Origin of the sequence: Streptomyces sp. NPDC051310 (assembly GCF_044455245.1) — a bacterium.
Classification (GTDB): Bacteria; Actinomycetota; Actinomycetes; order Streptomycetales; family Streptomycetaceae; genus Streptomyces.
Window position 1 is genome coordinate 1 of record NZ_JBITEO010000012.1, and the last position, 114,497, is coordinate 114,497.

Here is a 114,497-nt window from a genome sequence, read left to right on the forward strand (position 1 = left end):
AGGTCGGCGTCCTGTGCCTCGCCCCCGAAGAGGGCCTCGGCGTCCGCGACCAGGAGAAGCGCGCGCAGCACATCGACGCCATCAACCGCTTCCGGCCGACGCACCCTTGACGATCGCGTGAGGTGATCATTTAATCGCTGTAGGCCAGTATGTAAAGTTCCTTACTGTTGTTGTCGCTCCGGAGACCGAACCAGATCACCGGTGGGGCAGGGAGTGCAGGATGGGCATGACCCCGACCAGTCATGCCCGCACCGGCGCTCCTCCGACGTAAGGCGACGGCGCCGGGATCGCCGGATCCCGGCGCGGGTCAACCAGCAACAACCGGGGGCGTTGATGGGAGACGAGAGCTTAAAGGGCGCGGCCGGGGCGCTGCGCTTCCTGGAACTCCTCACCGCCGACGCTCCTGCCTGGCGGTACGAGGAGCTGGTGCAGCGGGCCGGCGCCGACGGGGCCGACCCGGAGACCATCGAGTACCTCGGACGGGCCAAGCGTCTCGCGCTCCAGATCGAGGACCGCGTCAGCCGCGGCCGGCGGCGCGAGGCGGAGCTCACCGGCCTCATCGACGTGGTGCGCGAGCTGACCCGGTCCCCGCACCCGGGAGCGGCGCTCGACCAGATCGTCCGGCGTACCCGGATGCTGATGCACAGCGACCTCGCCTGCGTCGCCCTTCTCGACGAGCCGGGCGGCGACGCCGTGATCAGCGCCGTCGACGGCGCCGTCACCACCCGCTTCCTCGGCCTGCGGGTGCCCGTCATGCGGGGACTCGGCGGGGCCGTCGTCCGGCATCAGGGGCCGTTCTGGGCGGCCGACTACCTCACCGAGGAGCACATCGCCCACGATCCGGTCGTCGACCACACCGTGCAGGCCGAAGGGCTGCGTGCCGTGCTGTCCGTCCCCCTGCGGTCGGACAGCGAGCAGCTGGGCGTCCTGTACGTGGCGGACCGCAGCGCGCACGACTTCCTGCCGGACGATGTGGCGCTGCTGCAGTCGCTCGCCGACATCGCCGCCGTCGCCGTCACCTCGGGCCGGCTCCTCGCCCGGCTGGAAGGGCAGGACGGCGCCCCGCGGCCCGCCGGACCCGCCGAGCCCGGCCCGCCGGGGCCGGCCCGCGCCCAGCAGCGCCTGCTGCAACTGGCGCTCGACGGCGCCGGGCTGGACGAGGTGCTGGACCACTGCGCCCGTGAGCTCGGGGGAGCGCTCGCGGTCTACGACCGGTACGGCGACGCCGTCGGCGCCTCGGGACACGTACGCCGGCCGCACGAGGCCGAGCTGGAACGGGCGTACCTCGACGTCCACGCCTCCGGGGTGCCCGTCGAGCTGGCCGACGGCACCTGGATGGCGACGCTGACCGCGCGCTCCGACCCCGGCTGGCTCCTGCACCGCCCGGACGGGGCCGGGGACCCCGGCCCGCCGGAGCTGCTGCTCGCCGTGGCCAACGTTGTCAGCATGGTGCTGGAACTGCGGCGCTCCGCCCCCGCCGACCACCAGTGGCGGGACGACCTGCTGGAGGACCTGATCGGCATCGACCACCCCGCCGAGGTGGCGGTGGCCCGGGCCCGCAGGCTCCAGGTGCGGCTGGACCGTCCGCACATCGTGGTCATCGCCCGCCCGGACGGCCCGGTCGCCGAACAGGCCACCGCCTGGGCCACCTCCTGGGTGCAGCGGCGGCAGGGATTGAAGATGACCCGGGAGGACTACGTGGTGCTGCTGCTGCCCGGGGACGACCCGGCGGCCATGGCGCACGAGGTGTCGGCCCGGCTCAGCGCGGCGCTCGAGGTGCCGGTGACGGTCGGGGCCGCCGGTCCAGCCGACGGCCCCGAGTCCATCCAGCGCTTCTACCAGGAGGCGATGCGCTGCGTGGAGGCCCTCATCGCCATGGGCGGCGAGGGGCGGGCGGCCTGTGCGCGGGACCTCGGTTTCCTCGGTCTGCTGTTCGCCGAGGACTACGACGTCACCGAGTTCGTCAACAAGATCATCGGCCCGGTCATCGAGTACGACACCCAGCGGTTCACCGTGCTCGTCGAGACGCTGGAGGCGTACTTCCAGGCGGCGTGCAGCCCGACCCGCGCGGCCGAGCTGCTGTACGTCCACCCCAACACCGTCTCCCGGCGCCTGGAACGCATCACCCAGCTGCTGGGCCGCGACTGGCAGGAGCCGGACCACGCCCTGGAACTGCAGCTCGCGCTGCGGCTGCACCGCACGCGCTACGCGTCACAGGTGCCGGACACGGGCCACTTCGCCTCCCGGGACCGCTGACGCTTCACCCGGACCGCTCGAGCTCCTCGCACGCGCGGTTCTCCCGCGACAGCACCCGGACCGCGTGCGCGAGGGAAACCATCGTCATGTGGCGGTGCCACCCGTGGTACGAACGCCCTTCGAAGTCCTGGGCGCCGACGTCCATGCAGATGCGGGCGAAGTCGGTGTCGGCCCGCCGGGTGAGCTTGCTCAGCCGCAGCAGGGTGCCGCGGCCCGCGCGGGTCATGTTGGTGAGCCACAGCTCGGCCACGCGCCGTCGGTTCGGCTGCCACTCGCCCATCAGCAGCAGCTCCGCCCCGCCGGACCGCCGCGGGTCGACCACCCGCACACCGGCCGGGCGCGGCCGGCGGGGCACGGTGATCCCCGGCCACAGCACCGGCAGCAGCGCGACCAGACCGGTGCGCAGCACCCGCGGCATGGCGGGGTCCACCCACTCGACGGGCCGCTGCTGCGACCTGGCGAGCGTGGTGAGGTGCTCCGCGGACGCCGACAGCACCCGGCGCTGCCCGCCCGACAGGTCCGGTGCCAGCAAGGGGGTGTTGCCCCCCACACGCAGGAGGAACGGCAGGTCGGCGGCGGTGAACGCCTCGATCAGCGGTGCCGGCGGCACATCCCGCGCGTCGATCACCACGGGCCGCGGCGTGAGCCCCCAGGAAGCCGCCTGCAGGACGACCGAGATCGCCGTGTCGTCACCGGACCACCCGCCGCCCGTGGTCTCGGGCACACCGTCGCGCCCACCGGGCGCCGGACCGCCGGGCCGGTCCTCGCCCACGGACAGCTGCCAGTTGACCGGAGCCGCGGCGCTCTGTCCGGCGAGCCACAGCCCATGGCTGTGCTGACTGGTGACAGCCTGGCCCAGGTGGCGGATGAAACGCCGCTGGACCCCCACCGAGTGCACACCGCTCTTCGGCGTCACCATGGGCTGCACCACCCAGGCGTGCGGCGTCATCAACCGCTCCATCCGGCGGGCGAGCGAGGCTCGCACCTCGGACCAGTCCCAGGTCGAGACGCTGATGAAGTGGTGCAGGCTCTGGGCGGCGGCGGGTTCGCGCGTGCTGGTGGCGAGGTTCCGCATCGTCTTGCGGCCCTGCGCGGTCAGCAGTCCGTTCACGTACAGCTGTCCTTTGTGCCGCTGGTCGCGGCGGCGCAGTGAGGCCAGTACCGAGGCACACACCTCTTCGGTGAGGTGCCCTTCAGGGGAGTGGGCCGGATCGTGGTGCGTCGTCGGGGCAGTCGTCAGCGTCCCCATGAAGCTCCTCAGAGTCGGGTTTCCGCAGTGCTTGCCGGTCGGGCTCGTCGGGTCCTCAGCCTTGTCCGCCGCCCCCGGAGGCCACAGGTCCGCAGGCGACCCACTTGCCCCGTGGCCGCGGTGGCCGGTTCACAGCGGTGGCCGCGGACGCCCCCATACAGCCGGGGAGGGGGTGGCCGGACCACCACGGTCACCCCCGCACACGGCGTCCGGGGCGGCCCGGGCGGTGGTCCGGGAACCGTGGTGCCGTGGCGCGCGGTGCGTCCGGGGCCCCCGGGACCGCCTGCGGACGGGAGGGGTGTGCCGACATGACACACCTTCATCAAATCGCCCCTGTGCAGGCCGAATTGGCACGTCAACCCTCGTACGGGCGATCACCCCTCTGATAGGTTCGGGCTCACGGGGGATGGGCGGATGAGGAGGCATGTGAAGCTCGCTGCCGAGGTGCTCAACCAGTCGCGGAACACCCGCGGACCACTGATCGTCGTACTCGGCGCGTCCGGGTTCCTCGGGCCCGCCGTCATCGACCGGCTCGCCGGCCTGCCGGTGCGGGTCCGCGCGGTGGCACGGGGCGCCAGTCCCGTACCCCCGGGGGCCGTGGCCGAGATCGAGGGGTGCCGGACGGACCTTTCCCGGCCGGGTGCGGTCGCCCGCGCCGTCGAGGGAGCCGACGCGGTCGTCCACCTCGCCGCCCACGTCGGCGGCGACCGTTCCTGGCGCGCCGCCGGTGACGACTCCGAGCGGGTGAACGTCGGCCTGATGCGCGACCTCGTCGCGGCGTTCGAAGGCCGTGACGCGCCCGCGCCCGCAGTGGTCTTCGCGAGCACCGCGCAGGCCGGCGGGGCCGGGGACCATCCCCGCGCCGCCTACGCCAGACAGAAGATGGCCGCCGAGGAGCTGCTGCGGGAGGCGACCGCACGGGGCGCCGTCCGCGGTGTCGTGCTGCGGCTGTCGACCGTCTACGGCCGTGCCCCGCTGACGGGTTCACCCGGGCGCGGTGTGCTCGCCGCGATGGCCCGGCGCGCCCTCGACGGCGCTCCGCTCACCATGTGGCACGACGGAACAGTCGAACGCGACTTCCTCCACGTGCGTGACGCCGCCCGCGCCTTCGTCACCGCGCTGGACCACCTGCCGGGCCTCCGGGGCGGCGACTGGTCCGTCGGCAGCGGCATCCGCGTCCGCCTCGGCGACGTGTTCCGCTCCCTCGCGGACGCCGTGGCCGCACGGACCGGACGCCCGCCCGTCCCGGTCCTCTCCGTGGAACCGCCCGACTTCGCCGAAGCGGGCGACTTCCGCACTCCGGACTGCGACCCCGCGGCGTTCGGCGCCGTGACGGGGTGGTCCCCTGCCGTACCCCTGCACGAGGGGCTGGACGAACTGGTGGCCGCACTGGTCGCCGCGGAGGCGAGCACGTCGCGCGAGCGGTGACCGGACACCGGCTCCGCGAGCCCCCATGGTCGAGTTGAAGGGAAGAATCCGAGCGTGAGCGAGGATCGGAAGCGGACACCGTACGTACGGCTCGGACGCAGCGCGACTCTGGTGAGCCGGCTCTGGCTGGGCACGGTGAACTTCAGCGGACGGGTCGAGGACGCCGACGCCTCGCGGCTGCTGAGCGCGGCGCTCGACCGCGGCATCAACTGCGTCGACATGGCGAACATCTACGGCTGGCGCGTCCACAAGGGACACACCGAGGAACTCGTGGGCCGCTGGCTGTCGAAGAGCGGTGTCCGGCGGGAGGACGTCCTGCTGGCCACCAAGGTCGGCGAGGACATGAGCGACCGCGTCAACGACGGGGGACTGTCGGCCCGGCACATCGTCGCCGCCTGCGAGCAGTCGCTGCGCCGCCTCGACGTCGACCACATCGACCTCTACCAGATGCACCGCCTGGACAGCGCCGCTCCCTGGGACGAGATCTGGCAGGCCATGGACCGCCTCGTGACCAGCGGGAAGGTCTGCTACGTCGGCTCGTCGAACTTCGCCGGCTGGAACATCGCCGCTGCCCAGGAGACGGCCATGCGCCGCAACGCCATGGGGCTGGTCTCCGAGCAGAGCATCTACAACCTGGCGGTGCGCCGGGCCGACGCGGAGCTGATCCCCGCCGCCCGGGCGTACGGTGTCGGGGTGTTCGCCTGGTCACCGCTGCACGGCGGACTGCTGAGCGGGGCACTGCGCAAGCTGGCGGAGGGCACCGCCGTGAAGTCGGCCCAGGGCCGCGCGCAGGAGCTCCTGCCGGCCCTGCGGGCCAACATCGAGGCGTACGAGCGGTTCTGCGAGCGCATCGGGGAGCATCCGGCGGAGGTCGGCCTGTCCTGGGTGCTGTCCCGGCCGGGCATCAGCGGCGCGGTGATCGGGCCGCGCACCCTCGAGCAGCTCGACTCGGCGCTGCGCGCCCTCGACCTGCACCTGGGCGATGCGGAACTGGCCGAGCTGGACGCGCTGTTCCCCGTGCCGGGCGACGCCGCACGGCCCCCGGTCACCGGCGCGGGGGTGAGCGGCGCGGGCTGAGCGGCGCGGTGAGCGGCGCCGGCTGAGGGGCGCGGGCTGAGCGGCGCGTGGTGAGTGGGCGGGCGGGTGCATCGGCCAGGGTGCGTGCGCCGGCCCACGGAGCCGGCCCACGGAGCCGGCCGATACCGCCGTCCGGACGGCGGTATCGGCCGGCTCCGGACGGCGACCCTCCTCAGACGACGCTGAGCGCCGGCAGCGGGAAGACCAGCTTGCCGCCGCCGGCCAGGAACCGCTGTTCCCGCTCGACGAAGCCGTCCCGGTAGATCCACGGCAGGACCAGCAACTGGTCGGGCTTCCCCGCCTTGGCGTCCTCCTCGGACACGATCGGGATCCGCGTGCCGGGCGTGAAGCGGCCCGCCTTCTCCGGGGAGACCTCACCGATGCAGGGCAGGTCCCGCTCCGTCAGCCCGCAGTACTGGAGGATCACGTTCCCCTTGGTCGAGGCGCCGTACCCGAAGGTCACCTTCCCGGCCTCCCGGGACCGGGCGAGGAACTCCAGCAGGACCTCCCGCTGCCGCTCGACCCGCAGGGCGAACGCCTCGAACGGAGCGGTCGTGTCGAGCCCGGCCTCCGCCTCCCGCGCGCGGATCCGCGCGAGCCCCGCCTCGTCGCGCGCGTACCGGTTGGGGCTCCTGGCCAGCGTGACGGACAGGCTGCCACCGTAGACCTCGGTCAGTTCCGCCCTGATCACGGTCAGCCCGACCCGCTCCGCCATCCACTCGATCTGCCGCAGGGCGTAGTACTCCAGGTGCTCGTGGCACACCACGTCGTACGCGTCCGCGCCCAGCATGGAGGGCATGTAGCTCTGCTCCATGACCCAGATGCCGTCGTCGGCGAGGATGTCGTGGACGTCCTGCATGAAACGCATCGGATCCGGCAGGTCGTAGAACATGGCGATGGACGTGACGACCTTCGCCCGCTCCCCGCCGAAACGGTCCTCGAACGTCTTCCGGGAGAAGTAGTCCACGATGAGTTCCGCGTTCGCCGGATACCTGTCGCGGAACTTACCGCCGGTCGGGTCGATACCGACCAGCCGGGGCCCGTCCTCGGGATAGCCGCGCAGCAGAGTGGCGTCATTGCTGCCGATGTCCAGGACCAGGTCCTCCGGTCCCAGTTCCACCAGCTCGCGAATGGCCGCCACCTTGTCGTGGAGATGGTGGATCATGAAGGGCCGGATACCGGAGCGGTAGCCGTAATCGTCGCCGTACATGAGATCGGCGTCGGGGGTGTGGCGCAGCTGCACCAGCCCGCATCCCGCGGGGGAGCAGACGACCAGCTCCAGCGGCACCGAGGGGACCTCCTGGTCGCGGCGCGTCGGGAACACACCGGTCAGCGCCTGTTCCCCGAGATCCAGCACCGGGAGCAGCTCGCGATTGCCGCAGATACGGCACGCAGTGATGATCATTACCGGATTCTCCCGCCGCGGTGACGGGCGTTCGACGAATCGGGCGGCACTTTGTCACATGACGCCGGTGAACGAGCGAACCGCACTATGTCATCTCGGTATTGCCTCCACCGGACGGCTCTTTTACTGTGTGGCGCCGTACCGCCGGAAGGCGCATCTCATTCCGCCCGTCGCGGCTCCGTTCGTGCGACCGAAAACACCCAGTGAAGGGTTCCGCGTGGCTCACATCGCATTCTTCGTCCTCCCCGTGCCCGGGCATCTGAATCCGACCCTGGGAGTGGCCGAGGAGCTCGTGGCACGCGGTCACCGGGTCACCTACGCACTGCCCGAGGACATCGCGGGGCGCGCGCGGCGCGTCGGCGCGGAGGTCGTCACCTATCCCATGGACCAGGAGCGGTTCCGCACCCACATGGTGCCGCAGCAGAATTCCGACGAGTACACCGACAAGGGCGAGATACTCCGGGTCCTGCAATGGCTGCTGGAGATGACGGACCGGACCGTGGAGCCGCTGGAGCGGCATTTCCGGGACGACCGCCCCGATGTGATCGTCAACGACCCCTCGTCGTTCTGGACGGGACGCATCCTCGCCGACCGGTGGGGCATCCCGGCCATCCGGAGCACCCCGACGTACGCGGCCAACGAGCACTGGTCCATGCACCCCGACGCGGAGGCGGCCGGGCCTCCCGACGATCCCGCCCTCCTCGAACTCGTCGGCGGGATCGACCGGCTGCTGCGCGCGCAGGGCATCGACGACGACGCGGGCACCTTCACCGGGCGCATCCACAGCGGCCCCGCCCTGCTCTACATGCCCCGCCCCTTCCAGTACGCCGGGGAGACCTTCGACGACCAGCACCACTTCGTCGGGCCGTGCGCGCCCCGCGCCTCCTTCCACGGCACCTGGGAGCCGCCGCACGACGGCAGGCCGCTCGTCATGGTCAGCATGGGCACCCTCTACAACCGGCGGCCCGACTTCTTCCGCGCCTGCGTCGAGGCGTTCCGCGACGAGCCCTGGAACGTCCTGCTGGTCCTGGGCGGCGGCCTGGCCCCCGAGGACCTGGGCCCGCTGCCGGACAACGTCCGGGTACGGGACTTCGTCCCGCTCGCCGACGTCTTCCCCCACACGGCCCTGGTCGTGAACCACGGCGGGATGAGCACGGCGATGGAGGCCTTCTCGCACGGCGTCCCCGTGGTGGCCGTACCGGTGATGACGGAACCTCGGGCCACCGCGCGCCGGATCGCCGAACTCGGCCTGGGCGCCCAGCTGCCCGGCCCCGGGGTGACCGCGGCGGAGCTGCGCGCCACCGCGCGGCGCGTGCTCGCCGACGACGGGATCCGCGAGCGGCTGCGGTGGATGCGCGAACGGATCCGGGCGGCCGGAGGCGCCACCGCGGCGGCCACCGTCATCGAACAGCTGCTGCCGGCGCACCGCTGATCCCCTCCGTCCGCGCGTGAGCGCCCGTCCTCCGACCAGTGGGAAACCGACCATGCTCATCACCGAAACGGCCGTGCCCGACGCCTACCGCATCCAGCCGGAGCTCCTCCCGGACCACCGCGGCCGGTTCTACGAGGGCCTGCGGCACGAGACGCTGCGGGCGGCCACCGGGCACGCCTTCGAGCTCCGGCAGGTCAACTTCACGGTGTCCCACCGCAACGTGCTGCGCGGCATCCACGGCACCACGATGCCCCCCGGCCAAGGCAAGATCATCACCTGTGTACGGGGCGCCGCCCTCACCATGGTGGTCGACCTCAGGGTGGGCTCACCGGCCTTCGGCCACCATGACGTCCTCCGGCTGGACCCCCACAGCGCCACCGCCCTCTACGTGCCCGACGGACTGGGCCTGGCCTACGTCGCCCTCACCGACGACACCTGCATGAACTACCTGTGCGACCGGGAGTACGTCCACGGCACCATCATCGACGTCGACGCCCTCGACCCCGCCCTGGCCCTTCCGTGGGACCTGGACGAACCCCCGGTGCGGTCGGCCCGGGACGCCGCCGCCCCCACCCTCGCCGAGGCCCTCGCCGGCGGAACCCTGCCCACCTACGAGCAATGCCGGCGCAGCTACCGGACCCTCCCCGCCCCCACCCGCTGACCGCGCGGGCCCAGGACATGACTCACCGGAGCCGACAGGGCGTCAGACTCGCGGCCGAAGGCGTCTGCCTGCGCATGGAGGGCCTGACCCGCGAGCTGCAGCGCGCCGGCCGCCTGGCGCGGCTGCTGGGCGAACTCGGCGCGTGCGCCACCGCCGCCCAGCCCGCCGCGGTCTGCGAGGCCGTCCGCCGCGGCGACGCCTACCGCGACCACCTGTCCGACCTGGCGTGCCGCCGCGTGCCGACCGCCGAGGCGGTGCTCAGCCTGCTCTGCGAGGACGCGCGCACCGCCTGCGACACCCTGCTGCCGCAGTACCGGCGCGGCGCCGGCCTGTGCGCCAGCGTCTTCGTACCGCTGAACCCCTACGCCGACGGGCGCCGGGCCGTCGCGGAAGCCGCCGCGCTGCGGTGGACGGTCGACCGCCCCAACGCGGTGGTGTCGGTGCACCTGGCGCGCGGCGGGGTGTCGCTCGTCGGCGACCTGCTGGCACGGGGCATCAGTGTCGACGTCCGGTCGCTGTTCACGCTCCAGCAGTTCGACCCGCTCTTCGAGGAGTTTCTCAGCGGCCTGGAGCGGGCCCGTGACGCCGGGTGCGACCTGTCGGGCATCCACTTCGCCGCCTCTGTCCCGCTGCGGCTGCTGGACGAGACGATCGCCGCCCGGCTGGGCGCGACGGCGTGCCGCGAGGAGTGGGCCGTCGCCGTCGCCCGGCTGCTGCACCACCGCCGCGAACAGCTGATGGACGGCGCCCGCTGGCGGGCGCTGGTCCGCGCGGGCGCCCGCCCGCCGCACTTCGTCTGGTCCTCCCGCGAGGCGCCCGTCCGGGAAGCGGTGCGCTACCTGGAGGAACTGGTGGGCTGGAACAGCGTCTTCTCGGCGGGGCCCGCCACCCTGCGGGCCGTGCGCGCCCGGGCCGAGCTGAGGGGCGACACGGTCAGCGGTACGGAGGCGTCCTCCCGGCGGGTGCTGTCGGCCCTGCACTGCCGGGAGGTCGACCTGCGGGAGATGGGCCTCGAACTGCAGCAGGCTCAGCTCGAGGCCGCACGCGCCGAGTGGACGGAGCTGTGCGGGGCGGTCGGCGCCACCCTCAGGCGCGTCTGATCCGCCTCACCGGACCTGTGAGGGGCCGTCCCCGGCAGGTGCCGGGCAGTTCGTCGCGAACGCGGCGACCCGCCCGCCGTGCAGCCGCAGCCGGGCCCCGGCGAACCGCTGCCGCATCCGCCGGTCGTGGGTCACGACCACCACCGCTCCCCGGTAGTCCGTCAGCGCCTGCTCCAGCTCCTCCACGAGCGCGGGCGACAGGTGGTTGGTGGGCTCGTCCAGCAGCAGCAGGTCCACCGGGTCGCTCACCAGCCGGGCGAGCTCGATCCTGCGCCGCTGCCCGTAGGACAGCTCGCCGACCCGCCGCCGCAGGTCGTCCGGGCCGAACAGCCCGAGGGAGAGCAACTCCTCGACGTGCTCGTCGGGATGCCCGCCCCGGCCCTGGGCGAAGGCCTGCGGCACGGTCATGCCGGACGGCCACGGTGTGGGGTCCTGCCGCAGGTGGCCCACGCGGCCGGTCACGGTGACCGAGCCGTCGTCGGCCGCCAGCTCACCGGCCAGCACGCGCAGCAGCGTCGTCTTCCCCGCGCCGTTGGGGCCCGTGACCAGCAACCGCTCACCGCGGCCGATGCGCAGCGACCCGACCCGCAGCCGGTCGCCCACCCGTACGTCGAGCAGCTCCGCCACCGTGTCCGCCGCGGCTTCCGGCGCCGTCCCGGGCGCAGTCTCCGCCGCCGGCCGTTCGGTGGTGGTGGAGAGCACGGCCGTGAAGGCGAGCGGGTCCGCGGGCCGGGCGACGGCGTTCTCGGTGAGCCGCGCCACCCGCTCCTTGGCGTTGCGGATGCGGGACGTCGCGCCGTGCACGCGTCCCCGGGCCCGAAACTGGCCGGCCCCGAAGCCGGCGAGCGGGAGCTTGCGCGGGATGCCGTCCATCCGCGACACGTGGGTGGACACCAGCTCGCGATTGCGCTCCAGCTCGGCGCGCCACTGCTCGTACTCCCGCAGCCGGCGGCGGCGCTCCGCGGCCTTGGCGGACAGGTAGCCCTCGTAGCCGTCGCCGTAGCGGGTGACCCGGCCGGAGTCGACCTCCAGGACGGTGGTGGTCAGCCGTTCCAGGAACACCCGGTCGTGGGTCACCGCGACGACGGTGCCCCGGTGCCGGCGCAGATGCTCCTCGAGCCAGATCACCGCGCGTTCGTCGAGGTCGTTGGTCGGCTCGTCCAGCAGAAGCAGTTCCGGGGCGGAGGCCAGTGTGCCGGCCAGGGCCAGGCGCGACCGCTCACCGCCGGACAGGGTCGCCAGCGGCCGGCCGCGCTCCAGACCCGGCAGGCCCAGGTGGTGCAGCGCGATGTCGACCCGGGCGTCCGCTTCGTGCCCGCCCCGGACGGTGTGGCGCTCCAGCAGCTCCGCGTACTCCTCGAACAGCCTGGCCATCTCCTCGTCCGACCGGGCCTCGTCCGCCTGGACGGCCAGTTCGGCCTCGGCCCGGTGCATGCGCGCCTCCAGCTCGCGCAGGTCGGACAGGGCGAGGTCGACGGCGTCCTGGACGACGGCGTCCTCCGGCAGCTCCAGCGACTGCGGCAGATACCCCACCCCGCCGGGCGCCACCACGGTGACCGTCCCGTTGTCGGGCGTGTCCCGTCCCGCGATCAGCCTGAGCAGTGTCGACTTGCCCGACCCGTTGTCGCCGACGATGCCGATCCTCTCGCCGGGCTTGACGGTGAAGTCCACGCGGTCCAGGACCACGTGGTCGGCGAAGCGCTTGGTGATGTCGTGCAGGGCGAATTGAGCAACACGCATGGAAGGTCCTCCTGAGCACAGCCGATACGGGGATGCCGTGTCCGCGTACGCCACAGCCGCAAGGGGGTACCACAAGGGGAACACGCCCGGACGGCCGTACTCATCGGCCGGAGGCGGTGCGGAGGCACGCGGGAGGTGTGACGTCGGAGCAGTGCTCGACGCGTTCACACACTCGGATCGGCTATCACAGGGAACCCATGCTGGTGATCTTATCACGCCGCGCGGGGCGCCGCAGCCTCAACTGCCGCCCTGGGGCAGGAGGATGAGGCTCAGGCGGCGGTACGGGCGAGGTGGGCGTCGAGGGCGGCGCGCAGCCAGTCGTGGGCGGACCCGGGCGTGGGCTCCCGCGGGCCGGACGGCGGCGAGACGATCTCGGCGGTGAGGTCCCAGTAGTGGTCGATCCGCGGGTCCGCGGCGAGCTGGCCGCTCAGCCGCCGCCGGAAGGCGGGCGTGTCGCGCGTGCCGCCGGAGCGGGCGTACGCGGCGACGAAGCAGTCGAGCGCCTCCCCCTCCCGCGGCGCCCGCCGGTCCCGCAGCTGCGCCGAGGCCAGGTCGTAGGCCTCGCCGAGGCCCTCGTACAGCACGGCCGGGCGGTAGCCCTCGTCGGGACGGTGCACGGCCGGCTGCCAGTGCGCGGTCGTGGTGGTCCGCGGACACGGGCCGGAGACGAAGGCGTGCAGCCGGGCGAAGGCCAGCACCTGGCCGGGAGCCGGGTCCGCGGGCGGCTCCGGCACCGCCCGGTCGAGGAAGGAGCGCAGGACGGGGGCGGGGATCCGCGGGGGCAGCCACCGCCGCCAGAACCGGGCGAGCGTATCCGTACTGGGCGGCGTGGTCATCGAGCCGATCAGGCGCAGCCGGTCGGGGCGTTCCTCCGGGGTGCAGTCCTGGAGCAGGCGCAGGGCGGCCTCGCGCCAGCGCAGGGCGGCCATCCGGCTGCCGAGCTCCCGCAGCCGGCCCGCGACGACCTCCTCCAGCGCCTCCCCCAGCGCCTCCTCGCGGTCGAGGACACGGCTCACCTCGGGGACCGGCAGGTCCAGGGAGCGCAGCGAACGGATAAGCCGCAGCCGGTCGAGCGCCTCGGGGCCGTACCGCCGGTGGCCGCCGGCGCTGCGGGACCCCTCGGGCAGCAGACCGCGGTCCGAGTAGAAACGCACGGTCTTGACGGTGACGCCCGCGCGCTCGGCGAGCTCCCCGATGCTCCACATGTCGTCACGGGACACGGCTTGAACCTCCCTCAGGGGGAGTTCCTACCGTACCGGCGAGCCCGGCCGGCCCGAACGGCCGCCCGGGCGGACCACTGTCGTACGAGGAGGCGTTCATGACGGCATTCGTCCTGGTGTCGGAGATGTTCACCGGCGGATGGATCTGGCGGGAGGCGGCCGCCCGGCTGCGGGAGGCGGGCGCGGAGGTGCACCCCGTCACGCTCACGGGCATGGGCGACCGGCGCCATCTGGCAGGCCCCGGTACGGACCTGGAGACCCACGTCCGGGATGTGACGCGGCTGCTCGACCACCTGGACGCGCCGGAGGTGGTCCTGGTCGGCCACGGATACGGCATCCACCCCGTGCTCGGCGCCGCCGGCCGGCGCCCCGGCCGGATCGCCCGGATCGTCCACCTGGACGCGGGCATGCCCCGCGACGGCGATCCCGCCCTCGCGCTGGTGCCCGACGGGGAGGTGAAGGAACAGCTGCTGCGGCAGGCGGAGCAGGGGGACCGGGAGGCACGGACCGGCGGCGGCGAGGGGGACTGGCTCGTCCCGCCGCCGTCGCAGGACCGGTGGGACCGCTGGGGGAGTCTCGCCGGGGTGTCCGCGGACGCCCTGGCCCGGCTGACCCGCCTCGCCGCGCCGCAGCCGACGGGCACGCTCACGCAGCCGCTCCGGCTCGCGGACGGGGCCTCCGGTCTGCCGGTCACCGGCGTCCTGTGCACCGCCAACGGGACGAGCATCGCGATGGTGCAGACCGTCGTGGGGCTCGGTGACCCCGCCCTCCAGGCGCTCACCGACCCGCGGGTGACCTTCTTCGAACTCGCCACCGGCCACTGGCCGATGCTGTCCGTCCCCGACGAACTCGCCGCGGTCCTGCTGCGCGCCGCGGCGGGGGAGGGACACCGCCTGACCCCGGCGACGGACGAACCGCCCGCGCACCTGCGCCCGTTCCTCCTGGACGTGCCGGCGCGGCCCCGCGAGCGGACCGGGCGGGTGGACCTCCACCTGCCCGACGCCGACGGACCCCGCCCGGCGGTGGTGTTCGTCCACGGCGGCCCGGTACCGGCCGGAGTGGAGCCGACACCACGCGACTGGCCCGCCTTCGTCGGCTACGGGCAGTACGTGGCGAACCTGGGAGCGGTCGGAGCGACGGTCGACCACCGGCTGCACGGCCTGGACGACTTCGGCCGTGCGGCCCTGGACGTCGCCGAAGCGGTCGAACACGTACGGGCGGACCCGCGCGTCGACGGCGACCGCGTCGCGCTGTGGTTCTTCTCCGGCGGCGGTCCGCTGTCGGCGGACTGGCTCGCGGCACCGCCGCCGTGGCTGCGGTGCGTGGCGGCGACCTACCCCATCCTCGCGCCCCTGCCGCACTGGGGGATCACCGGCCCCGGCTTCCGCCCCGCGGCCGCCGTGAGCTCCGCGGGGACGCTGCCGATCGTGCTGACCCGGGTGGGGCTGGAGCTCCCGGAGATCGCGGCGACGGTCGAGGAGTTCCTCACCGCCGCGCGGGACTGCGGAGCCGATGTCGACGTGATCGACGTACCGCTGGGCCACCACGGCTTCGAGACGATCGACCACACCGACGAGGCCCGGGCCGCCGTGGAGCGCGCGGCGCGGACCGTGCTGCGCCATCTCGGCGGCTGAACCGCGCGAGCCGAGCGACGGCCCCCGGTGACCGCGACCCGGTCGAGCAGGGCGTGAACATGACGCCTGCGCACTGCGTACTACGGGCTACCTGCGCCCTGCCAGGTGCGGCGACACGTCTCTGCCTCGACGACAGGAGCGACATGACCCAACGCAGTGAACCGATGATGCAAGGTCTCCCCGGTGGCGGCGCCGAGCTCTCCGTGGTGCTCACCCTCGGCTGGGACGACATGGCGGCCCTGGGCCGGGAGGCCAGCCGGCTCGCCGAACAGCGCGGGGGCCCCGTGACGCTCGACGAGGCCGCGAGCCACCGGCTGCGCACCTGGTCGTCGGTGGCCAACGGGCCCGACGAGCGCCACCGCACGGTCCCGGCACCCCCTGCGCCCCCGGCGCCCGCCCAGGCCGTCGAGACGGCCGCGCTCAACCCGCCCCCCGGCGCGGACCGGACCGGACCGCAGGTGACGCGGCTGAGCGACACCGCTCCGGTCGCCACCCTCCCTTCGACGGCCGCCCAGCACACCCAGGTCCGCCGCACCGGCTGACGGGCGGCGCGGGCGTCACGGCGGTCGCCGGCGCACGCGTACGACCCCGCTGCGGCGGACGCGACGGAGCCGGAGCCGCGTGAACGGGCGTACCCCTGCGGCCGCCCTGCTGCCGGACGGGGTGACCCCCGTGCGCCGCACCTGAGAACCGGCCCCCGGCGAGGCCGGCGTCCGCCCCCACGGACGCCGGCCTCTTCGCCGTCCCCGCCCCCTACTGGATGGTCGTCATGTACGAGGACCACACCCGCAGCGGCAGCACGTCGCCGCCGCCCCGCTCCGTACCGGAGCCGCCGCCCACCCCCCTCATGGACAGCAGGCCGTCCTTGCCGGGCTTGTTGCGGAAGACGGTCACCGCGGTCGACAACTGCCGGGTCGAGCCGACGAACCAGGCCGCGGGCTGAGGGTCCGCGGCGCCGGTGCGGCCCGCCGCGACCGGGCCGAGGGCCCGCAGCGTCTCCGGGGCGAGCGCGTCGACGGCCTCGCTGCGCATCGCCTCCACGACCTCTCCGGCGACCTCCCGGTTCAGCACCTGCCGGCCGCCGGGTCGGCCCAGGCCCTTCAGCGGCCTGCCCTGGTGCGTGACCGCGGTCACCGCGTACAGGTCGGTGTGCCGGCCGCCGGTGGCGAACGTCGCGTACGCGTCGGCCATCCGCACGGCACTCGGCGTTGACGTGCCGGACGTGAAGGACGCGTCCAGTTCGGCCATGCTCTGCGGCAGCAGGCCGGCGTCCACGGCCACGTCGCGTACGGTCTCCAGATCCGCGTCACGGCCGTCCCGCAACGCCGCCGCCAGGACGAACGGCCGGAACGCCGAGCCGACCGGAACCCCCGAGGTGTCGGCGTTGTTGGCGAAGTGCTTCGTCGCGTCGGGCCCGCCGTACAGCGCCAGCACCGCCCCGTCCTCCGGCCGCACGGACGCGGCACCGACCTGCACGTCCCGGTCGGCGGCCCGCCCCGCGGGATCCAGCGTCCGCGCGGTGACGTCCTCCACGGTGCGCTCCAGCTGCTCCACCAGGGCCCGATCGAAGGTGGTGCGGATGCGGTAGCCGCCGCGTCCCAGCTCCTCCGCGGTCAGCCCGGTCCGCCGCTGGATGTACTTGTTGGCCACGTCCACCAGGTAACCGGTCTGCCCGGACAGGCTGGTGGACAGCGAGGCCGACCGGGGGCGCGGCTCGGGGAAGACCGTGTACCGCGCCCGCTCCTCCTCCGACATGAACCCCAGCTCCACCTGCCGGTCCAGGACGTACCGCCAGCGCACCTCCGCCCTGCGGTGGTGCGCCTCGCTCAGCGACGGGTCGTACAGGTCGCCGCCCTTGAGGAGCGCCGCCAGCAACGCGCTGCGGGGCGCGTCGAGTTCCTTGGCGTCGACGCCGTAGTACGCGACCGCCGCCGCCTGCACCCCGTAGGCGTTGCGCCCGAACCAGCTGGTGTTGAAGTACCCCTGGAGGATCTGCTGCTTCGACAGGTTCCGCGACAGCTTCACCGACAGGCACAGCTCCCGCAGCTTGCGGTCCAGCGTCTGCTCCTGCGTCAGGTAGGTGTTCTTGACGTACTGCTGCGTGATGGTGGAGCCGCCCTGCACCTCCTCGCCCTTCGCCATGTTCACCACGGCGCGGGCCAGCCCGCGCAGCGAGAACCCCGGGTCGGTGTAGAAGGTGGCGTTCTCGGTCGCGATCACGGCGTTCTGGAGGGCCGGCGGGATGTCGGACAGCGGCACGTTCTGCCGGTTGATGTCCCCGACGCTGACCATCTGCGTCCCGTCGGCCCAGTAGTAGACGTTCGCCTCCGTGCGGGCGGTGGCGTTCACGTCCGTGATCCGCACCGTGGAGTAGACGTAGCCGACCAGCACGGCGAGCGCCCCGCAGCCGAGCAGCGCCAGGCACAGGAGCTGGCGCCAGGACGGCACGTACCGCCGCAGTCCGCCGCGGCCCCGGCGCGGGTAGTCGACGCGGAACCGGCGCGCCCTGCCCGCCGTTCGTCGCAGGCGAGGGATCACGGGTGATCGCCCCCTTTCGTACGGTCGCCTTCGTCCCGTACTACGCGGGGTGACGGCGCCCCGTTCAGGCCGTGCGGACCACCACGCCCCCGAGGGCGAGGGTCCCGGCCACCGTGCCGGGCGTGTCGGCGGACTCGCCGACGGGCCGCGGCCTCAGGTCAGTCCCTTCCGCCGGGCGGAACGGTGTCGCGCCCGTGGTGCCCGCAGCCGCCCACGGTCGAGCGCGAAAGAAGCAGGGCAGCCGGAGGACGGGTCTAAGTCGTGTCCGGAAAGTCATGGGAGCCAGAGTTGGAGGCAGGCGAGGGTGACCATGGCTTGGCAGTGGGTGGCTCGTTTGTCGTAGCGGGTGGCCAGGGCCCGGTTCTGCTTGAGCCGGTTGAAGCAGCGCTCGATGACGTTGCGCCGCCGGTAGGCGGCCCGGTCGAGGCGGCAGAGGGTCTCGCCTCGCCGGATGCGACCGTTGATCTGGTCGATCCGCTCCGGGATCGTCGCGGCGATGCCGCGTCTGCGGAGGTAGGCGCGGATCCTGCGGGCCGAGTAGCCCTTGTCCGCGACGACGCGGTCGGGCCGGGTCCGGGGCCTGCCCGGCCCCGGCCGGGCGATCCGGACCTTGGTCATGACGGGTTCGAACTGCGTGCAGTCGTTCACGTTCCCGCCGGTCAGGGTGAAGGCGAGTGGCCGGCCACGGCCGTCGCAGGCGAGATGGATCTTGCTGGTCAGCCCGCCGCGGGAGCGGCCGAGTGCTTCGCCTTCCCAGGTCCCCCTTTTCGGGCCCCGGCCGCGTGCTGATGGGCCCGGACCGTGGTCGAGTCGACGCAGACGATCGTCCAGTCGACCTGCCCGACAGCGTCGGAGTGCTGCTGGACATGGGCCAGGAGGCGGTCCCAGGTGCCGTCGGCGGACCAGTGCCGGAAGCGGTCGTAGACCGTCTTCCACGGCCCGTAACGCTCCGGCAGGTCACGCCAGGCAGCCCCGGTGGACAGCTTCCACAAGATCCCGTTGACGACCTGGCGCCGGTCCCGCACGGGCCGGCCCATCCGGCCCGGCGCCAGCAACGGAGCAATCAACGCCCACGACTCATCCGTCAGTTCATGTCGACGCACCACGAACAGAGCAACGAGCGATCGACTTTCCGGACACGGCCTAGTACTGCAACGGTCTTTCCCGTGGTTGCTGGCCAGCTCGGTCGTTGGTGTGGTTATGGGTGGGGACCTTGCTGACGTCAAATTGTGGGCCGGGGAACTGGAAGCGGTACATGAGCGGTTCGTGCACCGCTTCAACCGGGAGGAGCCGCGTCAGTCGGCGCTGGCGTATATGCGGGGACTGATCGCTTTGCTGGAGCGGAAGAACGGCTGGACGCTGGCGGAGGAGGTCGGTCATGCGGGTCCTGACCGCATCCAGCGGTTGCTGAACCGGATCGAGTGGGACGCCGACTCGGTCCTTGACGACGTACCTGACTATGTCGTCAAACACCTCGGCGACAGGGATGCCGTTCTGATCGTCGATGACACCGGCTTCCTGAAGAAGGGCGTCGGTTCGGCCGGGGTGCAAAGGCAGTACTCCGGCACTGCGGGACGCACCGAACATTGCCGGATCGGTGTGTTCCTCGCCTATGCAACCGGCCGGGGCCGCACGTTGATCGACCGCAGGCTGTATCTGCCCACGTCCTAAACGGACGACCGCGAACGCTGCCGGCGGGCCGGCATCGACGACCAGGTCGGATTCGAGACGAAGGTGGCGATGGCCAAGGCGATGGTCCGCCGGGCCATCGCCGAGAAGGTCCCGTTCAGCTGGGTGACGGCGGACGCCGCCTACGGCTTCAGCAAGGGCTGGCGGTTCGAGCTGGAGCAGGCCGACGTCTTCCACGTCATGGCCACCACCCGGCACCCCGGCCGCGTCGTGCTTGTCATAGCCGAGATGGTAGGTGATCTCGCCCTCTAGGGCGGACTCCAGCAGGCGCTTCGTCAACTGCTGCAGCATGCCCGCCCTCACCAGTCAGCTGCAGGCCCTCGGCCTGAGCCCGGCCCACCGGCTCGTCAATCAGACGGTCATCCACAGACTTCGACAGCGTCTGCCCAGTCGGCTCGACACACTCGTCCTCGGTCACGTTCTTGCTGGTCATCGATGCATCTTCCATGATCGGGAGTTACACCGAAAGTCTTACAGTCCCACTCTTGGCACACCGTTCAAGCGGGCTGCGACCCCGGGTCGAGCGTGCCGGGTCGTTACAGGATGCCGGGCAGAAGGCCCGTGGCGGTGGAAACGAGGTCGCTGGGGAGGCCGCCTGGTGTGGCGGAGGCGTCAATCAGGCCGAGCCGTGATCAATCCCAGCGCTACTCACGTACCGCAACTACTCACACCCGCGGTCTACGCGTCGGGGCCTGCACTGGTCCAACCGGTGCAGGCCCTCCCGGACCAAAGCCCGGCGCGGCTGTTGTCGATGACCGTTCACCGACGGATTTCAGAGGAAGAGGCGTCAGTATGAAATGACGACGTAGGAGTCGCCGCCCGGCTCTCCAGAGCCGCCGGGGGCGCCGGGGCCAATTCCGGCGTTGCCTCCGTCGCCGCCAGCGGCACGGCCGTCAGGTGCGGGCTGGGCGGGCAGGCCGCCCTGGCCGCCGGCGTCCAAGATGCCGGGGGCACCGTCGCCGCCATTCTGGATCGTGCCGGCTCCTGAGCACGTTCCGGTGCCGCCCTCGCCGCCGGCCCCGGGGATGATTCCCCCAGGACCACCACCTGCGCCGCCGCCGCCTCCCTGCCCGCCGGTGGCGACAGCCAGGGCGGTGGCATCGGGTGCGAGCAGGGCAGCAGCTTCTCCCGGCTCGCCGTCACCGCCGGGCGTGCCGACGGGACCAGCTGCACCGCCTTCGCCGCCGGCTCCGCCTTCGCCGGTGTCGACCGTGTAGACGGTTCCTGGCGTCACCGGCACGGTGCACGAGACGTAGCCGCCGGCGCCGCCTCCGCCGCCTCCACCGCCGACTCCGGGGCCGGAGCCGCCGGCTCCGCCGCCTCCGCCTCCCGCACCCCAGACCCGGGCGGTCACGGACGTGACACCCGCGGGCGCGGTGAAGGTTCCGTCGGAGGTGAATACCACTTCACCGCTGGGCGAGGGGGTGGGGATGGTTCCGACGCCGGGACCCGACTGGGCGGCGGCACCGTTCAAACCGATGCTGTCCCTCCCGCTGCAGATCTGCTGGACAGACGTTGCGGTTGCCGGGCCGCTGCCCAGGAGCAGGCCGTTGATGAGGCCGTTCTGGAATGCCACCTTTGTGACCTCGGAGCGCTGATCGCACTCGACCACGTTCGCGCCCCCATCCGCATCCCCGCCGCCATGGGCGTGGACGAAGGCACCACCAACCCCGAACATGGTGCTCCCGACCAGGGCAGCTACCAATGCCGCCCGGTGAAACTTGCGCACACCATCTCCCTGTCGTCCGATTCGTCGCCATCCCCGATGGACACAACGTCAGATTGTGGACATTAAGCGAGATCTGTAGCCCTTTGACCGCAACACGCCTGAGGCCGCCAAGAAGTGGCGCGAGCCGACGGGTGACCGGCCCCGTAAGCCCGCCCTACCTCAGAGCGCCATCGGCTATAACCCCACCGTGCCCCGCACACCACGGGCCCCGGGCAATCAGCCTCGACCTCCCCGAAACCCGGTACTTGGATCCGCACCCCTCAACCAGGCGTATCGAGTGACATACCGCGAGCGGCGGACGGAACGCAGCGCCGCATGAGCTCGTATCACGTGTCGATGTTGATGGCGGCGAATATCGCGGTGCCTTCGGCGTTGGTGACTATGGCAGGGCCGGCATTGCGGGACCCTGGGTAGGTCAGGGCTTTTCTGCGGCCGGGACTGTTGAACCAGGCTTCGGTGATCCGCTTGGGTGGGGTGCCGATCCCTCCCGTGAAGAGGACCTCATGGTCGCAGTGTTCGAGGTTCGCCTGCTGCGCGTTCTTCTGCACGCAGGTACGGGCGGCCCGGGCCAGGCTGTCGCTCGGCTCGACCTCGGGCAGCCCGAGCTCACGGCGTCGTTCATTGAGCAGCGTCAGCAAACGGCCCTCCGCCGACTGATCGGCCGCCGACCGGGGAGGCGCCGGGGCCGCCAACGGGGAAGGCGCGGGCGCCACCCTCGTCGGAGGTCGGGTGGGTGAAGGCTTCGGGTGGCGATCGAGCGGCCGTCGGCGAAGGCGGCGTACTGGTGAAGAGGCGGTGTTCCAACCCTGCGCAATCCGGCGTGCGTGGGGCACCGGGTGATGTCTGCCTCGCCCAGCGCTGCCCCGGCCCCCCTGCGCATGCGGCTGCCGTGAAAGGGCGGAAATAGCAGTGCTGTGACGTCGCTGTGTTGCTACGCTCGGACACATGATCACGCTTTCGCCTCAGCACCGGATGATGCCCCGTCAACGGGGTTGCTGAGGACGGACGCGTACCGAATCCGAGGCCCCGGGACGGGGCCTCGATTGTTGTGCGACCAGGCCTCGCTACCCGGTAGGAGGACCGATGACCGCACCACGCCGCTACATCACCACGACCATTCCTTACGTCAACGCCCGCCCGCATCTGGGCTTTGCCCTGGAGCTCGTCCAAGCGGACACGTTGGCCCGGCACCACCGCCTGCGGGGTGAGCGGGTCCGGCTGCTCAGCGGAACCGACGACAACTCTCTGAAGAACGTCCTGGCCGCCGAAGCGGCCGGCGTCGACGTGCAGTCGTTCGTCGACCGCAACGCCGACGCGTTCGCCGCATTGCGTGGTCCGCTGGCGCTGTCGTTCGACGACTTCATCCGTACCAGCAGCGACCCGCGGCACCGCGTCGGGGTGGAACGGCTGTGGCGCCAGTGCGCCGCGTCAGGCGACCTCTATCGCAAAGAGTACGAAGGCCTGTACTGCGTGGGCTGCGAGCAGTTCTACACCCCTGACGAACTGGTCGATGGACGGTGTGGCGAGCACGGCACCGAACCTCAGCTCGTCAGGGAAGAGAACTGGTTCTTCCGGCTGTCCCGTTACGCCGACCGCCTCCATCATCTGATCTCGAGCGGCGTACTGCGCATCGAGCCTGCCGCTCGCTGCAACGAAGTCCTCGCCCTCATCGAAGGAGGCCTGCACGACTTTTCCGTCTCCCGCTCCCACAGTCGCGCCCGCGGCTGGGGCATCCCCGTGCCCGACGACCCGAGCCAGGTCGTCTACGTGTGGTGGGACGCACTCGGAAACTACGTCACCAGCCTCGGATACGGCACCGATGACACCGCCTACGACCAGTGGTGGGCCACCAGCGAACGCCGCATCCACCTGGTCGGCAAGGGAGTGGTGCGCTTCCACGCCGTGTACTGGCCGGCCATGCTGCTGTCGGCCGGGCTCCCGCTGCCCACCGACATCCTGGTCCACGACTACCTCACCGTCGACGGCCGCAAGATCAGCAAGTCGGCTGGAACCACCGTCGACCCGGTTGCGCTGGCCGCGACCTATGGCACCGACGCGGTGCGCTGGTGGCTGCTGCGCGAGGTACCCCGGGTCGGGGACGCCGACTTCACTCCGGACCGCCTGGTCGCCCGGGCGGATGCGGACTTCGCCGGAGGACTGGGCAACCTCGTCCACCGCGTCGTGACCATGGTGCACCGCTTCCGGGGCGGAACGGTCCCCGCCTCTGCGCCTGACAATTCCAGTGGGATGGCGCTGGTGGACGTTTACCGGAAGACGCCTGACCTCGTCGATGCCGCCTTGGCCAGCTTCGACTTCCGGCGTGCCACCCGCGCTGTCTGGGGCATCGTGGAGGAAGCCAACCGATGCATTGACGCCACCAGGCCATGGGAACTGGCTCGGGAAGAGCGGCAGGGCGACGCTGAAGGAGCGAAGCAGCTCGACTCCGTCCTCGTCACACTGGTCACCGCATGCCGCGTACTGGCTGATGAACTACGTCCTTTCATCCCGGATGCCGCTACACGGATCACCGGACAGCTGACGCCGGTCGAGGGGCGGCTGCCTGCAGCACAGCCGCTCTTCCCTCGCCTTCAAGAGGACACGAGGCCCACGTGACCTCCGGTGCTCCGTGAACCTGGTCGCCCACCTCTCGATCTTCGTTCAGCTTCGAGAGAGGGGCGCTCAGGGCGCTGGCAGGACAGGGATCGGTTCGCTACTCGCTCTCGCCACCGGACCCGCTGTTCAGCCTCAGGGCCGCGAGGTAGCCGGCCCAGCTGTCCTGGGCGAACGCCGCCCACTGAGTGGCGGTGTTTCCGTGGAGTCCGAACAGGTCGCACATGAAGATCGGCGCAAATTCACCGGCCATGCCAAACAGGGCCGTGTCACGGGCCGCGAGGATGGACAGACCGTGCTTCGCGAGCTGTGCCGCCAGGCCACCAGGGCATCGCGGGCGGCCGGCGAGACGGCTCGGGAGAAGTAGCTCCTGGTGCTCGCTGTCGGGCAGGGATCCCACAGCAGAGCGTCTCCGGCACGATCTTCGTGAGGCAGATCGACGACGCCTGGCGCCGCATCACCAGCTGGCTTCAGCATCATGCCCCGGACTCCTACGCTGCCCTCCGCGCCGGCGCGAGCTCCTCGGCAATCACAGCCGTCGACCACGCCCTGCACCTACAAATCCCCGCCGACCTGCGCGCCCTGTGATCGCTGACCGCGGGCGACGACGGGTCGACGGTGCGGGATGCCTGCCCGGCAACCAGGCCCTGATGACCCTGGACGCCGTGACCGCCTTCTACCAGCAGCAGATGGAATCCCAGTCCCACCAGGACGCCCTCCACGCCCGCCGCCCCGAATATGACCGGATCACCGTGGAAAGCATCCTGGATCCCGGTTGCCTCGTACGGCGCAGCTGACCGCACCTCGGGTCTGTACCTGGATACGGCGACCGGCTACCTGGGCCGCTGGTCCCGCTACAACGAAGTTTCCGGCGACGAGTTGGAGACGCTGGCCCCTGCCTGGAAGACGTCGCCGACATGCTCGACGCCCCGGCCCTGGCCACGCGGGACAGGCCCGGCCTGGTCGGCGGGGCGCTGGTATGGGGCAGACTCACCCTCGCGCAGGAAGACCGGTGCCAGCCTCTGATCGGCTGTATGCACACGACGAGGGGGCCGGTCCTCTGACCGACTCCCTCCCTGCCCTGACGTTCAGCTACGTCAGCCGATCTTGCGCCACGTGCAGGTCGTCGCGGCCGACGTGTAGTGCTCGAGACCCTGAAGGGTCACGAAATATCCGTCAGCGTCCAGCATCCACACAAGGGATCCGGGAACCCGGTGAACGCGCGCTGGTTCTGGATGCTCGACCACGATGGGCCGCTGCCCATCCTCGAGGACACCGTCATCCGCCTGAACGTCGAGCGTCTGCCTTTCCGGAGGCGAAACGTGTGCTCCACGTCGAAGAGGCGCAAGAACGCTTGCCGGCAGCGGTCCACATCCGCCGTGGTCGCGTCGGTGCGGGACCACCACAGCCAGCCCGGCTTGTTGTCCCCCGCGCGTCCTGGCTACAGGCGAGGCTTACGCGCGCCCTCGCACGGCAAGAAGGGAACCGCACCCCGACGCGCGGGGTGAACCACGCAGCGATCCTCAGGCCCCCGCTGTCATCGCTCGTCGATCACAGGCATTGGTCCTCCATCGCTATGCCACTTCTGAAGGAAGCTCGGTTGCCGTGTCACATCCACCAGCTCGACGCGGCCGCCAATGCTGTCCAAGCGGTGGTAGGCGAAGGGCCGGCCATAGGGGCAGCCGGAGAAGTCGGTGGCGAAACCATCGTTCTCCAGCCGCTGAGAACCCCGCTGGACAGAGCTGGTCCAGTAGCCCAGATGGTCAAACCGAGCTCCTTGCGACGCATCCCAAGGACTCCCAGCAGGCCCCTCGATCAGCTCTATGAACGGTGGTCCGCCGCGGGTGAAGGCGATGCGATAGTCCCACTCGCCCAGTCGATCAGCTACAGGAGTACTCCAGCCGGCTCCCACGGACCTCCCAAAATCTTCCATAGCCCTCTCGATATCCGGCACGACGAAGCACACATGGTAGAAGGCAGTCATCAGATCATGATCGAGCAGAGGGTGAAGCCGTGTCTGCTGATTTCCTGGCCGGACGTTGAAGGAAAAGCTCAGGCCCGCTCGGCCCGTTCGTTGCCGTGCGGGTGTCCGCGAGGATGCCGAACTTCGCCGATGCCGTCAGCGCGGACCCCGTCGCCGAGCGCCTGCCCCCTACTGCTGTGTCGACCGGGGCGTGCCGTGCCAGCGCCATGTGGTGAGACGGGGATGGCCGGGCAGCTCGGCGCGCCCGGTGGCCCACAGCAGGGTGGGCCAGGGGTCCGTGGTGGAGGGGGCGTCCGGAAACAGCCGGGCGAGCACGCGCGAGCACAGATCGGCGGGCGGGGTCCAGACGAGCCCGAGCCCCTCGGCCAGGTCATGGGTGTGCACCAGGATCTCCACGATCCCCATCGCGGCGAAGCCCTCGGGGTCCGAAACCCCGAAGACGTGATAGGCGCGCACCCGTGACGGCGTCGTACGCACCATGGCGACCAGCAGCGCACCGCTCGCCTCCAGTACCTGCAACAGCCCGGCGGGTCCCGCCGCGCGGTGGGCGTGCACCACGTTCGCAGGGCCACCGGGCCTTCGGCTCTCCCACACGAAGGGCACCTCGCCCTCCAGAGGCGGCGTCCGGGGACCCAGTTGCGCTGCATAGGCGAAGAGGTCGTCGCTGAGGTGCTCGACGGTCTCCCAGCAGTCCCACTCCAGCGAGCCGGCCTTGCCGTCCCAGGCTGTCGGAGGAGCCTCCCGGAGGGTGGTGACGGCACGTCGGATCGCCTGCTCGAGGTCGTCGGCGGTGACAGGCAGCGGTTCGGTGATTGATCGAGACATGGCAGGAACCGTAACGCGGCCGCCCACGAGCGGCCCGTGCGCCGTCACCCGCGCTGCATCCGGGCCGCCCGGGCGCTGATGTCGGGCAGCCTGGCGTACAGCGCGGCGCCCGGGCAGCGTGTGGCGTAGCCGTCCGCGTGCCCGCCGACCACCGGGAGCAGGGCCGCCGTGCCCTTCGGGTAGCGGGCCTCGTCGTGAGTGGAGACCAGCGCCACGCTGGCGCGCGGGTCCGGGCCGCGCGGGTCGAGCTTCCAGGCCACCAGCCGCGCGATGGCGTCCAGCATCGGTTCCGGCACGCGCTCACCGGAGTCGAAGGTGCCGATCGCCGCGATGCCGACCGTGCCCTCGTTGAACCCCTTGGTGTGCGCACCGATGACCGGCCGGTCGACCCCGCCCGCCCGGCCCTCGTAGATGGTGCCGCAGGCGTCGACGAGGAAGTTGTAGCCGATGTCGTCCCAGTGGCGCCCGTAGGCGTGCCCGGCGTACAGGTCGCGCAGCGTGGCCGGCACGCTCGCGCAGTCGTAGCCGTTGGGGGTGCTGGTGTGGTGGATGACGGCTGCCTTCACGGCCGGGGCGTACCGCACGCCGGGCGGGGTGGTGCCGATGGTCCCGGCCCGCCATGCGGTCCGCGGGACGATGGCGGGCCGTGCCCCCCGGTGGCGGCCGTTCCCGCCCGGCGCCCGCGCCTGCGCGACGTCCGTGCCGGGCGGCGGGGCGGCAGCGGGTACGAGCCACAGCGAGGCCGCGGCGAGGAGCGCGAGCACCGTGACGGAGACGGCGGTGCGTGACCGGCGTCTCCTGGCGTGCCGCATGCTCCTCCCTCCGGTCGCCCCCGCCCGCCCATCGTCACCGCGCCCACGCCCGGCGCGCCCGCCGGACTGCTCCGACCGTGGCCCGCGGCGGTACCCGCGACCCGTTCTCCAGCCACTGGCCACCGGGCTCCAGCACCGGCACCACCCCTTCGCCCGTGGGGCGAGGTCGCTGTGGCTCCCGCGTACGGCGGCCGCCCCCAGCAGGTCCGGAAGTCCCCGGCCCGGTCGAGAAGCGCCTGTCTCAGGTGAGGCCGTCGACATCCAGGCGCATCAGCAGCACGTGGTACGGGTCCCACCGCGACATGGTGAAGCTGACCTCCGCCCCCCTGGTGGCCGGATGGAGGAAGGCACCGTAGAGCCCGGGGTGTTCGGCGCCGTCCACGACGACCTGCCCGGCACTCCACGGCCCGGCCGGGTGGGTCGCGGTGCGCGCCACGATCGCGGCGCGCGTCTCGTCGAGGTGGAGCGCCAGCCACTTGTCCAGGTGCGTGTTGTACTGCACCGACAGCTCGCCCACCGGGCCCGGCATGACCGCAACGGCGTCGTTCTGCACGCCCGTACGCCAGCCGGACGCGGTCCAGTACTCGTACGCCGCCGGTTCCAGGAGCCGTTCGGGCAGGACGCGCGCGAGATGGGCGTCCCCGAACCGGCCGCTGGGCGTACCGAAGAGGTGGACGTACCCCTCCCGCCGGACGAGCGCCCCCATCTGGAACCTGCTCCCGCCGCCCTGGTCCGGCCATCGTGCCGTGGAGGGCTTCGTCCAGCTCCGGCCGCCGTCGTCGGAGAAGGCCAGTCCCGCGTAGTTGGTCTCCCAGCGGCCGGGCGGCCCCCACTCCCGTACGGACATGTAGAAGAGGAAGTCGCGGCCGAGCGCGCTGATGCCGGCGGTCGGGATGACGGTGACCTCCCGGGCCGACGCGTCCCCGTGCAGGACCTGCACGGCGTGTCCGGGCCGGTCGGTGACCATGGAGTCGATGTGCATGCCGTCCCGGAGGTCGGGGTCGGCGGAGTGCGCCAAGGTGTTGAAGCGCCAGTCCGCCGTGGCCGGTCCGGCCCCCGCGCCTCCCCAGCCCTCCCCGAAGGTGTCGCCGAAGGCGATCGCGACCCGGCCGAGGCTGTCGTGCCACATCACCCCGAGGTCGGTGGCGTGAACGGCGAAGCGGTCCCGGGTGCGGTTGATGTCGCCGTCGCCCTGGCCCGCCACCAGCGCTACCACCTCCGCCCGCGGTGCGGGGGAGGGCCGGGGCGGTTCCTGCGCCCGTGCGCGGTCGGCGGGGCGGGCGCGGGCCGGCGCCCAAGCCGCCACGGCCACCAGACCGACGCACGCGGCCAGGAGGATGCCCCATGCGGCGCGCCGCCGTCGGCCACCGGAAGCAGACAGGATGGTCACCTCTTTGTGCTCCCGCTCCGCGTTTCCGCTCCGTACTTCCCGCACCGCGCGGGATCCTCCGCACGCGGCCGTTCCGGGCCCGGCTCCCGCTCCGGGCCGGTGCGAGGCTCCGGCCTCGGGCTCGTCCTCGGGCCCGGTTCGCGGGTCCGGTACGCGGGTCCGGTACGCGGGTCCGGTACGTGGCTCCGGCCGCAGACTAACGCGGTGCCGCGCGTTCCGTGGCCCGACACCCGGTGCCGGAGACGGTGCGGAACCGGTGCCGGAACCGGTTGTCAGTGGCGTGTGCCAAGGTGACCGGCATGATGGCGATCACGGTGAGCACCGGGGACGGCGAAGAGCCCGTCCGCGCGCGTGCGCGGCAACGCGGCGGGGACGAGCGCGGCGGGGACACGGATCCCGTACCGCCGCCGGACCTGGACGAGGACGAGCACGAAGAACTCCACGAGTACCTGGAGACGGTGCTGGCCGGGGGGTACGCCACGCGCGACCAACTGGCCGAACTGGCCGAGGACTGCCTGGTGTCGGGCGATTACCGGCCCGTCTCTCCCGCGCAGGCACGGCAGTTGGTCGACCGGATGTGGCGCGAGCGCGTGGCGCAGCAGGCCGCGTGGGAGGGCGAGACCGACCCCGAGCGTCTGAGCAGGGCGTTCGCGGCCCTGGAAGCGGCGGGGATCACCGCCCGGGAGAACTTCACCTGCTGCCGCACCTGCGGCACCGCGGAGATACGCGACGCGGGGGCCGCGGACGCCCGTGGCTTCGTCTACTTCCACTCGCAGGGCACGGAATCGGCAGCGGCGGGCCACGGGCTGATGCTGCTGTACGGCGGCTTCGACGGTACGCCCGGGACGACGGCGGCCGTCGGCAGGGAGGTCGTCGCGGCCCTGACGGAAGCAGGACTGTCCACCGTGTGGGACGGGGACCCGGCCCGCGCGATCCTGGTCACACCGCTCGACTGGCGCAAGCGGCTCACCGGCTGACCCGCGTCCCACCGCGTGTCCTGGCCCGGGAGGGGGTGGCCAGGGCACGGGGAGGGGCGCGGGTGGGGGCGCCCCCGCGGGCGGACGAGGCTCAGCCCACGGTGCCCTGGAGGTACTCGACGAGCGCCTGGCCGGGGCGCAGGGTGGCCGTGCCGTCCTCGGGGTGGAAGCTGCCGAAGCCCAGCAGGGTGACCGTCCGGCCGTCCTTGAGGGCGTCGGCGATGGCACCCGACTGCTCCACCGTGCCGAACAGCGCGTCGATGACGCGTCCGGCCTCCTCGACCGTCGTGGTGCTCCCGTGCTGCGCGACCTTGCGCGTGACGGCTTCTGCCAGCGCCGACCTGTCCATGCTCGTGCCCCTCCTGCCTCTCCTGGTGCGCCGGCCCCCGGCGCACGTCGCTCCGTCCGTCGGACGCTACCCAGAGGCAGGAGCGGCGCATCCGCGCCACGCTGCGAAGCAGCCCGTTCGGCACGGCAACGGCAACCAGTTCCCGCAACGGCAACGGCAACGGCAACGTGGACCGCAACCGCAACCGCAACCGCAACCGCAACCGCAACCGCAACAGCGACGGCGACAGCGGAACGCGGCGCCGCCCTCCGGGACACCGCCCACCCCCCACACCCCGGCCCGCCGCCCTTCGCCCGCCCTGGCGCGTCGCCGCTCGGCGCAGGTGGGATGATCCCGGCCATGCGGGATGTGGGGAACGTGCGCCTGGACGCCGTACTGCTGGGTGCGGCGCCCCCGGTACGGGGAGCGGCCGAGGCGCTGACCGGTGGGCGGCTCGCCGTGCGGAGGCCGGGCAGGATCGAGGTGCACGCACAGGAGGGCTTCCTCGCCGGTGCGACGGATGCCGTCCTCGCGTCGCTGGACCTGCACCCGCACGAGTGCGCGGCGGTGGCACCCGACGGTGGGTTCATCGTGGCCGGGTCCGCCGGACTTCGCGCGGTGACGGACCGGGGCGCCGTGCGGTGGGAACTGCCCCACGACCCCTGGCACAGCGGCCACCGGCCGCCCCGGCCGCCGGGCGCTCCGGCCGTGAGCCCGTGCGGGCGCCATGTGGCGGCCGTGGTCCCCACGCTCCTCGCAGACGGCGACCCCGGAGAGGTGGCCGTGTACGACGGTCCGCCGCGGCTGCGGTACGGGCAGGACCACCTGCTGCTGCTCGACGCGGCGACAGGCCGGATCCGGGCGCGCCGGCCGGTCGCCGCCGTGTCCGACCGGGTGGCCCTGCTCTGGCGGGCCGACGCCGAGGTGTTCGCGGTGTCGTGCTGGACCGCCTGGTACAGCTGGACCAGCTACTGGGTGCGGCCGGGCGCCGCAGGCGTGGAGGTGGCCGGCGGCACGGCCTTCCACGAGGTCGTCGGCTTCCTGCCCGCGTCGTCACGGCTGCTGACGATGCGCCGGGCCGAGCACCTGACCCTCGACGACGACCGCTACCAACTGGCGTGGCACGACGTGTCGGACCCGTCCCTGACGGAGACGTACGACCTCGACCGGCTCTCCTGGGACCCGGACGAGGACGACTTCGGCGACGCCCATGTCCTCGACGCCTCGCGCATCCTGGTCACCGCCGACCAGGTGCCCCCCGAGGGACCACTGGAGCACACCCACTGGCTGCTGGACGCCTCGTCGCTGCGCCCGCTCGGGCGGCTGCGCTACCCCCTACCGGTGCGGGGCGACGTCGTACCCCTCGGCGACGGCACCTGGCTCACCTGCGACGACGCGGCGACGCACCACTGGTCGGCCGGCTGATCCACACCTGCGCGGCGGTCGACGGTCGATTGTCAGTGGGGCCTTCTACTGTTCGGGAAGTGGGACCCGCGGAACACACCGCAGGGCCTGAACCGGGGAGAGGTCTGTCATGTCGAAGACGTATCTGGAGCTGTCGCAGGACGGCGGCGGTGCGCACAAGTTCTACGAAGTCACCGTCCAGGGACAGGTGGTGACCGTGCGGTACGGGCGGATCGGCGCCGCCGGGCAGACGCAGACGTCGACCTTCCCCACCGTCGAGAAGGCCCAGGCGGCGGCTGCCAAGAAGATAGGGGAGAAGGTCCGCAAGGGGTACGCGCCCGCCGTGCAGGGGCAGCGCGCGCCGCGCGCGGTGACCCGGCGTCAGGTGGCGTCCGCGCCGTCGACCGCGCGGGCCGTCGCCCCCGTGCTGTGGCGGTTCCGCACGGGCTCCTCGGCCTTCGGCATCCACATCGACGACGAGCGCTGCTGGGTGGGCAACCAGGCGGGAGACGTCTACACCCTCGGACACGGCGGCGAGGTCCTCGCCCGCTACCAGCTCCCGGACGGCGTCAAGTGCCTGGTCGCCGACGACTTCTGGATCTACGCGGGCTGCGACGACGGCCGCGTCTACGACCTGTCGTCGAAGCTCCCCTTCGCGGCGTACGACATCGCGGCCGACGTCGACATCTTCTGGCTCGACATCCACGAAGGCGTGCTGAACGTCGCGGACCGCGCGGGCCGGCTCACCGTCATCGACCACGAGGACGAGCACCAGTGGGCGCGCGGCGGCCGCGGGGAGCACGCCTGGATGGTCCGGGCCGACGACCGCGCCGTCTACCACGGGCACAACAGGGGCGTGACGGCCCACACCCCGGACGGGAGTGCCGAGCTGTGGCACACGCCCACCCAGGGCGGCGTGCTCTTCGGCTGGCAGGAGGACGACGCCGTGTACGCCGGCACGGCGCACCGGGTGGTCCAGCGGCTGTCGAAGGCGACGGGCAGGATCGAGGCGACGTACGGCTGCGACAGCGCGGTGTACTCGTGCGCCACGTCCCCGGGCGGGCAGTACGTGTTCGCCGGTGACTCCTCGTCGTCGGTGTACTGCTTCGACCGGCACGGCACGCGGTTGTGGAAGCTCGGCACGGGTGGCGGTTCGGCGCTGTCGATGCAGTACCGCGACGAGCGGCTGTACCTGGTCACCACGGACGGCTCCCTGGTGTGCGTGGACGCGAGCGAGGCGGCGATCGCGGCGGCCCAGCAGGGGACGGTGCCCGTCGCCCGCGACGTGAAGCTCGCCGCCACCCTGCCCACGTACGCGCCGGCGACCGCGGTCGCCTCGGTGACGACCGTGACGACGGCGCCCGCGGGCTCGGTGGTCGTGGAGTGCGTGCAGGAGGGCGGCCGGACGCGGGTCCACGTGGTGTCGGACGGCTACGACCGGTCGTGGAACGTGCAGTTCCCGCGGGCGATACGCGAGCCGGGCGTGCGGTACGTCGTCGACGCGCTGCACCCCGCGTCGGGCGGCTTCTACCGGGTCCGCGGTGACATCAGGAGGCTTCAGTGACCGGCGGGGGGTTCGAGGCCGCCACGGGGGACGGCCCGCCGCCCCCGCCGGGGACCGAGGCGCGCCGCGCCGCCGAAGTGCGCGTGGCCTGGGACGGGATGCTGCAGATCCGGCGGCTGACCTCCGCCGGCACAGGCACCGGCACGGGTGCAGACACAGGCACCGGCACCGGTCCCGGCGGCGACTCACGGGCCGTGCCCGCCGCATGGGAGGTGAACCGGCCCGTGCGCGCGGTCGCACTGGCGCTGGAGGCGGCGGGTATCGCACCATCGGCCGTCGACGCGGACGGCCGGCGCGTCGCCACGGGGTACCGGGTCGCGCCGGGGGAGCGGCCCGGGACGGTGCGGGTCGAGTGGCTCGGCCCGCCCGGCGGCGGAGCCGCGCAGGAAGAGGAGGGCCGGCTGTCCGAGTGCGCCCGGGTGCTGGAGGGACTGGGCTGGGAGGCGCTGTTGTACCGCGGACCGCGCAAGCGGCGCTTCCTGGAGGTCGAGGCGGTCCGCGGTACCGGATGAAGCCGTCGGCCGGCTCAGGGGCCTCAGGCGATGGACGCCGAAATGATGGCCGACACCGCGATGTTGCAGGACGCCGTCACCCACACGGCCGGGTGCGGCTCGGGCTCCACCAGCGTCGCGCCCAGCTTGCCCGGGGTCACCAGGTCCACCACGAGGAACGCCACGGCCATCATCACCAGGCCCAGCAGCCCGAACGCCGCGGTGGACACCAGCCCCTTGGCGAAGTCGTCGTACGTCGTCCAGATGGAGGTGAACACGATGCCGCCGATACCCAGCAGGGCCGAGCTCAGCAGCACGGCGGCATTGCGATTGCGCTGTTCCCAGATCTGCCGGCCGAGCTTCCCCGGCGTCAGGACGTCCACCAGGACGATGCCGAGGATCAGCAGGACCACGCCCAGGGCGCCGTAGGCAGTGGCGCGGCCGAGTCCGTTGACGATGTCGCTCATGGGGGTGCCGGCTCCGTATCGTGAAGAGATCGGGTGATCGAGGTCGAGGAGAAGCCAAAATCTAGCGCACCAGTTCGGCCCCGTGACCCGTACGGCCCAGCAAAGCCGTCCCTTCGAGGTACCCCGCGCACACAGTAAAGACGTAGGTCTCCGCCGCACGCCTCCGGGAGCACCCATGGACCGCACCGCACGACGTGACCTCGGCCTGCTCCTCCTGAGGGTGGGCACCGGATCCGTACTCGCCGCGCACGGCGCCCAGAAGCTGTTCGGCTGGTTCGGCGGCGGAGGCATCGAGGGTACGTCCAAGGCCATGGAGGCCATGGGCTTCCGCCCCGGCAAACACAGCGCAGTCGCCGCCGGGCTCGGCGAGGCCGGCGGCGGAACGCTGCTGATGCTGGGACTCGCCACGCCCGCCGCCGGGGCCGTCGCGGCCGGAGCGATGGCCGGGGCCGTCGCGGTGCACGCACCGGCCGGGTTCTTCAATCAGTCCGGCGGGTTCGAGTACCCGGCCTTCCTCGGCTTCACCGCCGCCGCCATCGGCCTGGCCGGCGCCGGGCGCTACTCCCTCGACCAGGCCACCGGCCACCGCGTCGACCAGCCCTGGACCCTCGCGGCAGCCTTCCTCGGCAGTGCGCTGGCCGCGGCGGCCGTCATCGGCAAACGCGTCATCGACCAGGCGAGCGAGGACGGCGAGGACGGCGGGGACGGCGGGGACGGTGGCGACGGCGGCGGGGACGGTGGCGACGGCGGCGGCGACGGTTCCGAGGGCGGCGGCGGAGATGTCCGGTGAACGGGGCAGCGCCGCGACCGGCCGGCCGGACCCCCGGTCAGGGCTTCCGGCCCACCCCGCAGTAGCCGTCGACGTCCGGCACGGTGCCGGCGTCCGGTACGGCGCCGGCGTCCGGTACGCCGTCCGGTGCACCGGCGGTCGGACGCCACCGCGTCACCGGGACGATGCCCGGTTCCACCAGGTCCAGCCCCTCGAAGAACCCGGCGATCTCCTCCACGCTGCGGACGTGGTACGGGACGGCCCCACTGGCGTTGTACGCCTCCGAAGCCGCCACCATGCCCTCGCTGGTGGCCGTGCTGTCGCCGATCACCAGGTGGCTGCCGGACGGCAGGGCGGCCATCAGCCGCGACACCAGCCGCCGCGCCTCCGCGTGATCCGCCACGTGGCCCAGGGTGTTGAGGATCACGAGACCGACCGGCCGGGAGAGGTCCAGGGTCGCCGCGGCGGCCTCCACGACGGCGTCCGGCCGGTACAGGTCGGCGTCGACGTACGCCGTCCGCCCCTGCGGCGTGCTCGTCAGCAGCGCGCGGGCGTGGGCGAGCACCAGAGGGTCGTTGTCGACGTACACGATCCGCGCGTCCGGTGCCACGCGCTGGGCCACCTCGTGGGTGTTGTCGGCGGTCGGCAGACCGGTCCCGATGTCCAGGAACTGCCGGATGCCGCGCTCCTCGGCGAGGTGGCGGACCGCGCGGCCCAGGAAGCGCCGGCTCGCCCTCGCCACGTCGACGAGCCCCGGGAAGATCTCCTTGATGTGGTCACCGAGCTCCCGGTCCACCTCGTAGTGGTCCTTCCCGCCGACGAAGTAGTTCCAGAACCGTGCCGAGTGCGGCTTGCTCGTGTCGATCCGGGCGCGTAGGTCGGCAGCGGCCATGAACGGGGCATCGAGGTCTGACACGGGAAGCGATCTCCTGAGAAGGGCGTACGGCTGACGGACCATCAATCTAGATCAACCGGCAGCGCTCCACGCGTTCCGGTGCTCCCACCACCCCCCGCCGCCCCGACCACGGCCGGAGTCCGCCGGCCGCGAGGCGACGGCGGGCGTGCATGGACGGCGCCGGAGCGGGCAACCGGTTTCCCTCGGACTGGGAGGCGCCATGACCATGACGGAGCAGTCGGCCGAGTCGAAGACGGAGCACCGGGAGAAGGTGCGCGTCGCGTGCGACTCATGCGCGGGGAGAGCCGGGGCCGGTCCCGACGAGGAACGGCCCGAAACCCCACGGGAGCGGGTCAACCGCCGGTGGAACGAGATCCTCCAGGAAACCCGGGTCGCGCAGACCGGCGTGCAGATCCTCTTCGGCTTCCTGCTCAGCGTGGCGTTCACCCCGCTCTTCCGGGACCTGGGCACCTTCGACCGGGTCGTCTACGTCCTCACCGTGGTCCTGGGCGCGTCGGCCACGGGATCGCTGATAGCGCCCGTCTCCATCCACCGGTTCCTCTCCGGCCAGCGCATGAAGGCCGATCTGGTGGCGGCCGCCGGCCGCCTCATGGTGTGCGGCATGGTGCTCCTGGCCCTGACCATCGGCTGCACCCTCCTGCTCATCCTGCACGTGGTCGTGCCGGGCCTGCTGGCCGAGGCGCTCGTCGGCGGCGTGATGCTGTGGTTCGCCCTGTGCTGGTACGCGCTGCCGCTGTGGCTGCGCCGCCGCGCCGCCCGCCGCTCCGGCCCCAAGCCGGGCCCGGATCCCGACGAGGCGTAAACCACTCTCAGCCGGGCACTCGCCGACCGTCCGACGCCTCCGCACGGATGAGGAGCCCCGATGACGGTCGTCGCAGGGCACGCGGCGGATGAGGTGCGTGCGCCGCGACGACGTGCCGGCGGGCCCCGGGGCAGTCGGCGGCCCGGACGGGCGGCTGCGGGCGGAACTCGCCCGCGTCCCTCCGCGCGCAGCTCGGTGCCGCTGTCCGATACGCCGGACGGCGTCCGGACGGTCCTGCCTCCCGGCCTCCGTCCCCGCGGGTGCTGCGGCGCGCGCCGTGCCGGGGGCCGGCCGGACGAAGGCGGCGCTCGGCCCCGGCTGCTACCGGGCCGTCGCGCCCGGCACGGGCGGGGCCCCCGGTCCGGGAGCCGCCCGCACAGCGGGCACCGACGAGCGCCCCGACCAGCCGTAGGGGCAGAGAGAAACGGAGTACCGATGGCCAGCATGAAGGTGTCCGACTACGTCCTGCAGCGGCTGCGTGAGTGGGATGTGGAGCACGTCTTCGCCTACGCGGGCGACGGGATCAACGGGCTGCTCGCCGCGTGGGGCCGCGCCGACAACCGGCCCAAATTCATCCAGGCCCGCCACGAGGAGATGTCCGCTTTCCAGGCGGTGGGGTACGCCAAGTTCTCCGGCAAGGTCGGCGTATGCGCGGCCACCTCCGGGCCGGGCGCGATCCACCTGCTCAACGGGTTGTACGACGCGAAGCTGGACCACGTCCCGGTCGTCGCGCTGGTGGGCCAGACCGACCGCAGCGCCATGGGCGGCTCGTACCAGCAGGAAGTGGACCTGCAGAACCTGTACAAGGACGTCGCCTCCGACTTCTGCGAGACGGCGACGGTGCCCGAGCAGCTGCCCAACCTCATCGACCGGGCCATCCGCACCGCCTGTGCCAAGCGCACGGTCACGGCGGTCATCCTCCCCGCCGACGTTCAGGAACTCGACTACAGCCCGCCGACGCACGCGTTCAAGATGGTGCCCTCCAGCCTGGGGCTCGGGCAGTACGCCCCGGTGCCGGCCGACGCGGACCTCGAACGTGCCGCGGAGGTGCTCAACGCGGGCGAGAAGGTCGCCGTCCTGATCGGCCAGGGCGCCCGCGGCGCCCGGGCGGAGGTCGAACGGCTGGCGGACGTGCTGGGAGCCGGCGTGGCGAAGGCCCTGCTGGGCAAGGACGCCCTTCCCGACGACCTGCCCTATGTGACCGGCTCGATCGGGCTGCTCGGCACCCGCCCGTCCTGGGAACTCATGCAGGAGTGCGACACCCTGCTGGTGATCGGATCCAGTTTCCCGTACACGCAGTTCCTGCCCGAACTGGACCAGGCGCGGGCCGTGCAGATCGACATCGACCCGCACATGATCGGGCTGCGCTACCCCTTCGAGGTCAACCTGGTCGGCGACGCCCGGGAGACCCTGCAACGCCTCCTGCCGCGCCTGCACCGCAAGGAGAGCCGCGCCTGGCGGGAGAAGGTCGAGAAGGACGTCGTGCGCTGGTGGGAGGTCATGGAGCGGCGAGCCGCCGTGGACGCCGACCCCATCAACCCCGAGTACGTGGTGCACAGTCTGGACGCCCTGCTCCCCGACGACGCCGTCATCACCGCCGACTCCGGCTCCGCCGCCAACTGGTACGCCCGCCACCTGCGTCTGCGCGGCCGGATGCGCGGCTCCCTGTCGGGCACGCTGGCGACGATGGGACCGGGCGTGCCGTACGCGATCGGCGCGAAGTTCGCCCACCCCGACCGCCCGGCGATCGCCCTGGTCGGCGACGGCGCGATGCAGATGAACGGCATGATGGAGATGGTCACCGCGGCGAAGTACTGGCGCGAGTGGTCCGATCCGCGGCTGATCGTGGCCGTCCTCAACAACCGTGACCTCAACCAGGTCACCTGGGAGATGCGGGCGATGACCGGCGCCCCGCAGTTCGAGGAGTCGCAGCACCTGCCCGACGTGCCGTACGCGGACATCGCCGAGCGCATCGGCCTGGAGGGCGTACGGGTCGAGAAGCCCAAGCACGTGGAGTCGGCGTGGAAGCAGGCCCTCGCCGCCGGACGCCCCTTCGTGATCGACTTCCGTACCGACCCGGCCGTGCCTCCCATCCCGCCGCACGCCTCGCTGGACCAGATCCAGGCGGCGGCCTCCGCGATCGCGCACGGCGACAGCGACCGCGGCGCGATGATCAAGCAGGGGCTCAAGGCGAAGGTGCAGGAGTTCCTGCCGGGCGGCAGGCGCCGCGGCGGCGACCACTCCTGACGCGCCCTGCCCTCCCGCTCCCTCGGAACGGCGACTTCCGCTCTCTCGGAAGGGCAGGCGCTCCACGACTCCCGCTCCCTCCCTCGGAACGGCCGAAGCGGCAGGCGCTCCACGACAGCATGTCGTGGAGCGCCTGTTCTCAGGGGTCCGCCGGTCGGTGGGATCGGTCCTCCGGGCGGTGACGTCCGGTCAGGACGCCTTCCCGCGCCCCGTCAGAGCGTCCCTCAGCCGGTCGACCAGGCCCGTGCCCGGCGCCACCAGCTTGTTGGCCGGCGGGGTGTCGGGAGCCGCCGGATGCGGACGCGTCGGAGCGGTCTTCTTCGCCCTGCGGATCTTCTCGCCGAGCTCCATCAGCGCCTCCTCGGTCGCGGCGGCACGCAGCCGCGGGAAGAGGTGGTCCTCCTCGTCGCGGACGTGGGAGCGGACCTCCGTCATCAGCGCACCGATGAGCCGGTCGAACTCGGGATCGTCCGCCTCGGCCTTCTCCAGCTGGTTCATGGTCCGCTCGGCCGCGGAGTGGTCCTCGATCTCCTTGTCGGCGATCGCGTCGCCGTCGGGCAGGTACGCGCGCACGGCGGGGTAGAGGTGCTCCTCCTCGGCGACCGCGTGCCGCACCAGTTCGATGACGGCCTGCTCGGCGTACACCTTGCGCTGCTTGTCACCGGAGGGCAGCGCCTCGATGCGGCCGAAGAGCTCCTCGACCTCCTTGTGGTCGGCGGTCAGTTCCGCGATGACGTCGCCACCATGGCCCATGGCATGTCCTTCCATGATTCGGGGGGTGAGGAAAATGCTCTGCTCGTGTAACCGGGCCGGTTCGTCACAAACGACCTTGCCCGGCATCCCCCGCCCCGCCCGGCAGGAAGCACCCAGCCGCCGCCCCCGCCGCGGCCCGTGTCACCCGCGCCGGCGCGGCCGTCCGCGACGAGGGGAGGACCTGCCCGGCGGCGGCACCGGAGCGTGCGCGTCAAGACCCTCGTTTGCGTAATGACAATCATATTCATATGGTGTCCCGAGCCCGGTCGGCCCACCGGCCATGGAAAGACAGAACGAGGACCATGAGATCTCCCCGCCTTCGGCTGACAGCAGGCCTCCTGCTCGCCCCGCTTCTCTCCGGCTGCTTCTCCTCCTCCGGCGGTGACTCCTCCTCGGACTCCACCGGCTCCGGCCACGGCGGGCGTCTGCGCGTCGCGCTCGCCTTCCCGCCCTCGGAGAACTACTCGCCGTACGGCCAGGACGCCTTCGCCCTGGCGCGCCTCGGCGTCGCCGAAGGGCTGACCCGGCTGGACGCCAACGGCACCGCCGTCCCCGCCCTCGCCACATCGTGGAGCAGCGAGCAAGGCGGCAGGAGCTGGGTGTTCACCCTCCGGGACGCGACCTTCCAGGACGGCGCCGAGGTCACCCCGCACGCCGTCGCCTCCGCCCTCCGGCACGCCGCCGGGGCCGCCCCGGCTCCCGCCGCCCTGTCCGGCGTGCGGCTGACCGCCGAGGCCGTCGGCGCCGACCGGGTCAGGGTCACCACCGCCGAGGCCGACCCGGTGCTGCCGCTGCGGATGACCAGCCCCAGCCTCGCGGTGTTCTCCCCCGGGGCGTACGGGAAGGACGGCAAGGTGACCCCGGTCGGCACCGCCACCGGCCCCTTCGAGCTCACGAAGATCACCGGGGACACGGCGGCCGCCCTGGACCGCTTCGACGACCACTGGGGCGGACGCGCCCAGGCGCCCGGCATCGACGCGACGTTCGTCTCCGACGGCACCGCCCGCGCCAACGCCCTGCGCACCGGCGCCGTGGACATCGCCGAGGCACTCCCCGTCGCCCAGGTCGCCTCCCTGGAGAAGGGAACCGTCCACGAGGTCGACACCGCCCGCAACGCGAGCCTCCACCTCAACACCCGGGCCGGGGTCTTCCGGGACGCCAGGCTGCGGGCCGCGGCACGACAGGCGATCGACACCTCCGCCGTCGCCGAGGGCGTGTACGAGGGGAGCGCCGAGGCCGCCCGCGGTCTGTACGGGCCCGCCGTGACCTGGGCCGCCGGCAAGCGCTCCGAGCCGACCGGACGGGCCGGGGCCGCCGACCCCCGGGGCAAGAGCATCACCATCGCCACCTACAACGACCGGCCCGAGCTGCCCGAGACCGCCCAAGTGCTCCAGCAGCAGCTGGAGAAGGCCGGGTTCGCGGTGGCCCTGGAGGTGCGCACGTACGCGCTGCTCGAAAGCGACCTGCTCGCCGGGAAGTTCGACGCGGCCGTCGTCACACGCAGCATGATGCTCGACACCGGCGACCCGGTCACCGTCCTGGCCAGCGACTTCACCTGTGACGGCTCGTACAGCATGTCGGGACTGTGCGACAAGGACGTCGACAGGCTCGTCGCCGCCGCCGGGGCCGAGACCGACCCCGCCCGGCGGCAGGACGCGGTGATGAAGGCGGAGGCGGCGATCCTCGGCACCGACGCGGTGATCCCCCTCGTGCACCTGAAGGCCGTCACGGGCATCGCCCCGTCCGTGAAGGGCGCCGTCCTCGACCCGTACGACCGGCAGTTCGTCGGCACCGGGACCCGGCGCTGAACACCGCGGCCACCCCCGTGACGACCGGAGTCACCGCCGTCCTGCGCACGCTCGCGCGGGGCGGCGGCCCCACACTGCTGTGGCGGGCCGTGCTCACGGCCGCCCTGGTGTGCGCGATCGGCCTGCTGCCGTGGCTGTCGCGCACCGACCCCGCGCTGACCGTGCTCAGGGCCCGCTCCGCCGAGCGGGACCCGGACCCCGCGACACTGCACGCCATCCGGGACCGGCTCGGTCTGGACGACGGCCCGCTGACCCTGCTCGGACGCTGGTCGGCCGGACTGCTGCGCGGGGACGCGGGCCGGTCCTGGGTGTCGGACACGGAGGTGCTGCCCGCCGCCGTCCAGGCCCTCGGGGTGTCCCTCCTGCTGATGGCCGGGGCCCTGGTCGTCGCCGTGGCCACCGCCACGGGCGTGTGCGCCCGTACCCTCCGGCGCGGCTCACGACGCCAGGGTGTGCGCGGCCGGGGCGGTACGGGCCCGGCGGTGCTGGCCGCGCTGCCCGAGTTCCTCGTCGCCTCCGTGCTCGCCTCCGTCGTCGGCGTACAGCTGGGCTGGCTGCCGGCTCTCGGCTGGTACGGGCCGCCCTGGATGGTGCTGCCCTCGCTCGCTCTCGGTCTGCCCGCCGGGGCGGTCCTCGGACGGATGCTGGACGACCTGCTGCCCGCCGCGCTCGCCGAGCCGTGGGCGCCGGCCGCCGCCGCCCGCGGCGTCCCGCCCGGTTCGATCGCACGGCAGGCGGTGCGGCGGTGCGCGCCCGGACTCCTGCCCAGCCTCGGTCTGTTCGCCGTCGGCCTGACCGGCGGTTCGGTCGCCGTCGAGCAGGTCTTCGACATCCCGGGGATCGGGCGGCTCACGCTGCGCGCCGCCCTCGCCCAGGACCTGCCCGTCCTGCAGACCGGCACCCTCGCGCTCGTCCTGCTCGGCGCCCTCGCCGGCGGCCTGGCCCGGCTGGGCGTGCGGTGGACGACCGGGCCCGCGCTGCGCGACGGTGCCCTGCACTCCCTGCACCGGCCCGGCCTGCCCGGGCCCCGCACGCCGCCCCTGCTGTACGGGATGCTGCTCGCCGCCGTCATCGGCTTCGGCCTGCCCCGCGACCCGCTCGCCCTGGACACCCCGGCCCGCCTCCAGGCGCCCTCCTGGGCCCACCCGTTCGGCACCGACGCGCTCGGCCGCGACCTCCTCGCCCGCGTCGCCCACGGCGCGCTGAGCACCCTCGGTACCGCCCTCGCGGTGAGCGCCGCCGCCCTGGTGGCCGGCGTGCTGCTCGGGCTGCTGCCCCGGCTGTCCGGGCCGATGGCCGACACCGTCAACGCCCTGCCGCCCGTGCCGGCCGCCCTCCTCGTGACCGGCATCGCCGGCAGCGGCCCGTGGACCCCCGCGCTCGCCGTGGCGGTCGTCGCCTGGTCACCCCTGGCCACTCACACCTCGGCGCTCCTGCGGCAGGAGCGCGCGACCGTGCACCTGACCGCGACCCGCGCGCTCGGCGCCGGGCGCCGGTACCTGCTCACGCGTACGCTGCTGCCGGCCGTCCTGCCGCCCGTCGTCCGGCACGCCCTCCTCCGGCTGCCCGGCATCGCCCTGGGCCTCGCCGCGCTCGGCTTCCTCGGGCTGGGTGCCCGGCCGCCCTTCCCCGAGTGGGGCCTGCTGCTCTCCGAGAACCAGCCCTACGCCGAGCGCGCCCCGTGGGCGGTCCTCGCCCCCGCCGCCGTCCTCGCCCTTCTCGGCGCCCTCGCGGTCACGGCGGCGAACGCGGCGGGAGGGGGGTCGCCCCGGCCGAAGGCCTGGGGAGGGGTGCGGCTGCCCCGGCCGAGGCGCTGGAACGGGCGACCGGCGGCTGTACCCCCTGCGGGGCGGGCACCGGCGGCCCGCACGGCCGACCCGGACCCGACTGCCTCGCCGGACCCGGTTGTCGTGCCGGTCTCCACCTCGCCCGCCGTGCCGGAGCCGTCTGCCGTACCGGACCCGGTTGTCGTGCCGGTCTCCACCTCGCCCGCCGTGCCGGAGCCGTCTGCCGTACCGGCCTCCACCTCACCCGCCGACACCCTCCGACGGACCTGATCCCCTGATGACCGACCTGTTCCCCCGCTTCCTCACCCGCTGGGCGCCCGGCACCCCCAGGGCCGCCCGCCGCCGTGAGCGCACCTGGGCCCGCCTCTCCCCACTGCTGCGGCTGCTGATCCTGACCCAACTGGCCTTCAACGTGGGGTTCTTCGCCGTCCTGCCGTTCCTCGCCGAGCACCTCGGCACGGCGGTCGGCATGGCCGGGTGGACGGTGGGGTTCGTCCTGGGCCTCAGGACCTTCAGCCAGCAGGGGCTCTTCGTGGTCGGAGGCTGGCTCGTCGACCGGTACGGCGTCCGGCCGGTCGTCCTGGCGGGCTGCGCGCTGCGGATCGCCGGGTTCGCGTGGCTGGGGTACGCGGAGGCGGCGTGGACCGTGACCGGCGCGGTCCTCCTGATCGGCTTCGCCGCCGCGCTGTTCTCCCCGGCCGTGGAGTCCGAGGTGGCGCGGCAGGCGGTGGTGTGGGAGGAGGAGGGGCACGGCTCGCGCACCCGCGTGCTGGCGCTGTTCTCCACGGCGGGCCAGGCCGGGGCCTTCGCCGGCCCGTTGCTCGGCGGTCTGCTGCTCGCCGTGGACTTCAGGGCCGTCTGCCTGGCCGGCGCCGGGGTCTTCGTCCTCGTCCTCGCCGGGCACGCACGGCTGATGCCGCAGCACCTGCCCGGCCGGGTGCGTACCCGTGAGCGGGGCGGCGCGCGCGTGCTGCTCCGCAACCGCCGCTTCCTCGCCCTGTGCTGCGCCTACGGCACCTACCTCCTCGCCTACAACCAGCTGTACCTCGCTCTGCCGGAGGAGGTGGAGCGGGCCACGGGCTCACAGGCGCCGCTGTCCTGGCTGTTCGCCCTGTCGTCGCTGCTGGTCGTGTGCGCGCAGCTGCCGGTCGGCCGATGGGCGGGCGACCGGCTCGACCTGCACCGCTCCATGACCGCCGGGCTGCTGCTGGTCGCCGCCGGGTGCGCGGTCGTGGCGGCGGCGCGCCCGGCGGGCTGGACGGGCCTCGCGGGACTGCTGCCCGCCACCGCGTACGTCGTCCTGCTCACCCTGGGACAGATGCTGATCGTGCCCGCCGCCCGCGCCTGGGTGCCCGACCTCGCCGAGAGCGGGCGGCTCGGCCTCTACACCGGCGCCCTGTCCTCCGTCTCCGGCCTGATGGTCCTGGCCGGCAGCTCGGCGACCGGCTCCCTGCTCGACCTCGGGCTCCCGCCCGCCCTGCCGTGGCTGCTCCTTGCCGCTCCACCGGCGCTGGCGGTGGCACTGCTGCCGCACGGGCCGGAGCGTGCCGCCGGACGGGCGCGGGGTGCCGCCGGAGCGTAGGAGGCGGCGCGTACCGAGGCGGGCGTCCCGGCGGGCACCGGCGTGAGCGCCTTCGTACCGGCAGGCCGGCCCTGCCGACGCCCGTGCGCCTCCTCGCCCGGGCGGGCCGTCACCGCATCATGCGGTGACGGCCGTTCAGACCGAGGCGATCCGAACGAGTTCGCGGCGCGAGGCAACCCTTTGCGGGGCCTGTGACCACAAGGAGCTGGATCCGGCCGTTGTGGAGCCTGGATCCGCCTCTTGTCCGGTGAACGGCACGCAAGGAGAACACCCCCCATGAACCACCCCTCGAACGGCGGGCGCCGCGGGCGCCACCGCCGCCGCTGGAGCGCCACCGCCCTGCTGCTCGGCGTGCCCGCCACCGTCGTGCCGTACCTCCTGTTCACCCAGGACGACTCGAAGGCCGCGACGGTCGACGGCGACGCCTACTACCGGTTGGTCTCCGTGCGCAGCGGCAAGGTGCTGGACGTCAACGGTTTCTCCACCGCCGACGGCACCCGCATCCAGCAGTGGACCGACCAGAACACCGTCAACCAGCAGTGGCGGCTGCGGCCCACCGGGAACGGCTACTACGAGCTGGTGAACCGCAACAGCGGCAAAGTGCTGGGCATAGCGGGTGATTCGACCGCCCAGGGGGCCGCCGCGGAGCAGCAGACCGACAGCTCCTCCACCTCCCAGGAGTGGCGGATCGACACGGTGAGCGGTACCGACGCCGTCACCTTCACCTCCCGCAGGAGCGGCCGGGTCCTGGACGTCTCCGGAGGCTCCACGGCCGACGGCGCGGCAGTCGTCCAGTACCACGGCAAGGGCAGCACCAACCAGCAGTGGAAGCTGGTGAGAACGGCCGAGTCCACGGGGACCGGGAGCGGCGGAGGCCGGACCACGGCCGCGGCCGGACCGTACGTGTGGAACAACGCCCAGGTGGTGGGCGGCGGTTACGTCACCGGGCTGGTGTTCAACCCCCGCGAGAAGGGCCTGCTGTACGCCCGCACCGACATGGGCGGCGCCTACCGCTGGGACACCGCGGCCGAGCAGTGGATCCCGCTGACGGACTGGGTCGGTGAGAAGGACTGGAACCTGCTCGGCATCGACGCGCTGGCCACCGACCCCGTCGACCCGAACCGTCTCTACCTCGCGGCGGGCACCTACACCAACGACTGGGCGGGCAACGGCGCGATCCTGCGCTCCACCGACCGGGGCCGCACCTTCCAGCGCACCGACCTGCCGTTCAAGCTGGGCGGCAACGAGGACGGCCGCGGGGCGGGCGAGCGGCTCGTGATCGACCCCGCGGACCACCGCACCCTGCTGCTCGGCACGCGCAAGAACGGCCTGTGGCGCAGCACCGACCACGGCGTGACATGGAGCCAGGTCTCCTCGTTCCCCGTCAAGGGCGGGGCGAGCAGCGGCGCGGGCATCTCCTTCGTGACCTACGGCCCGGCCGGCAGCAGGACGATCTACGTCGGCGTCGCCGACAAGTCGACGTCCCTGTACCGCTCCACCGACGGCGGCAGCACCTGGCAGGCCGTCCCCGGGCAGCCCACCGGTCAGCTGCCGCAGCACGGGGTGCTCTCCGGTGACGGCTCGCTGTACCTGACGTACACCAACGCCCTCGGACCCAACGGCGTGACGGCGGGTTCGGTCCGGAAGTACACGCCGGCCGGCGGGGCCTGGAAGGACATCTCCCCGTCCCGGGGCGGCTACGGGTTCTCCGGCCTGGCCGTCGACCCGCGCAAGCCGTCCACGGTGATGGTCACCACCCTCGACCGCTGGTGGCCCGAGGACGAGATCTACCGGACCACCGACGGCGGCACCACCTGGAAGGCACTGGCCGGGAAATCGGTACGGAACGCCTCGGCCGCTCCGTACGTCGGCACCCACGCCGGGCACTGGATGACCGCCCTGGCCATCGACCCCTTCGACTCCGGGCACGTGCTGTACGGCACCGGCAACGGCATCTGGCGCAGCAAGGACGCCACCGCCACCGACCATGGCGGCACCAGCCACTGGGTCGTGGGAGCGCGGGGGCTGGAGGAGACCGCGCTGATGGACGCGATCGCCCCGCCCGGCGGTGCCACCGTCATCACCGCCATGGGTGACCAAGGCGGTTTCCGCCACGACGACCTGACCAAGGTGCCCGCCGGTCGGCTGAGCAACCCGATGATGACCAACAGCACCGACATCGACTTCGCCCAGGCCAACCCCTCGGTGATGGTGCGCGTCGGCCGTGGCGGCGCGCAGGACGGCGCCTACTCCACCGACGGCGGCAGCAGCTGGCACGGCTTCACGGCCGAGCCGGTGGCCGGCGCCCAGGACGGGCGTGTCGCGCTCTCGGCGGACGGCTCCACCATCGTCTGGACCCAGGCCGGCCAGGCCCCGTACCGCTCGACCGACAAGGGGGCGAGCTGGTCGAAGGTCAGCGGCCTGGGCACCGGCGCCGTGGTCGTCGCCGACCGCTCCTCGGCCAGGACGTTCTACTCACTGTCCGGCGGCACGCTCCACGCCAGCACCGACGGCGGCGCGACCTTCACCGCCCGCGCCACCCGCCTTCCCGCCGATGGCCGGCTCACGGCCGTCCCCGGCGTCGCGGGGGACCTGTGGATCGCCGGCGGTGGTCAGGGGCTGCTGCACTCCACCGACGGCGGCCGCACCTTCACCAGGCTCACCACGGTGAAGTCCGCCTCCGCCCTCGGCTTCGGCAGGGCCGCACCCGGCGCCACCTACCAGGCCCTGTACATGATCGGCACGGTCAAGGACGTCACCGGCGTCTTCCGCTCCACCGACAAGGGCGCCACCTGGCTCCGCGTCAACGACGACGCCCACCAGTGGGGCAGCATCGGCGGCGTCGGCGTCATCACCGGTGACCCCGACACCTACGGGCGCGTGTACGTCGGCACCAACGGACGCGGCCTCCAGTACGGCGACCCGTCCTGACCCCGGCGCCCGAGCGGGGCCGCGGGCACAACGCCCCGCGGCCCCGCGCTCCCTGAGCCCGCCTCGCTCCGTCCGCACGAAGCTCCTGACGCCGGAGCGCGGCCCGCGCTCCGGCACGCCGCCGGCCCGCGCCCGCCGGGCCGGCGGCGACGCCACCGGGGGATCCGCAGTGACGGTGATCACGGCGAGCCTTCGAGGGCGGTTGCGTACGCTGGCATCGTCGTCACGGCGGGGGAGCGGAGGGGATCGACGCGGCTCTCTCCGCCCATGCCGGACGGCGTCGCGGAAAGTCGGCACATGGTCAGCATGAGTCCTGGAGAACCTGGGAATGCTGCCCGGACCTTGCAGCGAGTGTCCACTCACTGGTGCTGCGCTGAAGGCTGCGCACGCACAGCCGCCCGAAAACGCGCGGCGGGCATTTTGGCCTGAACAGGGTAGGAGGGTGGAGCGAGCGATCCCCGTGGGCGCTGTCGTGGACGAGCGCCCGTGCACCGCCTGCCCCCACTGCACGATGCACACTCCACGTGGTCGACCGGGTCTCACGTCGGTGGAGCCGGCCGGACCGCGACCCGTGCGTCGAACGCCCCGGTGCGCACGAAGGCGGGATACCTTTCCGATCCACCGGACAGACCGAGTACCCCTTGGCTAAAGTCGGTTCGCTTCTGGCGAGTGCCCAGCAGGGCGCGTACACGACGTGCCTCTGCGGCCGCGCGGGATTTGGGGGGCTTCATGAACATCGAACTCGGGGACGCCGTCACCGCCTTGCGAGACAGCCTCATGGAGGCCGCTTTGAGAGGCGAGGGCCGGGACATCACCTTCGATGTCGGCCCGATCGAGCTGGAGTTCAACGTCGAGATTCGCCAGGAGGCCCGGGGCAAAGCCAGCTTCCGCGCATGGGTCGTCACCGCGGATGCGGAGGGATCCGCGGCGCGCAGCCGCAGCCACCGTGTGCTGGTGACCCTCACGCCGCGTCGCGGGGGCGGCCCGGTGCAGATTTCCGCAGACGGGCGGGGTTCGGCAGCCGGCGGCGAGGCTCCGGACGACCGGGTGCGCGCTCGGCGGCCGCGGTGACAGGGCACGTTTCCCTCCTGCCGTGGCAGGACCGATCGGAGCGGGGGATGTCTGTTGAGCGGTAAGCGCGTCGTGCGAGTGGCGGCGGCAGGTGGCTGGGCGGCCGGTTACGAGATCGCCCCGGGTCTGATCCTCACGGCTGCGCACGCCGTGGCAGCCTTGGGCTCGCCGGTCGCGGTCTCCCCGCTCGGGGAGGAAACCGACTACCTGGGGCACGTGGTGTGGCGGGGGTTGCCGAAGGACGCCACCAAAGACGATGCGCACGAAGTGGACGCCGCGCTGGTGCACATCGCCGCCGATAATTGGAAGCCTGCCTCCCCCACCCAGGTGCTGTGGGGCCGGATCGCCGGGGACAGCACGTCCGTAGAGTGGCGTGCCACCGGCTTCCCTCATTCCGAGCGGCGGTCCCGGGAGTCGGAGCAGGCAGAGGGAAAGATCAGCCCCCTCAGCGGGCTCGTCGGCGGCATGTACGTGCTGGACTGCACGACCTACCGTGGCCGAGGCACCAGCGACTCGTCCTGGAGGGGGATGTCAGGGGCGGCCGTGCTGTGCCGCGACCTCGTCGTGGGCGTCGTCGTCAACGACGTGCCCGACCGCATCCCGGCGCGGCTGGAGGCGGAGCGGGCCGTCACCCTTCTGCATGACGATACTTTCCTCGCCGCCCTGGAGGAGTTCGGGGCTCACGGACCACACGTCCCCCAGCCGGTCGAATACGCCACTCTCGCCCACCCCGACCACCACGCCGCGACGCAGCGCGCTGCCCGCTCGGTCGTGGAACTGCTGCATCCGGCCCGGGCGGTCGTCCCCTTCCACGGCCGGGAGGAGGAACTGCGCGCACTGACCGCGTGGACGGAGCAGTCCGACGGCGAGGTCGCGGTGGTCCACGCCCCCGGTGGCCGCGGCAAGACCCGGCTCGTGGTGGAACTCGCCCACCGCCTCCAACCGGAGTGGTCCGTCGTCTGGCTGCGGCCCGGTGCGCGGATGGAACCCGGCACCTCCGCGCCCGGCCTGCCCTTGCTCTTGGTGGTCGACGGTGCCGACGGCCGCATCGAGGAGACGCGTTCCGTCCTGGAGTTCACCGCACAGTATCGGGATACGCCGGTCAAGACCGTCCTCCTCGCCCGATCCGCCGGCCACTGGCTCGAGGAAGTCACCGGGGATTCACTGCAGCTCGGATCGATGCTGTCGGCCGCGTTGGTCCGCGAGCTTCCCGCACTGCCGCTGGACGGCCTCGACGGTTACTTCACCGCTGCCCGCGCCTTTGCCGCAGCGCTCAAGGAACTCTCCGGAGAGGAAGGGCCCGACTGGGCCGAGTCCGAGTACGCCGACCGCACCCCGCCCGACCTGACCGAAAGCGCGCTCGGCTCCCCTCTGACTCTGCACATGGCCGCCCTGGTGCACCTCTTGGACGCGGCGCAGGGGGTGGCGCCCACCGCGGGTGACACCCCGGCCATCGAGAACGCTCTCCTGGTACATGAGCGCGTGCACTGGCGCGGCACCGCCGGGGCACATCGGATCTATCCCTCTTTGCTGTGGGACACGCTGGAGGACGCGGTGACCGCCGTCGTGGCCCTGGGGCCGCGCGGGCCGCGCGAGACCACCGCCGTGCTCACCGCAGTGCTCGGCGACGGCAACGGCGGCGGGGTGCCCGGCGGAGTCCGTGCCGTGTACGCCTGGCTCCTGTCCGTGCTGCCCACCGATACGGGCACCGTCGGGCACCTGCAACCCGACCGGCTGGCCGAACGACTGGTGGGCGGGCGTTTCCGCGACCGCCCGAGCCTGGTGGACGCACTGCTGCCGGCCGTGACACCCGACCAGGCCGCCAGATTCCTCACCCTCGTCACCCGGGCGTCCGTACGGGGAGCCGGCCCCAGCATCGAACAACTGACCGACTGGTGCCTGCGCCACCCGGCCGTGCTCGGCCCAGCGGCCATCGCCCTGGCCTCCCGACTGGAGGAGCCCGCCCCCCTGCTGGCCGCACTGCAGGCCCTTGCCGATCACCCCGGCGCCACACTCGACGAGCTTGGGGAACTGGCCGCAGCCGTCCCGGCCCATACGCACCTGCTGGCCCCCTGGGCACTGCACCTGCACCGGCGCATCGTCCGCGCCCACCGGCTGCAGGCCGCCGTCGATCCCGCGGCACGCCCGGGCCTCGCCATCGCACTGCGGGAAGTGTCCAAGCGCCTGTCGTCCATGGGCGAGCGGGAGGAATGTCTCAGCACGGTGCAGGAGGCCCACGACCTGTGGCAGGAGATCCCGGCGGACCACCCGCGCCACCAGGCCGAACGGGGAGCCTGCCGCGTCAACGCGTCCATCTTCCTCAGCAATGTGGAACGCCGACGGGATGCGTATCAGGCCGCGGAGGAGGGCGTGGACCTCCTGCGCGCCGCCCTGCGCCCCGGCGACCCCGCGAGCCAGGTGAACCTGGTGAAAGCCCTCGATACGCTCGCGGTGGCCGCAGGCGCCAACGGAGACCACGACACCGCGTGGCGCGTGGCTGAGGAGTGCAGGCAACTGTGCGAGGCCCTCCACGACAGCGACCCGATGGCGCATACCCCTCTCCTGGTCAACCACCTGAACAACCACGCCATCGTCGCGCTGGAATCGGGCCGCCGCGACAGCGCCCTGGAGTCCACCCGTAGAGCGGTCGAACTCCAACGACGGCTCGCCGACGACGATCCCGACACCCAGCTGGCAGGTCTCGCCCTGGTCCTCGCCACCGCCTCCTCCGCCGCACAGGGCGCCGGACTTCACCGCGACGCGCTGGACCACATGCGTGAGTCCGTGACCATCCGCCGACGCCTCGCGAAGGCGCGCCCCCAGGCGTACGAAGCCGACCTCGCCAACGCCCTCAACAGCCTCGCCATCGACCTCGACAACCTCGGACACCTCGACGAGGCACTCGACGCCGCTGAGGAATCGGTGCGGCGCTACCGCGACTTGGTCGACGAACAACCGCACATCTACAGGCCCCGTCTGGCACTGGCACTCAATACCCTGGCTCTAAAACGCCAGGCCAACGGCTACCGCCGCCGGGCGCACCGCATCGCGAAGCAGAGCGTCCACTGGTACCGCGAACTCGTCCGCCTCGAGCCGGACGCCTTCCGCAACTACCTGGCCATGTCCCTCATCACCCTCGCGGGCACACTGAAGTCCGAGGAGAGACCACAGGAAACGGCGGAGGCGGTCGGCCACCTACGGGAGGCGGCCGACATCCTTCGAGACCTGGCCGAGACCTCCCCCGGCGCCCACCTCCCGGACCTCGCCACCTGTCTCAACAACCTGGCGGGCACCTACCTCGTGCTCGGCGAACCGCACAAAGCCCTGGAAACCGTCCGACAATCCATGGACCTCAACAGCGCGGCGGAGACGGACCAGCCGGCGGCCTTCACCGAGCCGATGCTCAGGAACTGGCTGATCATTTTCCGGAGCCACTGCGTCCTGGGGGAGTTCGAGGAGGCGCGCAGCGCAGGCGAGGAAGCCCTGAGACGGCTGCGTACGCTCAGCGTCGAGGCACCCTCACGTTATGAGCTCGATCTGTGGGCCGTTCTGTCGGCCACGGGCGGCCTGCTGTGGACCGACAAGGAGTACGAGGAATCTCTCAGGCGTTCCCGCGAAGCACTGGACATCAGAGACCGCTGGATACGGCGGAACCCCGGCCCTCACCGCACCGAGCAGGCTGACGGTCTCGAAGCACATGCGCGGCAGCTGTGGCTGTTCGGCCGTGTGACGGAGGCGGCCGCGACCGCGGACGAGGCGTGCGAACACCGGCGCACCGCACGCCAGTACCGAGGCGACGACGCCACCCGGCTCGCCCTGGCCCGCTCCGAGGCTCTCCTTGCCGAACTGCTGGAGTCCTGCGGTCGCTGGCCGGACGCCCTGGAGCCCTTGGAAAGGGCCCTCCCCGAACTCCGCGCGCAGCACGCCTCTGATCCGCCGGGGTTTCGAGCCGAGCTGTCAACCGTGTTCCTGCAGCGAGCCCGTCTGCTGTGGCGCGCCGGTGACCCGCCAGGGGCCGTCGCAGCCGTTGAGGAGGCGGTCGCGATCGCCCGCACCGACGCCGAACCGCTCCTCGCCGACGCGGTGCTGGGCAACGCCCTGATGCACCGCGCCATGTTGCTGTCCGAAGTGGCGGCCGTCTCGGACACCGCCCCGCCCGAAGCCTCCCTATCCCTGCTCGCCGAGGCCGTCGACTTCTGCCAGGCGCTCCCGGAAGACCTCTCGGCCGAGCTGTTGCGCGCCGGCGCGCTGAACGCATTCGCCAAATGTGCGGTGAGGGTGCCGGGCAGAGAGGAGGACGGCGTCGCGGCGAACGAGCAAGCCGTGGACATCCTGCGCCGCTACGCCGACGGCCCTCCCCTGATGGGCATCGCGCTCACCGAGTCGCTCACGGAGCAGGCACGGGGGCTCGCCATGACCGGACAAGCGCAGCGAGCCAGGGAAGTCGCCGAGGACGCGGTCTGGAGAGCACGCCTTCTCTCCTCCCAGGAACCGCACGCCCACCGAGAAGTCCTCGCACACGCCCTCGCCGCCTCCGCGCACGCCTGGTTGACCGCAGGCGAACATTCCGATGCCGCCCGCGCCGCCTCCACCGAAGCCGTCGCGCTGTTCCGCGCACTCGCCAAGGAACAGCCACTGGCCATGGCCCGGCGAGCCGATGAAGCCCAGGAGGTCCACATGCGGCTGCACGCTTGATGCCCCGGGAGTGCAAGCCGCTCGGCTCCGCCCAATAAGGCGGTGATCGCTGATGTGGTCGGAGGCCACAAGGGGCGGCTCGACGACTTCAAGGGCGGTGTGGAGGCGATCATCCGACTGCGACCGGAGTACCCGGAGGAGACGCTGCAGGGGATCGAGGAGTTCTCCCCCTCCAGGTCGTGGGAACGAGCTCGCGAGCCGGGCCGGGCGCCGGTGGTTGTGGTGCACGAAGGTGCCCGTCGCCGGCCACGCAGGGTTGTTGGGCTGCCTGATGGAAGTGGGGGTGGCGGGTTTGGATGGCTCCATAGCCGTAGCAACTGGTGTTCCGCCCATCCACTTCGGGGATTGCCCGTCTCAAAGAGGAACTGGCGCAGCTCGGGGACGCCACGGACGACCGCGACAGGATCATCGCCCAGGTCGGCAGCCGCTACGGCGACCTGCTCCGGGAATGGCGTTACCCCAAGGTCAGTCGCCCCTTCATCAGGCCCGACCTGACGCCATTCGTACGTGGTGAGCCCTACCAGGAGGCATCCTCGGGCGCCCGCACGCTCCTTACCTTGGCCTGGCAGCTGGCTGTCTTCGAAATCGCCGTCGAGACCGGCGCCGCGCACCCTGGTTTCCTCATGATCGACAGCCCGCAGAAAAACCTGGGCCACGGCGGCACTCTCGATGCGGTGATCGCCGATGCCGTCACCATTGACGACTTCTACCACCACCTTTCCGCAATGAGGATCAGCCCCCGTATGGGCTGATCGAGGACGAAACCAGTGCAGAGGTGGAGGAGTCTCGGCAATAGGGACGGTGTGACCGCGGGACAGGGTGCCGATCAGGCGCCAGGAGGCACCGAACGAGCTGGAGCCATGGTCATGAGAATCGCCGGTTTGGCTGACCGGTGATCCACGGCTATGTTGCGGCGCCGCTTCGCCCCACCGGATTCCTGTTGAGCCAGGGGGGCCTCCTCTCCTGAGGGGGATATGGAGGGGCTTGGCCCGACTGGCCCCTGGGGGTGCGCACCCCGGATCCCTTGCGGCCGCCCTCGCTCCTGGCCTCCCAGGCCGCCGGAGTGACGGTGATCACGGACACCGTTCGGAGGCTGCTGGCTAGGCTTGTGCAGTCGTCGCGGTGGCGTCCAGGAGGGTTGGCGAATTCTCCTGCAGTCACCTGATGGTGCGTCAGAAAGTCAAGCAATTGGTCAGCATCAGTCCTCAATAACCTGGTGAAAGCTGACCGAACATGCGACTCGTTGTAAGGTAGGGAAACCGCCCTTGACCTGCAAAAACGCAGGCAGGGAGCCTATGTCCAGGAGTCTCGATGATGCGTACCATGTTCAAGTCCAAGATCCACCGGGCCACCGTGACCCAGGCCGATCTGCACTACGTGGGGTCGGTCACCGTCGACGCCGACCTCATGGAGGCGGCCGACCTGCTCCCGGGTGAGCTGGTGCACATCGTCGACATCGACAACGGTGCCCGCCTGGAGACGTACGTCATCGAGGGCGAGCGCGGATCCGGCGTGATCGGCATCAACGGTGCGGCCGCGCACCTGGTGCACCCCGGGGACCTGGTGATCCTCATCAGCTACGCCCAGATGGACGACGCCGCGGCGCGCTCGTTCGTCCCGCGGGTCGTCCACGTCGACGCGGCCAACCGCATCGTGGAGCTCGGCTCCGACGCCTCCGCGCCCGTGCCCGGCAGCGACACCGCGCGCAGCCCGCACGCCGTGCCCGCCGCCCGCGGCTGACGGACCGCGCCCCGTGACAGGACCGCGCCCCGTGCTGGCGCTGCTCCACACCTCACCCGTCCACGTGCCCGTCTTCGACGCGCTGCGCGACGCGCACCACCCCGGGCTCGCGCTGCGGCACACCGTCGACGCCTCGCTCCTCGACCGCGCCCGCGCCGAAGGCCCCGAGGCCGTCGGCGGCGCGGTCGGGGCGGCGGTGCGCGCGGCCGTGGACGACGGGGCCCGGGCGGTGCTGTGCACCTGCTCGACCCTCGGCGCCGTCGCCGAACGGGTGGCCGCCGGGGTGCCGGTCCTCCGTGTCGACCGCCCCATGGCCGCCGCCGCGGCGGCCATGGGACGCCGGATCGTGGTGGTCGCCGCGCTCCCGAGCACCGTGGAACCCACGGCGGAGCTGGTCCGCGAGGAGGCGGGCCGCCGGACCCCGCGGATCAGCGCCTTGCTCGTGGACGGGGCCTGGGCCCTGTTCGAGGCGGGTGACCGGGACGGCTACCTCGACGCCGTGGCCGCCGCCGTCGACGGCGTACGGGACGCCGATGCCATCGTGCTGGCCCAGGCCTCCATGGCGGGCGCCACCGCCCGCACCCGCACCGCCGTCCCCGTCCTCTCCAGCCCCCGCCCCGGTCTCGCCGCCGCGGCCGCCGCGGCCGGGGCCGACCGGCACCCGGGGCGGCACCCCGGAGAGTGAGCCCGCCGCGCGGGGGAAGGCGCAGCGCGAGAGGCTGAACAGGCCCGGACGATCAACCGAGGGGATGCCATGACCAACCCGCCGACCCCCGACCCCGTGCCCCCGGCACCCACCCCGCCGACCCCCGTGCCGCCGGACCCGGTGCCGCCCACGCCCGTGCCCCAGCCGGGACCGCCCGGGCCCGAGCCGGGCCCCGCTCCCGGTCCCGTACCCCCGGCCCCGCCGCACCCCGGACCGCCGCCCGGGCCCGCTCCCGACCCGGTCCCCAAGCCGCCCGGCCCCGACCCGGTGCCCGGGCCGGAGCCCGAGCCCGGCCCGATGAGCTGACCGGCTCAATCGCCCACCTCCGAGCGGTCACCGCCCCAGAGGGTGTGGAACGACCCCTCCCGGTCGGTCCGCCGGTAGCCGTGCGCCCCGAAATAGTCCCGCTGCCCCTGCGTGAGGGCGGCGGGCAGCCGGGGCGCCCGCAGCGCGTCGTAGTACGCGAGCGCCGCAGAGAAGCCCGGCGTCGGCACACCCCGCCGCACCGCCGTGGCCACCACCTCCCGCCACGCGTCCTGCGCCTCCCCGGTCTCCTCCGCGAAGCGCCGGTCGGCCAGCAGGCTCACCAGCTCCGGCCGCGCGTCGTACGCCGCACGGATCCGGTCCAGGAAAGCCGCCCGGATGATGCACCCGGCCCGCCACAGCGAGGCCACCGCCCCCAGGTCCACCCCCCAGCCGTACGCCTCGCTCCCGGCGCGGATCTGGTGGAAGCCCTGCGTGTAGGAGACGACCTTCGACGCGTACAGCGCCTGTTCCACCTGCTCGGCGAAGCGGGCCGCGGCCTCCTCCTCCAGCGGCCGCCCCACCGGCCCCGGCAGCGCGCGGGACGCCTCGCGCAGGTCCGCGTGCCCGGACAGCGAGCGGGCGAACACCGCCTCCGCGATGCCCGACACCGGCACACCGAGGTCCAGCGCGGTCTGCACCGTCCAGCGGCCGGTCCCCTTCTGTTCCGCCCGGTCGGCGACGACGTCGACGAACGGCCTGCCGGTCGCCGCGTCGGTGTGCGCCAGCACCTCCGCCGTGATCTCGATCAGGTACGAGTCCAGGCGCCCGGTGTTCCACGCCCGGAAGGTCTCGGCGATCCGCCCGGGGGAGTAGCCGGCGACGTCACGCAGCAGGTGGTACGCCTCGCCGATCAGCTGCATGTCGGCGTACTCGATGCCGTTGTGCACCATCTTCACGAAGTGGCCCGCCCCGTCCGGCCCGACGTGCGCGACGCACGGCGTACCGTCCGGAGCCTTCGCGGCGATCCTCTCCAGCAGCGGGCCGAGGGACGCGTACGACTCGGCCGGCCCGCCCGGCATGATGCTCGGGCCGTGCAGTGCGCCTTCCTCGCCGCCCGAGACCCCCGCACCCACGAAGTGCAGACCGCGCGCCCGCAGTTCACGCTCACGCCGCCGGGTGTCCTCGAAGTGCGCGTTGCCGCCGTCGATGACGACGTCGCCCGGCTCCAGCAGCGGCGCGAACTCCTCGATCACCGCGTCCGTCGGCTCCCCGGCCTTGACCATCACGACCAGGCGCCGGGGCCGCTCCAGCGCCGCGACGAAATCCTCGGCGCTCTTCGCCGCGACGAACGTCCCCTCGTGGCCGAACTCCCCGACCAGCGCCTCCGTCCGGGCGGGCGTGCGGTTGTGCACCGCCACGGTCAGTCCGTTGCGGGCGAAGTTGCGAGCGAGGTTGCGCCCCATGACCGCGAGGCCCGTGACGCCGATCTGCGCAGTGCCGCTCATGCTGTACTCCTGGGATCCGTAGCCGACGGCGAGGCGCCGCCCCGCCACCCGTAGGCATACGCGGCGCGCAGGGCGCGTGTTCACCGGTCGGCGAGGGGCCGCGGGCGCCGGAGCTTCTCCGGAGCGCCCAACCGGCGGCCGGCCACCGGGTTTTGAGCGCCCCCGCGTGCCCCGTGTGCCCCCTTGTCACCGCCCGCCGCTCCCTCTAGCTTGGGCGGCCGCTGCTGTGTGCAAGGGGGGAACGGGACCCATGGCCGTACGAGGACGACACCGCCGGTATCAGCCGAGCCGGATCAACAGGGCATCGCTCACCGTCACGGCGGGCGGCGCCGGGATGGCGCTCCCGCTGATCGGGGCGGGAGCGGCCCATGCCGCGTCGGTGGACGTGTGGGAGAAGGTCGCGGCCTGCGAGTCCACCAACAACTGGCAGATCAACACCGGCAACGGGTATTACGGCGGGCTCCAGTTCACCCAGTCGACCTGGGAGGCGTACGGCGGCACGCGCTACGCGCCGCGCGCCGACCTCGCGACCAAGGACCAGCAGATCGCCGTCGCCGAGAAGGTCCTCAAGGGGCAGGGCCCGCGTGCCTGGCCCGCCTGCTCGGTGAAGGCGGGACTCACCCGGGGCGGCGACACCCCCGACATCGCGCCGCAGCGCAGGGCCGCGCCGCGGCCGGCGCCCGTGACGCCCACGACCGTGCCCACGCAGCGCGAGAGCTACACGGTGGCGCGCGGCGACTCGCTGTCCGCCATCGCCCGGGACCAGCAGGTCAGGGGCGGCTGGCAGCGGCTGTACGCGGCGAACCGCACGGTCATCGGCGACGACCCCGACATCATCATGCCGGGGCAGAGACTGACGCTGCGCGGGGCGCCGGCCAAGCCCGCCGCGAAGCCGGCGGTCGCCTCGCCCCGGCCCGCCGCGACGCCGAAGCCCGCGAAGCCCGCCGCCAAGCCGGCCGTGAAGCCCGCGTCCAAGCCGAAGCCGGCGGCCCGCCCCGCCTCCGTGAAGCCCCCGCAGAGCGCGGGCTTCAGCGCCCCCGTCGACGCCGGCCCCGGCACCGCCTACCGCAAGGCCGGTTCCTCCTGGGCCCGCGGCTACCACACCGGCGTCGACTTCCCCGTCCCCACCGGTACCGCCGTCAAGGCCGTGGCACCGGGCCGGGTGGTCTCCGCCGGCTGGGGCGGCGCGTACGGGTACGAGATCGTCATCCGGCACGACGACGGCCGGTACAGCCAGTACGCCCACCTCTCGGCACTCACCGTACGGGAGGGCCAGCGCGTCAACAGCGGCCAGCGGATCGCCCGTTCAGGATCCACCGGCAACAGCACCGGACCGCACCTCCACTTCGAGGTGCGGACGGGGCCGGGGTACGGGTCCGACATCGACCCCCTCGCCTACCTGCGGTCCGGCGGCGTGGGTCTGTGACGGAGGCTGCGCGCGGGCGCGCTCCGGCTCCGGCGGCACCGCCGTGAGCAGGATCAGCCCGCCCGCCGCCAGCACCCCGCAGCCCAGCGCCAGCACGGTGCCCGGCACGCCGTACCGGAAACCCTCGCCGAACAGCGTGAGCCCCACGGCGGCGGCCACCACCGGATTCGTCACGGTGACCGTCGCCAGGGGCGCCGTCAGCCCGGCCCCCCGGTAGGCCGCCTGCGACAGCAGCAGCCCGGCGGCCGCGAGCGCGGCGATCGCCGACAGGCTCGGCCACGGGAACGGCGCATCGCGCGCCATGAGGTCCACGGCGACGGTCTTGGTGAACACCGACGCGACCCCGAACGCCACCCCCGCGCCGCCGGCCAGGAGCACACCGCGCGCCACCGGCCGCCGCACACCCCGCGCCGCCCCGTACAGCAGGGCCACCGCACCGGCGCCCAGCCCGGCCAGCAGCAGCCGCGACCCGCCGTCCACCGACCGCGCCCCGGCCTCCGCGGTCAGCGCGAGCAGTCCGGCGAGCCCGGCCGTCGCCATCAGCGCGCCGCGCCACGCGACCGCCCCTACCCGCCGGCGAACGAGGAGCGCGGCCATCGGCAGGGCGAAGACGATCGTCAGCGCGCCCAGCGGCTGCACCACGGTCAGCGGCCCGTACGCCAGCGCCACGACGTGCAGCAGCGCGCCCACCCCGTTCAGCCCCACCGCCCCCCACCAGGCGGCACTGCGCAGCGGCGCGTACGCGCGGCGCCCGGCGGCGGACGCCGCGACGCGCTCCTGCACGATCGCCCCGGCCGCGTAGGCGACCGCGGAGACCAGCGACAGCAGCACGGACAGCGCGAGGAAGCTCATGTGCCCACCCTGGCGTGCGGGACCGTTCACGTCGTCGTCCCTGAGCACGCATTCCGTCGTACTGCCGATGGAGTACGGGCGTACCTCCACGGGACCCCCGGCTCGCCGTTTGGCGGCGAGCCCCCGTGCTGACGTAAAGTTCGGCTTTTGAAACGTGGCAAACGAGTGATCGAGGAACCGAAACGGCCATGACGGTGACAGAAGAGAACCAGGCGTACGGGCCGGGCATCGACCCCGAGCGTCTGGCCGTCTGCCTGAGCGTCCTCGAGGAGCTCGACAAGCTGGACGTGGACCACCCGGACGCGATCGCCGTCCGGCGCGCCACGGCCGGCATCTACCGCACGGTGAAGCAGCGCCGCCGCCAGGAGCGCCGGGCCGCCAAGACCGCGCACGACAGGGCGGTCACCGAGGCCACCGCGACCGGCTCCGCCGAGCGGATCGACGACGAGACGCAGGGCCTGCTGCCGTCGTCCTCGGTCGCCGGCGAGATCGCGGGCGTACTGCGGCGCCCCCGCTCCTGCTACATCTGCAAGACCCGGTACGTCGAGGTCGACGCCTTCTACCACCAGCTGTGCCGCGACTGCGCCACCGAGAACCGGGCCCGGCGCGACGCCCGCACGGACCTGACCGGCCGCCGCGCGCTGCTCACCGGTGGCCGCGCCAAGATCGGCATGTACATCGCGCTGCGGCTGCTGCGCGACGGCGCCCACACCACGATCACCACGCGTTTCCCCAAGGACGCGATCCGCCGCTTCAAGGCCATGCCCGACAGCGACGAGTGGATCCACCGGCTGAAGATCGTCGGCATCGACCTGCGCGACCCGGCGCAGGTCGTCGCGCTCGCCGACTCGGTCGCCGCCGAGGGCCCGCTGGACATCCTGATCAACAACGCCGCCCAGACCGTCCGGCGCTCCCCGCAGGCGTACCGCGAGCTGGTCACGGCGGAGTCGGCCCCGCTGCCGGCCGGCGAGCTGCCGGCCGCCGAGGTCATCGGCACGTTCGGCAGCGGCGCCGTCGAGACGATGGCCGCCCTGCCGTCGTCCCGCAGCGGCGGGCTGTCCGCCCAGGACGTCACCGACCTGGCCCTGGTCAGCGGCTCGGCGTCCCTCGAGCGGATCGCCGCGGGCACCGCGATCGACGCCGGCGGCCTGGTGCCGGACCTGCACGACACCAACAGCTGGATCCAGACGGTCTCCGAGGTCGACCCGGTCGAACTCCTCGAAGTGCAGCTGTGCAACTCCACGGCGCCGTTCATCCTGATCAGCCGTCTGCGCTCGGCGATGGCCGCGTCGCCGGCACGGCGGACCTACGTGGTGAACGTCTCCGCGATGGAGGGCGTCTTCAGCCGCGGCTACAAGGGCGCTGGACACCCGCACACCAACATGGCGAAGGCCGCGCTCAACATGCTCACGCGCACCAGCGCCCAGGAGATGTTCGAGAAGGACCGCATCCTGATGACCGCGGTCGACACCGGCTGGATCACCGACGAGCGCCCGCACCCCGACAAGATGCGGCTGGCCGAGGCGGGTTTCCACGCCCCGCTGGACCTGGTCGACGGCGCGGCCCGGGTGTACGACCCGATCGTGCGCGGCGAGGCGGGCGAGGATCTGTTCGGCTGCTTCCTCAAGGACTACGCGCCCGCCAAGTGGTAACACCGCGGTGACCCCACGGTCACACACGAGGTGCACCATGGAGTGACTGGATGCCTACGGAGTGTCCGGAATTCGCCTATGTGACGCGTTCCATCGAGCGCGAGCGTGCTCATTTGGTTAACCTGGGGCGAACGGTCGACCGACAGGGATCCACGAAACCCTTCGAGGCCGACCCGGGACAAGGCCTGCCACCAAGGCCGCGGTCCCGCCCCAGTACCGGCGCCACCGCGACCGATTCGGCATCTTCCATGTCCTCATAGGTTCGCGACACGAAGGAGTGCGCGGTGACACCAGAACTGACGAAGCAAGAACAGCGTCCGGCGGAGGACGGCGACCCGTCCGCACGATCGGACAGACTCGGCAGCCTCGAAGTGTGGGCCCGTTCGGCCCCGATCCGGCTCGCCGGCTACGAGGACGACCTCGCCGAGCCGCACATCCTGCCCGGAATCGACTGATCCACCCGCTTCGCCCGTGCCCTCCCCCGATCCGGTGGAGGGCACGCGCACGTCCGCGCCTCCTTCGGTCCGGTGGAGGGCACGCGCACGCCCGCACCTCCTTCGGTCCGGCGGAGGGTTCGCGCACGCCCGCCCGACCCCCGTGCGGCCGGGCCTTCGCCGGCGGGCCCGGGCCGGCCGTCACTCCGGCGCACCGAGCCGCGTCGGCGGCATGAACTCCCGTACGTAGGTCCGGTGCCACCACGCACCGGTCGCGCGCAGCTCCTGCCAGGTGGTGAACCGGTAGCGGTAGAGGCGGGCGCGGACGACCGCGGGCGGCGCCCCGGGGAACGGGTTGTGCCGCAGCAGCCGCAGCGTGTCCCGGTCGCCGTCCAGCAGCCGCTCCATCAGCCCGCCGAACCAGGAGTGGGCGTAGGCGGGGGAGAGGGCGGCGAACCACATCATCCAGTCCAGCCGCAGGTGGTACGGGGCGAACTGGCGCGGCAGCCGCCGTACGTCGCCCGGTTTGCCCTTGAACTCGTACGCGTGCCACACCGTGCCCGCGTGCAGCACCGTCTCGTCCGTGCCCTCGATGACGATCTCGTGCCGGATCCGGCCGACCGTCCCGAACGCTCCGTAGGTGTTGACCAGGTGCAGCGGGTCGAAGGACCGGTTCATCGCCTGGCGGCGGGAGAGCAGGTTGCGGACCGGGTTCCGGCTCAGGACCAGCACCAGCGCGGTGACGGCGACGACGAGGATCCCGTACCAGAGCGGGGGAGCGGGCAGGACCGGGGCCCGGGCGAACAGGGAGCCGTCCACGGCGGGCACGGCCAGCACGATCGTGATCCAGTTCAGCCACGCGAAATTGCCGGACAGGACCAGCCACAGCTGCGTCACGATGATCACGCCCGCCGCCACGCTCGCCACCGGCTGCGGCGTGAACAGCAGCACCGGCACGACCAGCTGCGTGACGTGGTTGGCCGCCGCCTCCACCCGGTGCAGCGGCCGGGGCAGGCGGTGGAAGAACCAGCTCAGCGGCCCGGGCATCGGCTGGGTCTCGTGGTGGTAGTAGAGGCAGGTCAGGTCCCGCCAGCAGGAGTCGCCGCGCAGTTTGATCAGCCCCGCGCCGAACTCCACCCGGAACAGCAGCCAGCGCAGCAGCCACAGGATGAGCACGGGCGGCGCGGTGCGCTCGTTGCCGAGGAAGACGGCGAGGAACCCCGCCTCCAGGAGCAGCGACTCCCAGCCGAAGCCGTACCAGGTCTGCCCGACGTTGACGATCGACAGGTACAGCGCCCACAGCACCGCCCACATCAGCATGCAGACGGCCAGCGGCACCGCGTCGCCCGCCCCCGCGGCGAGGGCCGCGGCCAGTGCCGCCCCGGTCCAGGCGCACAGCGCGAAGAACCGGTCCGAGTAGTGCCGGTGGAAGAGGCTGGGCGCCTGGCGCGCTGACACCCGGTGAAGGTAGGCGGGGACCGGCAGCATGCCGCGCTCGCCGATCAATGCGCGGAACTGGAGCGCGGCGCCCGCGAAGGCGACCACGTAGAGCACGGCCAGAGCCCGCTGGAAGACCAGTCGGCTCAGCCAGTAGTCGGACGAGGTGAACCAGAACCACTCCATCGGTTCCAGTATCGGCCGGGGATCACTCCGCGGCGATCTTTCGCAGGGTCCGGCCGAGCCGTCGCGCGTACCAGCGCTGGAGGACGGGGACGAGCGGCCCGGCCACCCGTGTGTACCAGCGGGCGGGCGTGCTGAAGGCCGTGACCGTGAACCACACGGAACCGTCCGCCCGCAGATGCACGACGAAGGACTCCTCGCCGCACTCCGGGTGACCCGTCCGCGTCCCGTACGCGAAGCCCGTGCGGGTCTCCTCGTACGCCGTCCACACCACCTCGCAGGGCGCGGTGATCCGCAGCGGCCCGGCGCCCACTGCCACCTCGACGGCGACGCCGGGTGCGGCGCGCTCCGCTCCGGCGCGCACCCGGGCGCCCGACGCGCGGTGCATGCGCCAGGTGGTGACGGCTGCGCCGGCCCGCGCGAAGACGTCCGGGCCGCGGCCGATCAGGACGTCCTCGTGCAGGTGCTGGTACCCGTCCGGCAGCGGCCGGGCAGCGGTGGCGCCGACCTCCGGATAGCTCAAGGAGGGGGTGTCGGCGGTGCTCAGGCTGCGGATGAGGCGTGTCACAGGACGGTTCCTCCGAGTCGTCGCCAGGCCAGCACCGAGCACAGTGCGAAGCCGAGGGCGTTGCCGAGGCCGTGGGTGGCGGCCATCCAGGTCAGATCGGGGTGCGGCAGCCCGGTCGCCTCGCCGAGCGCCCAGCTCAGGGCGAGCAGCATGGTGGCGACCAGGACGGCGGCCGAGACGGCGAGCAGCGCGCGGGTCAGCCGGTCGCCCGCACCGGCCCGGGCGCCCCGCACGTGGCGCCAGGTCAGCAGGGCGACGGCCCACATCCCGGCGGTGAGGACGAGCGCTCCCGCGAGCTCGGCCCGGTCGTCGAGGAAGTACCCGAGCAGGACGAGCAGGGTGCCCAGCGGCACGCTGAGGGCCGCGAACCGGCCGGCCGGCCCGTCGGCGGCCCGGCAGACCAGGCCCGCGACGAGGGCGGCGGCGAACCCGGCGAAGTGGAAGTGCGGCACCGTCAGCGCCAGAATCTCCAGGTCGAAGCCGAACAGCCGGTGCCCGGCGCGCTCGGCGACCAGTGCGAGTCCGGCGACGGACGGGCTCGCCAGCGCGGTGAGGACGGCGATCTCGGCCGGTGCCGCCGACCGCGTACGCAGCAGACGGCGCGGCACGTGGAGCGCCAGGAGCACGGTGCCGGCCGCGTAACAGGCGGCGAGCGCGGTGGCGGCCGTACCGCGCGGCAGCCACAGGCACACCGCCCCCGGCAGCGCGAACAGCGGCCACAGCCTCCGGAGGGCGGCCGTCCCCTCGCTGTCCATCAGGCGCAGGCCCGCCGGAACGATCACCAGCATGCCGAGCGCGACGATCAGCCCGACCAGTACGGACACGGCCACCCCCTCTCCGTTGAACGTGCTCTGGTTGAACGTGTTCAACTCGCGGGGTGAGCCTAAGGCATCTCTTGAACGTGTTCAAGCGACGAGCGGGGCGGGTGCCTCCGGTTGCGAGGCGGTGCATGATCCGGCAGACATAGAGGTCATATACGGCCGAAGCGGTACCGAAAGGCGGGAGGGCCTCCGTGCGTACCACCACACGTCGGCGCCGGTGCGGCGCGGTCGCCGCGGTGACCGCGGGACTCCTCGTCGCGGGCTGCGGCGGCGACGGCGACGGCCGGTCGGCCGAAGGCCCTGGGGCGCAGTCGGGCCTGCCGGGCCCGGGGGACGTCCTGCTCCAGCCGGCCGCCGCCCACGGCCCCGCGCCCTTCACCCCCTCCACGGTCAGACCCGCCCCCGAAGCGGCCAGCGCACCTCCGTCGGCCGGGCCCGGCACCCCGCCGGTCACGGGCATCGTCTCCGGGGCCACCCCCGGGCTGTACGGCGGCGCCCGCTCGGTCGCCAGCTGCGACGTCGAGCGGCAGGTGCGCCTCCTGGCCTCCGACCAGGGGCGGGCGGCCGCCTTCGCCCAGGCCGCCGGAGTCGGCCCGACCCGGCTCGCGCCCTGGCTGCGGGGCCTGACGCCCGTGGTACTGCGGTCCGACACGCGGGTCACCGGCCACGGCTACCGCGACGACTCCGCCGCCCCCTTCCAGGCGGTCCTCCAGGCCGGCACCGCCGTCCTGGTCGACGAGTACGGTGCGCCGCGGGTGCGCTGCGCCTCCGGCAGCCCCCTGCGCTCACCCGTCAGCGACGACGGGGGCGTCGAGCACAAGGGGCAGCCGTGGCCCGGGTTCGACCCCGGGCGGGTCGTCACCGTCACCGCCACCCAGCACGTCGTCGAGAGTCTGCTCATCGTCAGTGTCGTCAGCAACACCCTCATCGAGCGCCAGACCGGCACGGACGGCGAGAAGGACCGCGTCGTCACCGACGAGAGCATCCTGAACCCGCCGGCCGAGCCGCCCGCGCCGCAGTCGGCGGCGCCCCAGCCGGTCGCCCCGCAGCCCGTGGGGCCGACCGACTGCCCGGCCGTTCCCCCCGCGCCGCCCGGGTGTCCCGTGCCTCCGTCCGTCGACCCGGAACCGGAGTTCCAGGCGGACGGGGGCGGCGCCGGGGGCCAGGGCGCCGGGGGACTGATGGGCCCGGACAACGGAATGGACTTCGGACCGTACGCCGGACCGGACGGCGGCGCCGGTCCCGTCCCCGAGGGCGACGGCACCTTCTCCGGGCCGGATGCAGGGCTGGACCTGGAACCGGACGCAGGGCCGGATGCGGGGCCGGATGCGGGGCTGGACGTGGGGCTGGACGTGGGACCGGACGCCGGGCTGGACGCCGGACCCGGCCAAGAGCCGGAGGAGTGGCTCGACGCGGGGCCGGACGCCGGGCCGGACCAGGAGCCGGACGACGCGGCCGCCGAGCCGGAGCCGGAGCCGGAGCCGTACGAGGGCTGACGGCCCCTCCCGCGTCCACCACCCCAAGCTCCTGCAAACGGTCGAGAAACCAGACGAATGATGGCAGAGTGGCTCCATGGCTGATCCGGCAGCGGATGCCCTGTCGCTCCCCGAGGACTGGCCCGCCCACCCGGATCTGAGTCTGTCCCTCAATCGCATGGGCAGCTTCGACTGGGACCTGGACGCGGGGCTGATGCACATGGACCAGGCCGCCCTCGACGTGTTCCAGGTGGATGCCGCGGACTACGACGGGCGGCCCGAGAGCCTTGCCGTGCGCGTCCCGCCCGTCGAGGCGATCCGTCTCGACGGCATGGTGACCCAGGCCCTGAAGAACGGCAGCAGCCACTACGGCGCCTACTTCCGCATCCGCGACCGCAAGGGGAAGCTGCGCTGGACCCACACCCAGGGGTGTATCCGGCGCGACGGGACCGGACGCCCGCGCCGCATCATCGGCATCGTCCGCGACGCCACCCAGGAGCTCACCGAGTCCACCGCGCGCTTCGAGGTCGACGCCGAACGGCGCCGCCAGACCAGCGTCGTGGAGGCCACCACCGCGGCGCTCGCCCACGCCCGGACCGTCCAGGACGTCATCGACGTGCTCAAGGACTCCCACGGCCTGGAACACCTCGGCGCGACCAGCGTGGTGATGGGCCTGCTGGAGGCCGGCCGCATCCACCTCGTCGCGGACGGACCGGAGGGCTCCTTCGTGCCCGGCACCCGTTACACCCGGGTGGACGAGCAGTACCCGATGAGCGAAGTGGTCCGCACCCTCGCGCCCCGGTACATCGAGTCGCCGGAGGACTTCGCCGCCTCGTACCCCATCCTGTGGCCCAGTATCAGCGGTCTCGGCATCACCTCCGCCGCCTACCTGCCCCTCATCGCCCAGGCCCGGCCCATCGGCGCCCTCGGCCTGCTCTACAGCGACAAGTACGGCTTCTCCGCCGAGGACCGCAACGTCCTCGTCGCACTCGGCAGCAGCATCGCCCAGAGCCTGCAGCGCGCCATGCTCTTCGAGCAGGAGCACGACCTCGCCGAGGGGCTCCAGCAGGCGATGCTGCCGCGCAGGATCCCGCACGTCCCCGGCGCGCAGATCGCAGTCCGGTACCGTTCCGCCCGCCTCGGCCGGGACATCGGCGGCGACTGGTACGACATCATCCCGCTGCCCGGCGGGCGGGTCGGCGCCGTCATCGGCGACGTCCAGGGCCACGACACGCACGCCGCCGCCGTCATGGGACAGCTCCGCATCGTGCTGCGGGCCTACGCCGCCGAGGGACACACCCCGGCCACCGTCATGGCCCGGGCCTCGGTCTTCCTGCACGAACTGGACACCGAGCGGTTCGCCACCTGTACGTACCTGGAGGCCGACCTGGCGACGGGCGTGGTGCAGCTCGTGCGCGCCGGCCACGTGGACCCGCTCCTGCGCGACACCGACGGGAGCTGCCGCCGGGTCCCCGTCGAGGGCGGCCTGCCGCTGGGCCTGTCGGCGGAGTTCGGGCGGCTGGACTACCCCGTCTCCCTGCTGGAGCTGGACCCCGGCCAAGCCCTGCTGCTCTACACCGACGGCCTCATCGAACAGCCGGGCGCCGACCTCGACGACGGCATGCAGTGGCTGACGGCGCTGGTAGGCAGCGGTCCGAGCGACCTCCAGCTGCTCGCCGACCATCTGTGCGAGGTCGTCGACGAACGCGGCGGCGACGACGACGTGGCGGTGCTGCTGCTGCGCCGCAGGGGCGGGTACAGCCCGCAGGCCGGCGGCCGGCTCCAGCAGCACGTCGCGCAGAACGACCCCGAGGCGCTGCGCTCCGCGCGGCACATGATCCGGGCCGCCGTCCGCGCGTGGAGCGCGGCCGCGCGGGCCGACGAGATCGAACTGGTCGCCGACGAGCTGATCACCAACGCCCTCCTGCACACCGACGGCGGGGCGATCGTCACCCTGCGGATGCCGGCCGGCCACGAGCGGCGGCTGCGGATCGAGGTGGAGGACCGCTCCAGCGTGCTGCCGCGCCGCCGGGACGCCGGGACGTCGGGCGTGTCCGGGCGGGGGCTGCTGCTGGTGGACCGGCTCGCCGATGTGTGGGGCGTGGAGTCCCGCGGCAGCGGCAAGTGCGTCTGGTGCGAATTCGCCGTCGGGGAGCGCCAGCGTCTCGCCCGCATAACGGCGACTGCGGAAACGCAGCCGACATGAGCTGTTGACGTTCCGTGTGCGGACCGTGCTTGACCGTAACCGACCGAAGGCGATTGACTGCTTTCCCGTGGCCCTCCAGGAGCCGGGCCGCACGTACGGCCTCGCGGCCCGGCCACCACGGCCCGGCCCCGGCCCCGATCGACATGGGGATCCCTTGAGCAGTGAGCTGCTGGCACCTCTCGACCTGGCTTTCTGGCACCTCGAAACGGCTGATCACCCCATGCACCTCGGGGCGCTGGCCCGCTTCGACCCCGGACCGGCCGACCCGGCCGGTGTGCTCGGACTGCTCGCTGAACGCGCCGCGGCCATCCCCCGGCTGAGGATGCGCGTCCGGGACGTGCTGCTGCCCGTCGGCGGCGCCCGCTGGAGCGCGGACAAGTCCTTCGATGTCCACCGCCACGTCCGGCACATCGGGCTGCCGGAGGACGGCGACTTCGCCGCCGAGGCCGCCCGGCTCGCCGGCGAGCTGATGGAACGCCCGCTCGAACGCGGGCTGCCGCCCTGGGAGATGTACCTGCTGACCGGTGCTCCCGGCGGCCCCTTCGCGGTGCTGGTCAAGCTTCACCACGCCCTCGCCGACGGCATGCGGGCCGTCGCGATCGGCGCGGGCATCTTCGACGAGATCGCCGGCGTCACCCGGCGCGGGGGCGGCGGCCGCCGGCGCCCCCGCCCCGTGCCGCCCCGCTCCTGGATGCCGGGCCCCTGGACGGCGGCCGGACTGGTGGGCGGCGCCGCGCGCGGCCGCATCGAGGAGCTCGGCCACGCCCTGGGCGTCGGCGCCTCCGTCGTACGGGCCAGCCGCCTCGACCCGCGCGGCACGCCCGCGCTCACCGCCGAGTCCAGCGGGACGCGGCGCCTGGTCACCGCCGAACTGGACCTGGAGGAGATCCGCCGGGTGCGTCGGGAGGCGGGCGGCACGGCCAACGACGTCCTGCTCGCCGTGGTCGCCGGGGCGCTGCGCCACTGGATGCTGGAGCGCGGCGACCGGCTGCCCGCCGACGACCCGCGCGCCCTGGTGCCGGTCTCCCGGCGCAGGCCCGGCTCCCCGCCCGACTCGGGCAACACCTTCTCCGCGTACCTCCTCGACCTGCCCCTCGCCGACCCCGACCCGCTGTGCCGGCTCGACGCCGTACGCCGCGGCATGGACCGCAACAAGGCCGCCGGGCCCTCCCGCGGTGCGGGGGCCGTCGCCGTACTGGCCGACCAACTGCCGCCGCTGGCACACCGGTTCGGTGCGGCGCTGGCCGGAGGCGCGGCCCGGATGCTCTTCGACGTCCTGGTCACCAACGTGCCGCTGCCCCGCTCGGCCCTCTCGCTCGCCGGCAGCCCGCTGCGGGCCCTGCACCCCATGGCGCCGCTCGCCCGCGGCCAGTCGCTGGCCATCGCGATGTCCCCGTACGGCGGACAGGTCCACGTCGGCCTCGTCGCCGACGGCAAGGCCCTGCCCGACCTGGACCGCCTCGCCCACGCCCTGCACGCCGAGCTCGCCGGACTCGTGAAGGCCACCGACCGCTCCGGCCCGCTCTGAGGCAAGCTGGAACCATGCCCGAGCTGCCCGAGGTCGAAGCGCTGCGGGAGTTCCTCGACGGGAACCTCGTCGGCAAGGAGATCGCCCGCGCCCTGCCGGTCGCGATCAGTGTGCTCAAGACGTACGACCCGCCGCTCGGCGTGCTCGACGGCGCCCGGGTCACCGGCGTGGCACGCCGCGGCAAGTTCCTGGACATCGCCGTGGAGCCCACCGCCGCGGACACGGCGGAAGGGCCCGCCGGCACCCTCCATCTGGTCGTCCATCTCGCCCGGGCCGGCTGGCTCCAGTGGCGCGACGTCCTGCCCTCCGGGCCGCCTCGCCCCGGCAAGGGCCCGCTCGCCCTGCGTGTCGCGCTGACCGGCGGCGACGGCTTCGACCTCACCGAGGCCGGCACCACCAAGCGGCTCGCCGTCCATCTCGTACGCGATCCGGCCGACGTCCCCGGCGTCGCCCGGCTCGGCCCCGACCCGCTCGCCGACGACTTCGACCGGGACGCCTTCGCCGCCCTCCTCGCCGGGGAGCGGCGCCAAATCAAGGGTGCCCTGCGCGACCAGGGCCTCATCGCCGGCATCGGCAACGCGTACAGCGACGAGATCCTCCACGCCGCCCGCATGTCCCCGTTCAAGCCCGTCCGGAACCTCACGGACGAGGAGACGACCGCGCTGTACGAGGCGATGCGCACCACCCTGCGCGAGGCGGTGGAGCGCTCGCACGGGCTGGCCGCCGGACGGCTCAAGGCCGAGAAGAAGAGCGGGCTGCGCGTCCACGGCCGCACCGGCGAACCGTGTCCCGTCTGCGGCGACACCATCCGCGAGGTGTCCTTCAGCGACTCCTCGCTGCAGTACTGCCCCACCTGCCAGACCGGCGGTACTCCGCTCGCCGACCGCCGCCTGTCCCGCCTGCTGAAATAGGCCCGGTCTCCGCCGCCCGGGCCGTGTCCGCGAAGTCCCGCCCGGCAACGCCCGGCACGCACGCGCCCTGCGCCGTCGACGGGTCGCCTTCGGGCACAGGGGTGCCCCCACCGCAGTGGCCGCCTCCTCCGCCGTGCGCTCGCACGCACCGGACGCGCCGGCCCGCCCTGCCGGCGGACGGCACTGCTTCGCCGCACTCCCTACGGCTGGAGCGCCACCAGCCGGCCGCCGTCGCGGTCCCGGACCTCCAGCCGGGCGATCTCCCCGCTGTGCAGCGCGGTCGCGCCCTCCACGACGGGCTCGTCGTCGTCCACGGGTACCGCCCAGCTCATCACGGGCCACTCCCGCCCGTCCGTGCCGACGGCCACCAGTTCGCAGACGCGAGGACCCCGCACGCCCGCAACCCGCACCGCCAGCTCCGTCCCCCACACCCGGTCCCGCAGCGCCATCGCCGCCGCCACCCCGGTGGCCGGATCCGCGGCCGTCACCCGCCGCAGCGCCGGATCGCCGCCGCCCGCGTCGTGCAGCAGCACGGCCGCGCCCGGCACGCCCACCGCCAGCGCCGCCGCCACCGCGACCAGGTGTGTGCGCCAGCGCCGCGCCCGGACCGCCCGCACGGGCGGCGCCGCGGCGGGTACGCGCCCCGACTCCAGCGGCTCCCGGCCGGCGAGCTGCGCCAGGGCCGAAGCGGTCCGCTCGAAGTCCGTCAGCCGCACCGCGCACGGCACGCACCCGGTCAGGTGCTCCTCGCAGCGCAAGGCGTCGGCCGGCTCCAGCACGCCCAGCGCATAAGCGGCGACATCGTGATGCCGCTCCCGCAGACCCATGGGTGTGCCTCATTCCCCGTCAATCGCCGACATGTCCTGCTGTGCTGTCGTGAACGAGTACGCATACGAGCGGCTTCTCGCTCAATCACCCCGCGCCTACACTCCGCACCATGCTGCGCGCACTGGCCGTCGACGACGAGAAACCCGCCCTCGAAGAGCTCCTCTACCTGCTCCGCTCCGACGCCCGGGTGCGCAGCGCGGAAGGCGCCACCGACGCGACCGAGGCCCTGCGCCGCATCGGCCGCGCCCTCGACGCGGGCCCCGACGGCGAGGACGCCATCGACGTCGTCTTCCTCGACATCCACATGGCCGGGCTCACCGGACTCGACGTCGCCCGGCTGCTCGCCGGCTTCGCCCGGCCGCCGCTGATCGTGTTCGTCACCGCCCACGAGGGCTTCGCGGTCCACGCCTTCGACCTCAAGGCGGTCGACTACGTCCTCAAGCCCGTGCGCAAGGAACGGCTGGCCGAGGCCGTCCGCCGGGTCAGCGACCTCACCGCACCCGCCGACCACCGGCCCGGCGCCGCGAGCGCGACGCCGGAGCAGATACCGGTCGAACTCGGCGGCGTCACCCGCTTCGTACCGATCGACGACATCGCCTACGTCGAGGCCCAGGGCGACTACGCGCGGCTGCACACCGACGACGGCAGCCACCTCGTCCGCATCCCGCTGTCCACCCTGGAGGAGCGCTGGGCGGCCCGCGGCTTCGTACGGATCCACCGCAGCCACCTCGTCGCGCTCGGCCGGATCGACGAGCTGCGCCTCGACGCCGGTGCGACCACCGTCAGGGTCGGCAGCGCCGAGCTCGCGGTCAGCCGCCGGCACGCCCGCCAGCTGCGCGACCTGCTGATGCGGCATGTCCGCGGCTGAGCCCGCACAGCGGAAGAACAGGTCTACCTTCAGCCACCGCTTCTGCGTAGACTCCACGCACCGGACCGGCAGAACCGAGCCGGCCGCGCCCCCGACGAGCCGCCCCGGACGACGATGCCCGCAGAGCACCCAGTCGCGCGCCGCCCCCGCCGCGAGACCGTGACCGGAGTGCCGCGGGCCGCCCACAGGCCGCCCCGCCCGCCGCGGCTGCACGCGCCCGCCCGCTCCGAGATCAGCGAGCAGACCTCCCTCGGCCACACCTACGTGCGCTCGCTGATGCGCAGCCAGCTGCGCGCCGCGCTGTACGCGCTCGGCGCGCTCGCCCTGCTGGTCGGCAGCCTGCCGCTGCTGTTCGCGCTGCCCGAGGCCCTGGACGCCGCGGCACCGTCGCCCGCGCCGTTCGTGTGGGCCGCCCTGGCCGTCGGCGTGCACCCGGTGATGTGGCTGACCGCCCGCTGGTACGTCCGCCGGGCCGAGCGCAACGAACGCGCCTTCACCGGACTGGTGGAAGGCCGCTGACCGGCGTGGACGACCGCACGTGAACCAGACCTACGCGGTGACCGCCGTCACCGTCGTCGTCCTCGCCACCGTGCTCATCGGCTCCCTCGGCCTGCGCATCTCCCGCACCACCTCCGACTTCTACGTGGCCTCCCGCACCGTGCGGCCCGGCCTCAACGCCGCCGCCATCAGCGGCGAGTACCTCTCCGCCGCCTCCTTCCTCGGCATCGCCGGGCTCGTCCTGCTCCAGGGCCCCGACATGCTGTGGTACCCCGTCGGCTACACCGCCGGATACCTGGTGCTGCTGGTCCTCGTCGCCGCCCCGCTGCGCCGCTCCGGCGCGTACACGCTCCCCGACTTCGCCGAGGCCCGCCTCGAATCGCCCCGGGTGCGGCGTCTGGCCAGCCTGTTCGTCGTCGGCATCGGCTGGCTCTACCTGCTGCCGCAGCTCCAGGGGGCGGGCCTGACGCTGGAGATCCTCACCGGCGCGCCCGAATGGGTCGGCGGGCTCGTCGTCGCCGTCGTCGTCACCGGCGCGGTCGCGGCGGGCGGCATGCGCAGCATCACCTTCGTCCAGGCCTTCCAGTACTGGCTCAAGCTCACCGCACTGCTGGTGCCGGTGCTCTTCCTGGTCACCGCCTGGCTGGGCGACGGCGCCCCCCGCGCCCGGTTCGACGCCCCGGCCGTCTTCCGCGAGCACACGGCGGTACGCGTCGACGACACCGTACGCGTCGACGTCGACGCCCCGCTGACGCTCACGGTCACCGGACGCGTCGACTCCGTCCCGTACGCGGACGACACGGTCACGCTCCAGGAAGGCACGCATCGCGTCGAGGCGGGCACCACGCTGCGGTTCCCCGAGGGCGCGCGTGTACCGGAGCGCGCCGCGACCGGGACCGACCCCCTCGGGTGGTCGCAGCCGCTCGCGGGCGGCCGTGACGGCAACCAGCTGTACGCCACCTACGGGCTGATCCTCGCGACGTTTCTCGGCACGATGGGCCTGCCGCACGTCGCCGTCCGCTTCTACACCAGCCCCAACGGGCGGGCGGCCCGCCGCACCACCCTCGTGGTCCTCGGCCTGGTGGGTGCGTTCTACCTGCTCCCCCCGGTGTACGGCGCCCTCGGCCGGATCTACGCGCCCGAGCTGGCGCTGACCGGCGCCGCCGACGCCGCCGTCCTCGTCCTGCCGGACCGCGTCGTCGGCGGCCTGGCGGGGGAGCTGCTCGGAGCACTGCTCGCGGGCGGTGCGTTCGCGGCGTTCCTGTCGACGGCCTCCGGACTGACGATGTCCGTGGCCGGGGTGCTCGGCCAGGACGTGCTGCCCACGCGCGGCGTACGGCACTTCCGGCTGGCGGCCCCGCTCGCCATGGCCGTGCCGCTCGGCCTGAGCCTGGTGACGACGAAGGTCCCCGTGGCGGACGCGGTCGGCCTGGCCTTCGCGGTGTCGGCGTCGTCGTTCTGCCCGCTGCTGGTGCTGGGCATCTGGTGGCGGCGGCTCACCCCGCCCGGCGCCGTGTCCGGGCTGGTCGTCGGCGGCGGCGCGGCGCTCACCGCCGTGATGGCCACCCGCGCCGGGCTCGCCCCCGAGGGCTGGCCGCACACCCTGATGGCCTGGCCCGCCGTGTGGTCCGTGCCGCTGGGCTTCCTCACCATGGTGGCCGTCTCCCTGGCCACGCCCCGCCGCATACCCGCCGGCACCCCCGTGATCCTGGCCCGGCTCCACCTGCCCGAGGAGCTGGCCGGCCGCCCCGACCCCGAGGGGGCCGCCCCGTGAGCGGCACGCTCCTCGCCGCGCTGGCCGCCGCCGGAACCGTCCTGCTCGCCGCCGGATTCGCCGCCGGCCGGCTCACCGCCCGCCGGGCGGGCAGGGACGTCCTCGACCTCGGCACCCCCGTCGAACGCGCCACCTTCCACACCCTGCACACCGCGTCCCTCGCGGCCCCGCCCCTGCGCGCCGGGCTGACCGAGGACACCGCCCGCAGGGCCGCCCGGCGTCTGCGGCCCCTGCTCGGCACCGAGGCGCTGTGCCTGACCGACCGCACCGCCGTGCTCGCCTGGGACGGGCCCGGCGCCGGCCACCACCGCGACCACGCGATGCGGCTGGTCGCCGAGCCGCTGGACTCGGGCCGCAGCCAGAGCGTGCGCGTCGAGTGCGACGACCTCGACTGCCCGCTGCGCTGGGCCGTGATCGCCCCCCTCACCGGCGAGGACGGCGTGCTCGGCGCGCTCGTCGCGTACGGCTCGCGCGAGTCGGCCGTGCTCGTGCGGGCCGCGACCGAGGTGGCCCGCTGGGTCTCGGTCCAGCTGGAGCTGTCCGAGCTCGACCGCTCGCGCACCCGGATGGCCGAGGCGGAGATCCGCGCCCTGCGCGCCCAGATCTCGCCGCACTTCATCTACAACTCGCTCGCCGCCATCGCCTCGTTCGTCCGCACCGATCCCGGGCACGCCCGGGAACTGCTCCTGGAGTTCGCCGACTTCACCCGCTACTCCTTCCGGCGGCACGGCGAGTTCACCCCGCTCGCCGACGAGCTGCGCTCCATCGAGCAGTACCTGGCGCTGGCGGGCGCGCGGTTCGGCGACCGCCTCCAGGTCACGCTCCAGGTGGCCCCCGAGGTGCTGCCGGTGACCCTGCCGTTCCTGTGCCTCCAGCCGCTGGTCGAGAACGCGGTCAAGCACGGCCTGGAGGACTCCCGCACCACCTGCCGGGTGACCATCGCGGCCCGTGACGCGGGCGCCGAGGCGGTCGTGACCATCGAGGACGACGGCGTCGGCATGGACCCCGGCGTGCTGCGGGCCATCCTCGCGGGGGAGCGCCCGCAGGCGTCCGGCATCGGCCTGTCCAACGTGGACGAGCGGCTGCGCCAGGTGTACGGGGACGCGTACGGACTCGTCGTCGAGACGGGCGTGGGCGCGGGCATGAAGGTCACGGTGCGTGTCCCCAAGTACCACGCCGGTGTCCACCGCGACCGCCCGGCGCCCGGAAAGGAATGAATGGTCCCGTTGGGGGGACGCGGGGTGTCATGGCGCCCATCGCTCCACCGGGAGGCAGCCATGCCGATCCATGATCATTACGAGCTGGACTTCGGGCGGGAGGACACCGTGGAGGTGCACCGCACGCAGCGCACCGGCGCCGGCGGGCACCCGGTCTACGCGGACGACACGGGCATCGTGCTGGCGGAGATCAGCGACCAGGGAGAGGTGCGGATGCTCGCCAGCGGCGGGCACCAGGACCTGCCGTCCACGGTCCGGGCGCGTCCGGTTCAGCCGCACTGAACATCGGCGGCGCCCCGCGGCGTGCCGCGGCGCGCGGATTCAGTACAGGCGCAGCGCGAGGTGCCCGAGCGTGAGGCCCACCTGCCAGGCCGGCAGCCACACGCGTGCGGACTCGTCGACGGCGAGGCCGGCGGCCGGGGCGGCGGACAGGGCGCCGAGGTCGGTGGCGAGGAGCTGCGTGGACTCCAGCAGCCGCCACGTCTCACGGGCGAGCCCGAGCCCTTCGTCCTCGTCGCCGTCGCGCTCCCCCCGCGCGGCCAGCCGCTCGCGCACCCAGTCCTCCCAGGGGTGGCCGTACGCGGTGAGCGCGAGCCACTCCTCCATGACGTCCTCGCCGCCGGTGCCGGGGGACGGCTGCGCCCCTCCGCAGAGGTAGACGGTGAGCGCCAGCGTCCGCCGGCCGGCCCCGTACTCGAGGGAGCCCGGCTCCACCAGGCCGCCCGCCCGCAGTAGCTCATCGGCCACGTACTCGGCACACAACCAGGCCATCGGGACTGCCAGCCCGCCTCCGTCGGTGCCGTTGGTGCTCTCGGGCTGCAACGTTCCCACCTTCTCCCGGACGTACGTCGGTGCGCGGGCTCCTGTCGCGGCGCGCGCCTCCCGGGGACGAGCCTCCACCGTGGGAGGCGGCCGGGGCGCCGCTTTTCTCAACTCGGTGCTGTGGTTTCGCATACGTTCCGGCCCGGGCCGGTGACGCACGGGGGAGCGGATGCCGGGAGGGCCGTCAGGGGCGTACGGGGTAGCCCGGGAGGTACCGGCTCAGCGCGCGCAGCGCGTAGTGCGAGCGCGACTTCACCGTGCCGGCCGGTATGCCCAGGTCCGCCGCCGCCTCGTTGACCGTCAGGCCGTCGAAGTAGATGCGCACCAGGACCGCGCGGTGCTCGGGGCTCAGTTCCCGTACCGCCGCGCGGACGTCGAGGGCCGCCACCGCCGACTCGGTGGGGTCGGCCGGCTCGGGGAGGGCGGCGAGCATCCCGTCGCCGATCTCGGTGGGACGGGCCATCCGGGAGCGGCGCGCGTCGATCGCGAGGCGCCGGCCGACGGTGAAGAGCCACGGCCGCATCGACTCGTACGGTGCCTCGAACGCCTCGGGGTGCTGCCACGCCCGGACCAGCGTCTCCTGCATCAGGTCCTCGGCGCGCTGCTGGTCCCCGTACGTCAGTCCGAGCAGGAAGCCCAGCAGCGCCGGCCCGTGGTCGCGCTGGAGCTGCGCCAGCGTCCGCTCGTCGGTGGTGTCCGCCGTCGCCGTCGTCATCGTTCACACCCTTTCGCGCCGTGCCGCGTCACTGGGTCCGTATCCGAACGCATCAGGGCCCGCAGGGACAGGCGGCGCACCGCGATGTGCGGCGAGCGGTCGCACCGAGCGGCGAATGGTGCGGCGAGCGGTCGTCCGGCGACGGTACGTAACCCTTCAGGGGATTAGTGTGATTCTGTGATGATCAGGATTGAATGATCCTCATTTCCCGTATGGATCAGGGAGCCAGCATCCGATGCCCCCACGTCCTACGGAGCCCGGCCATGACCACCCCACGCACCCGGCACACCACGGTGGCCGCGACCGCCGTACTGCTCGCCGCCACGGCGGGCTGTGCGGGCACGCAGCCGCACGGCGCACCCGCCCAGACGGGCCGGCAGGAGGCCGTGCCCTCGTCGGCCGCCGGCGCCGCCGCGCACGGCGAGCGGCGCGGATTCACCCTGGTGGCCAGCGGCGACGTCCTGCCGCACGCCTCGATCATCCGGCAGGCACAGGCGGACGCGAACGGCCAGGGCTACGACTTCCGCCCGATGCTCTCCGGCGTCCGGCCCGTCGTCTCGGCGGCCGACGTCGCCCTCTGCCACATGGAGACCGTCTACGGCCCCGACGGCGGCCCCTTCACCGGCTACCCCAGCTTCAAGTCACCGCCGCAGGTCGCCGCCGCGCTGGCCGAGACCGGTTACGACTCCTGTTCCACCGCGTCCAACCACACCCTGGACGACGGCCTCGACGGCCTGCGCCGCACCCTCGACGCCCTCGACAAGGCGGGCGTCAGGCACGCCGGGTCCGCCCGCACCGCCGAGGAGGCCGCCCGCCCCACCCTGCTGAAGGCGGGCAGCGCCACGGTCGCGCACCTCGCCTACACCTACGGCACCAACGCCGACCCGCTGCCCGCGGAGCAGTCCTGGGCGGTCGACCTCATCGACGAGGAGACGATCGTCGCGGACGCCCGGGCGGCGCGCGAGGCCGGCGCCGACGTCGTCGTGGTGAGCATGCACTGGGGCACCGAGTGGCAGAGCGACCCCGATCAGCAGCAGCTCGACCTCGCCCGGAGCCTCACCGCCTCCGCCCGCGACGGCCGTCCCGACATCGACCTCATCGTCGGCACCCACGTCCACGCCCCGCAGGCGTACGAGAAGGTCAACGGCACGTGGGTCATCTACGGCATGGGCGACCAGATCGCCGGGGACATGATCAACAATCTGGGGGCGCGCGACCCGCGCGGCAACCAGGGCACCATCGGGCGCTTCACCTTCACGCCCCCCGCCGAGCCGGGCGGTCGCTGGGAGGTCGAGAAGGCCGAGTACCTCCCGCAGTGGTTCAACACCGCCACCGGCCGGGTCGTCAACGTCAACGCCGCCATCGACAGCGGCCAGGACCTCACCCCGGTCCGCAGCGAGATCCAGCGGGCCGTCCTCGCCCGCGGCGCGGACGAGGACGGCCTGTTGATGGGCAAGTGACGGGCGTCAGGCTCCGGCCCCCGGGCCCCGCCGCGGCACCTCCTCCGCGCCGGCCCCCGGCTTCGCCAGGTTGGACTTGCGGTACGAGTAGGCGAAGTACACCACCAGCCCCAGCAGGAGCCAGACGGCGAACCGCGCCCACGTCTGCCACTGCAGGAAGGTGATCAGCCAGATCGAGAAGACCACGCCGAGCGCGGGCACCACCGGCATCCCCGGCGTGCGGAACGTGCGGGGCAGGTCCGGCCGCTTGTAGCGCAGCACGATGACCGCCACGCACACCACGACGAACGCCAGCAGGATGCCGATGTTCGTCAGCTCGGCCGCCTCGCCGATCGGCAGGAACCCGGCGATCAGCGCCGAGGCGACACCCACGATCCACGTCACCCGGGTCGGCACGTGGCGCGTCGGGTGCGTTTTGGCGAACCACCGCGGCAGCAGCCCGTCCCGGGACATGGAGAACCACACACGGGTCACGCCCAGCATGAACGTGAACATCACCGTGAGGATGCCGATGATGGCGCCCACCGCGATGACATCCGCGAGCGCGCCCAGGCCGACCGACTTGAAGGCCGTGGAGAAACCGCTCTCCTTGTCGATCTCGGTGTAGTTCTGCATGCCCGTCAGGACCAGGCACGCCAGCACGTACAGCACCATCGAGATCGCCAGCGAGTAGAGGATCGCCTTCGGCATGTGCCGCTGCGCGTCCTTGGACTCCTCCGCCGCCGTCGACATCGCGTCGTACCCGAACACCGCGAAGAACACCGTCGCCGCACCCGTGAACGCCCCGCCCACGCCGTACGGGAAGAAGGGGCTGTAGTTCGCCGAGGTGATGTGGAAGAAGCCGACCACGATCACCAGCAGCACGACGAGCACCTTCAGCACCACGACCACCGTCTCGAAACGGGCCGCGTTCTTGATGCCGAGCGTGAGCAGATAGGCGATCAGCAGGCACAGCAGGGCGGCGAACAGGTCCACCCGGTGGCCTTCGCCCGTGCCCGGCGCGCCCAGCATCCAGGCGGGCAGCTCCGCCCCCACCTCTCCGAGCAGGAAGTTGAAGTACCCCGAGATGCCGATCGCGACCACCGCCACGATCGCGGTGTACTCCAGCAGCAGGTCCCAGCCGATGAACCAGCCGGCGAGCTCGCCGAGGACCGCGTAGCCGTACGTGTACGCCGATCCCGCCTTCGGGATGAGCCCGGCGAACTCGGCGTAGCTGAACGCGGCGGCCGCGCTCGCCACGCCGGCGACGAGGAACGACACCAGCACCGCCGGACCGGCCGTGCCGTTGGCGACCGTACCGGCCAGGGTGAAGATCCCCGCGCCGATGATGCCGCCCACCCCGATCGCCGTGAGCTGCCACAGCCCCAGCGTCCGGGTGAGCTGCTCCTGAGCGCCGCCCTCCTCGATCAGTGCGATGGGTTTGCGGCGCAGAATTCCCTGCCCCGCGCGGATCCTGGCCATGAGCGTCACCTCTTTGCGGACGGCATCGGCTGACGGCCGATCATGATGGCGCAGCGGACGGTCCGGCGGAAGGCGCCACACACGACCCGCCGGACCGGTGACCCGAGAAGTGGCCCGGGTGCGGCCGCCTGCCACGTCCTCCCACGTCCCGCCCTGCCCGTCGCCGTGTTCGGGTCCGCCGCCTCCCGGCAGCCGCCCCTGGCGGCGCAGGCCGCCCGCTGCCCTTCCCGCTGGTCCGCCGCCACCGAACGGACCCGGCACACGGCGACACGCCGGGGCGGGCTCCTCCCATCGAGTGCATTCGCCCGGCCCGGCCGGTGTGGGACGGCGATCGGGAGCATCCGCCATGCGAGTTATTAATCATGAAAAACGATGAGCTGCCCACGGGGCGGCGGATGGTGCTCCGCATCGCCGCCGTGCTCGGGGCCACCACCACGGTCGGACTCTTCGCCTCCGACCGCTTCGCCCCCGACCGGACCCCCACCCCGTCCGGGCCGACCACCGCCCGCCCGGCCCGCCCCACCCCCGCCGGCGGCCCCGGACGGGCGGCCACCGCCCCGCCCGCGGCCGCCGGACCGCAGGCGGCGGCGCGCCTGGCGCCGTCCTCGTACCGCCTCCAGCCGATGACCGCGGAGAGTCCGCCCCGCTACCGCCGCGCCCTGCCACCGGTGCGGCAGCGGCCCCTCCTGCGGGTGTCCGGCATCGGCCGCACGATGGTGCTCTCCTTCGATGACGGGCCCGACCCCCGCTACACCCCCGCCATTCTGCGGACCCTGCGGGCGCACGGAGTGCGGGCGATGTTCTTCGTCTGCGGCGGGATGGCCGCGTCCCGCCCCGACCTGCTGCGCGAGATGACCGCCGACGGCCACGTCGTCGGCAACCACTCGTGGTCGCACCCCAACGTCACGAAGCTCGCCCCCTCCGGCATCCGTGACGAGCTCGGCAGGACGAGCGACCTGATCGAGCGCAGCACCGGCGCCCCGCCCCTGTGGTACCGGGCCCCCTACGGAGCCTGGAACCGGCACTCCTTCGAGATCGGCGCCGAGCTCGGCATGGAGCCGCTCGCCTGGACCGTGGACACCCTCGACTGGACGGAACCGGGCACCTCGGCCATCGTGCGCCGCGTCATGGACGGGGCCGCGCCCGGCGTCGTGGTGCTCTCCCACGACGCGGGCGGCAACCGCTCGCAGAGCGTGGCGGCGCTGAAGGACTATCTGCCCCGGCTGCTCGACGCCGGGTACCACCTCACGGTGCCGCGCCGGTGAGCGCGGCGCCCGCGCGCGGCCCGCGCGCGGGCGCCGCGTGCGGCGGCGGACGCTCAGCGGGTCTGCACCATCCGCGCGAAGACGACCACGTTGCCGTCGTACCCGCCGGCCTTGGAGTAGCCGCCGCCGCAGGTGATCACGCGCAGCTCCGCGTGGCCGGTGTCGCCGTAGACGCGCACACCGGGGAAGTCGTGCTTGGAGAAGACCTCGATGCCATAGACCTCGAACAGCGCCACCCGGCCGTCGTAGCGCGTCACCTCCACCAACTGGCCCCGCTTGACCGAACCGAGCTTGTAGAAGACGGCCGGCCCCGACTGGTTGTCGACGTGGCCGACGACGACGGCCGTACCGCGCTGGCCCGGCGAGATGCCGTTCTGGTACCAGCCCGCCAGGTTGGGATCCTGGGGCGGCGGCGCGTCGATCCAGCCCTCCTTGTCCAGGCCCACGTCCATGATCGGGGCGTCGACGCCGATCGCCTCGATCCGGATGCGCGACGCGGGCGCGTATGCCAGTGTCTGCAACGAGGCCGGCGGGGTGGGGGCCATGGCGACGCCGCGCTCCGAGGGCGTCGCGAGGGCCGCCGGCTGCGGCGGCCCGAGCTGGTCGTCCAGACCGTTGCGCAACATCGCGGCACCGGTGAGCAGGACGAGGGCCAGTGCGCCCCACGGCGAGCGTCTCCTCCACTCGAAGCCGCTGTGCTCCAGACCCATGGTTCTCCCTTCGAGGCGTGTGTACGCACGCTAAGGGCGGCGCACGGGACGGGCGATCAGTGGAGGGCGAACGGGTGGCCGGGGCGCCGGACGGGTGATGACCCATCCGAGTACTCGTCCCGGACCGTCTGACGGTCTGTGACCTGCGGCTCCGTCAGCTGCGGGACCGCGTCACCGCGTGTCGCCTCACCGGGGTGGACCAACAGTCGAAATGCGGTGATCACACCGGCTTGTGAAGGTTCGTGGTGGAAGGCGTACTCGTCGAATTTCCCGGAGCGCCGCTTTGGGGCGTCTTCCACTGGAGGTTCAACCATGCGTGCTTCACGCGCTCTCGCGGTGGCCGCCACCGCGTTCGCGGCCGTCGGGGTCTGCGCTCCGACCGCCGCCGCCACCGGCAGTGGCGGCGGCAACGGTCCCACCAATGTCACCGTCCGTCCCACGCAGGTGCACCAGGGCGGACAGCTCGCGGTGAGCGCCTCGGGGTGCGACCGCGGCGGCAGCGTCACGTCCAACGCCTTCCCTCCCACCGCACTCACCCTGAACCGCGCCGGCCAGTCCGCCGCGACCCCCCGCATCTACGACCACGCCACGCCCGGTCAGTACAACCTGGCCGTCCGGTGCAACGACAGCTCCCTGGTCGTCACCCGCACCTTCACCGTGATCGCCGGCCGCGGCGCACAGGGCGGCCTCGGCGGCTCCATGGCCCCGAGCTCCACCGAGATGGCCATCGGCGCCGCGCTCGTCGGCACGGCGGCCGTCGGCGGCGGGCTGTTCATCAACCGGCGCCGCCGCCTGAGCTGAGGTCCGACCGGCCGAACCTCCCGGTCCGGCCGAATACGCCCGTCGCCCCGAGTCCTTCGTCGAGGACTCGGGGCGACGGGCTTGGGTGGGGCGGTTCCGGTTGTCCTGTGCGGTGGTTCTCCGGCTTCCCGCGGGTACGCGGGCGTACCCGCGGGAGGCGCGTGTCAGTGGCGGCGGGTCTGGGACCGGCGGCGCACCACGTAGATGACGCCGGTGGCCGCCACGACCACCAGACCCGTGCCCAGGGCGAGCTGGCCGGTGTTCCAGCCGTTGACGCTGCCGCCGAGGCCGCCGCGCACACCCTGGGTGGGCGCGATCGCGGTCCTGGTGGCGGTGGCCGTCCTGGTCACGGTCGGCACGGCGGTGGACCTGCTCGTCGGGGTGGACGTGGCCAGGGCGATGGTGAGGTCCGCGGAGCCGGGGCTGCCGCCCGCGCAGGTGAAGTTCACCGTGTAGACCGCACCCCGCTTGGCGTCCCAGTCCACCGTCGCGGTCGCCGCGCCGCCGGCCGGGATGGTCACGGTGTCGAAGACGCCCGACGACGCCATGGCCGTGCCCGGGCAGCCGGGGGCGGAGAGCACCACCTTGCCGCCCGGCTGGACGGTCCTCGGGCTGATGACGAAGTCGCCCTGCTGCGCGGCGGCGGGGGTGGTGAGGGCGAGAGCGGCCGCTCCGAGGAGAGCGGCGGAGGCGGCACGTATCGCGCGCATGGTCGTTCCTCCGGGTCCCGAGGAGCAGCTGCGGAACGGATTTCCACAAAGGGACTGATATGCACCTCGATGCCCGAAACGCTAGGAGCGCCGTACCACACCCGCGATCCCAGACGGGCGAATGGGGCACCGGAGTCCCCCGAACGGGGGACACCCTCAGCTCCGCAGGTGTGGGAAGAGCGTGAGGAACGCATCGGGCGTCGCGGACACCCCCCGCCCGAACGGCGCGTCGAACGCCCAGATGAGGAACAGCAGGAACGCGATCAGCGCGCTGAAGAGGCCGGCCAGCAGCAACTCGCGGAAGGTGCGGCGGATCTGCAGCATGAAGACCATGCCCACGGTCACCAGCGCCCCGGTGATCAGGCCGAACCACACCACTCCGGGCATCGTGGCACCCGCGCTCTCGGCGCGCGCGGTGCGGGCGTCGTCGACGATCGCCACGTGGTCCACCAGCGGTTGGTACGCCTCCCCCTCGTGCCCGTCGGCGGGCCGGTAGTCGGTGACGTCCCGGCGCAGCCGGTCCAGCAGCTCGGTGCCCTCCTCGGTCAGCTCGCCGCGGTCGGCCATGTGGTCCCATTCGGTGTCCACGACGTACGACACGTACGCCGCCACGTCGTCGCGGATGCGGTCGCGCACGGCGTCGGGCCAGACCGCGACGCGCCGGTCCACCTCGTGCAGCGCCTGCGCCTCCTGGCGGACGGTCTCCTGGGCGGCGCCGCGGCCCTCCCACACACCGGCGATCGCCAGTCCCAGGACGATCGCGTACACCACGCCGATCATCATCGTCATGTACTCGATCACATCGGGCGTCTCGTTCGGATCGTCGTCGTCGGGCACGCGCCGGTTGTTGATGACGACGATGGTGAGGACGACGGCGCACGCGGCGGCCATCGCGATGGACAGAACAAGCCATTCCGACAAGGCGGTTCCTCCGTCGGTGAGAGCGGATCAGCGGGACGAGCGGGGGCGCAGTGCGGCGGCGGCGAGCACCGCGGGAGCCGTGACCAGGAGCATCACGGACACCGGCGAAGGGCCGCCGTCCGGTTCGGGGCGCTCCACACGCCGGTAGCGGGGCAGCGGCACGGGAGGCGGGGGCGGCTTCGGGAGCGCCGAGGGCGGGGGCGGGGGCGGGGGCTCGGGCGTCGGCGTGGGCACGGATCTGGGCGTCGGCGCGGGTACGGGTCTCGGCGCGGGCGGCGGGGGAGGAGGCGGAGCCGGGCGCGGAGGCGGTGCCGGCACAGCCTGCGGGGGAGGAGGTTCGGGCGTGGGCGTGGGCGTGGGCGTCGGTTCCGGTTCCGGTGGTGGCGGCGGAGGCGGCGGCGTGGGCGTCGGTGTCGGTGTCGGAGCGGGGGTCGGGCTCGGCGAGCACGAGGAGCCTCCGGCGATCGACACCGCCGAACCGGGCCCCGACGGACCGACGGTGGCGTAGGCGCAGGCGTCGGCGGCCGCGGGCGGCGCCACCAGCAGGCAGGTGAGGACGGCGGCGGGCATCAGCCGCAGTGCGATCTTTCCGTACACGGCCACGAGCATGATCACACCTGGGGCGCCGCACCCGGTGAATCGAGCACCGTTCCCCTGAAGGAGCGGTTCTGCGTGACCTCCCGCCCGCGCGCCGGGAAAGGGGAGGACGGCAGAAAATTCCGGAGCGCGTTGAACACCCGGCACCTCCCCGCCCGTACCTAGGGCCATGAACGGCGCACACGGGCGCCGCAACCGGCTGAGACGCAACGGGAGATGACATGAAGACCTGGCGGAACGCCTCGCTCGCGGTGACAGCGGCGGCCGTGCTGGCGCTGACGACGGCGTGCGGTCAGGAGAAGGGTACGCAGAACACCAACGGGCAGTCCGTCGGTGCCGCGGCACCGGCCGGAGCACCCGCCGAGAACGCCGGCGGCTACGGCTCGGGCTACGGCTCCGGCGGCGCCGCGCAGCAGGGAGGCGCCGCGGCCGGGCCGGCCGGCCAGCTCGCCGTGTGGGACAGCAAGGAACTCGGCAAGGTGCTCACCGACAGCGAGGGCTTCACCCTCTACCGCTTCGACAAGGACTCGGCGAGCCCGCCGAAGTCCAATTGCGAGGGGGAGTGCGCCAAGACATGGCCGGTGGTGTCCGCCGACGGGGCCAAGCCGCCGGCCGGCGTGGACGCCTCCCTCATGGGCGAGGTGACCCGCGCCGACGGCACCAAGCAACTCACCCTCGACGGCTGGCCGCTGTACCGGTACGCCAAGGACACCAAGCCCGGTGAGGCCAAGGGCCAGGGCGTGGGCGGCACCTGGTACGCCGCGTCCCCGGACGGCAAGAAGGCCGCCGCGGGCAGCGGTTCCGAGGACGCGGAGGAAGAGACGGGCGCCGAGGAGGAGGCGGGCGCGGCCGAGGAGGAGGGCGGCACCCCGGCCGACCTGGCCGGCCTGTCGGTCCGCAAGGACCCGGAGCTCGGCGAGGTCGTCGTCGACAAGAACGGCATGACGGTCTACCGGTTCCAGAAGGACTCCGCCTGGCCGATGAAGACGGCGTGCACGGGCGACTGCCTCAAGAAGTGGCCGGTGGTCGCGCCCGTCGACAAGAACGACACCGAGGGCATCAAGCTCAAGGGCTTCGTGACCTTCGACCGGCCCGACGGCATCCAGCAGCAGACGATCGACTGCTGGCCCCTGTACACCTTCGCCGGCGACAAGAAGCCCGGTGACACCAACGGCCAGGGCGTCGGCGGCACGTGGTTCGCCGTCTCGCCCGAGGGCAAGGTCGTCAAGTAGCCCCGGCCGCACCGGCCGAGCGGCCCCGGGACCCATGCGGGACCCCGGGGCCGCACCCCCGCCCCACCGGAGCCCGCGGGAGACCCGGCCCAGCCCCGCGACACGGGCCGGAAGTGGCGGAAAGCGTTCGTACAACAGCACCGCGAAACCCCCGCAGCCGCCGGAGCGCCAGCAGAGTCCCCACGCGCCTCCGGCCCGGGTGGCCGGTCTCCCACCGGCCGGACACCCGCCCCGGCCCGCCGGCCCACGCCCCCCGCGTGACCGGCGGGCCGGTCGCACGTGCCAACGGCGTGTGACCAAGAACGGACCGCTATTTTCCGGTTCCTCTCGCTCTCCTGGCGGACGATCAGTAGCCTCGGCTCGAACACCGGCCATGAACATGGCCGCATCCCCGTGGCGACTAGTTGGAGACATCGATGGAGCGTCCCGCCTGGGCCCCGCCGGGCATCGACATTTCGGTGCCGAGCGTGTCCCGAATCTACGACTACTACCTGGGCGGCTCGCACAACTTCGAGGTCGACCGGGAAGCAGCCCGCCGGGCCATGGACTTCATGCCGGGCCTTCCCAAAATCATGCAGGCGAACCGGGCGTTCATGCGCCGGGCCGTGCGGTACGCCGTGAGCGAGGGCATCACCCAGTTCCTCGACATAGGCTCCGGCATCCCGACCTTCGGCAACGTCCACGAGGTCGCCCAGAACGCGAGCCCCGGCGCCCGCGTGGTGTACGTCGACCACGACCCGGTCGCCGTCGCCCACAGCAAGGCCGTCCTGGCGGGCAACGACAACGCCGACGTCATCGCCGCCGACCTGCGCAAGCCCCAGGACATCCTCTCCGACCCCGGCACCGAGACGCTGCTCGACCTCGGCCGGCCGGTGGCCCTGCTGCTCGTCGCCGTCCTGCACTTCCTCGAGGACGCCGACGACCCCCAGCAGGCCGTCGCCGAACTGCGCGATGCCCTCGCGCCCGGCAGCCTCCTGATCCTCACGCACGCCTCGTACGAGGGGATCCCGCTGCCCCAGGAGCGCGCGAGCGGCACGGTCGGCGTCTACCGCGACATCCGCAACCCGCTCGTCATGCGCTCGCGCGAGGAGATCGTCCGGTTCTTCGACGGCTTCGAGCTCCTCGAACCGGGCGTCGTGTCGATGCCGCACTGGCGCCCGGAGGGCCCGCTGGACCAGGAGGATCCGTACGCCTTCTCGGGCTTCGCCGGGGTGGGGCGCAAAGGGTGAGCGTGCCGGCTCGGGAATCCGGGGCACGGTCCGGCGCGGAGCCGGACGGCCTCGAGGACAGACTCCGGCGGTTCGCGACGATATGGAGCCGGGCCATCTTCCCCGTCACGGCCACGTCGCTGACCCGCTCCGAGTTCGAAGGACATCTGCTGCCGCTGGCCCGGGACCTGTGCGACGCGCTCCACGCGCGGCCGTTCGACCCGTCGCCCGCGCACGGCACCGGCACGGCCCTGGTGGCCGCGCACTGCACCGACCCGGACGCGCTCAGCCGCACCCTCGGCGTGATCGACTCCTACCTCGTGCTGTACTGCGGCGAGGCCGGACCGGCCCTGTCCGGTGAGGAGCTCAGGGCCCGCTGCGCCCGCCTCCAGCACGCGCTGGCGGCCGGTTACGCCCAGGCGCTGCGCGAGCGCACCCGCCTGGAGCAGGAGTCGATCGCCCGCTCGGCGCTCTCCGCGCGCAGCTTCGCCGAACAGGCCCTGCACGCCACCGAGGCCCGCTTCCGCGCGGTGTTCGAGGGCGCGGCCATCGGCATCGGCATCGCCGACCTCGACGGCAACGTCCTGGAGATCAACGGTGCCCTCACCCGCATGTTCGGCGGGCTGGAGCACCACGTCCGCGGCCGCAAGGTCAGCGAGTGGGTGCACCCCGAGGACGCACCGCAGGTGTGGAAGCTGTACGGGGAGCTCGTCCGCGGCGAGCGCGACCACTTCCGGGTCGAGAAGCCCTTCTACCGGGGTGACGGCACCGTCCTGTGGACCAACCTGACGGTGTCCCTGCTGCGCGACGCCGAGGGCCGCCCGCAGTACCAGCTCGCCCTCATGGAGGACACCACCGAACGGCGGCTGCTCAACCTGCGGCTGCGGTACGAGGCGACGCACGACGCGCTCACCGGGCTGCCCAACCGGACGCTGTTCTTCGAGCGGCTCGACAAGGCCCTGTCCGCGGGCGACGGCCAGCGGTTCGGGCTGTGCTACCTCGACCTGGACGGCTTCAAGGCCATCAACGACAGCCTCGGCCACGCGGCCGGCGACCGGCTGCTCGTGGAGGTGGCCGACCGGCTCCAGTCCGTGGCGACCCGGCCCGGGGAGATGGTCGCCCGCCTCGGCGGTGACGAGTTCGTGGCGCTGACCACCGGCCCGGACACCCAGCGGCAGGCCGACGAGCTGGCCCGGCGCATCCTCGCCGCGCTCGCGACGCCGATCAGTCTGGACGGCCGCGAACTGACCGTGCGCGGGAGCGTGGGTGTCGTCGAAGGGCCGGCGGGGGAACGCGGCTCTGCGGAGGTGCTGCGCAGCGCCGACATCACCATGTACCGGGCCAAGTCGGCGGGCGGCAACCGCTTCGAGCGGGCCGACCCGGAGGCCGACGCCCGCGCCATCACCCGGCACGGCCTGACCACCGCGCTCCCGGCGGCGCTGGAGCGCGAGGAGTTCTTCATCGAGTACCAGCCGCTGGTGCACCTCGGTGACGGCAGCGTGCACGGCGCCGAGGCCCTGGTGCGGTGGTGCCACCCGCAGCACGGGGTGCTCGGCCCGGACCGGTTCATCCCGCTCGCGGAGCACACCGGGCTGATCGTCCCGCTGGGGCGCTGGGTGCTGCAGGAGGCGGTGCGCCAGGCGCGGTTCTGGAGCCGTCCGCACTCCGACGGCGGGCCGCTGCGGATCAACGTCAACCTGTCGCCGACGCAGTTGCACCACCCCGGCCTGGTCGCCGACATCGTCGACGTACTGGACCGCTCGGGTCTCGAACCGGGGGCGCTGTGCCTGGAGGTCACCGAGTCGGCGCTGATCGGCGCGGACGAGGACCTGCTCAAGCCGCTGCGGCAACTCGCCGAGATGGGCGTCGACATAGCCCTGGACGACTTCGGCACCGGCTACTCCAACCTGGCCAACCTGCGCCGGCTGCCGGTGAGCGTGCTGAAGCTGGACCGTTCCTTCACCCAGGGCATGCAGCAGCACCCCGCCGACCCCGTCGACCTCAAGATCGTCGAGGGGATCGTCTCCCTGGCCCACAGCCTGGAGCTGGCCGTGACCGTGGAGGGTGTGGAGACCGGGGCCCAGGCCGAGCAGCTGCGGGAGCTGGGCTGCGACACGGCCCAGGGCTGGTACTACGCCCGTCCCGGCTCCCCGGACCGCATCCACTCGCTGGTCCTCGCCGACGCGGTGTGACCCTCCGCCGGCCCGGCCGGGCCGGCGGGACCGGCGCCGCACGAGCAGGGCGGCCGGCGCGACGAGCAGCCCGCCGGCCGGGCGCGGCCTCGCCCCCGCCGCGGGAGGCGGTGGGCAGCCGTGCCGCCGGCCCCGGCACTCAGGCTCCCGCCCGGCGGGCCAGCAGCAGCCGCTGCAGCTCACGGGCCGCCCGCGGCGGCGCCACGTCGCTGCGGTGCGCGAGCGCGATCGTCCGGCGCAGCCCCGGGCGGGCGAGGGCGGTGACCCGCAGGTCCCGGCCCGACCGGGCCGCGACCATCGCGGGCACCACCGCCACCCCGAGACCCGCCCGTACGAACCCGAGCACGGCGTCCATCTCGCCGCCCTCCACGGTGAACGACGGCTCGAAGCCCTCCGCCCGGCACGCCGCGACCGTGAGCTCCCGCAGGTCGTAGCCGTGCCGGAACATCACCAGCGGCTGGTCGTGGAGATCGGCGATCCGCACCGGACGGGCCGGCGCCGGGGCGGCCGCCGAGGAGACCACCACGAGGTCCTCCTGGAGGAGCTCCACGGTGGTGAGGGCGGGGGAGGGGCTGGGCAGCGGCAGCACCACCAGGGCCAGGTCCAGCGCGCCGCGCGCCAGCTCCCGGACGAGATCGTGCGAGCCGCTCTCCTCGATGAGCAGCTGGATCCCCGGGTGCAGGTCGTGGAAGGCGCGCAGCACGTCGGGCAGCAGACCCGTGCACAGGCTCGGCGTGGCCCCCAGCCGCACCCGCCCGCGCCGCAGCTGGGCCAGCTCCTGCACCTCGTGGCGCGCGGTGTCCGCGTCGGCGAGGATGCGGCGGGCCAGGGGCAGCAGCGCCTCACCGGCGTCCGTGAGGGCGATGTTGCCGCGGGCCCGGCTGAACAGCTCGGCACCCAGCTCCCGCTCCAGGGCCCTGATCTGCTGGGACAGCGACGGCTGCGAGACGTGGACCCGCTCGGCGGCATGCGTGAAGTGGCGCGTCTCGGCGACCGCGACGAAATACACCAGCTGCTGGAACTGCATAGCACCACCATAGGCGCCCGCTATGGAGATCAGCGGGACCATGTCTTGGACCTCTCGGATCCGGCCGCCTAGCGTCGATCCCATGGCTCTGGCACCGCGGACGGATCGACAACCGTCCCTCACGCGCACGTTCTGGGGATCCACCGTCGGCAAGAAGGCGGTCATGGCCGTCAGCGGTCTCGTCATGATCGCCTACCTGGTCGCCCATGTGATGGGCAACCTCAAGGTCTTCTTCGGCCCCGGCGAGTTCAACGCGTACGGCCACTGGCTGCGCACCATGGGCGAGCCCGTCCTGCACTACGAGTGGGGCCTGTGGATCGCCCGGGTGGTGCTCCTCACGGCCGTCATCGCCCACGGCGTCTCCGCGTACCAGCTCAGCAGGCGCGACATCAGGGCCCGGCCCATCGCGTACGTGCACAAGCGGCGCCGCGCGAGCTACGCGACCCGCACCATGCGCTGGGGCGGCGTGATCATCGCGCTCTTCATCGTCTGGCACATCCTCGACCTGACGACGCTGACCGTGAACCCGAACGCGCAGCCCGGCCACCCGTACGAGAACGTCGTCGCGACCTTCTCCACCTGGTACGGCAACGTCATCTACATCGTCGCGATGCTCGCCGTCGGCCTGCACATCCGGCACGGCTTCTGGTCCGCCGCACAGACCCTCGGCGTGGGCAGCGCCAAGCGCGACCGCGCGCTCAAGACCCTGGCCGATGTGCTCGCGCTCGGCCTGACCGCGGGCTTCGTCTCCGTACCCGTCGCCGTCATGACCGGAGTGGTGAGCTGACATGTCCTACGCCGACTACACGACCGGTGACCCGATCACCGACACCGCGGCCCCCGGCGGCCCCATCGCCGAGCGCTGGGACAAGCGCCGCTTCGAGGCGAAGCTCGTCAACCCGGCCAACCGGCGCAAGCACACGATCATCGTCGTCGGCACCGGCCTCGCCGGCGGCTCGGCCGGCGCGACCCTCGCCGAGCAGGGCTACCACGTCGTCCAGTTCTGCTACCAGGACTCGCCGCGCCGCGCCCACTCCATCGCCGCGCAGGGCGGCATCAACGCCGCCAAGAACTACCGCAACGACGGCGACTCGGTCCACCGCCTCTTCTACGACACCGTCAAGGGCGGCGACTTCCGCGCCCGCGAGTCCAACGTCCACCGCCTCGCGCAGATATCGGTGGAGATCATCGACCAGTGCGTCGCCCAGGGCGTGCCCTTCGCCCGCGAGTACGGCGGTCTCCTCGACACCCGCTCCTTCGGCGGCGTCCAGGTCTCCCGCACCTTCTACGCCCGCGGCCAGACGGGCCAGCAGCTGCTGCTCGGCGCCTACCAGGCGCTGTCGCGGCAGATCGCGGCGGGCAACGTGGAGATGCACGCGCGCACCGAGATGCTGGACCTGGTCGTGGTCGACGGCCGGGCGCGCGGGATCGTGGCCCGTGACCTGATCACCGGCGAGCTCTCCACCCACTTCGCGGACGCGGTGGTGCTGGCGACCGGCGGGTACGGCAACGTCTTCTACCTGTCGACGAACGCCATGAACTCCAACGCCACCGCCGTGTGGCGGGCGCACCGGCGCGGTGCGTACTTCGCCAACCCCTGCTTCACCCAGATCCACCCCACCTGCATCCCGCGGACCGGCGACCACCAGTCCAAGCTGACCCTGATGAGCGAGTCGCTGCGCAACGACGGCCGCATCTGGGTGCCGAAGGCGAAGGGCGACACGCGTCCGCCGCACGAGATCCCCGAGGACGAGCGCGACTACTACCTGGAGCGGATCTACCCGTCCTTCGGCAACCTCGTGCCGCGTGACATCGCCTCCCGGGCCGCCAAGAACGTCTGTGACGAGGGCCGCGGTGTGGGCCCCGGCGGCCAGGGCGTCTACCTGGACTTCGCCGACGCCATCCGCCGCATGGGACGGGCCGGGGTCGAGGAGAAGTACGGCAACCTCTTCGACATGTACGAGCGGATCACCGCGGAGAACCCGTACCAGGTGCCGATGCGGATCTACCCCGCCGTGCACTACACCATGGGCGGTCTGTGGGTCGACTACGACCTCAGCACCACCGTCCCCGGCCTGTTCGCCATCGGGGAGGCCAACTTCTCCGACCACGGCGCCAACCGCCTCGGCGCGTCCGCGCTGATGCAGGGACTCGCCGACGGCTACTTCGTCCTGCCGTCCACCATCAACGACTACCTGGCCCGCAACCCGCTGCCGGACACCCTCACCGCGGACCATCCGGTGGTGAGGGAGGTGGTCTCCGGGACGGAGGACCGGCTGGCCCGGCTCCTCGCCGTCGACGGCGACCGCACCCCCGACTCGTTCCACCGGGAACTGGGCGAGCTGATGTGGGAGTTCTGCGGCATGGCCCGCTCCGAGGAGGGGCTGCGCAAGGCGCTCGACCGGATCCCCGCGATCCGCGCGGAGTTCTGGCGCCGCGTCAAGGTGCCCGGCAGCGGCGAGGAGCTCAACCAGTCCCTGGAGAAGGCCAACCGCGTCGTCGACTACCTGGAGCTCGCCGAGCTGATGTGCCTCGACGCGCTGCACCGCACCGAGTCCTGCGGCGGCCACTTCCGCGAGGAGTCCCAGACGCCGGACGGAGAGGCGGCCCGCAAGGACGACGCGTTCTCCTACGCGGCCGCCTGGGAGTTCACGGGCGGCGCCCCCGTCCTGCACAAGGAAGACCTCGTCTTCGAGTACGTCCACCCCACCCAGCGGAGCTACGCATGAAGCTCACCCTGCGCGTCTGGCGCCAGAAGACCGCCGACGCCCCCGGCGCCATGGCCACCTACGAGGTCGACGGCATCTCGCCCGACATGTCGTTCCTGGAGATGCTCGACACCCTCAACGAGGAGCTCATCCTCCGCGGCGAGGAGCCCGTCGCCTTCGACCACGACTGCCGCGAGGGCATCTGCGGGGCCTGCTCGCTCGTCATCAACGGCGATGCGCACGGCCCGGAGCGGACCACCACCTGCCAGCTCCACATGCGGTCCTTCCGGGACGGCGACACCATCGACGTCGAGCCGTGGCGCGCCGCGGCCTTCCCGGTCGTCAAGGACCTGGTGGTGGACCGCTCCGCCTTCGACCGGATCATCCAGGCCGGCGGCTACATCAGCGCACCGACCGGCTCCGCACCGGAGGCGCACGCCACCCCGGTGCCCAAGGCGGACGCCGATCACGCCTTCGAGCACGCCGAGTGCATCGGGTGCGGTGCCTGTGTGGCGGCGTGCCCCAACGGTTCGGCGATGCTCTTCACCTCGGCGAAGGTCAACCACCTCAACGTGCTGCCGCAGGGCGCGCCGGAGCGGGAGACCCGCGTGCTGGACATGGTGCAGGTCATGGACGAGGAGGGCTTCGGCGGCTGCACGCTGACCGGCGAGTGCGCGACGGCCTGTCCGAAGGGGATTCCCCTGCCGTCGATCACGGCCATGAACAAGGAGTGGCTGCGGGCCACCCGCACGGTGCGCCGCAGCTGATTCAGGTCAGGTGCCGGGCGTGACCCGGACCACGCCGAACGCCCCGGAACGAAAGATTCTTGCGGAGAATGACCCATTCTCCGCAAGATCTTCGTTCCGGGGCGTCTTGCTGTCTCGCCACAGCAAGATCAACTTGGTTCAAAGCTGTACCGAAAGTGGCGAGTTGTCCGTATAGCGGCCCCGTCCTCCATGCGGAATTCCAGGCTCCGACTACTCCCCGGTAGGCATGGCACATGCCGGGGGCACACGACCACCCCCCGGCCGCACCGCACACAGCACCACGGCACTACCAGGGGGTTCACCCATGTCCAGCATCACCCGCCGCCGGGCCCTCGGCGCCGCCGCCGGGGCCGCAGCCGGCCTCGCCGCCGCCCGGGCCGTCGCGGCCCCTGCCGAGGCCCAGGCCGCGCCGGTCCGACCCGGCACCGCCCCGGCTCCCTTCGACGAGATATTCATGGGCCGCCGCATCCAGGGCGGCCCCGCGCACAGCACCGGCGGTCACCACGGGGGACACCACGGCGGCGGCCACACGGGCGGCTACGCCGTACGGATCGACGGCGACGAACTGCACGTCATGCAGAACGCCGACGGCACCTGGATCAGCGTGATCTCGCACTACGAACCGGTCGCCACACCTCTCGCGGCGGCCCGCGCCGCCGTCCGCGAACTGCAGGGCGCCCCGCTCGTCCCGCTCACCTCGTCCTGACCGATCCCGGAGCCGCACCGCCATGACCGTACGCAAGAACCAGGCCCAGCTGACCGCCACCGAGAAGAAGCGCTTCGTCGACGCCCTTCTGGAACTCAAGCGCAGCGGCCGGTACGACACCTTCGTCTCCACCCACAACGACTTCATCATGAGCGACACCGACAGCGGGGACCGCGTCGGCCACCGCTCCCCGTCCTTCCTGCCCTGGCACCGCAAGTTCCTCCTCCAGTTCGAGCAGGCCCTCCAGGCCGTCGACCCGTCCGTCGCCCTGCCGTACTGGGACTGGACCACCGACCGCACCCCCCGCGCCTCGCTCTGGGCGCCCGACTTCATGGGCGGTACGGGACGCAGCCGCGACGGGCAGGTCACGGACGGGCCCTTCGCCGCGTCCGGCGGCCGGTGGCGCATCACCGTGCGCGTCGACGGCCGGGACTACCTGCGGCGCGCCCTCGGCGGCGGCCGTGAGCTGCCCACCCGCGCCGAGGTCGACTCGGTCCTCGCCATCGAGACGTACGACATGGCGCCCTGGAACAGCGCGTCCGACGGCTTCCGCAACCACCTGGAGGGCTGGCGCGGCGTCAACCTGCACAACCGCGTCCACGTCTGGGTCGGCGGCCACATGGCCACCGGGGCCTCCCCGAACGACCCGGTGTTCTGGATGCACCATGCCTTCATCGACAAGCTGTGGGCCGACTGGCAGGCACGCCACCCCCGTTCCGGCTATCTCCCGGCCGCGGGCACTCCCAATGTCGTGGACCTGCGCGACACCATGCGCCCGTGGAACGACGTGACCCCGGCCGACATGCTCGATCACACTCCCCACTACACCTACGACACCGCGGCCTGACGGCCCGCGCGGACGGGCCCGGCCGGGTCACGCCCCGGCCAGGCCCGCCACGCGCGCCAGACGGCGGTGGGAGTCCAGCAGCGCCGCGCGGTCGTACGTACTGGTCGTCACCAGGATCTCGTCGGCGGCCGTCTCCTTGACGACCTCCTCCAGCGCGTCCCGCACCTGCTCCTCGGTCCCGTGGACGTGACCGCGCAGCCCCGACTCGTACACCTCCCGCTGCCGGGCGGTCATCGCCAGACCGGCGATCCGCTCCGGCGGCGCGAGCGGCGGGAAGTCGCCCTTCGTGCGCGCGTACGCCTGGGACCACGCCTCCGGGACCAGCAGCCGCGCGGCCGCCTCCTCGGTCCCGGCGACCGCGACCGTCCCCGCCACGACGACGTACGGCTCCCCGGACCACTCCGACGGGCGGAAGGCGGCGCGGTAGCGGTCGATCGCGGACAGCACCTTGGAGCGGCCCTTCAGGTCCCCGATCACCAGCGGCAGACCGGCCGCGGCGGCGATGTCCGCACCCCCGCCGGTGGCCAGGACGAACGGCGGGACCCGCAGGCCCTCGGCGGGGAGCGCACGCACCCGCGGGGGCGGCGCACCGGCACCCGGCCGCTGCGCGGCGCGGTCCCCGGCTCCCCGGAACCAGCCCAGCAGCTCGTCCAGCTGCCCCGCGAAGTCCTCGGCGTCCTCCTTGCCCCGGCCGAGCGCGCGCCGTACGCCGTCGGTGAACCCCACCGAACGGCCCAGCCCCATGTCGATCCGGCCCGGGAAGAGGGACTCCAGAACCCCGAACTGCTCGGCCACCACCAGGGGCCGGTGGTTGGGCAGCATGACACCCCCGGTGCCGACCCGTATGGTGCGGGTCGCGGCGGCCACGGCGGCCGCCAGCACGGTGGGCGCCGAGCCCGCCACCCCCGGCACCCCGTGGTGCTCGGAGACCCAGAACCGGTGGTAGCCGAGGGCCTCCACCTCCTGGGCGAGGCGCACGGTGTCGCGCAGCGCCCGGGGGCCGCCGTGCCCCTCGCGGGTACGGGAACGGTCCAGCACCGAGAACCGGGTCGAGGCGATCAATGTGCTCACGCCTCCTTCAACGCCCGTGCCGCCTGAGGATTCCCTACGCTGGGCGCGTGACACGCCCCAACAGGCCCCTGGCCGTCTTCGACCTGGACAACACGCTGTCCGACGCCCGTCACCGGCAGCGCTTCCTGGAGCGCCGGCCGCGCGACTGGGACGCCTTCTTCGCCGCCGCGCCCCAGGACCCGCCCCTGGCCGAGGGCGTGGCGCTCTGCCGGGAGGCGGCCGAGGACTGCGAGGTGGTCTACCTGACCGGCCGGCCCGAGCGGTGCCGTCAGGACACGCTGGACTGGCTGGCCGCGCAGGACCTGCCGGCGGGCAGCGTCCACATGCGGCGCAACGACGACCGGCGGCCGGCCCGGCACACCAAGCTGGAGACCTTGCGCAGGCTGGCGGCCCGCCGCGAGATCCGCGTGCTCGTCGACGACGACGAGCTGGTGTGCGACGCTGCCGAACGGGCGGGGTTCCGGGTGGTACGGGCCCGCTGGGCCGACAGCTCCCCCGAGCTGAAGAAGGCCCAGGAGGGGGAGGGCCGCACCTGAGGCCCCGCGGCTGCGGGCCGGGCTCCCGCTGCGGCTTGGCTCGGGCTCCCGCTCCGGCTGCCGCCCGGCTCGGGCTCCCGCTCCGGCCACCGCTCGGCTCCGGCTGCCGCTCGGCTCCGGCTCGGGCTCCCGCCTCAGGCGCCGGCCGCCTCGGCGCCGTGCTCCGACGGCTCCTCCAGGCGGAAGCCGACCTTCATGCCGACCTGGTAGTGCGCGATCCTGCCGTTCTCGATGTGGCCCCTGACCTGCGTCACCTCGAACCAGTCCAGGTTGCGCAGCGTCTCCGCCGCGCGCTTGACGCCGTTGCGCAGGGCATCGTCCACGCCCTCGTGCGAGGTGCCGACGATCTCGGTGACGCGGTAGGTGTGGTGCGACATGGAGGTCTCCTCGTTCGCCCGGTGGCCCGCACCTTCGTGGGTGCTCCTTCCACGGTGCCGCACCGCGCCGGGGTCCGCGAGGCGTCGGCGGGCCCGGCCCCGGACGGGGAGCGGACGCAGCCGCCGCGGGGCGACGCACACGTGTCACCCGGCCGCGGCGGCCGGCTTCCGGCGCCCGGGGACTTGACCGGCTCATTGGTCCATACCAAAATCCAGCCATCACACCCGCGGCGAACCCCTCTTCGCTTCCCCCCACGTCGGGTCCACCCACCAGCACACGCAAAAGGTGACCTACGTGAAGCAGCCCCTCCTCACCTGCGCCGTCGCTCTGCTCATGACCGTGGCGGCCTCCGGTTGCGGCCTCCTGCCCGGCGGCGAGGCGGCCCGGCCGACCGTGCGGATCTGGCTGATGAAAGGCAGCGTGTCGGACGACTTCCTGCAGCGGTTCACCCTCGCGTACGAAGAGGAGCACGCCGTCGAACTGGACGTCACCGTCCAGGAGTGGACCGGCATCGGCAAGAAGGTCACCGCGGCCCTGTCGGGCGACGACGCCCCGGACGTCATCGAGGTCGGCAACACCCAGGTCGCCCAGTACGCCGAGACCGGCCTGCTCTACGACCTGACGCTCGAGTCCGTCCGCGACCTCGGCCAGGAGGACTGGCTGCCGGGCCTGAAGGAGCCCGGCAGCTTCCGCGGCTCCCAGTACGGCATCCCCTGGTACGCGGCCAACCGCGTCGTCGTCTACAACAAGGAGCTGTTCGAGCGGGCCGGCGTCACCCGGCTGCCGAAGACCCGCGACGAGTGGATCGCGCTCACCGAGGAGCTGGGCACCGGCGGGACGCACGGCATCTACCTCGCCGGGCAGGACTGGTACACCCTCGCCGGGTTCATCTGGGACGAGGGCGGCGACCTCGCCGTCGAGAAGGGCGGCGAGTGGACCGGCGCCCTGGACAGCCCCGCCGCGCAGCGCGGCATGGCCTTCTACAAGAAGCTCCAGGAGCTCGGGCCGGGCCCGAAGGACGCCGACGAGGAAACCCCGCCGCAGGCCGAGGTCTTCGCCCGGGGCGACGTCGCCCAGATCATCGCGCCACCGAGCGTCGCCGCGGCCGTCCAGCAGCGCAACCCGGCCCTCGCAGGCAAGCTCGGCTTCTTCCCCATCCCCGGCAGGAGCGCCGACGAGCCGTGCGCCGTCTTCACCGGCGGCTCGGACCTCATCGTCCCGGAGAAGGCGGGGGAACGCGACGCCGCCATCGAGCTCGTCACGGCGCTGGCGGGGGAGAAGTGGCAGACCGACCTCGCCCGCACCATGAGCTACGTCCCCAACAAGAAGTCCCTCGCCGCCGTCGTCGAAGGCCAGGAGGCCACCGCGGCGATGGCCGCGGGAGCCGCCCGCGGGCGGGCGACGCCCAACGCGCCCCAGTGGGCCGCGGTGGAGGAGAACAACCCCATCAAGCCGTACATGACGGCCGTCCTCCAAGGGGAGGACCCGCGGCGGGCGGCGAGGGCTGCGTCGGAGCGGATCACCGAAGCACTCGGCGGCTGAGCGGGGCCGTACCCGTCATTCAGCAGGCGCACATCCACGCTCCGCCGTGCGGTCACGTCGAATCCAGCCGGTCACGGAAGAAGTAAGGAGCCGGGCACCGCAGTCATGGCCCGGCCCCTTCCGTCCGGCAGAGGAGACCGCCGTGCCCGCATCCCCCGCCCCCCTCGCCCCCGAGCCCGCCCCGCCCGCCGTACCCGTACCGGTGATCGCGGCGCCCACCGCGCCCGGCTCCCGGGGCGCGCGCCGGGCCGGGGCCGCACCGGGCACCGGGCCGCAGCCCCGGTACGTCGTCTCGCTCGCCCGCGAGCAGGACGAGGTCAGGGCCGCCCAGCGGCTGCGGCACCAGGTGTTCGCCGGTGAGCTCGGCGCCCGCCCCGAGGGCCCCGAACCGGGCCTGGAGGGCGACGCGTTCGACGCGTACTGCGACCACCTGCTCGTACGGGACGGGGCGACCGGCGAGGTCGTCGGCACCTACCGGCTGCTGCCGCCCGATCGCGCCCGGATCGCCGGACGGTTCTACTCCGACGGCGAGTTCGACCTGTCCCGGCTCGCCCCGCTGCGCGACGACCTCGTCGAGGTCGGCCGCTCCTGCGTCCACCCCGCCCACCGCAACGGTGCCGTCATCTCCCTCATATGGGCCGGCATCGCCCGCTACATGACCCGCACGGGGCACAACTGGCTCGCCGGCTGCTGCTCCGTCCCCCTCGCCGACGGCGGCCGACTCGCCGCCGCCACCTGGAACGCGGTCAAGGAGCGCCACCTCGCCCCCGAGGAGTACTGGGTCACCCCCCATCGGCTCTGGACCGCCGACGGGGCCGTCCAGCCCGCCGCCCCCAGCGAGCTCCCGCCGCTGCTGCGCGGCTACCTGCGCCTGGGAGCCTGGGTCTGCGGCGCGCCCGCCCACGACGCCGACTTCGGGGTCGCCGACCTCTACGTCCTGTTGTCCCTGCGCCGCACCGACCCCCGCTACCTGCGGCACTTCCTCTCCCTCAGCCCCGTGCGATGAACCCCTGGCTGCCCACCTCCCCCTGCACCCCGCACCACTGCGCCCGCCACCACGCCCCCGCCGCGGGGCGCGCGCGGACCGTGGCGCGGCTGGTCACCGGCGCCGTGACCGTACTGGCGGGGCTGCTGTGCGCACCGCTCACCCTGCCGCTCGGGCGGCCGGCCCGGCGGTGCCTCACCCGGCTGTGGTGCCGCGCGGTGATCCGCGCCTTCGGCGTCCGCCTGCGGGTCCGGGGCACCGCCACGGACGGCGGTGCGCAGCTGGTGGTCGCCAACCACGTCTCGTGGCTGGACATCCCGCTCGTCGCCGCCGTCCTGCCGGGCCGCATGCTCGCCAAGAGCGACGTGCGGCACTGGCCCGTCCTCGGCCCGCTCGCCGCCCGCGGCGGCACCTTCTTCCTCGACCGCGACCGGCTGCGCGCCCTGCCCGGCACGGTCCGCGACCTCGCGGCGGCGCTGCGCGGCGGCGCGCGCGTCATCGTCTTCCCGGAGGGCTCGACCTGGTGCGGCCGTGCCGGCGGGGGCCGGTTCCGCCCGGCCGTCTTCCAGGCGGCGCTGGACGCGGGCGTGCCCGTCCGGCCCGTTCGTATTCGGTACGAACCGGCGGGCCCGGCCGCGTTCGTCGGCGACGACCCGCTCCTCGCCTCACTGTGGCGGGTCGCGGCGGTCCGTGATCTGGCCGCGGAGATCCAGGTCCTGCCCCCGGTCCCCGCCGGCCGCCACACCGACCGCCGCTCACTGGCCCGGGCGGTCGAGCACGCCGTCGCACCGGCACCGGCACACGTGCTCGCACCGGCACACGTGCAGGCACACGCATCGGTACACGTGCACGCATCGGTCCACGTACCGGCACCGCGCGGTGCCGCCGCGCCCGGCCGCCCGGCTCACACCGCCGTCGCCAGCGACAGCGCGAACCGGCCCTCCCCGTCCGTCCACCAGTGCGCCAGCTCCATCCCGGCGGCGGCGAGCTCCCGGCGCACACCCTCCTGACGGAACTTCGCCGACACCTCCGTCCGCAGCTCCTCCCCGGCCTCGAACTGCACCGCCAGGTCCAGCTCGCGGATCTTCACGGTGAGCGCCTCCCGCGCCCGCAACCGCATCTCGATCCACTCCCGTTCCCGGTCCCACACGGCCACGTGCTCGAAGTCGGCCGGATCGACCTCCGCGCCGAGCTCGCGGGCCAGCACGGCCAGGACGTTCTTGTTGAACCGGGCCGTCACCCCCGCCTCGTCGTCGTACGCCGCGACCAGCGTGCGCTCGTCCTTCACCAGATCGGTGCCCAGCAGCAGTGCGTCGCCCGGTGCGAGCAGCGCCCGCACCGACCGCAGGAAGGCCGCGCGCTCCTGCGGCAGCAGGTTGCCCAGCGTGCCGCCGAGGAAGGCCACCAGCCGGGGCCCGGGCGTGCCCGGCAGGGCCAGGCCCCGGGTGAAGTCGGCGACCAGCGCGTGCACATGGAGGTCCGGGTGCTCCGCGCCCAGCGCCTCGGCCGCGCCGCGCAGCGCGCTCTCGCTGACGTCCACCGGGACGTACGCCGTCAGGCCGGGCAGCAGCGCGTCGATCAGGTGACGGGTCTTCTCGGAGGAGCCGGAGCCGAGCTCCACCAGGGTCCGGGCGCCCGTCGCGGCGGCGATCTCGTCCGCCCGGTGGACGAGGATCTCCCGCTCGGCACGGGTCGGGTAGTACTCGGGGAGCCGGGTGATCTCCTCGAACAGTTCACTGCCCCGCGCGTCGTAGAACCACTTGGGCGGCAGCTCCTTCGGCGTGCGGGTCAGGCCGTGCAGGACATCGGCGCGCAGATCCGCGCCGGTCGCGTCCTCGGGCAGGGTACGGGTCAGCAGGAAGGGGCTCACGCGGGCGGCTCCTTGAGCGGGGTCAGTGATACGTCGGTACGGGTGGCCACCAGAAGGGTCCGGTCGGGCACCTCGCGCCAGTGGGGGTCGTCGTCGTACGGCTCCGAGGCCACGACCGTGCGCCCGCCCGGCCCGTCGGCCAGGTACCAGAGGGTGTCCCCCCAGGCGGTCGCGGCGACCGTGTCGCCGTCGCCGAGCAGCAGGTTGAGCCGGGATCCGGGGGCGGCCCCGGCCACGTCGTACACCGTGTCGGCCAGTGCCCGGTCCGGTTCGTCGCCTTCCCGCAGCCGGTGCAGGACCAGCGCCCACACGAGGGCCGAGTCGTTGCGCGCCTCCAGCGACAGCAGCGCGTCGCCCGGGAGCCGGCGGGCCAGCGGCGCCAGTGATCCCGGCCAGCCGCGCACCGCTCCGTTGTGGCTGAACAGCCACGGGCCGGCCGCGTACGGCGCCGCGGCGGCCTCCGCGTCCGCGCCCGACAGCGTCGCGTCCCGGACGGCGGCCAGCAGCGCGCGCGTACGCACCACCCGGGCCAGGTCGGCGAACGACAGGTCGGCCCAGATCGGCCCGGCGCGCCGGTACCGGGCGGGCACCGGGTCCCCGCCGCCCTCCGCGTACCAGCCGACGCCGAAGCCGTCCGCGTTGACCGTGCCGAAGCGCTGCCGGCGCGGCTCCCAGGACTGCCGGTACAGCCCGTGCGGCGGACGCACCAGTACGTCCCCGAGCGGGACCGCGGGACCCACGTAGGCGATGTGCCGGCACATCAGCGCACCTCCGCGTCGCGCGCCGTGCGGAACCCGGAGAAGATCTGGCGCCGCACCGGAAGGTCCCAGTTGCGGAAGGTGCCCCGGCACGCCACCGGGTCCACGGCGAACGAACCGCCGCGCAGCACCTTGTGAGCCGGTCCGAAGAACACCTCCGAGTACTCCCGGTAGGGGAAGGCGACGAAGCCCGGGTACGGCAGGAAGTCGCTGGACGTCCACTCCCAGACGTCACCGATCAACTGCCGCACGCCGAGCGGGGACCGCCCGGCCGGGTAGCTGCCGGCCGCCGCGGGGCGCAGATGCCGCTGCCCCAGATTGGCGTGCGCCGGGGTCGGGTCCTCGTCGCCCCAGGGATAGCGCCGGGAGCGGCCCGACACCGGGTCGTGGCGGGCGGCCTTCTCCCACTCCTCCTCGGTCGGCAGCCGGCGCCCCGCCCACCGGGCGTAGGCGTCGGCCTCGTACCAGCTGACGTGCAGCACCGGTTCGTCCGCGGGCACCGGCTCCACCACCCCGAAGCGCCGCCGCAGCCACTGCCCGGCCTCGCGCCGCCAGAACAGCGGGGCACCGATGTCGTGGGCGCGGATCTGAGCCCAGCCCTCGGGCGCCCACCAGCGTTCGTCGCGGTAGCCGCCGTCGGCGATGAACGCCATGTACGCGCCGTTGGTGACGGGCACCGTGTCGATGAAGAACTCCGGCACCACGCGCGTGTGGGCGGGCCGTTCGTTGTCCAGCGCCCACGGTTCGGCCGAGGTGCCCATGGTGAACGGCCCGCCCGGCACCCGCACTTCGGCGGGCAGTCCGGTGGTGTCACCGGCCGGCGGCGGCTCCGGGGCGTCCAGCGCGGCGGGCCCGCGCCGCAACTGGTGCGTGATCAGCATCGTCTCGTCGTGCTGCTGCTCGTGCTGGGCGACCATCCCGAAGGCGAACGCCGCGTCGACCAGCGGCCGCCCCTCCAGCCGGGCGTGGTCGAGGACGTCGAGCACCCGGTCGCGCACGTCGGAGGCGTACGCACGGGCCTCCGACGGTGCGAGCAGCGGCAGCGCGGGCCGGGCCGCCCGGGGGTGTTCGAAGGCGTCGTAGAGGGAGTCGATCTCCGGGCGCAGCGCCTCCTGCCCGGCGACCGCGCGCCACAGCCACTGCTCCTCCTGGTTGGAGATGTGGGCCAGGTCCCACACCAGGGGTGACATCAACGGTGAGTGCTGGGCGGTCAGTTCGGCGTCGTCCACGCAGTCGGTGAGCAGCGCGGTGCGCGCCCTGGCGGTGATCAGCGCGTCGAGCGCCCGCCGCCGGAGCGTGTCGGGACCGGTCATGTGCGAACGTCCTTCCCGGATTCCTCGGGTATCCCGGATGCCCCGGTCACGGGGGAGAGGCGGTCGTCGGCGGGACAGCGGCCCCGTGCGACGTACCGTTCGGTGAAGGCCGCGACCGCGTCCCGCACCGCCGGGGCGGCCCCGATGCGGGGCAGCGCCTCCCGGGCGAGCGTGAAACAGGCGAGGGCGGCGGCGTGCACGGCCGGGTGGCCCAGCCCGTCGCGTGCGGCGGCGGTCCACAGCGCGTCGCGCGGCGGCCCGTCCGGCCCCGTGCCTTCCAGGAACGGGCTGACGGTGCGGTACGCCGCCTCCGCCGCCTCGGGGTCGTCGAAGAGGGCTGCCGTCACCGCGAGCGGCACGACCCAGCCGTCCTCGCCGGGCTGCGCGTCGATCATCCGCAGTTCCAGGTGGCCGCGTGGCCGAACCGGCGGGAACAGCGTCGTGATGTGGTAGTCGAGGTCCGCGCGGGTGGCCCGCCGGGGCCGGCCGTCGCGCAGCCAGTCCCGGAACGCCAGCCCGTCCGGGACCGCCCACGGCTGGTCGTCGCCGCCCCGGACGCACATCACCGGCGCGTCCAGCACGTGCTCGGCCCACGCCGCACGCGGGTCCCCGTCCAGCGGCGGCGCCATGCCGCGTACCGGATCCAGCTCCGCCCAGAGCGACTGGCGGGTGGACCGCCAGCCGGTGGAGGAGCCGTGCAGCCGAGGAGAGTTGGCGAAGGCGGCGACCAGGACCGGTCCGAGGGCGTGGGCCAGTCTCCAGCGCCGCTCGAAGCCGAGCGGGCCGGGCTCCTCGTACCCGGCGTCCAGGCAGACCTGCACCGAGGCCGAATCGCGCATCATGGCGCGCCCGGCCGGGCCGGAGCGGTCGAGGTAGGTCTCCATGGCGTCGTACCGCGGTTCGTGCAGGAACCGCGCGCGTGGTGACTGCCACGGGTCGGTGCCGTAGCCGGCGAGGGTGAGGCCGAAGGCGCGCAGTGCGGTACGGACGGCGTCCAGATCGGCCGAGACGGTGCCGACGCACTCCATGAGGGAGGCCGCGGGCGGCGAGCTGAGCTCCAGCTGCCCGCCGGGTTCGAAGGTGAGGGCCGACTTCAGGGGCAGGGTCCGCAGGTGGGCGAAGGCGGTCCGCAGGCGGTCGGCGGGGACGGGGAGTCGGGGGACGTGCAGGGCGTGGACGAACCATTCCAGTTCGACCCCGGTGGTACGGGGAGGGCCCGTCTTGAAGCAGATACAGCGCAACAGGTCCTCGGCCTCGTCCTCGGAGAGCGGGGTACCGCTCTCCGGGAAGTCGCACGGTGGCATCGTGGCTCCTCCTGTCGAAGGCTTCCGTGGCTCGCCTCCCACCTAAGCCACCGCTGACCGCTCGCACAAGAGTGCCCCCGGGGTGGCGCCGGACGCGGAAATCGGGTTGCCGGACGCTTGCTTGATTGTCGAGCATGCGGGGTATGAGTGCACGTTTGCGCGAGATCGCGAAGAGGACAGAGGAGATCGTCGCGCAGGGTGGTTACGTCGCCCCCGCCGGCCGCCGGGTGACGATCGGCCCCGCCGTGGCGGCCGCCCTGTCGGGAACCCGGATGTACGGTCCCGGGCCCGTTCCCGCCACCCCCGGGACCGGCCGTACGACCCGCATCGAGGTCACCGGCGAGTCCAGCCTGGAGGCCGCGCGGCGGCTGGTCGGAGACGGATCCGGTCACCCGGTCGCCGTGCTGAACTTCGCTTCCGCGCGCAACCCCGGAGGGGGGTACCTCAACGGCGCACAGGCGCAGGAGGAGGCGGTCTGCCGCGCTTCCGCGCTCTACGCGACGCTGCTGCGGGTCCCGGATTTCTACGACCACCACCGTGCCGAGCGCAGCCCCTTCTACACCGACCGGGTGATCCACTCGCCGGCCGTCCCCGTCTTCCGCGACGACCGCGGCGGACTGCTGGACCCGCCGTACACGGTCGGATTCCTGACCTCGCCGGCCCCGAACGCGGGTGTGATCCGCAGCCGCACACCGGAGGACGCCCACCGCATACCGGCCGCGCTCGCCTCCCGTGCCGAGCGGGTGCTGGAGACGGCCGTGGCGTGCGGTTACCGGCGGCTGGTGCTGGGCGCCTGGGGCTGCGGGGTCTTCCGCAACGACCCGGCGGAGGTGGCGGGCGCGTTCCGGGCGCTGCTGACGGGCCCGGGCCGGTTCGCGGGCCACTTCGACGAGGTCGTCTTCGCGGTGCTGGACCGGACGGCGAAGGCGACGACGCTGGGGGCGTTCCGCGAGGCGTTCGCATGAGCCGTAGGTGACGCGACGGCGGCGTCGCTGGGGGCGTTCCGCGACGGGTTCGCCTCAGCCTGACGTGACGCGAAGGCCGTGGTCGCGCCCCGCGCGGGTGCGGTGGGAAGGCGGCTGTCAGTGGCCGCTGCCATGCTGGTTCACGGCGCGGAACCCGGGCCGGACGGGCGGCCGGGTGGCGTCATGACCGTGCATCGGAGGGACCACCCATGCTGACGACCGATTACGTTCCGGGCAGCCCCAACTGGATCGACCTCGGGACCCCGGACGTCGACGCCGCCGTCTCCTTCTACTCCGCGGTGTTCGGCTGGACCTTCCAGTCCGCCGGCCAGGACGCCGGGGGATACGGCTTCCTCCAGCTCGACGGCCGCACCGTGGCGGGTGTCGGCCCGCTCACCGAGGAGGGCGCCTCCTCCGCCTGGACGGTGTACCTGCTGGCGCGTGACGCGGACGCGACGATGGACGCGGTGCGGCAGGCGGGCGGCTCGGTGCGGGTCGAGCCGATGGACGTCTTCACCTCCGGCCGGATGGCGGCCTTCACCGACCCTACGGGCGCCGGCTTCGCGGTGTGGCAGCCCGGCGACGTCAAGGGCTTGGACCTCGTCATGGAGCCCAACAGCCTGTGCTGGACGGAGCTGTACACCACCGACGCGGACGCGGCCAAGGACTTCTACCGCGCGGTCTTCTCCTGGGAGTACCAGGACATGCACATGGGCGACGACATGGTCTACAGCGTCGTGTCCTCGCCGGGCGGCGGCCGGGGCGAGGACACCGGACAGGGCGGCATCATGCGGTTGCCCAAGGAGAACGTGCTTGCCGGGTCGACGTCCGAGTGGCACCCGTACTTCGGTGTGCTCGACTGCGACGCCGTCTTCGCGGGCGCCACGGGCCTGGGCGCCACGACGCTCGTCCCGCCGACCGACGTACCCGGTGTCGGCCGGATCGCCATGCTGAAGGACCCGGCCGGAGCTCCCTTCGCCCTGATCAAGGGTGACCCGACCCTGACCTGAGGGCGCCATGGCGCGAGGGCGCGCCATGGCCCGGGGACGTCTGGACGTGAGGACGCGGGGGCCGGCGAGCAGCCGGCCCCCGCGCCGCGCACCGGCGTCAGACCCAGCCGTCGAGCGCCGCCATGAAACCGCCGAAGTCGTCGCGGTGGATGGTGTGGCCCGCCCCCGCGACCGTGCGGACCTCGAAGCCGCGCCCCGTCAGCAGTGCGGCGTGCCCGGCCGACACCAGTCGACTGGGGTCGGCGAGCGTCACGAGCGACGGCACGGCGGCCCCGGCGGGCAGCAGATCGGTGTCGGCGACGGCCTCCAGGCCGTACGCCGTGGCCTCGTCCCACACCTTCAGGGTCTCCAGCTCGATGTCGACGTCCACCGCGTCCCAGCGGGGGTTCATCGCCGTGATCTGCTCCCGCGTCGCCGCTTTGGCCTGCGCCAGGAGAGCACCGCGGTAGCCGTCGCGACCGCCCGGCAGGTGCCAGGCGGGATCCGAGTAGACCGCGCGCCGCGGCGCGAGCCGCTCGACGGCGCGTGACAGCGTCAGTCCGCCCAACGAGTGCCCGACGGCCAGCTCGGCGCCGGCGGGCAGCGTCTCGACCAGGTCGTCGGCGAAGTCCTGGACTCCGTAGCTGCCGGCGCGGCCACTCGCGCCGTGCCCGCGCAGGTCGACGGCGACCACGCGGTAACCCCGGGCGGCCAGGGCGGGGCCGACCCGCCGCCAGGTGCGGTGGTCGGCCATGATGCCGTGGACGAGCAGGGCGAGCCGGTCGCCCTCGCCCCACGTGGTGGTGTGCAACCGCACGGTGAACCCTTTCGTTGGAGCGTACGACGCGGACCAGGAGACGGGACGGAGCGGCGGCACGGCAAGGGCGCCCGGGCCCCGGCCGTGTGGGCACGTGTCAGTGACGCCGGTTCCCGCGGACGGCCATGACGTACGGCCATCCGCCGGACCCGGGCGGTGACCGGTCTGGAAAGATGACGGGAGCGATGAGCCAGACACCCCGACAGCCCACCGACCGCCCCGTCCCGACCAGCGCCGATGTCGCGCGGCAGGCAGGCGTCTCCCGGGCCACCGTCTCGTACGTGCTCAACAACACCTCGGCGGTACGGATCAGCGAACCGACCCGCCGGCGCGTACGGCAGGCCGCCGAGGAGCTCGGGTACGTGCCGCACGCCGCCGCGCGCAGCCTGCGCGCGGGCCGCACCCGCATCGTGCTGCTGCCCACCGGGCACATCCCCGTCGGCCCTTTGTACAGCCGCTTCCTCAGCGAACTCCAGGGCGCCCTGCGCCGCCTCGACTACACGGTCGTGCAGTACGGCAGCACCGGCCTGGACGGCGACGAAGCGGCCCGCGCGTGGGCGGAACTGCGCCCGGTCGCCGTGGTGTCGTTCGGCGAGGTCGCGCTGACCCCGCAGGGCGTCGCCGTCCTCAAGCGGTCCGGGGCCCGGGCCGTCATCACGCTCGGCCGGCAGCCCGTCGAGGGCGCCCACGCGCTCGCGATGGACCAGCGGGAGGTGGGCGCCCGCGCGGCCGCGCACCTGCTGGAGCGGGGCTACCGGCGCATCGGTGTCGTCGTCCCCGAGGAGCCCGGCCTGGAGGTGTTCTCCGGTCCGCGCCTCGACGGCGTACGCGCCACCGCGGCGGCCGCCGGCGCCGGGGTCAGCCCCCTGGCGCTGGGCTACACCGAGGAGTCGGCCGCGGCCCTCGCCGCGCGCTGGGCCGAGCTGGGCCTGGACGCCGTGTTCGCCTACAACGACGAGTACGCCATGCTCCTGATGCGCGCCCTGCAGGACGCGGGCGTCGACGTGCCCGGCGACACGGCGGTCATCGGAGCCGACGACCTCCTGCTGGGCCGGCTGCTGCGGCCCCGGCTGAGCACGGTGCGGATCGCCATGGAGACCGGGCAGCGGCTGGCGGAACTGGTCGACCGCGTGGTCCGGGACCCCGAGGGCGCACCGGAGCACCACGACCTGATGGCGGCCCGGGTGATCCCCCGCGACTCCACCTGACGTCCGCGCGCCCGGCCGGGCGCGTTGCCGAACGAGGTCTCGCGCGGCGCGGCGCTCCTCCCGTGCGGGCGCCGTCTCCCGCTCCCGTACCCTGTCGCCGCCCGCGCCGCCGCCCGCGTGGACGTGCGCGCCGCGGTGAACCTCTCTAGCGTCGCCTGCATGAACACCGTTCCGCAGCGCTTCGAGATCCTCGTCGTCCCCGAGCACGCCGAGGGCCGCGACCCGGCCCGCCTTGCCGAGGTCGCCATCCGCTCGGGCGTGGTGCGTGCCACCGGTGAGCTCGGCGTGTCCGGCTATCCGCGGTACGAGGGCGACGGCATGGAGGCCGAGATCGACCCGGAGACCCGCACCGTCGAGGCGCTGCTCGTCGACGGCGCCGAACTCGACTACGGGCTGTCCGCGCGCGTCTCCGGCCGCACGGACTCCTGACGGGCGTTGACAGCCGATGCACCGGGCACGGAAACTCGGCTGAGCCCGGTGATGCACATGTGTTCGCCCGGCCGGCAACCCAGGTGACGTGGGAGAGGACCCGATGAGCATCCGCGACGTCTACATCGTCGACGCCGTCCGCACGCCGATCGGCAGGTTCGGGGGCGCCCTCTCCTCCGTGCGGCCCGACGACCTCGCCGCGCACGTCGTCAAGGCGCTCGTGGACCGCACCCCCGGCCTCGACCCGGGCCGGATCGACGACGTCTACTTCGGCGACGCCAACGGCGCGGGGGAGGACAACCGTGACGTCGCGCGCATGGCCGTCCTGCTCGCCGGGCTGCCCGTCTCCGTACCCGGCGTGACCGTCAACCGCCTCTGCGGCTCCGGTCTCGAAGCCGTCATCCAGGCCGCCCGCGCCATCGCCCTGGGCGACGCCTCCGTCGTGCTGGCGGGTGGTGTCGAGTCGATGTCCCGCGCCCCCTGGGTCCTGCCGAAGCCCGAGCGCGCCTTCCCCGCCGGACACCAGGAGCTGTACTCGACCACCCTCGGCTGGCGCATGACCAACCCGAGGATGCCCGCCGAGTGGACCGTCTCGCTCGGCGAGGGCGCGGAACTGATCGCCGACAAGCACGCACTCACCCGCGAACAGCAGGACGCCTTCGCCCTCGCGAGCCACCGCAAGGCCGCCGCGGCCTGGGCGGAGGGCCTGTACGACGGGGAGGTGGTGCCGTACCGGGGTGTCGAGCTCACCCGGGACGAGAGCATCAGGGACACCACGTCCATGGAGGCCCTGGCCAAGCTGAAGCCGTCGTTCCGTCCCGACGGCACCGTGACGGCCGGCAACGCCTCGCCGCTCAACGACGGCGCCGCCGCGCTGCTCCTGGTCGACGACGCGGGCCTGCGCGCCTGCGGTCGGGAGCCGCTCGCCCGGATCCGCACCTCGGCCGTCACCGGCATCGAGCCGCAGCTCTTCGGGCTCGGCCCGGTCGAGGCGGTCCAGCGGGCGCTCACCAAGGCCGGCCGGAGCTTCGCCGACCTGACCACGTTCGAGCTCAACGAGGCGTTCGCCGCGCAGTCGCTCGGCTGCCTCGCCGAGTGGCCCGACCTCGACCCGGCCGTCGTCAACCCGCGGGGCGGGGCCATCGCCATCGGCCACCCGCTGGGTGCGTCCGGTGCCCGCCTCGCCGGGGCCGTCGCCCACCAGCTCGCCGCCGCGGGTTCGGGCACCGGCCTGGCGGCGCTGTGCATCGGGGTGGGCCAGGGGCTCGCGCTGGTGCTGGAACGCTGAGCGGCCGCGGCTCCCGGGTCCGCGGCGTCGGCTGGCGCGACGCGTCCGGGAGCCGCGGCCGCGAGCCGCGCGCGAGGCGGGGGAGGGTCAGGCCTGCCCGTCGGGGCTCCCCTGGGCCTCCGCCTCCTTGATCGACCGGCGTACCTCGTCCATGTCCAGCTTGCGGGCCTGCCCGATCACGTCCTCCAGGACGGGCTCGGGCAGCGCCCCCGGCTGGGCGAAGATGGCGACGTTGTCACGGACGATCATCAGCGTGGGGATCGACTGGATCTGGAAGGCCGCCGCCAGCTCGGTCTGCGCCTCGGTGTCCACCTTGGCGAACACCAGGTCCGGGTGGCGCTCCGAGGCCTTCTCGTACACCGGGGCGAACTGCCGGCACGGCCCGCACCACTCCGCCCAGAAGTCGATCAGTACGAAGTCGTTGTCGCCGACGACCTGATCGAAGTTTTCCTTGGTGAGCTCCAGAGTGCTCATCTGCCTGCCTCTTCCCGGTGTCCGTCGGTATGGCTGCCCCGCACAACGGTGACCGGGGCCTGCGCTATTCCGCCTGCCCGGGTGGCACCGCCGCACACACCCCGGCGCGGCGGGGTCTCAGCACTTGACGGACGCCTGGGAGGCGGCGATCGCGTGGTCCAGGGCCTCCAGCTGCGGCCTGAGCCGCTGGGCGGCCTGGTCGCCGTTCGTGTCGCGGGGCAGGGCGTCGACGGCCCGCGCGAGCCCGTCGTACGCGTCCGTGACCCCGTCCGCCCTGGCCTTCGGGACCTTATGGGCGCTGCGCGTCACGGTGTCGAGGGCATGGGCGACGTCCTCCCGCAGGTCCCGCACGTCGTCGAGCCCGGCCGACGTGCGGCCGAGGTCCGCCAGCCGGCCGGCGTCCATCCGCAGCGCGCCGAGGTCCTCGCAGAGCGTGTCGGTGGCCGCGCTCGCCTCCTGGGCGGGGGTCGGGCCGTCCCCGGAGCAGCCGGACAGGACGAACAGGCCCGCTGCCAGCAGCGCGGCGGCCGCCGCGCGCGCCATGACGGTGTAAGCATTGACGTCGCCCATGACCCCATGCAAAGCCCGGGCCGGGCGGCGTGCCCGCGGATGCGTCCGGACGGGTGAACGCGCGACGGCGCCGGGCCGCCGTCACGCCGGCTGGAGACCGGGGCTGTCCGCCGAGGTGACGAACGTGGCTGCCGTGCCGAGGGTCCCGGTGGGCGTGGTGACGGCCGAGACCGTCCGGAAGGTGATGCGGGCCTGGCTCGGGCCGAGCGCGACGACCGTGTAGCCGCGGCGTCCGTTGTAGAACTTCATGTGCGGGTTGGCCTGGGTGAGGCTCGCCCAGTTGTCGGGCCGGTCGACCCCGTCCCGGCCGCTGGTCAGCGACGTCGCGGCGATCTCCGTGCCGACGGTGCGGGAGGCGGGGTCGTCGAAGTCGGCCTTCAGGTCGAAGGCGTACCCCACGTGCGCGTCACCCGACAGCACCATCAGGTTCGTCAGCCCGGCGGCCTGCGCGCCGTCGAGGAGACGCTTGCGGGAGGCGGGGTAGCCGTCCCAGGCGTCCATGGAGAGCTTGTGGTCCGCGGAGGGGACGTTGCGCCGCCGCGCGAAGACGACCTGCTGCGGCACCACGTTCCACACCGCCCGGGAGCCCTTCCAGCCGTCGATCAGCCACCGCTCCTGCTCGGCGCCGGTCATCGTCCGCGCCGGGTCCTCCGACTCGGGCCCGGGTGTCTGCCAGCCGTCGCCGTACGCCTGGTTGGAGCGGTACTGGCGGGTGTCGAGGATGTCGAACTGCGCGAGGCTGCCGAAGCGCAGCCGCCGGTAGAGCCGCATGTCCGGGCCCTGCGGCTGCTGCGGCGCGCCGAGGGGCAGGTTCTCCCAGTAGGCGCGGTAGGCGGCGGCCCGGCGGAGCAGGAACTCCTCGGGCGGTACGTCGTTCTCGGGAACGGCGCCCGCGTAGTTGTTCTCGGTCTCGTGGTCGTCCCAGGTGACGACGAAGGGGTGTGCGGCGTGCGCCGCCCGGAGGTCCGGGTCGGACTTGTACAGCGCGTAGCGCAGCCGGTAGTCCTCCAGGGTGACGGTCTCGCGGTTGAAGTGCGCGGGCAGCTGCCGGTCGGTGTAGCGGCGGTGGCCGCCCGCCGCGTCGACCGGGTACTCGTAGATGTAGTCCCCGAGGTGGAGCACGAAGTCCACCGCCTCACCGGCGACGTGCCGGTAGGCCGTGTAGTAGCCGTCGAAGTACGCCTGGCACGCGACCGCCGCGAACGACAGCTGGGAGCTGTAGACCCCCGGCGCGGTACGGGTCCGGCCCACGGGGCTGATCCAGGTGCCGGTGCGGAACCGGTAGTAGTAGGGGCGCTCGCTGAGGAGGCCGGGCACCTCGACGTGGACGGTGTGGTGGAACTCCGGGTGGGCCGTCGCCGTGCCGCGCTTGACGACGAAGAGGAACCGCTCGTCGTAGGCGAGTTCCCACTCCACCTCCACCCGCTCCGCCGGCAGCCCGCCGTCCGGTGCGTACGGGTCGGGTGCGAGGCGCGTCCACAGCAGGACCGATTCGGGCAGCGGGTCACCGGAGGCGACGCCCAGGGTGAAGGGGTTCGTGGTGATCCTCCGGGCCTCCAGCTCCGCGGCGGCCGCGGCACCGGCGGCGGGCAGGTGAGTGGAGAA

Annotated in this window: 100 protein-coding genes and 3 pseudogenes (1 of these 103 running past the window's edge); 61 read left to right on the plus strand and 42 right to left on the minus strand. The window is 73.1% G+C overall.

Translation table 11 applies throughout. The features are described from left to right. The first annotated feature begins 333 nt into the window (after window positions 1-333). Entirely contained in the window at window positions 334-2,256 is a 1,923-nt protein-coding gene (locus ACIA79_RS18870) for a helix-turn-helix domain-containing protein (protein ID WP_399429429.1), read from the plus strand. A gap of 4 nt (window positions 2,257-2,260) precedes the next feature. Here the strand turns inward: ACIA79_RS18870 and ACIA79_RS18875 are convergent, their stop codons facing one another. After that, on the minus strand, window positions 2,261-3,505 hold the full coding sequence (locus ACIA79_RS18875; protein ID WP_399429430.1) for an IS701 family transposase: 1,245 nt from the start codon (window positions 3,503-3,505) through the stop codon (window positions 2,261-2,263). Window positions 3,506-3,931: 426 nt separating this feature from the next. Here ACIA79_RS18875 and ACIA79_RS18880 point away from each other — a divergent pair, with 426 nt between their 5' ends. Further along, window positions 3,932-4,933, plus strand: coding sequence for an NAD-dependent epimerase/dehydratase family protein (locus ACIA79_RS18880; protein WP_399429431.1), 1,002 nt, complete (start codon window positions 3,932-3,934; stop codon window positions 4,931-4,933). Between the two features lie 54 nt (window positions 4,934-4,987). After that, entirely contained in the window at window positions 4,988-6,010 is a 1,023-nt protein-coding gene (locus ACIA79_RS18885) for an aldo/keto reductase (RefSeq protein ID WP_399429432.1), read from the plus strand. A gap of 172 nt (window positions 6,011-6,182) precedes the next feature. On the opposite strand, the gene ACIA79_RS18890 is transcribed toward ACIA79_RS18885, so the two are convergent. After that, entirely contained in the window at window positions 6,183-7,415 is a 1,233-nt protein-coding gene (locus ACIA79_RS18890) for a class I SAM-dependent methyltransferase (protein WP_399429433.1), read from the minus strand. Window positions 7,416-7,632: 217 nt separating this feature from the next. Here ACIA79_RS18890 and ACIA79_RS18895 point away from each other — a divergent pair, with 217 nt between their 5' ends. The 3 genes from ACIA79_RS18895 to ACIA79_RS18905 are packed head-to-tail and all read left to right on the plus strand — an operon-like array spanning window position 7,633 to window position 10,608. Beyond that, the gene (locus ACIA79_RS18895; protein ID WP_399429434.1) at window positions 7,633-8,847 is read left to right on the plus strand and encodes a macrolide family glycosyltransferase; all 1,215 of its coding nucleotides are present in this window, start codon (window positions 7,633-7,635) and stop codon (window positions 8,845-8,847) included. 52 nt (window positions 8,848-8,899) lie between these two features. Continuing rightward, a complete protein-coding gene (locus ACIA79_RS18900) occupies window positions 8,900-9,508 on the plus strand; it encodes a dTDP-4-dehydrorhamnose 3,5-epimerase family protein (protein ID WP_399429435.1) in 609 nt (202 codons plus the stop codon). Between the two features lie 17 nt (window positions 9,509-9,525). After that, window positions 9,526-10,608 carry a transaldolase family protein gene (locus tag ACIA79_RS18905; protein ID WP_399429436.1) on the plus strand — a complete coding sequence of 361 codons (1,083 nt, stop codon included), beginning with the start codon at window positions 9,526-9,528 and terminating at the stop codon, window positions 10,606-10,608. Window positions 10,609-10,614: 6 nt separating this feature from the next. Here ACIA79_RS18905 and ACIA79_RS18910 read toward each other — a convergent pair whose 3' ends face one another. Together ACIA79_RS18910 and ACIA79_RS18915 are read right to left on the minus strand one after the other, a co-directional pair. Next, entirely contained in the window at window positions 10,615-12,348 is a 1,734-nt protein-coding gene (locus tag ACIA79_RS18910) for a TlrC/CarA/OleB/SrmB family ABC-F type ribosomal protection protein (RefSeq protein ID WP_399429437.1), read from the minus strand. A gap of 269 nt (window positions 12,349-12,617) precedes the next feature. Further along, window positions 12,618-13,553 carry a MerR family transcriptional regulator gene (locus ACIA79_RS18915; RefSeq protein ID WP_399429638.1) on the minus strand — a complete coding sequence of 312 codons (936 nt, stop codon included), beginning with the start codon at window positions 13,551-13,553 and terminating at the stop codon, window positions 12,618-12,620. A gap of 113 nt (window positions 13,554-13,666) precedes the next feature. Between ACIA79_RS18915 and ACIA79_RS18920 the strand changes: the two genes are divergently transcribed. Together ACIA79_RS18920 and ACIA79_RS18925 are read left to right on the plus strand one after the other, a co-directional pair. Next, window positions 13,667-15,202, plus strand: a complete 1,536-nt coding sequence (locus ACIA79_RS18920) for an alpha/beta fold hydrolase (protein WP_399429438.1) — start codon at window positions 13,667-13,669, stop codon at window positions 15,200-15,202. A gap of 143 nt (window positions 15,203-15,345) precedes the next feature. After that, complete coding sequence (locus tag ACIA79_RS18925; protein WP_399429439.1) at window positions 15,346-15,744, plus strand: hypothetical protein; 399 nt, start codon at window positions 15,346-15,348, stop codon at window positions 15,742-15,744. Between the two features lie 211 nt (window positions 15,745-15,955). Here ACIA79_RS18925 and ACIA79_RS18930 read toward each other — a convergent pair whose 3' ends face one another. Next, on the minus strand, window positions 15,956-17,740 hold the full coding sequence (locus tag ACIA79_RS18930) for a transglycosylase domain-containing protein (RefSeq protein WP_399429441.1): 1,785 nt from the start codon (window positions 17,738-17,740) through the stop codon (window positions 15,956-15,958). A gap of 273 nt (window positions 17,741-18,013) precedes the next feature. After that, window positions 18,014-18,846, minus strand: a protein-coding gene (locus tag ACIA79_RS18935) for an IS5 family transposase (protein ID WP_399429442.1) whose coding sequence is annotated in 2 segments (ribosomal slippage) — window positions 18,014-18,504 and window positions 18,504-18,846 — 834 coding nt in all. Because the reading frame shifts where the segments join, the coding sequence is not laid out codon by codon here. A gap of 94 nt (window positions 18,847-18,940) precedes the next feature. On the opposite strand from ACIA79_RS18935, the pseudogene ACIA79_RS18940 reads away from it, so the two are divergent. Then, window positions 18,941-19,627: pseudogene (locus ACIA79_RS18940) on the plus strand (IS701 family transposase); the annotation flags it as partial. Here ACIA79_RS18940 and ACIA79_RS18945 read toward each other — a convergent pair. The 3 genes and pseudogenes from ACIA79_RS18945 to ACIA79_RS18955 all read right to left on the minus strand — a co-directional run. Next, window positions 19,616-19,862: pseudogene (locus ACIA79_RS18945) on the minus strand (IS256 family transposase); the annotation flags it as partial. The pseudogenes ACIA79_RS18940 and ACIA79_RS18945 overlap by 12 nt on opposite strands. Window positions 19,863-20,216: 354 nt before the next feature. Beyond that, entirely contained in the window at window positions 20,217-21,158 is a 942-nt protein-coding gene (locus ACIA79_RS18950) for a hypothetical protein (RefSeq protein ID WP_399429443.1), read from the minus strand. Between the two features lie 326 nt (window positions 21,159-21,484). Further along, window positions 21,485-21,796, minus strand: coding sequence for a CAP domain-containing protein (locus ACIA79_RS18955; protein WP_399429444.1), 312 nt, complete (start codon window positions 21,794-21,796; stop codon window positions 21,485-21,487). Between the two features lie 445 nt (window positions 21,797-22,241). Between ACIA79_RS18955 and metG the strand changes: the two genes are divergently transcribed. Then, complete coding sequence (gene metG / locus ACIA79_RS18960; protein ID WP_399429445.1) at window positions 22,242-23,771, plus strand: methionine--tRNA ligase; 1,530 nt, start codon at window positions 22,242-22,244, stop codon at window positions 23,769-23,771. Window positions 23,772-23,868: 97 nt separating this feature from the next. Here the strand turns inward: metG and ACIA79_RS18965 are convergent, their stop codons facing one another. After that, the gene (locus ACIA79_RS18965) at window positions 23,869-24,021 is read right to left on the minus strand and encodes a hypothetical protein (protein WP_399429447.1); all 153 of its coding nucleotides are present in this window, start codon (window positions 24,019-24,021) and stop codon (window positions 23,869-23,871) included. Window positions 24,022-24,194: 173 nt separating this feature from the next. On the opposite strand from ACIA79_RS18965, the gene ACIA79_RS18970 reads away from it, so the two are divergent. Both ACIA79_RS18970 and ACIA79_RS18975 read left to right on the plus strand, forming a co-directional pair. Further along, a complete protein-coding gene (locus tag ACIA79_RS18970; RefSeq protein WP_399429448.1) occupies window positions 24,195-24,356 on the plus strand; it encodes a hypothetical protein in 162 nt (53 codons plus the stop codon). A 62-nt stretch (window positions 24,357-24,418) separates the two neighbouring features. Beyond that, window positions 24,419-24,565, plus strand: a complete 147-nt coding sequence (locus tag ACIA79_RS18975; protein WP_399429449.1) for a hypothetical protein — start codon at window positions 24,419-24,421, stop codon at window positions 24,563-24,565. A 740-nt stretch (window positions 24,566-25,305) separates the two neighbouring features. Here the strand turns inward: ACIA79_RS18975 and ACIA79_RS18980 are convergent. From ACIA79_RS18980 to ACIA79_RS18995, 4 genes are all read right to left on the minus strand, one after another. Beyond that, entirely contained in the window at window positions 25,306-25,752 is a 447-nt protein-coding gene (locus tag ACIA79_RS18980; RefSeq protein ID WP_399429450.1) for a VOC family protein, read from the minus strand. A 168-nt stretch (window positions 25,753-25,920) separates the two neighbouring features. Further along, window positions 25,921-26,577, minus strand: a complete 657-nt coding sequence (locus ACIA79_RS18985) for a hypothetical protein (RefSeq protein ID WP_399429451.1) — start codon at window positions 26,575-26,577, stop codon at window positions 25,921-25,923. Window positions 26,578-26,621: 44 nt separating this feature from the next. Further along, the gene (locus ACIA79_RS18990) at window positions 26,622-27,389 is read right to left on the minus strand and encodes a peptidoglycan recognition protein (RefSeq protein ID WP_399429452.1); all 768 of its coding nucleotides are present in this window, start codon (window positions 27,387-27,389) and stop codon (window positions 26,622-26,624) included. 241 nt (window positions 27,390-27,630) lie between these two features. Continuing rightward, window positions 27,631-28,779 carry a DUF4185 domain-containing protein gene (locus tag ACIA79_RS18995; protein WP_399429453.1) on the minus strand — a complete coding sequence of 383 codons (1,149 nt, stop codon included), beginning with the start codon at window positions 28,777-28,779 and terminating at the stop codon, window positions 27,631-27,633. A gap of 353 nt (window positions 28,780-29,132) precedes the next feature. Here ACIA79_RS18995 and ACIA79_RS19000 point away from each other — a divergent pair. Next, window positions 29,133-29,756, plus strand: a pseudogene (locus tag ACIA79_RS19000) (DUF6891 domain-containing protein); the annotation flags it as partial. Between the two features lie 91 nt (window positions 29,757-29,847). Here ACIA79_RS19000 and ACIA79_RS19005 read toward each other — a convergent pair. Next, complete coding sequence (locus ACIA79_RS19005; RefSeq protein ID WP_399429454.1) at window positions 29,848-30,105, minus strand: HU family DNA-binding protein; 258 nt, start codon at window positions 30,103-30,105, stop codon at window positions 29,848-29,850. Between the two features lie 339 nt (window positions 30,106-30,444). Here ACIA79_RS19005 and ACIA79_RS19010 point away from each other — a divergent pair, with 339 nt between their 5' ends. The 3 genes from ACIA79_RS19010 to ACIA79_RS19020 all read left to right on the plus strand — a co-directional run bounded on the left by ACIA79_RS19010 (window position 30,445) and on the right by ACIA79_RS19020 (window position 33,564). After that, entirely contained in the window at window positions 30,445-31,509 is a 1,065-nt protein-coding gene (locus ACIA79_RS19010; RefSeq protein ID WP_399429455.1) for a hypothetical protein, read from the plus strand. Window positions 31,510-31,618: 109 nt separating this feature from the next. Next, entirely contained in the window at window positions 31,619-33,052 is a 1,434-nt protein-coding gene (locus tag ACIA79_RS19015; RefSeq protein WP_399429456.1) for a WGR domain-containing protein, read from the plus strand. Then, window positions 33,049-33,564: a hypothetical protein gene (locus ACIA79_RS19020; protein ID WP_399429457.1), complete on the plus strand. Its 516-nt coding sequence runs from the start codon at window positions 33,049-33,051 to the stop codon at window positions 33,562-33,564. The genes ACIA79_RS19015 and ACIA79_RS19020 overlap by 4 nt, the downstream gene beginning before the upstream one ends. Before the next feature lie 23 nt (window positions 33,565-33,587). Here the strand turns inward: ACIA79_RS19020 and ACIA79_RS19025 are convergent, their stop codons facing one another. Then, window positions 33,588-34,010, minus strand: a complete 423-nt coding sequence (locus tag ACIA79_RS19025; protein ID WP_399429458.1) for a DUF350 domain-containing protein — start codon at window positions 34,008-34,010, stop codon at window positions 33,588-33,590. Window positions 34,011-34,185: 175 nt separating this feature from the next. On the opposite strand from ACIA79_RS19025, the gene ACIA79_RS19030 reads away from it, so the two are divergent. Beyond that, entirely contained in the window at window positions 34,186-34,800 is a 615-nt protein-coding gene (locus ACIA79_RS19030) for a DoxX family membrane protein (protein ID WP_399429459.1), read from the plus strand. Between the two features lie 37 nt (window positions 34,801-34,837). Here ACIA79_RS19030 and ACIA79_RS19035 read toward each other — a convergent pair whose 3' ends face one another. Further along, the gene (locus ACIA79_RS19035; protein WP_399429639.1) at window positions 34,838-35,671 is read right to left on the minus strand and encodes an SAM-dependent methyltransferase; all 834 of its coding nucleotides are present in this window, start codon (window positions 35,669-35,671) and stop codon (window positions 34,838-34,840) included. Window positions 35,672-35,894: 223 nt separating this feature from the next. Between ACIA79_RS19035 and ACIA79_RS19040 the strand changes: the two genes are divergently transcribed. Next, window positions 35,895-36,497, plus strand: a complete 603-nt coding sequence (locus tag ACIA79_RS19040; protein ID WP_399429460.1) for a DUF6328 family protein — start codon at window positions 35,895-35,897, stop codon at window positions 36,495-36,497. A gap of 444 nt (window positions 36,498-36,941) precedes the next feature. Then, entirely contained in the window at window positions 36,942-38,744 is a 1,803-nt protein-coding gene (locus tag ACIA79_RS19045; RefSeq protein WP_399429640.1) for a thiamine pyrophosphate-requiring protein, read from the plus strand. 189 nt (window positions 38,745-38,933) lie between these two features. Here the strand turns inward: ACIA79_RS19045 and ACIA79_RS19050 are convergent, their stop codons facing one another. Continuing rightward, complete coding sequence (locus tag ACIA79_RS19050) at window positions 38,934-39,497, minus strand: hemerythrin domain-containing protein (RefSeq protein ID WP_399429642.1); 564 nt, start codon at window positions 39,495-39,497, stop codon at window positions 38,934-38,936. Window positions 39,498-39,799: 302 nt separating this feature from the next. Here ACIA79_RS19050 and ACIA79_RS19055 point away from each other — a divergent pair, with 302 nt between their 5' ends. The 9 genes from ACIA79_RS19055 (at window position 39,800) to ACIA79_RS19095 (ending at window position 55,796) form a co-directional block, all read left to right on the plus strand. Further along, window positions 39,800-41,305 (plus strand): ABC transporter substrate-binding protein, encoded by a 1,506-nt coding sequence (locus ACIA79_RS19055; protein ID WP_399429461.1) that lies wholly within the window; start codon window positions 39,800-39,802, stop codon window positions 41,303-41,305. An 89-nt stretch (window positions 41,306-41,394) separates the two neighbouring features. Next, window positions 41,395-43,362, plus strand: coding sequence for an ABC transporter permease subunit (locus ACIA79_RS19060; RefSeq protein WP_399429643.1), 1,968 nt, complete (start codon window positions 41,395-41,397; stop codon window positions 43,360-43,362). A gap of 7 nt (window positions 43,363-43,369) precedes the next feature. Continuing rightward, complete coding sequence (locus ACIA79_RS19065) at window positions 43,370-44,674, plus strand: MDR family MFS transporter (protein WP_399429462.1); 1,305 nt, start codon at window positions 43,370-43,372, stop codon at window positions 44,672-44,674. 276 nt (window positions 44,675-44,950) lie between these two features. Continuing rightward, entirely contained in the window at window positions 44,951-47,605 is a 2,655-nt protein-coding gene (locus ACIA79_RS19070; RefSeq protein WP_399429463.1) for an RICIN domain-containing protein, read from the plus strand. Window positions 47,606-48,334: 729 nt separating this feature from the next. Next, on the plus strand, window positions 48,335-48,676 hold the full coding sequence (locus ACIA79_RS19075) for a trypco2 family protein (protein ID WP_399429464.1): 342 nt from the start codon (window positions 48,335-48,337) through the stop codon (window positions 48,674-48,676). A gap of 54 nt (window positions 48,677-48,730) precedes the next feature. After that, on the plus strand, window positions 48,731-53,371 hold the full coding sequence (locus tag ACIA79_RS19080; RefSeq protein ID WP_399429465.1) for a tetratricopeptide repeat protein: 4,641 nt from the start codon (window positions 48,731-48,733) through the stop codon (window positions 53,369-53,371). A gap of 320 nt (window positions 53,372-53,691) precedes the next feature. After that, entirely contained in the window at window positions 53,692-54,123 is a 432-nt protein-coding gene (locus tag ACIA79_RS19085) for a hypothetical protein (protein WP_399429466.1), read from the plus strand. A 559-nt stretch (window positions 54,124-54,682) separates the two neighbouring features. Further along, window positions 54,683-55,111 (plus strand): aspartate 1-decarboxylase, encoded by a 429-nt coding sequence (panD, locus tag ACIA79_RS19090; protein ID WP_399429467.1) that lies wholly within the window; start codon window positions 54,683-54,685, stop codon window positions 55,109-55,111. 31 nt (window positions 55,112-55,142) lie between these two features. After that, window positions 55,143-55,796, plus strand: a complete 654-nt coding sequence (locus ACIA79_RS19095) for an aspartate/glutamate racemase family protein (protein WP_399429645.1) — start codon at window positions 55,143-55,145, stop codon at window positions 55,794-55,796. Between the two features lie 332 nt (window positions 55,797-56,128). Here the strand turns inward: ACIA79_RS19095 and gndA are convergent, their stop codons facing one another. Beyond that, on the minus strand, window positions 56,129-57,568 hold the full coding sequence (gene gndA / locus ACIA79_RS19100; protein WP_399429468.1) for an NADP-dependent phosphogluconate dehydrogenase: 1,440 nt from the start codon (window positions 57,566-57,568) through the stop codon (window positions 56,129-56,131). A gap of 250 nt (window positions 57,569-57,818) precedes the next feature. Here gndA and ACIA79_RS19105 point away from each other — a divergent pair, with 250 nt between their 5' ends. Next, on the plus strand, window positions 57,819-58,994 hold the full coding sequence (locus ACIA79_RS19105) for a transglycosylase family protein (protein WP_399429470.1): 1,176 nt from the start codon (window positions 57,819-57,821) through the stop codon (window positions 58,992-58,994). Here ACIA79_RS19105 and ACIA79_RS19110 read toward each other — a convergent pair. Further along, entirely contained in the window at window positions 58,875-59,846 is a 972-nt protein-coding gene (locus ACIA79_RS19110; protein ID WP_399429471.1) for a DMT family transporter, read from the minus strand. The two genes, ACIA79_RS19105 and ACIA79_RS19110, sit on opposite strands and share 120 nt — an antisense overlap. A 188-nt stretch (window positions 59,847-60,034) precedes the next feature. On the opposite strand from ACIA79_RS19110, the gene ACIA79_RS19115 reads away from it, so the two are divergent. Together ACIA79_RS19115 and ACIA79_RS19120 are read left to right on the plus strand one after the other, a co-directional pair. Next, entirely contained in the window at window positions 60,035-61,498 is a 1,464-nt protein-coding gene (locus ACIA79_RS19115; protein WP_399429472.1) for an SDR family NAD(P)-dependent oxidoreductase, read from the plus strand. Window positions 61,499-61,782: 284 nt separating this feature from the next. Continuing rightward, window positions 61,783-61,953 (plus strand): hypothetical protein, encoded by a 171-nt coding sequence (locus ACIA79_RS19120; RefSeq protein ID WP_199819828.1) that lies wholly within the window; start codon window positions 61,783-61,785, stop codon window positions 61,951-61,953. Window positions 61,954-62,133: 180 nt separating this feature from the next. Here ACIA79_RS19120 and ACIA79_RS19125 read toward each other — a convergent pair whose 3' ends face one another. The 3 genes from ACIA79_RS19125 to ACIA79_RS19135 are packed head-to-tail and all read right to left on the minus strand — an operon-like array spanning window position 62,134 to window position 64,944. Continuing rightward, window positions 62,134-63,555, minus strand: coding sequence for a lipase maturation factor family protein (locus tag ACIA79_RS19125; protein WP_399429473.1), 1,422 nt, complete (start codon window positions 63,553-63,555; stop codon window positions 62,134-62,136). Between the two features lie 22 nt (window positions 63,556-63,577). Further along, window positions 63,578-64,120 carry a DUF1990 family protein gene (locus ACIA79_RS19130; RefSeq protein ID WP_399429474.1) on the minus strand — a complete coding sequence of 181 codons (543 nt, stop codon included), beginning with the start codon at window positions 64,118-64,120 and terminating at the stop codon, window positions 63,578-63,580. Beyond that, window positions 64,117-64,944 carry a YndJ family protein gene (locus ACIA79_RS19135; protein ID WP_399429475.1) on the minus strand — a complete coding sequence of 276 codons (828 nt, stop codon included), beginning with the start codon at window positions 64,942-64,944 and terminating at the stop codon, window positions 64,117-64,119. Before ACIA79_RS19135 ends, ACIA79_RS19130 begins: the two co-directional genes overlap by 4 nt. 188 nt (window positions 64,945-65,132) lie before the next feature. Here ACIA79_RS19135 and ACIA79_RS19140 point away from each other — a divergent pair, with 188 nt between their 5' ends. The 4 genes from ACIA79_RS19140 (at window position 65,133) to ACIA79_RS19155 (ending at window position 71,061) form a co-directional block, all read left to right on the plus strand. Beyond that, window positions 65,133-66,437, plus strand: a complete 1,305-nt coding sequence (locus ACIA79_RS19140) for a DUF6777 domain-containing protein (protein ID WP_399429476.1) — start codon at window positions 65,133-65,135, stop codon at window positions 66,435-66,437. Window positions 66,438-66,513: 76 nt separating this feature from the next. Beyond that, window positions 66,514-68,622, plus strand: coding sequence for a SpoIIE family protein phosphatase (locus tag ACIA79_RS19145; protein WP_399429477.1), 2,109 nt, complete (start codon window positions 66,514-66,516; stop codon window positions 68,620-68,622). Window positions 68,623-68,776: 154 nt separating this feature from the next. After that, window positions 68,777-70,150 carry a wax ester/triacylglycerol synthase family O-acyltransferase gene (locus ACIA79_RS19150; RefSeq protein ID WP_399429478.1) on the plus strand — a complete coding sequence of 458 codons (1,374 nt, stop codon included), beginning with the start codon at window positions 68,777-68,779 and terminating at the stop codon, window positions 70,148-70,150. Window positions 70,151-70,164: 14 nt separating this feature from the next. Then, a complete protein-coding gene (locus ACIA79_RS19155; protein WP_399429480.1) occupies window positions 70,165-71,061 on the plus strand; it encodes an Fpg/Nei family DNA glycosylase in 897 nt (298 codons plus the stop codon). Window positions 71,062-71,261: 200 nt separating this feature from the next. Here the strand turns inward: ACIA79_RS19155 and ACIA79_RS19160 are convergent, their stop codons facing one another. Then, entirely contained in the window at window positions 71,262-71,888 is a 627-nt protein-coding gene (locus tag ACIA79_RS19160; protein ID WP_399429481.1) for a hypothetical protein, read from the minus strand. A gap of 110 nt (window positions 71,889-71,998) precedes the next feature. Here ACIA79_RS19160 and ACIA79_RS19165 point away from each other — a divergent pair, with 110 nt between their 5' ends. The 5 genes from ACIA79_RS19165 (at window position 71,999) to ACIA79_RS19185 (ending at window position 76,528) form a co-directional block, all read left to right on the plus strand. Then, window positions 71,999-72,757 (plus strand): LytR/AlgR family response regulator transcription factor, encoded by a 759-nt coding sequence (locus ACIA79_RS19165; protein WP_399429482.1) that lies wholly within the window; start codon window positions 71,999-72,001, stop codon window positions 72,755-72,757. Between the two features lie 114 nt (window positions 72,758-72,871). Beyond that, window positions 72,872-73,276 carry a hypothetical protein gene (locus ACIA79_RS19170; protein ID WP_399429483.1) on the plus strand — a complete coding sequence of 135 codons (405 nt, stop codon included), beginning with the start codon at window positions 72,872-72,874 and terminating at the stop codon, window positions 73,274-73,276. Window positions 73,277-73,295: 19 nt separating this feature from the next. Continuing rightward, the gene (locus ACIA79_RS19175; protein ID WP_399429484.1) at window positions 73,296-75,029 is read left to right on the plus strand and encodes a cation acetate symporter; all 1,734 of its coding nucleotides are present in this window, start codon (window positions 73,296-73,298) and stop codon (window positions 75,027-75,029) included. Further along, window positions 75,026-76,246 (plus strand): sensor histidine kinase, encoded by a 1,221-nt coding sequence (locus tag ACIA79_RS19180; protein ID WP_399429485.1) that lies wholly within the window; start codon window positions 75,026-75,028, stop codon window positions 76,244-76,246. The genes ACIA79_RS19175 and ACIA79_RS19180 overlap by 4 nt, the downstream gene beginning before the upstream one ends. Window positions 76,247-76,306: 60 nt before the next feature. Then, window positions 76,307-76,528: a DUF6296 family protein gene (locus ACIA79_RS19185; RefSeq protein WP_399429486.1), complete on the plus strand. Its 222-nt coding sequence runs from the start codon at window positions 76,307-76,309 to the stop codon at window positions 76,526-76,528. A gap of 39 nt (window positions 76,529-76,567) precedes the next feature. Here ACIA79_RS19185 and ACIA79_RS19190 read toward each other — a convergent pair whose 3' ends face one another. Next, window positions 76,568-77,068 (minus strand): hypothetical protein, encoded by a 501-nt coding sequence (locus ACIA79_RS19190; protein ID WP_399429487.1) that lies wholly within the window; start codon window positions 77,066-77,068, stop codon window positions 76,568-76,570. A 184-nt stretch (window positions 77,069-77,252) separates the two neighbouring features. Continuing rightward, entirely contained in the window at window positions 77,253-77,783 is a 531-nt protein-coding gene (locus ACIA79_RS19195; protein WP_399429488.1) for a sigma-70 family RNA polymerase sigma factor, read from the minus strand. 263 nt (window positions 77,784-78,046) lie between these two features. Between ACIA79_RS19195 and ACIA79_RS19200 the strand changes: the two genes are divergently transcribed. Beyond that, window positions 78,047-79,243, plus strand: coding sequence for a CapA family protein (locus ACIA79_RS19200; RefSeq protein ID WP_399429489.1), 1,197 nt, complete (start codon window positions 78,047-78,049; stop codon window positions 79,241-79,243). 6 nt (window positions 79,244-79,249) lie between these two features. On the opposite strand, the gene ACIA79_RS19205 is transcribed toward ACIA79_RS19200, so the two are convergent. Continuing rightward, the gene (locus ACIA79_RS19205) at window positions 79,250-80,704 is read right to left on the minus strand and encodes an amino acid permease (RefSeq protein ID WP_399429491.1); all 1,455 of its coding nucleotides are present in this window, start codon (window positions 80,702-80,704) and stop codon (window positions 79,250-79,252) included. 362 nt (window positions 80,705-81,066) lie between these two features. Here ACIA79_RS19205 and ACIA79_RS19210 point away from each other — a divergent pair, with 362 nt between their 5' ends. Further along, window positions 81,067-81,969, plus strand: a complete 903-nt coding sequence (locus tag ACIA79_RS19210) for a polysaccharide deacetylase family protein (RefSeq protein ID WP_399429492.1) — start codon at window positions 81,067-81,069, stop codon at window positions 81,967-81,969. 53 nt (window positions 81,970-82,022) lie between these two features. Here ACIA79_RS19210 and ACIA79_RS19215 read toward each other — a convergent pair whose 3' ends face one another. Beyond that, window positions 82,023-82,679, minus strand: coding sequence for a class F sortase (locus ACIA79_RS19215; RefSeq protein ID WP_399429493.1), 657 nt, complete (start codon window positions 82,677-82,679; stop codon window positions 82,023-82,025). A 312-nt stretch (window positions 82,680-82,991) separates the two neighbouring features. Between ACIA79_RS19215 and ACIA79_RS19220 the strand changes: the two genes are divergently transcribed. Continuing rightward, the gene (locus ACIA79_RS19220) at window positions 82,992-83,480 is read left to right on the plus strand and encodes a hypothetical protein (protein ID WP_399429494.1); all 489 of its coding nucleotides are present in this window, start codon (window positions 82,992-82,994) and stop codon (window positions 83,478-83,480) included. A gap of 164 nt (window positions 83,481-83,644) precedes the next feature. Here ACIA79_RS19220 and ACIA79_RS19225 read toward each other — a convergent pair whose 3' ends face one another. The 3 genes from ACIA79_RS19225 to ACIA79_RS19235 form a co-directional block, all read right to left on the minus strand. Further along, on the minus strand, window positions 83,645-84,190 hold the full coding sequence (locus tag ACIA79_RS19225; protein WP_399429495.1) for a hypothetical protein: 546 nt from the start codon (window positions 84,188-84,190) through the stop codon (window positions 83,645-83,647). A 156-nt stretch (window positions 84,191-84,346) separates the two neighbouring features. Then, window positions 84,347-85,111 carry a DUF4239 domain-containing protein gene (locus ACIA79_RS19230; RefSeq protein WP_399429496.1) on the minus strand — a complete coding sequence of 255 codons (765 nt, stop codon included), beginning with the start codon at window positions 85,109-85,111 and terminating at the stop codon, window positions 84,347-84,349. Between the two features lie 27 nt (window positions 85,112-85,138). Then, entirely contained in the window at window positions 85,139-85,345 is a 207-nt protein-coding gene (locus ACIA79_RS19235; protein ID WP_399429497.1) for a hypothetical protein, read from the minus strand. 109 nt (window positions 85,346-85,454) lie between these two features. On the opposite strand from ACIA79_RS19235, the gene ACIA79_RS19240 reads away from it, so the two are divergent. The 4 genes from ACIA79_RS19240 to ACIA79_RS19255 all read left to right on the plus strand — a co-directional run bounded on the left by ACIA79_RS19240 (window position 85,455) and on the right by ACIA79_RS19255 (window position 90,340). Further along, entirely contained in the window at window positions 85,455-85,619 is a 165-nt protein-coding gene (locus ACIA79_RS19240; protein ID WP_399429498.1) for a hypothetical protein, read from the plus strand. 310 nt (window positions 85,620-85,929) lie between these two features. After that, window positions 85,930-86,940, plus strand: coding sequence for an SCO0930 family lipoprotein (locus ACIA79_RS19245; protein ID WP_399429499.1), 1,011 nt, complete (start codon window positions 85,930-85,932; stop codon window positions 86,938-86,940). Between the two features lie 416 nt (window positions 86,941-87,356). Continuing rightward, window positions 87,357-88,169 carry an SAM-dependent methyltransferase gene (locus ACIA79_RS19250; protein WP_399429500.1) on the plus strand — a complete coding sequence of 271 codons (813 nt, stop codon included), beginning with the start codon at window positions 87,357-87,359 and terminating at the stop codon, window positions 88,167-88,169. After that, on the plus strand, window positions 88,166-90,340 hold the full coding sequence (locus ACIA79_RS19255; RefSeq protein ID WP_399429501.1) for a putative bifunctional diguanylate cyclase/phosphodiesterase: 2,175 nt from the start codon (window positions 88,166-88,168) through the stop codon (window positions 90,338-90,340). Before ACIA79_RS19250 ends, ACIA79_RS19255 begins: the two co-directional genes overlap by 4 nt. 139 nt (window positions 90,341-90,479) lie before the next feature. On the opposite strand, the gene ACIA79_RS19260 is transcribed toward ACIA79_RS19255, so the two are convergent. Then, entirely contained in the window at window positions 90,480-91,367 is an 888-nt protein-coding gene (locus ACIA79_RS19260; RefSeq protein WP_399429503.1) for a LysR family transcriptional regulator, read from the minus strand. 82 nt (window positions 91,368-91,449) lie between these two features. Here ACIA79_RS19260 and ACIA79_RS19265 point away from each other — a divergent pair, with 82 nt between their 5' ends. From ACIA79_RS19265 to ACIA79_RS19285, 5 genes are all read left to right on the plus strand, one after another. Then, window positions 91,450-92,154, plus strand: coding sequence for a succinate dehydrogenase cytochrome b subunit (locus ACIA79_RS19265; protein ID WP_399429504.1), 705 nt, complete (start codon window positions 91,450-91,452; stop codon window positions 92,152-92,154). A 1-nt stretch (window position 92,155) separates the two neighbouring features. Continuing rightward, on the plus strand, window positions 92,156-94,096 hold the full coding sequence (locus ACIA79_RS19270) for a fumarate reductase/succinate dehydrogenase flavoprotein subunit (RefSeq protein WP_399429505.1): 1,941 nt from the start codon (window positions 92,156-92,158) through the stop codon (window positions 94,094-94,096). After that, entirely contained in the window at window positions 94,093-94,842 is a 750-nt protein-coding gene (locus tag ACIA79_RS19275) for a succinate dehydrogenase/fumarate reductase iron-sulfur subunit (RefSeq protein ID WP_399429506.1), read from the plus strand. The genes ACIA79_RS19270 and ACIA79_RS19275 overlap by 4 nt, the downstream gene beginning before the upstream one ends. Before the next feature lie 304 nt (window positions 94,843-95,146). Next, the gene (locus ACIA79_RS19280; RefSeq protein WP_399429507.1) at window positions 95,147-95,548 is read left to right on the plus strand and encodes a tyrosinase cofactor; all 402 of its coding nucleotides are present in this window, start codon (window positions 95,147-95,149) and stop codon (window positions 95,546-95,548) included. Window positions 95,549-95,570: 22 nt separating this feature from the next. After that, the gene (locus tag ACIA79_RS19285) at window positions 95,571-96,395 is read left to right on the plus strand and encodes a tyrosinase family protein (RefSeq protein ID WP_399429508.1); all 825 of its coding nucleotides are present in this window, start codon (window positions 95,571-95,573) and stop codon (window positions 96,393-96,395) included. A gap of 27 nt (window positions 96,396-96,422) precedes the next feature. Here ACIA79_RS19285 and ACIA79_RS19290 read toward each other — a convergent pair whose 3' ends face one another. Continuing rightward, window positions 96,423-97,466, minus strand: a complete 1,044-nt coding sequence (locus ACIA79_RS19290) for an MsnO8 family LLM class oxidoreductase (RefSeq protein ID WP_399429509.1) — start codon at window positions 97,464-97,466, stop codon at window positions 96,423-96,425. A 47-nt stretch (window positions 97,467-97,513) separates the two neighbouring features. On the opposite strand from ACIA79_RS19290, the gene ACIA79_RS19295 reads away from it, so the two are divergent. Beyond that, complete coding sequence (locus ACIA79_RS19295) at window positions 97,514-98,002, plus strand: hypothetical protein (RefSeq protein WP_399429510.1); 489 nt, start codon at window positions 97,514-97,516, stop codon at window positions 98,000-98,002. 134 nt (window positions 98,003-98,136) lie between these two features. Here the strand turns inward: ACIA79_RS19295 and ACIA79_RS19300 are convergent, their stop codons facing one another. After that, window positions 98,137-98,379 carry a dodecin gene (locus ACIA79_RS19300; protein WP_399429511.1) on the minus strand — a complete coding sequence of 81 codons (243 nt, stop codon included), beginning with the start codon at window positions 98,377-98,379 and terminating at the stop codon, window positions 98,137-98,139. 334 nt (window positions 98,380-98,713) lie between these two features. Here ACIA79_RS19300 and ACIA79_RS19305 point away from each other — a divergent pair, with 334 nt between their 5' ends. The 3 genes from ACIA79_RS19305 (at window position 98,714) to ACIA79_RS19315 (ending at window position 101,917) form a co-directional block, all read left to right on the plus strand. Continuing rightward, the gene (locus ACIA79_RS19305; RefSeq protein WP_399429646.1) at window positions 98,714-99,922 is read left to right on the plus strand and encodes an extracellular solute-binding protein; all 1,209 of its coding nucleotides are present in this window, start codon (window positions 98,714-98,716) and stop codon (window positions 99,920-99,922) included. A 142-nt stretch (window positions 99,923-100,064) separates the two neighbouring features. Next, window positions 100,065-100,928 carry a GNAT family N-acetyltransferase gene (locus ACIA79_RS19310; protein ID WP_399429512.1) on the plus strand — a complete coding sequence of 288 codons (864 nt, stop codon included), beginning with the start codon at window positions 100,065-100,067 and terminating at the stop codon, window positions 100,926-100,928. Further along, on the plus strand, window positions 100,925-101,917 hold the full coding sequence (locus ACIA79_RS19315; protein WP_399429513.1) for a lysophospholipid acyltransferase family protein: 993 nt from the start codon (window positions 100,925-100,927) through the stop codon (window positions 101,915-101,917). Before ACIA79_RS19310 ends, ACIA79_RS19315 begins: the two co-directional genes overlap by 4 nt. Here the strand turns inward: ACIA79_RS19315 and egtD are convergent. Genes egtD through egtA form a run of 4 tightly spaced genes read right to left on the minus strand, consistent with a single transcriptional unit; the run spans window position 101,812 to window position 106,152 of the window. Further along, a complete protein-coding gene (gene egtD / locus ACIA79_RS19320; protein WP_399429514.1) occupies window positions 101,812-102,777 on the minus strand; it encodes an L-histidine N(alpha)-methyltransferase in 966 nt (321 codons plus the stop codon). The two genes, ACIA79_RS19315 and egtD, sit on opposite strands and share 106 nt — an antisense overlap. Further along, window positions 102,774-103,538, minus strand: a complete 765-nt coding sequence (egtC, locus tag ACIA79_RS19325; RefSeq protein WP_399429515.1) for an ergothioneine biosynthesis protein EgtC — start codon at window positions 103,536-103,538, stop codon at window positions 102,774-102,776. Before egtC ends, egtD begins: the two co-directional genes overlap by 4 nt. After that, window positions 103,538-104,848, minus strand: a complete 1,311-nt coding sequence (egtB, locus tag ACIA79_RS19330; protein ID WP_399429516.1) for an ergothioneine biosynthesis protein EgtB — start codon at window positions 104,846-104,848, stop codon at window positions 103,538-103,540. The genes egtC and egtB overlap by 1 nt, the downstream gene beginning before the upstream one ends. Next, window positions 104,845-106,152: an ergothioneine biosynthesis glutamate--cysteine ligase EgtA gene (egtA, locus tag ACIA79_RS19335; protein ID WP_399429517.1), complete on the minus strand. Its 1,308-nt coding sequence runs from the start codon at window positions 106,150-106,152 to the stop codon at window positions 104,845-104,847. Before egtA ends, egtB begins: the two co-directional genes overlap by 4 nt. 143 nt (window positions 106,153-106,295) lie before the next feature. On the opposite strand from egtA, the gene ACIA79_RS19340 reads away from it, so the two are divergent. Together ACIA79_RS19340 and ACIA79_RS19345 are read left to right on the plus strand one after the other, a co-directional pair. After that, entirely contained in the window at window positions 106,296-107,117 is an 822-nt protein-coding gene (locus ACIA79_RS19340; protein ID WP_399429518.1) for a TIGR02452 family protein, read from the plus strand. A gap of 209 nt (window positions 107,118-107,326) precedes the next feature. Next, on the plus strand, window positions 107,327-108,127 hold the full coding sequence (locus ACIA79_RS19345) for a VOC family protein (RefSeq protein ID WP_399429519.1): 801 nt from the start codon (window positions 107,327-107,329) through the stop codon (window positions 108,125-108,127). Between the two features lie 97 nt (window positions 108,128-108,224). On the opposite strand, the gene ACIA79_RS19350 is transcribed toward ACIA79_RS19345, so the two are convergent. Then, window positions 108,225-108,923, minus strand: a complete 699-nt coding sequence (locus tag ACIA79_RS19350) for an alpha/beta fold hydrolase (protein ID WP_399429520.1) — start codon at window positions 108,921-108,923, stop codon at window positions 108,225-108,227. 185 nt (window positions 108,924-109,108) lie between these two features. On the opposite strand from ACIA79_RS19350, the gene ACIA79_RS19355 reads away from it, so the two are divergent. The 3 genes from ACIA79_RS19355 (at window position 109,109) to ACIA79_RS19365 (ending at window position 111,848) form a co-directional block, all read left to right on the plus strand. Next, window positions 109,109-110,131: a LacI family DNA-binding transcriptional regulator gene (locus tag ACIA79_RS19355; RefSeq protein WP_399429521.1), complete on the plus strand. Its 1,023-nt coding sequence runs from the start codon at window positions 109,109-109,111 to the stop codon at window positions 110,129-110,131. A 159-nt stretch (window positions 110,132-110,290) separates the two neighbouring features. Next, window positions 110,291-110,560: a hypothetical protein gene (locus ACIA79_RS19360; protein ID WP_399429522.1), complete on the plus strand. Its 270-nt coding sequence runs from the start codon at window positions 110,291-110,293 to the stop codon at window positions 110,558-110,560. 103 nt (window positions 110,561-110,663) lie between these two features. Further along, entirely contained in the window at window positions 110,664-111,848 is a 1,185-nt protein-coding gene (locus tag ACIA79_RS19365; RefSeq protein ID WP_399429523.1) for a thiolase family protein, read from the plus strand. Between the two features lie 87 nt (window positions 111,849-111,935). Here the strand turns inward: ACIA79_RS19365 and trxA are convergent, their stop codons facing one another. The 3 genes from trxA to ACIA79_RS19380 form a co-directional block, all read right to left on the minus strand. Continuing rightward, window positions 111,936-112,322 carry a thioredoxin gene (gene trxA, locus ACIA79_RS19370; protein ID WP_399429524.1) on the minus strand — a complete coding sequence of 129 codons (387 nt, stop codon included), beginning with the start codon at window positions 112,320-112,322 and terminating at the stop codon, window positions 111,936-111,938. A 117-nt stretch (window positions 112,323-112,439) separates the two neighbouring features. Further along, on the minus strand, window positions 112,440-112,892 hold the full coding sequence (locus ACIA79_RS19375; protein ID WP_399429525.1) for a hypothetical protein: 453 nt from the start codon (window positions 112,890-112,892) through the stop codon (window positions 112,440-112,442). Between the two features lie 81 nt (window positions 112,893-112,973). Beyond that, a protein-coding gene (locus tag ACIA79_RS19380; protein WP_399429526.1) for an alkaline phosphatase D family protein crosses the window boundary here: on the minus strand, window positions 112,974-114,497 show its 3' portion. It continues 93 nt past the right edge of the window; the window shows 1,524 of its 1,617 coding nt (coding positions 94-1,617); its start codon lies beyond the right edge, outside the window; the stop codon is at window positions 112,974-112,976.

Coding starts and splice junctions, on each gene's coding strand:
- ACIA79_RS19160 (WP_399429481.1), bottom strand. CDS start 71,888: ATGGGTCTGCGGGAGCGGCATCACGATGTCGCCGCTTATGCGCTGGGC.
- ACIA79_RS18925 (WP_399429439.1), top strand. CDS start 15,346: ATGACCCAACGCAGTGAACCGATGATGCAAGGTCTCCCCGGTGGCGGC.
- ACIA79_RS19245 (WP_399429499.1), top strand. CDS start 85,930: ATGAAGACCTGGCGGAACGCCTCGCTCGCGGTGACAGCGGCGGCCGTG.
- ACIA79_RS19355 (WP_399429521.1), top strand. CDS start 109,109: ATGAGCCAGACACCCCGACAGCCCACCGACCGCCCCGTCCCGACCAGC.
- ACIA79_RS19305 (WP_399429646.1), top strand. CDS start 98,714: ATGACCGTGGCGGCCTCCGGTTGCGGCCTCCTGCCCGGCGGCGAGGCG.
- ACIA79_RS19225 (WP_399429495.1), bottom strand. CDS start 84,190: ATGCGCGCGATACGTGCCGCCTCCGCCGCTCTCCTCGGAGCGGCCGCT.
- ACIA79_RS18985 (WP_399429451.1), bottom strand. CDS start 26,577: ATGTCTCGATCAATCACCGAACCGCTGCCTGTCACCGCCGACGACCTC.
- ACIA79_RS19315 (WP_399429513.1), top strand. CDS start 100,925: ATGAACCCCTGGCTGCCCACCTCCCCCTGCACCCCGCACCACTGCGCC.
- ACIA79_RS19210 (WP_399429492.1), top strand. CDS start 81,067: ATGAAAAACGATGAGCTGCCCACGGGGCGGCGGATGGTGCTCCGCATC.
- ACIA79_RS19165 (WP_399429482.1), top strand. CDS start 71,999: ATGCTGCGCGCACTGGCCGTCGACGACGAGAAACCCGCCCTCGAAGAG.
- ACIA79_RS19360 (WP_399429522.1), top strand. CDS start 110,291: ATGAACACCGTTCCGCAGCGCTTCGAGATCCTCGTCGTCCCCGAGCAC.
- ACIA79_RS19155 (WP_399429480.1), top strand. CDS start 70,165: ATGCCCGAGCTGCCCGAGGTCGAAGCGCTGCGGGAGTTCCTCGACGGG.
- ACIA79_RS19345 (WP_399429519.1), top strand. CDS start 107,327: ATGCTGACGACCGATTACGTTCCGGGCAGCCCCAACTGGATCGACCTC.
- ACIA79_RS18905 (WP_399429436.1), top strand. CDS start 9,526: ATGACTCACCGGAGCCGACAGGGCGTCAGACTCGCGGCCGAAGGCGTC.
- ACIA79_RS19260 (WP_399429503.1), bottom strand. CDS start 91,367: ATGCAGTTCCAGCAGCTGGTGTATTTCGTCGCGGTCGCCGAGACGCGC.
- ACIA79_RS19050 (WP_399429642.1), bottom strand. CDS start 39,497: ATGGGCCATGGTGGCGACGTCATCGCGGAACTGACCGCCGACCACAAG.
- egtB (WP_399429516.1), bottom strand. CDS start 104,848: ATGACCGGTCCCGACACGCTCCGGCGGCGGGCGCTCGACGCGCTGATC.
- ACIA79_RS19220 (WP_399429494.1), top strand. CDS start 82,992: ATGCGTGCTTCACGCGCTCTCGCGGTGGCCGCCACCGCGTTCGCGGCC.
- ACIA79_RS19010 (WP_399429455.1), top strand. CDS start 30,445: ATGCGGGATGTGGGGAACGTGCGCCTGGACGCCGTACTGCTGGGTGCG.
- ACIA79_RS19215 (WP_399429493.1), bottom strand. CDS start 82,679: ATGGGTCTGGAGCACAGCGGCTTCGAGTGGAGGAGACGCTCGCCGTGG.
- ACIA79_RS19170 (WP_399429483.1), top strand. CDS start 72,872: ATGCCCGCAGAGCACCCAGTCGCGCGCCGCCCCCGCCGCGAGACCGTG.
- ACIA79_RS19340 (WP_399429518.1), top strand. CDS start 106,296: ATGAGTGCACGTTTGCGCGAGATCGCGAAGAGGACAGAGGAGATCGTC.
- ACIA79_RS19045 (WP_399429640.1), top strand. CDS start 36,942: ATGAAGGTGTCCGACTACGTCCTGCAGCGGCTGCGTGAGTGGGATGTG.
- ACIA79_RS19015 (WP_399429456.1), top strand. CDS start 31,619: ATGTCGAAGACGTATCTGGAGCTGTCGCAGGACGGCGGCGGTGCGCAC.
- ACIA79_RS19110 (WP_399429471.1), bottom strand. CDS start 59,846: ATGAGCTTCCTCGCGCTGTCCGTGCTGCTGTCGCTGGTCTCCGCGGTC.
- ACIA79_RS19040 (WP_399429460.1), top strand. CDS start 35,895: ATGACCATGACGGAGCAGTCGGCCGAGTCGAAGACGGAGCACCGGGAG.
- ACIA79_RS19070 (WP_399429463.1), top strand. CDS start 44,951: ATGAACCACCCCTCGAACGGCGGGCGCCGCGGGCGCCACCGCCGCCGC.
- ACIA79_RS19115 (WP_399429472.1), top strand. CDS start 60,035: ATGACGGTGACAGAAGAGAACCAGGCGTACGGGCCGGGCATCGACCCC.
- ACIA79_RS19285 (WP_399429508.1), top strand. CDS start 95,571: ATGACCGTACGCAAGAACCAGGCCCAGCTGACCGCCACCGAGAAGAAG.
- ACIA79_RS19375 (WP_399429525.1), bottom strand. CDS start 112,892: ATGGGCGACGTCAATGCTTACACCGTCATGGCGCGCGCGGCGGCCGCC.
- ACIA79_RS19365 (WP_399429523.1), top strand. CDS start 110,664: ATGAGCATCCGCGACGTCTACATCGTCGACGCCGTCCGCACGCCGATC.
- ACIA79_RS19205 (WP_399429491.1), bottom strand. CDS start 80,704: ATGGCCAGGATCCGCGCGGGGCAGGGAATTCTGCGCCGCAAACCCATC.
- ACIA79_RS18910 (WP_399429437.1), bottom strand. CDS start 12,348: ATGCGTGTTGCTCAATTCGCCCTGCACGACATCACCAAGCGCTTCGCC.
- ACIA79_RS18900 (WP_399429435.1), top strand. CDS start 8,900: ATGCTCATCACCGAAACGGCCGTGCCCGACGCCTACCGCATCCAGCCG.
- ACIA79_RS19250 (WP_399429500.1), top strand. CDS start 87,357: ATGGAGCGTCCCGCCTGGGCCCCGCCGGGCATCGACATTTCGGTGCCG.
- ACIA79_RS19270 (WP_399429505.1), top strand. CDS start 92,156: ATGTCCTACGCCGACTACACGACCGGTGACCCGATCACCGACACCGCG.
- ACIA79_RS19035 (WP_399429639.1), bottom strand. CDS start 35,671: ATGGCCGCTGCCGACCTACGCGCCCGGATCGACACGAGCAAGCCGCAC.
- ACIA79_RS19030 (WP_399429459.1), top strand. CDS start 34,186: ATGGACCGCACCGCACGACGTGACCTCGGCCTGCTCCTCCTGAGGGTG.
- ACIA79_RS19280 (WP_399429507.1), top strand. CDS start 95,147: ATGTCCAGCATCACCCGCCGCCGGGCCCTCGGCGCCGCCGCCGGGGCC.
- ACIA79_RS19275 (WP_399429506.1), top strand. CDS start 94,093: ATGAAGCTCACCCTGCGCGTCTGGCGCCAGAAGACCGCCGACGCCCCC.
- ACIA79_RS19125 (WP_399429473.1), bottom strand. CDS start 63,555: ATGGAGTGGTTCTGGTTCACCTCGTCCGACTACTGGCTGAGCCGACTG.
- ACIA79_RS18990 (WP_399429452.1), bottom strand. CDS start 27,389: ATGCGGCACGCCAGGAGACGCCGGTCACGCACCGCCGTCTCCGTCACG.
- ACIA79_RS19055 (WP_399429461.1), top strand. CDS start 39,800: ATGAGATCTCCCCGCCTTCGGCTGACAGCAGGCCTCCTGCTCGCCCCG.
- gndA (WP_399429468.1), bottom strand. CDS start 57,568: ATGAGCGGCACTGCGCAGATCGGCGTCACGGGCCTCGCGGTCATGGGG.
- egtA (WP_399429517.1), bottom strand. CDS start 106,152: ATGCCACCGTGCGACTTCCCGGAGAGCGGTACCCCGCTCTCCGAGGAC.
- ACIA79_RS19195 (WP_399429488.1), bottom strand. CDS start 77,783: ATGACGACGGCGACGGCGGACACCACCGACGAGCGGACGCTGGCGCAG.
- ACIA79_RS19145 (WP_399429477.1), top strand. CDS start 66,514: ATGGCTGATCCGGCAGCGGATGCCCTGTCGCTCCCCGAGGACTGGCCC.
- ACIA79_RS19065 (WP_399429462.1), top strand. CDS start 43,370: ATGACCGACCTGTTCCCCCGCTTCCTCACCCGCTGGGCGCCCGGCACC.
- ACIA79_RS19265 (WP_399429504.1), top strand. CDS start 91,450: ATGGCTCTGGCACCGCGGACGGATCGACAACCGTCCCTCACGCGCACG.
- ACIA79_RS18965 (WP_399429447.1), bottom strand. CDS start 24,021: ATGGCCGGTGAATTTGCGCCGATCTTCATGTGCGACCTGTTCGGACTC.
- ACIA79_RS18870 (WP_399429429.1), top strand. CDS start 334: ATGGGAGACGAGAGCTTAAAGGGCGCGGCCGGGGCGCTGCGCTTCCTG.
- egtC (WP_399429515.1), bottom strand. CDS start 103,538: ATGTGCCGGCACATCGCCTACGTGGGTCCCGCGGTCCCGCTCGGGGAC.
- ACIA79_RS19025 (WP_399429458.1), bottom strand. CDS start 34,010: ATGAGCGACATCGTCAACGGACTCGGCCGCGCCACTGCCTACGGCGCC.
- metG (WP_399429445.1), top strand. CDS start 22,242: ATGACCGCACCACGCCGCTACATCACCACGACCATTCCTTACGTCAAC.
- ACIA79_RS18975 (WP_399429449.1), top strand. CDS start 24,419: ATGACCCTGGACGCCGTGACCGCCTTCTACCAGCAGCAGATGGAATCC.
- trxA (WP_399429524.1), bottom strand. CDS start 112,322: ATGAGCACTCTGGAGCTCACCAAGGAAAACTTCGATCAGGTCGTCGGC.
- ACIA79_RS18875 (WP_399429430.1), bottom strand. CDS start 3,505: ATGGGGACGCTGACGACTGCCCCGACGACGCACCACGATCCGGCCCAC.
- ACIA79_RS18980 (WP_399429450.1), bottom strand. CDS start 25,752: ATGACTGCCTTCTACCATGTGTGCTTCGTCGTGCCGGATATCGAGAGG.
- ACIA79_RS18890 (WP_399429433.1), bottom strand. CDS start 7,415: ATGATCATCACTGCGTGCCGTATCTGCGGCAATCGCGAGCTGCTCCCG.
- ACIA79_RS19185 (WP_399429486.1), top strand. CDS start 76,307: ATGCCGATCCATGATCATTACGAGCTGGACTTCGGGCGGGAGGACACC.
- panD (WP_399429467.1), top strand. CDS start 54,683: ATGATGCGTACCATGTTCAAGTCCAAGATCCACCGGGCCACCGTGACC.
- ACIA79_RS19300 (WP_399429511.1), bottom strand. CDS start 98,379: ATGTCGCACCACACCTACCGCGTCACCGAGATCGTCGGCACCTCGCAC.
- ACIA79_RS18915 (WP_399429638.1), bottom strand. CDS start 13,553: ATGTGGAGCATCGGGGAGCTCGCCGAGCGCGCGGGCGTCACCGTCAAG.
- ACIA79_RS18920 (WP_399429438.1), top strand. CDS start 13,667: ATGACGGCATTCGTCCTGGTGTCGGAGATGTTCACCGGCGGATGGATC.
- ACIA79_RS19105 (WP_399429470.1), top strand. CDS start 57,819: ATGGCCGTACGAGGACGACACCGCCGGTATCAGCCGAGCCGGATCAAC.
- ACIA79_RS19200 (WP_399429489.1), top strand. CDS start 78,047: ATGACCACCCCACGCACCCGGCACACCACGGTGGCCGCGACCGCCGTA.
- ACIA79_RS19005 (WP_399429454.1), bottom strand. CDS start 30,105: ATGGACAGGTCGGCGCTGGCAGAAGCCGTCACGCGCAAGGTCGCGCAG.
- ACIA79_RS19075 (WP_399429464.1), top strand. CDS start 48,335: ATGAACATCGAACTCGGGGACGCCGTCACCGCCTTGCGAGACAGCCTC.